Below are 115,343 nucleotides of genomic sequence, written 5' to 3'. Positions count from 1 at the left end.
ACACGCCAACTGCTTTCAAAAATGGGCAACAGCTCAACGCCGCCAATGAAAATCAGGGCAGTGCCAAAATATTTTCATTTGCGAAACTCAATGGCTTAGATCAGGCGCAAACCCTCAGCCTATTTGCAGAACATTATGCTTCAGTACTTGCAACACCTGATGGAACTGATCATCAAAATATCCGCCAGTTTATGCAGCACGGTTGGGATGGCGTTCAGTTTGAAACGCTAGCCCTCAGCGCCAAATAAAAACAACTTTAACCAAGCAAAAACCGCATGAAAGTTAAACCTAATCATGCGGTTTTTTATTAGGGATGTGTACGTTTCACGTGGAGCAATACTCAAGCTGTTTACCGTGTATGAGATACAGTTTCGGCAAGTATCTACAATTCAAACTCTAAACTAAACATCACACTCAGCTTTTGACTTTTTCAATCCACTGAATTGAACTAACGCGAAATACTTCACAAGCACCATCCCCCGTATCGGTGGGTGTAAGAGAGGATGTCCAAACCAAGTCGTGATCTTTCACTTCAACCAACTCACCTTTTAAACGTACCAAATCACCTCGTTTTACTTTTTGAATGTCTTTGGCAATTTTTGGGTTGGCAGGAATGATGTGCATATTAGATACCATTTGCATGGCTTGTTCAGCAGGCACAGGTAAACGGTCTATTTTCCAGTTTAAATAGCGGTCATATTGATTGACTGTGATATGACGGGCAATTTCAGGCTCAGCAAACAAGCCCCAACTCACCGCATAATCAATCGGAGAAAATTTGGCTTGGGCATCATCTTGATAGGTTTTTGAACCCAAAATTCGAAAATCACCCTTAAAAGGTTGCAACACTTCAATCGACTGACCTTTCATGACAGGAGGCAAGCCTTTGGCAATATTACGCTCGACCGCAGCATAGACGGAACATGGCAAAGCCAGAGTCAGTAACAATGCCGTGAGTTTTAGCGAAATATGCGTGTTCATCTTAAAATCTGCCTATTAAATTCATCTATCTATATTTATCTTAATCACAGATCATGAATACAATAGTTGAAATTGGTAACAAAATGCAGTCATTGGCTCATTCTGACATGGCAAAAACCCTGTAATTTCAGCTAAGCTTATCGGCATAAAAATCAATAATTAGATCTGCACATGCTCTATAAATTTTATCAAAAACATATTTTCCCGCACTTGCTGAATCAGGTCATGCAAACTCCATCCTTAATGGATTTACGACGTGAGCTTTTATTGGGCGTATCGGGCGAGGTTTTGGAAATTGGCTTTGGCACAGGTTTAAATTTACCTTTTTATCCGGGTGTAGATACCGTGTATGCATTAGAACCCAATACCGTAATTTTCCAATTTGTGCAGGAACCAATTGATGCAACACCGTTCGTGGTTGAGCAGATCACCGCAAGCGCAGAACAATTGCCTTTTGCAAGTAATCAATTGCAGCATGTGGTGTCCACGTGGATTGTGCAGTATTCCAGACCTAGAACAAAGCCTACGAGAGATTTATCGCGTCTTACAACCAGGTGGTACTTTGCACCTCGTAGAACACGTTTTGAATCGACAAAATTTGAATGTTCAGCGTTTACAACATCTGCTCATGCCTCTTCAAAAAAAAGTTGCAGATGGCTGTCACTTAAACCGTGACATTGAAAATATCCTACTAGAAACTGGTTTTGAATTGGGTGAAGTTCAATATGTTGATGCTGCAGGTATCCCCAGTCTTGCACAGCACATGTTATTGGCGCGAGTACATAAACCTCTTTAATCACAGTCCTCAAAATCAATCCGAATGGTTTCAAAACGCAGTCTGCCCTGCTGAATGGCCTGCGCAATTGCTTGCTGACCTTTGGTCAAACGTGCACCACCACTCTTAATATCAATCAGGACAATTGCAATATCTTCGGCACGCCCATTGCCATCCCGATAATCGGTATAACCATCAAACACGATATAATCAACAGGATCACCTAAAAATTTGGCATCGCTCGGTAAATACTGAAATTCGGGCATAATCGGTGCTAATTGCTCTGCCATTTTGCCTTTCAGTACCGCACGACTGGTATTTACACTGCGCTTTTGTGCCTGCAATAATGCCTGCTGATGTGACAGTTCAATTTCTGCAATATATTGTTCATACTCGGCTTTAATCCGTCCATTGCGGCTATTGCTTAATATTAAGGTGGTCAGCACCACGCCTATACAGGCACCAATCAGCATCGCCATCCAGATTGACATAAAACCTTCCTAAACCTTTTTTGCAGAACTCGATACGACTTTTGTCAACTGTCATATTCCGAGCACAAAACAATGATATGCTAGGGATGAGCAGATTAAAATCGATTCGAGGGTCATGAAAACTATATTAATTGCCAACCAAAAAGGTGGCTGTGGAAAAACCATTACGGCTATTAGTTTAGCATCTGCGCTTGCACAAAAAGGCTATAAAGTTGCTTTGGCGGATGCCGACAATCAAAAATCTGCGCTGCAATGGTTAAAACAACGACCAGAAACAGCCGCTCCAATTCAAAGTTTAGATTGGCGTCATGAAAAGTCGATTGGCGATGCACCCAAAAACATTGAATATTTAATTATTGATGCACCTGGTGCGTTATCGGGTGAGCATGCCGAGCAGCTGATTAGCGAAGCACATGCCATTATCACACCTCTACAGCCTTCATTTTTTGACATTGACTCCACCCGTCGCTTCTTAAAACACTTACAAGACATTAAGCGGATTCGTAAAGGCAAAGTCCAAATTTTGCTGTTGGCCAATCGGGTCAAACCCAACTCTGCCAGCTCTAAAGATATTCAGGATTTTTTCCAGAAAATCGAGCAACAGCCTGTGGCATGGATTTCAGAACGTGCAGCCTATGGACAATTGGCAATGCAAGGTTTAAGTATTTTTGATAAAACCCAAAAAACTTATCTGCAAATGCAAGATCAATGGCAGCCTGTACTGAATGCCATTGTAGATGACCCTGCTCAATGGTTTTAAAGCCTAGAATCGCCACCGTTTAGAACTTATTCACCAGAACTTACCAAGCTCTCGTTTTCGGGAGCTTTTTTTTCAGTTAATATGGCACATGACCTTAGGAATGTTTCAGTGAATTCAGTGCAACAGTACGCGCCAACATTACAAAAAATTTTATTGTTTGGACTGTTTTTTGTCCTGATCTTTTTGGGTTTTCACATACTCAAATATTTTATTGTTCCTGTTGTTTGGGCAGCAATCATTGCCTATATGAGCTGGCCACTATATCAGTCGGTGCTACGTTTATGCGGTCATCGTCCTACGCTTAGCGCAGCCTTAATGATGCTGATGGTCACGTTGGTGGTCGGCATTCCACTCACTTTTGCCATTTTTATCCTGCAACATGAAGGTCGCAACTTATATTACGAATTACAAAAACAGGTCTTTTCCGGACACTTAAATGTCCCTGATTTCATTCGCAATTTACCTATTATTGGTAAAGAAGTCACCCGCACCCTTAAAGAAATTAATCACGATCCGAACAGCATTGTGCAATCCATTTCCTTATGGATTCAAGGGCATTTGAATTACGGTAAAGTGGTGATTAATGAAGTCAGCAAAAACCTGATCAAACTGGGTTTTGCCCTGCTGTCATTATTCTTTTTCTACCGCGATGGTCACACCATCTTGCATCAAGTCAGCAAAGCGCTAGAAATGGTGATTGGGCCACGTATTCATCACTATTTAGATACTATTTCTGAAACCACACGTGCTGTGGTTTATGGCGTTGGACTCACTGCAATTGCGCAGGCTTTACTCGCAGGCGTGAGCTATTTTGTCGCTGGGGTACCTAACCCAATGGTGCTAACCATTGTGACTTTCTTATTTGCCTTAATTCCGTTTGGCCCACCTTTAGCTTATGGTTCGGTTTCGCTGTGGTTATTTAGCCAAGGGCATACGATGGAAGCGATTGGCGTGATGGCATGGGGCGTATGTGTGGTCAGCACTGCCGATAACGTGATTCGTCCTTTGGTGATTTCGGGTGCCACTCAAATTCCATTCCTGTTGATCATGTTTGGAGTTTTAGGTGGAATTGCCAGTTTTGGTCTGATTGGTCTATTTATTGGCCCTGTGATTTTGGCAGTCTTACTCGCTATTTGGCGTGAGTGGTTGCATGAAAACAATCAGCCCGAAGCTTTAATGATGCCTAAAGCCACACTTGCCCACGACCTACCCGAAGACGATTCATCTTCCAATTCAAAGCTTAATTAAGCTTTCTTTCTGATCATATTGCTCATTTAGCTGTGTTGATCTGAACAAATCAGCTCAACACAGTACATACATACTACTACGCAAACGTTGTATTGTAACGTGGCTAACTTTGTTTCAATCAAGACATCCCTAAATATTATGCACAACAAACAGGATGTCTTTTATGCGCTCAATACTTAAATTTGCCAGTCTTGCTGCTTTTAGTGGTGTCGTACTCATGGGTTGCAGCACCACCGCAACCACACAAGAAAAATCAAAATTAGTGAAAATGCATGCTGTTTCAGCACAAGGGATTGGCAAAGAATTAGGTACAGTCGAACTACGTGACAGTGCAGCAGGCTTAGTCATTCACACCCAACTCCAACAACTCCCTGCAGGGGAACGAGGTTTTCATATCCATGAAAAAGGTTCATGTGCAGCAGCAGAAAAAGATGGAAAAATGGTTGCTGCTTTAGCAGCGGGCGGACATTTTAATCCCAAAAATATCCCGAATCATGGTACACCGCTTACAGGACATTTAGGGGACTTACCGGCTTTAAGTGTTGCAAACGACGGAACAGCTAAAGTGACTGTGATTGCACCCCGTTTAACATTGGCACAAGTTGAAGGGTTGGCCTTGATGATTCATGCAGGCGGTGATAACTATGCCGACCATCCAAAACCATTGGGCGGCGGCGGTGAGCGAATTGCCTGTGGGATTATTTAAGCGAGCATGATGCATTTTCAATAAAACATTTATTACCAATTGTGGATAAGTTAAGGGTTATACACATGCCTTTCGACTTATCCGCAAAAAGTAAAATTTATCTTTTTGAGGATTATTCTCAAACGACACTCAATGCAGCTCTTCTTGCTTTATATCGGTCGTATTTCATAACCACACTTACTCGTTTTTGAATAACTTGCTACTATTTTGCACAAAATTAGCTCAATTTTGCAGCCATCGTATCTAGCTCATCAATGTGCAGAGCTCCCAACAGCTCGTCTTTGCGATTGTCACTATTTGCGCTACACTGCTGTTTTATCGACATGAAAAAGATTTGGGCATGAACATTAAAACATTACGTTGGGTTGGGTTCCTAGAAGGTATTTCATTCTTATTGTTGTTATTTATTGCTATGCCCATGAAATATATGTTCGATAACCCAATTTTAGTGAAATATGTAGGTATGGGACACGGCGTATTGTTTATCGCATTTTTAGTGGTGCTTTTTGTGGTTTGTGAAAAACAAAAATGGTCTCTTAAAATGTTTATTTTGGGCTTAATTGCTTCAATTTTACCTTTTGGCCCATTTGTTTTTGATGCTAAATTGAAAAAGATGGAACAACCAGTACAAGCTTAATCTGCAAGTCCTTTTCAGCTTTCATCATATTACACATTTTCTGAAATTTAATTTATAAATCAAATGTTTGCAAGGTGATGCCACATCACCTTGTTTTATGATGCAGCTGAAAAATTTAAACCCTTAAAACTGCCCTGCAGCAACTCGCTCCTGCATCACCTGTTTAAGCATCATGCGTGGCAAACTAAACCAAAGCGTTATCAACACCAAACAAGCCAAACTATACGCCCAAATATCAAACCGCATATATAAAACACGTACGAGTTCAATCACAATAAAAAAGCACAGCATCAATAGCATTGAAACACTAGCAGCAACAGTACCTTTAGACACTTCCGATGACATTAAGGCGAAACGGTATAAGACTGAGAAGCTCATTCCCTCACCAAAACTGATCAAGCTCATACCAATCACCAAACACCAAACAAAATAACTTTGCCAAATTGCTCCCAATACGATCATCACACTACCTAACAACATTAAAGGTAAACCAATCAAGACTGTTTTTCCTAAAGGTAAACGGTCTATGACTTTCATCAGTACCAGATTGCCTAAAATCAAACCACCCAAAACAGGAAACTGCGCCAAACCGTATTGCAGACTACTAAAGCCTAACTCTTCCACCAACATCACGGGAGATAACGCAATCCACAACATTAAAGGCATGCTCAATAATGGCAGCGCCAATGTCAAACCTAAGAATCTGGTATTTTTAAAAACTTGCTTAAAATCATCCCATACATCTCGAAATGGAGGTTTGGAAATACGCTGCTGATTTTCAGGCATTTTGGCTTTCAGTCCAAACCAACTCAAAAATGCCAACAGTGCTATGCCGATAAAACCCCAATGCCAAGAAACATGCTCAATCATAAATGCACCTAAGACTGGGCCGAGCAAGGGAGCAAGTAAAGAGACGTTCGCCATGAGCGCCATGACTTTAATTGCATCACGTTCTGCAAAGTTTTCCTGAATAGCCGCATAACCGACTGCACTAATGACTGACAAACCAAAACCTTGAAAAAAACGAAGAACAAGGAAGCTTTCAATGTTCTGAGTCAATAAAATCAATAAACAGGTTAGGGTAAAAAATGCCACGCCGCCCAATAATACTTTTTTGCGTCCCAAACGGTCAGAGAGTGGCCCCAATAACCACGCCACACAAGCACCCCCCAGCAAATAAAATGACATGGACGAAGCTGCCCATGCACTACTGACACCAAAATCTTGTGTGATGGCCAACATTGCGGGTTGAACCAAGTCATTGCCAATATAAACGGCGAACTCAAACAAGACCAAAGCCAAGGGAAACATGAGTGTGGCACGTTGAATGGTATTTTTTTGCTGCTGTGGCATGAGTTATAAAGGACAAAACGATGCAAGTCAGCCGCGTTTAGCCCATAAAAATAGAAAATTGAGCTGCAGTTTAACAGAGTTGAATGGCAAATTTATGGCGCATTTTTTAAGTCCGTTAAATAAATTGCGGCACTTGATGTGACATCAGACCAAGTTAGGCATCACCTCCTTCAGCGGGTTAAGGCGATACGGTATTGCCCAATTCATAATATGAAAATACCGAAAGTACAGGATAAAACTACCCACGGCAATGAGGCGATCATTACAGTGTAGAAATGCTAGCGTTTTGATGGACATGCTGCGCTCACACGTTTTTGAATCGAATGAAGTCATCCTAAATAAAAGCTGTGGATAACACGAGTATTATCCACAGACGCTTTGTTGCATTTTTAGAACATCATGCAAGATTTACCTAAGCCCTACAGCAATTTAAGGACATTTTTTGCTTTGGAAAGTCTTGGTATTTTTACCACGTGCGCATAAGTAAGCGGTTTGCACATCACCCTGCTGCCATTGTCCATTAATATTTTTAAAGTGATAAATACTACGAATTGAACGTACCGAATCATCCATTAAGCCTGTTTCGGTAATTTTTACTTCTGCCGCAGTTGGTGCTTCGACACGGTTAAAGTATTGACGAATTTCAACGGTAGCCAATTCTTTACGCAAATCTGGACGTTGTTTGAGTACCTGCGCCAAAGGTGTTTCTGCAGGCGTAACTTGTGAAATAATATTCTGTGTAGTCGCACAGCCTGACAATAACGCACCACCCAATGCGGAAACCGTGATTAAACGCAACATAACTCCTCCAAAATGTTGATTATTATTTATGCTTCTATGATGCCCTGTTAGCGCAGAAACGCTAGAACAGAAATGTAAAATTAAAACAGCGGCATAAAAAAACGCATCACGAGGATGCGTTTTTCAATTCACTTAAATAAATGAAAGGCGAAAGGAATTACAAATCAAATAATTTGCCTGGGTTCATAATGCCTTGAGGGTCAAAAACCTTTTTCAACGCTTTCATATATTCAATTTCTTCAGCCGAACGTGAATATTCCAAATATGGTTTTTTGGTCATGCCTACACCGTGTTCTGCAGAAATAGAACCATCATATTTCTTCACAGTATCAAATACATACTTATTTACCACCTGACATTTGGCAAAGAATTCGTCTTTGCTTAAATCGGCAGGTTTAAGAATGTTCAGGTGCAAGTTACCATCACCAATATGGCCGAACCAGCAAATTTCAAAGTCAGGATAGTTTTCTGCCACAATTGCATCAATTTCCTGAATAAATGCAGGAACATGAGTAATCAATACTGAAATATCGTTTTTATATGGAATAAACGGTGCAATCGACTCAGAAATGTCTTCACGCAAACGCCATAAACTTTCAACTTGGTCTAGGCTTTGGCTCAATACGCCATCCATCACCCAGCCTTGTTCCATACAGTGTTCAAAAATTTCCATCGCCTTGTCCATAATTGGCTCAAATGGCGCTTCAAATTCAAGTAACACGTAAAATGGACATTCGGTTTCAAATGGACGTTGCACATGACCATGATCCAAGACTTTTTGCATCGCCAATTCACCAAAGAATTCAAATGCAGTCAGATCAATTTTAGCTTGGAAAGCATGTAATACAGGCATCACCGAATTAAAATCAGGTACGCCCAACACCATCACTTGCAAATCTTGCGGTTGGCGTTCTAGCTTAATTTCAGCTTCGGTCACTAAGCCAAGTGTGCCTTCACCGCCAATAAATAAATGTTGCAGCGCATAACCTGTTGCGTTTTTGATCATGCCCTTGTTCAGACGCAGGATATCTCCTTTGCCTGTTACCACAGTCAGACCCAACACCCAGTTACGGGTCATGCCGTATTTAATGACTTTAATACCGCCCGCATTGGTACCAATATTACCGCCAATTTGTGAAGAACCTGAAGATGCAAAATCGACTGGATAATACATGCCTTGTTCTTCGGCATAGTTTTGTAGTTGCTCAGTCACCACACCCGCTTGCACACGTACCATACGGTCTGCAGGGAAAAATTCCAAGATTTGGTTCATCTTGTCCATGCTGACTACAATTTCACCATTGGCTGCCACCGCACCCGCAGATAAACCTGTACGTCCGCCCGATGGAGTAATGGCCACATTAAACTGATTCGCCAGTTTTACAATGGCTTGTACTTGCTCTGTGCTTGATGGAAAAACGATGACCGATGGGTTTGGATCAAAATGCTTTGTATGGTCACGACCCCAGTTTTGGAGGCTATCAGCATCCGTTTTAATACGGTTTTCACCGACTATTGCCGTTAATTGGGTCAATAACTCAGGGGTTAAAGCGACTGGAGCATTCATCGTTTGCAGACCTAGCAAGAATTAAACAGGAAGAAAAGCGACTGTCTGCACATCTTGATCTATTTGAAGATGAAGATACTGCAGACTAAATATGTGCATCAAAGCAACAGCGTGGGTTGGCTTTCATGTGCGCCGCTTATTATAAGCGATTTTTTTGAAAAACCTGTGAATATTGGCAATTCCGATAATATAACGTGGTAAGAACAGGCAATTTTGGGCAATATTTCTGAAAGAGATTATATCTGACAAAAAATACCTGCACTCTTGGTCATAAAGGAAATGTATATCGACCCATCTCCTATGTTATCATACCGCCACTAAATTTGGCCTTTGTAGCGGAGCCGTAATGAGCCAACATCTTTCACTACCTAAAGATAAAATTCGTTTCTTGTTGTTAGAAGGCGTACACCAGAACGCAATCGACGTGTTAAATGCAGCGGGTTATACCAACATCGATTATCGTAAAACGGCGCTTGAGGGCGATGCGTTAAAAGAAGCGATTAAAGATGCGCATTTCATTGGAATTCGTTCACGTACACAGCTAACTGAAGAAGTTTTTGAAGCTGCGAACAAACTAATTGCGGTAGGTTGTTTCTGTATTGGTACAAACCAAGTGAACTTAACTGCAGCAATGGAACGTGGTATTCCAGTTTTCAATGCCCCTTATTCAAACACCCGTTCGGTTGCAGAATTGGTATTGGCTGAAGCAATTTTATTGCTACGTCGCGTACCTGAAAAATCAACCGATACACATGCAGGTGGCTGGAACAAGTCTGCAGTCGGTTCATTTGAAACACGTGGTAAAACTTTAGGTATCGTGGGTTACGGTTCAATCGGTTCTCAACTTTCAGTATTGGCTGAAAGCTTGGGTATGCAGGTCATTTATTATGATGCTGTAACCAAGTTACCTTTAGGTAATGCACGTCAAGTTGGCTCTATGGGCGAATTATTGGCAAATGCTGACGTGGTTTCTTTACACGTTCCAGATGTACCATCTACCCGCAATTTCATGGCAAAAGAACAATTTGCACAAATGAAAGAAGGCGCAATTTTCATTAACGCGGCACGTGGTACTTGTGTGGTGATTGAAGATTTAGCAGATGCTATCAAGTCTGGTCATATTGCAGGTGCTGCAGTTGACGTATTCCCGAAAGAACCAAAAGCCAATGGTGAAGAATTTGTTTCTCCACTACGCAACCTACCAAACGTGATTTTAACACCGCACGTGGGTGGTTCTACTATGGAAGCGCAAGCGAACATTGGTTTAGAAGTGGCAGAGAAATTTGTTGCATATTCAGATAAAGGTATGACTTTGTCTGCAGTGAACTTCCCTGAAATTGCATTGCCATTAACTGAAGGCAAGCACCGTTTATTACACATTCACCAAAATATTCCAGGTGTATTGTCTAAAATCAACAACTTGTTTGCTGAACATGGCATCAACATCTCTGGTCAATCACTTATGACCAAAGGTGATGTCGGTTATTTAGTGATGGACGTTGATGCAACTGCATCGAAAGAAGCACTAGATACTTTACACGAAGTTGAAGGCACAATTCGCGTACGTGTCTTGTTCTAAGACCACACGCTGATGCTACAAAAAACCACAGTCTTAGTACTGTGGTTTTTTATGTCTGATCTATGGGCATGACCTTGAGTTTCCACAGCTCTGCATTTTTAAACTTGCTATAATCTGCCTGACTTTCTCATTTCCCCACTGTTGAGTATTTTTCTGCCCCATGCCAAACGCCCAACTCACTGCGGTGTTGTTCATGGTTTTATCCATGATCTCCTATCAAATCAGTGCTTCTTTTGCCAAACAATTGTTTCAGGTGCTTGACCCGCTTACTGTGACGATTTTGCGACTGTGCTTTGCCAGTGTAATTGTGGCAATCATGTTTCGCTCATGGCAAATTCTGTCGCGGCTCGCACATTTAAAATGGCGTGATTTATTGTGCTATAGCGCAGCCTTGGGCTTAATGAATATTCTGTTTTATCTGTCTTTGGGCAAATTGCCACAAGGTATTGCGGTGGGTTTAGAGTTTGTCGGGCCTTTGGGCTTGGCTTTATTATCCATTCAAAACCGTAAAGATTATGTTTGGGTGTTGTTGGCGATTTTAGGCATTATTCTTATGGTGCCTTGGGGACAAGCGCAGGGTGATCATTTTAGTCTGTTTGGTGCAGCATGTGCCTTAGGTGCAGGATTGTGCTGGGCTTTTTATATTTATTTTGGGCAAAAAGTGGTGCAACAAAATATTGGCATGCACGCGCTGACCATCGCCATCAGTATTTCGGCTTTGGCTTTGATTCCCTTCGGACTGTATAACAATGCCCCCGCACTGTTTGAAACCCAGTATTGGGGTAAGGCGCTTGCCATTGCAGTACTTGCCACGGCCATTCCTTATGCGCTGGATTTACAAGCCTTAAAACAACTCAGCAAAATGAGTTATGGCACACTTTCCAGTTTATCGCCTGCTTTAGCCGCACTGACAGGCTTGGTATTGTTGGGTGAGAAAATTACTTCACTGCAATGGCTCGCCTTATGCTGCATTATGTTAGCTTCGGTCGGTGTTACTTTTAGAGCAGTAAAAAAATCCAAACAGCCGCAGAATGTTTAAATCAGAATAATGCTTAAACCAAACTGTCTTTAGACATCTGTTGGTATTTTTCATACTCTGCCAAATATTGCTTGGCTAGACTTTGTTTTTGCTGTTCAGACAAAATTTTGCCTGCCTGCTGAAAAAAGCCATGTTCTTCTTCTTTTAAATGATGATGCACTTTATCTGACAGTTGCTTTGCAATGGCCAACCAACCTGTGTTGCTCATTTCAGTTTCGGTTAATTGTTCAAGTAATTCATCCATTTGATGATGCTCTGCCAAAGCATGGCGAGTGATATTTAAACCTGCGTCAGTCATCATTAAGGGAATATAAAAATAGCGATCTTCTGCCACTGCATGCGCAAATAATTCATTTTTAAGTTGTTCAAATATCGCTCTACGTTCAGGGCTATCACCTGAAGTTTGCGTCAGTTGGTGGGCTAAATTTCGTTGAATGTCGTGACTTTGGCGTAAAGCTTCAAAAATATTCATGTGCAGACCTCTGTTTTTTACCCATGCGCGGCGAACAGATTGATAAAAATCTACTCGCACATCCACATCGGTTTTGGAGTCAGTTTTTTAATTTCGTTTTAATCCTCTAAGTACTGTATAGAGGATCAATCCAAAATCCTGCAACTATTTGTATAAAAAGCTTTAATTCACTTACTCACTTTATTCAAGTTATGTATCTGAACAAAGCTTAGAGATTTAAAACCCGTTTCGGTACCAAGCGCTTTTTATCTGTAACTTCAGCCAAACCTAGACACTTCTCACCATCAAAGACCAACACTTGCGCTGCTGCAGGATGGTCAATATTACTTTCCATGCCATGACTAAAATATTCAGCGCGTCCTTCAGGAACTTGAATGTGTAGAAAATGCTGTACAGGTGCATACGCAGGCAGCAATAAAGCCTCACGTTCTGCTTCACTTAAACTTTCCAAATATTCAATGCTATAACTCGGAATCAAGTCAAAATGCCCCGTTTTAATCCGATGCAAATAGGTCAAATGTCCATAAGTACCCAAGGCTTTGGCAATGTCTTCACCTAAAACACGAATATACGTGCCTTTAGAACAAGTTACATCCAAAGTGATGCTCTGTTCTGTAAAAGACAGCAATTCAATGGCATAAATTGTGACTGGACGCGCTTCACGTTCAATTTCAATGCCTTGTCGCGCTAATTCATATAACGGACGACCTTCTTTTTTTAAGGCAGAATACATGGGCGGAACTTGCATAATATCGCCCTGAAATTGTGCCAATACCTGTTCAATGCGCTCTTGGCTCAATGCAGGTACAGCCTGCTGCAACAGCACTTCACCCTCAACATCTCCTGTGGTGGTGCTGTGTCCCAATTGAATGGTAGTTTGGTAGCGTTTCACCGAATCGAGTAAGTAGTGCGAAAACTTGGTCGCTTCACCCAAACAAATCGGCAGCAAACCCGAAGCCAATGGATCTAATGCTCCTGTATGCCCTGCTTTTTGCGCCCGATATAGCCAACGCACTTTTTGCAATGCTGCATTGGAACTGATGCCCAAAGGTTTATTCAATAAAAATACACCACTAATGGCACGACGCTGGATTTTAGCCGCAGATGATTTCATAGCACACATAGGTCAAAGCAAAACTGCGTCATGGTAACAATCTGCCGCGATAAATGACAACATTTCTAGAACAGCGATTTACTTTTATGGCATATTTGGGGCTTAGGATTAAAAAAATAAAATGGATATACAGGTGCATTGGAATGCAGAAACATAAAATATGGATTGTTTTAGGCGTAGTGATACTGCTCATTTCAACTTTGGTGTATTGGCTGATGCCACAATCAAACTCCCCCGATACATCACCCCAGCAAAGCTCAAATGATGAAACATCTCAAGCTTTGAGCATGCAGCAAGCCATGCAAAATAACCCTGCTGCAAATTTTTTAAGCCCAAGTCAGCAGGACACCGAAGTCAATTGTCAGCTTAAACTGGATGCAAGTAATCGTCTGATTGTGAATGAGCAAACCCGTAACTGTTTTGAATATTTTATTACCCAATATGGCGAAAAAAGCATTGAACAAATTCGTGGTGATTTTAAAAGGTATATTCAACAAGGACATAAAGAGCCTGCCTTATCGCAAATTTTAGATTTATGGCAACGTTATTTAGACTATCGCAATGCGCTTGGACAACTGCAAGCACCGAATTTAAATCAGGAAGATCCGCAATATTACCGCAGCATTTTTAGCAATATGCAAAATCTGCGTAAACAATATTTTTCTGATTATGAAATTGAAGGTTTATTTGGTACGGAAGATGCCTATCACGAATATACCCTAAAGCGCATGGCAGTCATGGATGATAAAAAATTATCTGAAGCTGAAAAAGCACGACAATTGCAGGAATTATTTAAACAATTACCTCAAGATTGGCAAGAAAATTTAGAACAGCTGAACACCTTGCAAGATTTACGCAGCTTGACTGCGGCAATTAAAGCACGTGGTGGTTCTGCTGCTGAAATCCGCCAAATGCGTTTAAATCTGGTTAGTCCTGAAGCAACTCAGCGTTTAGAACAATTAGATGGGCAACGCAGTCAGTGGAAATCACGAGTAGAGGATTATTTAAGTGCGCGTGATCAAATCATGCAAAGTGGAATGAATGATCAAGCCAAGCAACAAGCCGTGAAACAATTACGCGGACAGCATTTTCAAAATCCACAAGAGCAATTGCGTTTAGAAACCTTTGAGCAGGTACATGATCAAGGTGGAAAATTACCTTTTGCTGACTAACCTATCTACATAGGAAACTGGGGCATGCAACATGCCCTATTTTTATGCCTGAAAAGCTGTTTTAGTACAAACTCACCACAACGATTTAATATACAAATGTCTATAAATATTAAATAGATATCAATATGCATGTAGATTTACAAATCTCTGGGACAATGCGCAATAACTGTCCCCAAATGATATGTTTTTTCTAAATTACGCATGAAAAAATACCTGAGCGTACAAAAAATAGTCGAGAATGACTCACAATAATGTGCCGTAAGCAACGGCAATTTGCATATCTGAGCTTTCAGGAGGGAAGCGAAGCCACCACTTCACTTGTAATAAAAATAAAGAACACAGGATTGTTTTATGACCATCATCTCTAACATACGGGCAATTACATTGGCTGTCACTGGCTGCTTGCTCGGTTCAATGGGTGTCGCTCAAGCTGCTCCAAGCGTGTTGCCTATTCAGGAACAGGCCAAATCTGACTATGCCAAAACCAAATATCCATTGCTCATGGTACACGGCTGGCTCGGATGGTCACGCATTGGCAATGAAACCTTTAATATGGATTATTGGTATCAAATTTTGCCAGATATGGCACGTAATGGCGCAACCGTATTTGCCGCACAACTCTCCCCTGCACACCGTACTGAATTTCGAGGTGAGCAACTGATTGCCCAAGTCGAAGAAGTCATGGCAATCACTGGCAAATCCAAAGTCAATTTAATTGGTCACTCGCATGGTGGTCCAACAGTACGTTATGTGGCTGCGACCAAACCTGAATATGTGGCATCAATTACCGGTGTTGCAGGAACATTCCGTGGCTCCAAAGTTGCCGATGATATTCAAAATAATCGTTTATCACGCACCGCGTTTAATATTTTAGGCGACTACATGGTGGCGCCTCTCATTACTTGGGCGCAGCAACAGCCAGACATGCCTGTCGATTTTGATGCATCGATGGCTTCTTTAACCGAAACAGCGTCTGCAGATTTTAACCGTCGTTTTCCAACCACAGCCTTGGCCGCAAATTGCAGCAGCAGCGGTGCCAAAGTAGATCGCGGAATTCATTACTATTCATGGACAGGTGTAGCACAAGCCACCAATTTACTGGATATTGACACTGTTTTAATGCAACTCGGCCCACTGTCTTATGGCAATTTAGACAACGATGGCATGGTCGCACGTTGTAGTACCCACATTGGACACGTCATTCGTGACAACTACCGACTAAATCATACCGACCTTGCCAACATGATGTTTGGCTTAACGGGCTTGTTTGCACCTGACCCAGTTGCACTGTATCGACAACATGCCAACCGATTGAAATTACAAGGTTTGTAATAGTAAAGCTCATTTCAATCTTGGCAAAACCATCTTCATGTGCTTGAAACTCAAGTGCAAGAAGTTCAATAACCATGAATCATTCAGAACTTGCAATCTAGCAAATTTCCTGAATAATGATATTTGACAATAGATATTGTCATGCTAGGAAAGCACAATAAAATAGAGGATGTTATATGAAATATGGATTATTCATTGCAGGCTTAATTGCGGCTAGTACCTTCAGTACCGCGCACGCATCCAATGCAGAACAGGTCAAATCTAACTTCGTGATCTCCAGTTATGCCAAAACCAAATATCCGATTGTGTTTACTCACGGTATGGCAGGCTTTATCAATATTGGTGGAGATCAGTTAGGTGTCGATTATTGGTACCAAATTTTACCCAATTTAGCACGTAACGGTGCTAACGCTTGGGCAACCCGCGTATCCCCTTTTAATTCATCGGAAATTCGTGGCGAACAATTGGCACAACAAGTCGATGAAATTCTTGCGATTACAGGCGCAAGCAAGGTCAACTTAATTGGTCACTCACATGGTGGACCAACCATTCGTTATGTTGCAGGCGTGATGCCATCTAAAGTCGCATCGCTGACTGCGGTCGGTGCACCGAATAAAGGCTCACCTGTGGCCGACTTTATTCTAAAAGTCCAAGGTTCGGCCTTAGAAAAACCATTAATTGATATGGTCAATTTAGTGTCTAAAACCATTACTTGGGCACAAGGTTTAGATCCAAATAGCTATCCACATGACTCATTGGCAGGTGCCAACAGTTTGAGCACCACAGGTTCAGCACAATTTAACAGCAAATTCCCAATGGGTATGCCAACGACAAGTTGTGGTGAGGGCGCTTATCAAGAAAAAGGCATCCAGTTCTATTCATTTACGGGCAATACGGCTGTCACTAATTTACTTGATCCAGACTCAGCCATGTTGGCAACCAGTTTGTTGATTGATAATGGTCGTGATAATGATGGTTTGGTATCACGCTGCAGCGCCAAATTTGGTAAAACCATTCGTGATAATTACTATTGGAACCACTTGGACGAAGTCAATCAACTCTTGGGCATGAAAGATATTTTTGCGCCTGATCCTGTTGATGTATATCGTCAACATGCCAACCGCTTAAAACTACAAGGTTTATAAATCAAATACCAGACATAAAAAAATGCGCCTAAATGGCGCATTTTTTAGCTGTAACGCAAGGTTAAAATTAACCTTGTTTACGTGCTGGTAATTTCTCACGAATACGTGCAGCTTTACCAGACAATTCACGTAGGTAGTAAAGTTTAGCACGACGAACGTCACCACGACGTTTCACTTCGATTTTCGCAACGATTGGAGAGTGAGTTTGGAAAACACGCTCAACACCAACACCGCTAGAAATTTTACGTACTGTGAACGCAGAGTTCAAACCACGGTTTTTCTTCGCAATTACAACACCTTCAAATGCTTGAAGACGCTCACGATCACCTTCTTTTACTTTTACTTGAACGATAACTGTATCGCCTGGTGCAAAAGCTGGGATGTCTTGCTTAAGCTGTGCATTCTCAACAGCTTGTACTAAAGGATGCTTACCACTCATGGGGTATCTCCAATATGTGTGGGTCAGAAGAGGTCTGATTTCCACTGGGTCTAGAGGCTAAAGCGCATAGACCCGATTGACTTTCCCTTTATGCCTGACCGCTTCAATGCATAAAGAGCCTATTTAAAAACTACAAACACACTGTCTGTAGCCATGGTGCTTAGATAAACCAATTATTTGGTCTACCCTTGCGAATCTTTTAGCCATTTTTTTTGCTGCTTGCTCAACTCAACTTTTTCAATCAACTCAGGTCGACGTTCTAAAGTCCGTTGATAACGCTGCAAAAACCGCCATTTTTCAATATTGGCATGGTGTCCCGACTTTAGTACTTCAGGGACATCCAAACCTTCAAAATGGTCTGGCTTGGTATATTGTGGGCAATCTAAAAGACCATCCACAAATGAGTCTTGCACATGAGATTGTTCATCAGACATTGCACCCGGAAGTCTCCGAATAATACTGTCCAACAACACCATCGCTGGTAGTTCACCGCCCGATAAAACGTAATCGCCAATTGACCATTCCTGATCAACATAGTTTTGGATTAAACGCTCATCGACCCCTTCATAACGACCACACAATACAATTAATCCATCATATTCAACGAATTGTTGTACTGCAGTTTCGTTTAAGGTTTTACCTTGTGGCGACATATACACCACAGGTACATGAACTGCTCCTGCTTGCTGTGCAAGCTGTTTGGCATGCTGGATTGCTTGCGCCAAAGGCTCTGCCATCATCACCATACCCGGACCACCACCAAATGGACGTTCATCCACCCTTTTGTAGTTGCCCTGTGCATAATCACGTGGATTAATACAAGTAATTTGCATTAAATCGCGTTTTGCTGCGCGTCCGCTAATACCGTAAGCTGTAATCGCTTCAAACATTTCAGGAAAAAGCGTAATGACTGCAAAAAACACCGCAGACTCCTCTATTTTCCTGCTCTGCGAATCCTGAATGGATTAATAATCTACGCCCCAATTTACGTAGATGCGACCCGCTTCGAGATCAACGCGTTGTACCACATCTTTATGCCATGGAATCATACGCTCTTCGCTATCGACGCTATCGGCAGTTGCGCGAACTACCATCACGTCATTGGCACCTGTTTCAAACAATTCATGGATTTGACCGAGGTTTACTTCTTGTTCGTCATCGTCCAGACCTAACACTGTTAGACCTTTTAAATCAGACCAATAATACTCGTCCACGCCTGGTTGAGGCAGTTGCGCTTTTGAAATCCAGATATTTGCGCCAACCAAGTTGTCTGCTGCGGTACGATCACTCACACCTTTTAAGCTGACCACCAAGCCTTTGCCATGTGGTTTCCAACGTTTTACATCGACCATTTGCCAACCTGCTTTGGTTTCAATGTACCAAGGCAGGTAGTCAAATATGTTGCTCATGGGTTCTGTATTGGAATAGACCCAGAGCCACCCATTTAATCCATATGCTGAACGTAGCTGTCCAATCTGAATACGATCTTCGGGCACATTCTGTGTTGGTGTCATGGGCTACCTACGACTTAATTTGTAAAAATTATGCAGCAGCTGCAGCTTTCTTCGCTTGAGCAGCTAAAGAAGCAACACGTTCAGAAGGTTGAGCACCTTGTGCAACCCAGTGAGCAAAACGGTCAGCATCTAAACGAAGTTTTTCTGCTTTACCTTGAGCTGTTGGGTTGAAGAAACCAATACGCTCGATGAAACGACCGTCACGCGCATTGCGGCTGTCAGTTACAACGATTTGATAGAATGGACGCTTTTTAGCACCACCACGAGTAAGACGAATAACTACCATGATACAACCTTATAGTTTTTACGGATTATCCCTGTATCGACCATCGATACATTTCAAACCCCTTTCATAGAGGGCAATATTTTACGTGAAATTTGCCCTGAATGAAAGATCAAAAAGTGTTTATCCACAATTTTGAATTTGAGCTTATTTGCCGTCCCAGTTTGAGGTGGCTGAAGGAGTACATGCTATCGTAGTTTTAGTCCAACATTTCCATCCATTACTATTAAGAATTACACTTCCATTCCCTACCTGAACAGTACCCGTTTTAGGCTCTGCAGTTAATCTATAGGTTTGACCACTTGGAACAAGTGTAATGGTATAAATAGGATTAGATGGGGGATAATCCTTCCTGATTGCGTTGTTATCTAAAGTTGCGCTCGTATAATTATGATGAATCACGTAATAACTCTGTAAACGCTGGGCAGTATTCATCATTTCGCTTTGTACTTCAGCTCGATTAGTACGAATTTTATACTGTGTATAGGACGGGTAAGCAATTGCTGCCAAAATAGCAATAATTACCACTACAATCATCAGCTCGATTAAGGTAAATCCTTTTTTATATCTTATATCTTTACCATTCATTTATACCACCGACTTTACACTCGCTATAGGTCATCACAGAAAAAGTTTTATTTTTACATTTAAAACCATCACTTGTTAACAAAAAATTAAATTTTTTCCCATAAGTATCATTTGCATTTGCTTGCATTGCCCATTTCTGCCCTGTTGAACTCGTATCAACCAATTTTTTAGATGAATCAGTACCATCAACAATAGAAATTGTATAACTGGTATTCGTCACTGAAAAGGCAGTATTAGCTCCCACAGCAAAACCCTGATAATTAAAATTTTTTGATTTATATCTTTCTAATTCCTGAGAAATTCTCAGCATTTCCTGCATAGCTTTGGACTCCTCCCCTCTACGTATATAAGACTGATAACTAGGAATAGCAATTGCTGCGAAAATTGCAACAATTACTACTACTACCATTATCTCGATCAGAGTAAAGCCCTTTACCTGTTTAATGTTCATTTTAGACATTATGTTTCCTCATGAACGTTTGGCCAGCCACTTAATTGGTTCAAAACGAAGTGGTGTTGAATATTGTGCTGAGACTCCACTGCTTTGACCTTTACCTGTAATTGGTCCAATCTTATTATTGGTCATTCCACCTACTACTACAGGAACAATACCAGCCCCAACATCACTACCTATACCACCGTTAGCAGTAGAATAACTGCGACCATCTGTGGACGTACCACAATTATTACCATCTGTACCCATGCTACCAAAAGGCAAACAATAGTTTTTAATATATGAACGACCTTTAACCCCCGCACTACAACTAGATGAAGAGCCCTTATCTGCAGCATCAAAGTAACTAGTAAATAATGTATTTTTAATTGCCGCAAAACTACCTAATACTTTATAACGTGCTATAGATTGATTTGCTTCAATATTATCCGTACCTGTTCGACCCAACCCCGTGCCTGTTAAAGTGTGGTACCAACCATGGTTTCCTGCCGAAACCATATTAACAACCGTGGCCGTAGTACCTGCAGTCGCAGTTATATCAATCATATTTGCTAATACAATATCTTTACTAGTTAACCCATCGGTTGTTGGGTTCGATCCTGTTGTATCGCTATCATTAACATTAGTATATAAATCAACGCGCCCTATATCCCTGTCAAAAATACCATAAACGCGATCAGGCAAGCCGCCATTTGTACCTGCTGTACTAGTCAAAGTGCTTTCAATTGGATTACTAGTATTTCCTGATCCAATACTAATCACAGCAAAGCGTGTTGCACCTCCTCTTACACCACCCAACGTATATGAAGTAGTTGTAGAAGTTCCTGCCACTGTTGCTGTTGAAGACGCACTTAGACTATGCACAGTAAATGTTGGGATTTGATAAAAACGTGGTGCAGCTCTTGTCGAACGTTCTGTATCTGAAATAAAGTTTGCAATACGCTGGATACGTTTAACCACCATATTTTTAGTTAAAGTACCTGCTGTTCCAGAAGACGCATTATCAATATCCACACGGAAAACCTGTCCACCAAGATCACCAAAATACAGATTGTCAACAAAACCATCACTATCACGGTCAATAGCTTTAATCTCGCTGACTACGCTGTATTTTAAATTCGCATTATTAGTTTTTTGAGTTGTGTTGTTATCACCTGGAGTAGTATTAGTGGCTGTGCTGCTTCCCCACCAAAGTAGTGCGCCAGGATCAGGCATGGTTGTATCATTCGAACCAGTTGCAGTTTTTGCTTTCTCTGCTGCAAAAATATAAACACCATTTCCTTTAGTTGCTGTTGTATTAGATTTATAGATTACACTGTCATAAACTGGATCATACCCCCCGCCCACAATCATTACTAGCTGTGGTTTACCTTTCCATTTAATCCATGCAATCGTTGGCTTAGACCAACTTTGTCCCATACAATCTAAAGGTGCTGTATTACTACAAGTTCCTGTTAAACTGACTGCACCTGCTGTACTTATAGATTGCTGAGGTCCAACCTTAAATAAAAGTTTAGGGCTACTTGTCTCGATATCTTTTAAATCAAGCCCATAGTAATTATAACCACCTCGACGCATTCCTCCATACACATTTAGCGTTGAAGCTTTAAGAGAATTACTTTCGTTATTTGCCACATAATTTGCATAAACTGACCAAGCACCATCAATTCCTTGATATAAATCACTTCCTACATTTGAATTAGTTTGTAGAGATTTAGCGATAAAACCATTTTTTTGACGCTCAATCATTTCTTTAGGTAAAAATGCGAATTTTTCTTCTCCTGTATCAGCATTTACTACTTGCAACAGGCCTTGATTGGTTCCAAAAAGCACATAATCTTTACGATTAATATAATCTCCAACATTTACCCGAGTATCTCCAGAACCCGTTGCTTTTGTAGCAATTTTACTCTCTGTAGTTAAAAATAATGGTGTTGAGTTAAGCGTAGCACCCATTTGGCGGAGTTGGGCAGCATTTGTTAAATTGGCTGGAGGAGTAGGAACATTTACGCCAAAACCTAATAAATTCAGTAAATATGCTCTATCTGGATCAGCACTTGCTCTTAAACTTTCAGCAGTATTTGTAGATCCAGAAGTATTATTCGAATTAATTAAAGTTAATGCTGTACCAGGCGTAGTAATTGCTGTAACTGTAGCTCCTGAAACTGATCTATCACTATAAATTTTACGACCTATTTGTGTTTGTACAGGAAGCTTGGATAGAGCACCACCTTTTGTGGCATCTGCACCATCTGTATTGATCGAATTATTCCAATAGTCTCGTGTTGCATTTAATAAACCATTCGTATTTATTACATTGTTTGAATTACGATCTTTATATGTACTATCAGCAACACGATATTTTTTTACATTACCCACCCAAATACCAATTGCCTGACTTGCTAATGTATTAGGTTGAAATTGTGAATAAAATGCATAAGGAATTCGTTGTGTAGCATTTAGGGTATCTACAGGAATACCTGGAACCCCTGTATTTAATGCAGGTAAGGAAGTTTCTAAATCTGCCACAAAATCCTTTACACTATCAATCAAATTTTGAGGTGAAACAATTGGATAAAATCCCCCTTGTCCATATCCTCCTACTTTCCCCCCAACATTTAGTGAAGGATCAGTATTTTCCTGTTCCCCCAAATTACAAGCATTTATTACATCCTGAGTTACAACCCTAGTTACCCCATTTGAAACATAAGTATCCCCTACCTTTAAAGCATTACACTTATAATACTTTCTTAATGTACCATCTGGCTTGCTAAGGGAAATTGATTTATCACTTTGTAAGTAAGGGGCAAAATCATCACCAAACCCAGCAATAGCAACTTTAATCTTTTTATTATTATTATATAGTCGCTTAGCAAACTCCCCCATACAGGTCCAGCCAAAATCAGATGCTCCTGAGCCTACCTGTTTAATACTTCCACTGCTTTCACTATTTGGACAAGTAAAACTATTATCTTTCAGCACATTGCGCATCAAAATCTGTGCTACATCGCTTTGAGTTTCTGTGGGTGTACCATTGGTTAGGAGAAATATCCCATTACTGTTACAAGACTCTGTACCACTATCTATTGGTGAAACATATTCCGTTTTAGCGGTATTTTTAACAGTATCTATTGAGTCAATAAATCCGCTTTGTCTATAACCAATATCTTTTACATAACCAGACGCATTTTCAGTCGCAACTCCTGGATAAGATTTTGTGGGTACTGAGTTAGGACTTAAAGGAGAGGTTCCTCCCAGCATATATGCACCCGCTTCTGCCAAACCACTTGCCAAAGGCGTTGTACCCCCAGCATAAAGGGTAGTTGCAGCTATACGCATCTTCCATCGTTGGGCGAGGTTCAAAGGCGCTGCAGGAATCAAAATTTTAGCAGAAGTACCTGTACCATTACTTTCTAAGCCTGGATATGGGTTTGTTCCCTTGAATCTATATTGAGTTACCCCAGAGTTATAGATGGCATTTTGGTCTGCGGTCTTAGTTGTACTAATAATATAGTTAGCAGAAGTTTGCGTAGGCATTTGCCCTAAACCCATCACGATATCATCTGAAATATCTCTGCTACTTAACAGCTTCGTCATTGCAATTTTCTGCCGATCCTGACGACTATATTTATACTCACCTGTACCATCATTACAATAAGGCATTCCATATACAAAAGTAGGTTTTTTTGCCCCTCTATTATCTGTGAGAGTATAGTCACCCTGATACTTAGACTCTAGGGAAACAGTAGTTTCTTCCAAAAGTTTAGCAGTACAACGTGGATAATCTCTCTTAATAGATGCTAGAGGAAATTTCGCAGCACCATCATCATTCATTCCTGCTGAACTATCTACCATTAGTAATAAAGTAGTTTTGCCTTTGGTAGGTTGCTTATAGATATCTAAATCACTTGATATAGCACTATTCACTGTATTGGGTAACATGACCCCCATAGCATAAGCCATCGCAATAACCAAAGGATGCGGTCTAAACTTCATTTTTTTATTTTCTAATTCTTTCATTACACTTTCCCCCGAATCTTAAACAAAATGGACTACATTGGTGTATTACTTTGACGGTATTCAGCAACTTGCGCATTAAATGGCACGTTGTAATGACGCAAACAATCCGCAATGGTATTACTTTCATTTAAACCATCTTTAATTACGTCAGCAGGATAGTCAGTTAAACATGACTTGATTTGTGTAGAAGTTGCTGTACTTGCCATTGCAGGCATTAATGAAGTAGTGTTAATTCTGACTTTAATCGGTTGAGAAACTTGAGGAACATCTGTTCCTTGTACAAAGTTCTCTAAAGGCGCACTTGGTGTGTTATCCACTTTAATCGCAACCTGTGTCATCACTGCCTTACGCCCACTAGTATAATTATCAGCTACAGACGGGTCACAAGCACCTCGAGTAATTGGCGAGATTTTCTTTTTTCCCGTGCCAATAGTATCAGCAGTATTAGTTAATATATTGGAAATCACTCCAACAGTATTAGTATCAAAATTTTGTACGATATTCTGATTAAAACAAAATACTACTTCTTTACCAATATTTTCAGGTTGCGAAGCAAAACCAACAAAACCAAACTTACTCGCATTTAATTTTTTATACACTTCCCCAGCGCCTTCAATATTAAAAAAATAGGCATCTGAATTACGCATAAGTAAAGCCTGTGCTTGGCTGTTGGTTGATATTTTTAAAGAAGTTATACTTTCACGAATTGCTACTAAGCCAATAATAGTCACCACTACAATTAATATTAATATTACGATTAAAGTATTACCTTTTTCTATATTTTTAAGTGCAACCATTATGAACCACTCCCCAATGCATTTCGAAAAGCAACTGTTTGTGAAATTACTTGGCGTAAATTTGAATCAATTGTATTCACAGTAACATTGTTTTTATCTAATACTGAAAAAGCAGAACCATTTCTTGTTTTAATATCCGGGTTACCGCCTACATTTTCATTTGAGCGTATTAATAAACCAATTTGTACACCACGAATACGAGGCAAAGTTCCACTCGTTGGATAACTATCTATATAACGAAAATTCTTTTGCACTAAACCATCAGCAGGAATAGGATCATTTGAAATATTATCTGCAATAACTTTATCATCACTCACTGCAAATAAAATACGCATATATTCAGTATTTCTAATGACAATTTCTCCATTCCCTCCAAAACCTACAATAGTATGAGTTCTAGGATTCCCAGTAGCATCATTTCCTGTAGGTACAGTTTTAGGATATATACCAGCATCACAACGCAAGTTTCCGTCCAAGATAAAATATCTTTGTAACACATAACTGTTTACAGGTATTCCTGAGCCTTCGCAGTCAAATTGTCCCGTAATATCTACATAGTATTGTATTGTCAATTGATCACTACTTATATTTGTCTTCTTGCCTGTCCCCTCTGCTTCTTTTTTAGTTAATAGGTTGGCAGATCTATTGGTTAAAGTTGAAGGTAAATTGTCGATTCCCAAAACAATACCTGCATAAGGCAGGCCACTTTTAATCACAGGTATATCTGCTGAAAAATTGGCTTTTCGAATATCTTCGATCATATAATTAATACCGAAGTTTCCATTGTCTTGTATATCAGAGATAGCTCGCTGCAGGTTGGCACTAATTTGCGCAGTCATAAATAGCTGTATTGCTGCCGCAACTACCAATAACCCTAAAACCAAAGAGACCATTAACTCAACAAGCGTAAATCCCGAGCTAAAACGAGTAAAGTGCGACTTCGTCATATTAATATGTCTCCACAACAATACACTTCGAATTATCTTTTAACTTTCCATATAACGTACAATCATTATCACCACTTCCTTCTGTAGCAGTCGTAGTATCCCATGCAACATATATACAGTTTCGTCCACTATTTAGATTAGTTGAAGATGTAGTACTCTCACCGCCCTCCTCTGTTGTTATAGAGGTTGCACAAGGTAAAATATTCATAGTCATTCCTTGCTGATTTGCTTTATCTACTACTTGCTTTACATCCTCTATTGCCATGTTTGCACTCGTACAACTGGAACTTCCAAAGCATGATGCCCATGTGTGGGATGTTGTTAATGCTCCATATTCTTCCACTGCTTTTACGTACGCAGATTTTGTCGAGCCATTAGTTATTAGGGCATTATTTTTATCTAATAATGTAAACGCATAAGGGTTAATACGAATACGTTCAGCAAAATCCCTTGCAATATTCATTGCTTGTATTTTATTCAAGGACTCATTTGCAGCATCTACTGCACGTAACTGCAATCCAACAAACCCTAAAACCGCAATAGCTAATAATAATAAGGAAACTAAAACTTCCATCATCCCAACGCCTTGTTGTATATTTCTATTATTCATTAGCAAGTCCTATCATTTTTATTAGATAAAGTACCCATTCTTGTTACTGTAATTGTTTTCTTTATATTCAAATGACTATTACAAATCATTAAATCACTATCCGTTGTTGCATCTTTTACAATGCCATAAGGCGTAAAAATAATTGACGTTGCACTTGTGGAAGTTAAGGCATTACCATCCTTTGGATTCCAATACATTTGAATATCCGTATCATCTTTTGATGATTTAGTTGTGTCATCTAATGTAACAGTTACATCTTTACGTATTAAAACAGCTTTACTTCTCGCTTCCAATAATTTTTGGGATAAATCTCTGGTAGTTAGAATTAGTTTTTGTTTTGCCACTAAATTCCCAAAAGAAGGCGCAGCCAAAGTCGCAATAATCGCCATCACAGCAATCGTCACAATCAGCTCAATTAACGTAAATCCTTTATTTTTTTGCATACTCCCCCCCAAGGCGCGCCAAACTTTACCCTATTAAAAATAATATCCAATTAAATTACAAAACAAACACAAATCAGGATAAAAGGCATAAAAAAACAGATAATTGCCAAAAAGCAATTATCTGTCAATTCTTAAAAAAAATTCAGAATGTTAAGCCATCAACACTTTATGCCTGAGTTACAGGAATACGTAACTCTTTTGGCAAACTAAATGTAATATTTTCTTCGCGGCCATCAAGCTCTTGCGGTGCTTTCGCCCCCCAATCTTGTAGGCGCTGAATTACCTGTTTAATTAAAATTTCAGGTGCCGATGCTCCTGCAGTTACACCAATTTTTGTGTGCTCATTAAACCAGTCTTGCTGCAACTGATCGGCATTATCGACTAAATACGCATGTTTACCCATACGTTCAGCCAATTCACGCAAGCGGTTAGAGTTTGATGAGTTTGGTGAACCAACCACTAAAACAACATCGCATTGTTCCGATAAATCACGCACTGCATCCTGACGGTTTTGCGTCGCGTAACAAATATCATCTTTACGCGGCCCTTGAATTTCAGGGAATTTTTGACGCAATGCATCAATCACTTTTGCAGTATCATCAATAGAAAGCGTGGTTTGCGTTACAAACGCTACTTTTTCAGGATGCACCACTTTTAGCTCTGCAACATCTTGCTCATCTTCAACCAAATAAATCGAACCACCATTTTTGGTGTCATACTGACCCATTGTCCCTTCAACTTCTGGGTGACCTTCATGACCAATCAAAATCGCTTCTACCCCTTCACGGGCATACTTGGTCACTTCTATATGTACCTTGGTCACCAAAGGGCAAGTCGCATCAAAAACTTTTAGCCCACGGCGTTCAGCTTCTTGTTGTACCGCTTTAGAAACACCATGTGCACTAAAAATCACAATATTGTCATCGGGTACTTCATCCAGCTCATCGACAAAAATCGCACCGCGCTGACGCAAGTCATCTACCACAAATTTATTGTGAACCACTTCGTGACGCACATAAATAGGTGGGTTAAAACACTCAAGGGCACGATTTACAATCGCAATTGCTCGGTCTACACCTGCACAAAAACCACGTGGATTCGCCAATACAATTTCCATAGAACCCTCTATGTTGAAGTTAAATAGGTGGGATGTTTAAAAATTTATGCCAACAAAAGCCATCTTGGCTATTTTGTTTAAGGGGCGTCTACTCTAAAATAGAGAAGATATTTTATCATATCAGGAAAAATATCATGTCGGGTCTATTGTTTGTCGTTTCTGCCGCTTCAGGAACAGGCAAAACATCCCTCGTTAAAGCCCTGCTTGAGCGTGTGAATAATTTACACGTTTCAGTTTCTCACACAACACGCGGTCAACGTCCCGGCGAACTCGATGGTGTGCATTATCACTTCACGCAAAAACAAGATTTTATCGACTTGGTAGAGCAAGGCGGTTTTATTGAATATGCAGAAGTGTTTGGCAATTATTACGGCACAGCCCAAGCCACAGTAAAAGATCAGTTAGCCAAAGGTCACGATGTGTTACTGGAAATTGACTGGCAAGGCGCGCAGCAGGTGCGCAATCTTTTTCCTGAATCGAAGCAAATTTTTATTCTCCCACCAAGCCAATTCGATTTACGTGAGCGTTTGTCTAACCGTGGCACAGATGCTGTTGAAGTGATTGAGCATCGTTTAGGCTGTGCAGTGGAAGATATGCAGCAATATGTCAATTTTGACTATGTGATTATTAATGATGACTTTAATAAGGCACTGCATGATTTAGAAGCGGTCATTATTGCCAACCGATTGGTTTTGGCACAACAGGCCAACCGTCATCAAGAGTTGATTCAGAAATTAATTAGCCCACCAACGGCGTGATTAAAACTTGAGTCTATAAGCAAAGCACCTTATACTGCACAGTCTGTTTAAATTTATTATTCGAACGAGAATTCTTATGGCACGCGTTACCGTTGAAGATTGTTTAGACCATGTAGACAACCGCTTTGAGCTTGTACTAGTGGCAAGCAAGCGCGCGCGTCAATTGGCACGTCAAGGCATTGAGCCAACTGTAGAGTGGGACAACGACAAACCTACCGTTGTTGCTTTACGTGAAATTGCAGAAGGTCACGTTTCTAAAGACATTTTGAAACAACGTGATCAAGATTATCAAACTTCGAGTCTTGACCTCGCACTTTCAGCAAATAACTTGAATTTAGATGGTTTTTCTTTCCAATAAGAACGACTTTCTGAAAAAGCCTAGTTTTTTACTAGGCTTTTTTGTTGCCTGAACTTTAATCTTGGGCCAAAAACCGTTATAACATAAGGATTAAGATCTTATTTTAAATGGTCTAAAGACCCTATATTTTGGCATGAAAAAATTTGACAAGTCATGCAATATGCTTTTCATTATAAGGTCTAACTGTAGATTCGTTATCACTTGTATTTTAAAGGGTGTTATATGCCAGGCACGATGGTCAGCCAAGCCAAACAACAGCTTCAAGCCATGATCGAACCTTACCTTAGCGTAAGTGAAGTCGAACAGGTGCTTACGGCTTGCGATTATGCCGAGCATGCGCATGATGGCGTTACCCGTAAAAGTGGTGAACCGTATGTGTTACACCCGATTGCGGTCAGTTGTATTTTGGCGCACATGCGTTTGGATGCCGACACGCTCATTGCTGCCCTATTGCATGACGTCATTGAAGATACTGACTACAGCAAAGATGACATCACAGAAAAATTTGGACGCACCGTTGCCGAACTAGTCGATGGTGTGACCAAACTTAGCCATTCCAGCGACAAGGAATACAACAAAGCCGCATCGTTCCGTAAAATTCTGCAAGCGACCTTACAGGATCCACGTGTCATTATTGTGAAACTGGCAGACCGCTATCACAACATGACCACTTTAGATGCGCTGCGACCAGACAAACGCGCACGTATCGCCCAAGAAACCTTTGATGTATTTGTACCCATGGCACGTATCGTGGGTATGAATGAAATGGCAGATAACCTCGAACATCTGTGTTATCAAAATCTTGATTTAGATATGTATAACGATGTGCAAGCTGCCCTTTTGCACACCAAACCAAAACGCTGCGAATACCAATCTAAATGGGAACAAAATCTTGCCGACCTACTCCAAGACAATCAAATTACCGGTCGGATTAAAAAGAAAAATAACAATATAGAATTACTGCGCCACTTTGTTAAAAACGATATTGATCTACAAGAACTGACCCACAGCCACGCCTTCGAAATTATTTTACAAAGTATTGCTGACTGTGACCGTTTGGCCGATATTTTACGTGACAGCTTTCAGGTCTTACATTATGAAGATCATATCCGTCGCCCACTGCCAGGTGGCAACCAATCGCTAATGATGCGTCTAAAAGGTGAGCAAACTACCTTATCACTCACCATTCAAACCGAATTGATGCGTAAAGCCGCACGTTTTGGCGTGGTCTTGGGTGAAAACGCACCACAAGCTTGTCGTTCTGCCATTCAAGCCTCTATGAAAAGCTTGAATGTGTTGATTGATGGTGAATGTGCCAAAACTACATTTAGCGATTTACTGGATTATCTGCACCAAGAGAAAATTCATGTTTATACCCCGCACGGACACTTACATGAATTGCCGCAAGGCGCCACCGCGGTTGATTTTGCCTATGCAGCCAGTTTGTTCTTAGGTAACCACGCCGTCGGTACAAAAATTAATGGTGAAAGCAAACCGCTGTCAACACCACTCATCAGCGGGCAAGTGGTCGAAATCATCACCGATGTGTTAGCCACACCCAACCCAGACTGGCTAAGTTTTATTAATACCCAAAAGGCCCGTCGTGCCTTACAAAACATTCTGCGTGATCAGGATATTGAAGAACAGCGTTTGGTGGGACAGCAAGCCCTGAACCGTGCGCTGAAATTGTTTAATCACTCGATTCAAGACCTGACTGAGGCAGATTGGTTAAATGTGTTGCAATGGCGTCATATCGACTCCAAAGACCGTTTATTTGAGCAAATTGCAGTGGGTGATTTATTGCCGCAGTTGGTGGCAAATCACATTTACGCACTTGATCAGGACAGCAACGAACATTCTGACCGTCTGATTCAAGGCACAGAAGGCATTGATGTGAAATATGCGCACTGTTGCAACCCGGTGCTGGGCGACCCGATTCAGGGCAACTTGTCACGTCGCGGTTTAATTGTGCACCGTGCGCGCTGCAATAACTTACTGCATGAGCAGCATCAACATCCTGAAAACATCATGCCACTACAATGGACTTCAGAAGATGTCGATGACGTGAGTTTTACCGCTTACCTCAGCATTGATATGGATATGAATGACGAACAAATTTCCGATTTGATCTATCAATGTCGTAAGGCCAAAACGGGAGTAGAAATGGTGCGCAGCCATGATGGTAAAACCCACGTGAATATTGTGGTGAATAACCGTAAGCAAATTGCAAAAATTATTCGTGATTTGCGTATGCACTACGGTTTCCCACGGATTAGCCGTTTAGCGCGTCCCATCAGCATCGCAGAAGAAGCCAAAGCTTGTTAAGGGCTTGGCAAGGCAATTTGCCTACACAGTACAGACACTACTTTTCGCATTAGTTACCAATAAGACTACTGTGATGCAGTCTGATGGTCTATGATGTTCGTACATTATTTTAGGAGAAATCAATGTCTCGCCAAGTCATCCATACTGAAAATGCACCTGCAGCAATTGGCACTTACTCTCAAGCCATTTTAGTGGGCAATACTGTTTATTTATCAGGTCAAATTGGTTTAGACCCATATAGCATGGAATTGGTAGAAGGCATTGAAGCGCAAATTCGCCGCGTATTTGACAACTTAAAGGCCGTTTGCGAAGCGGCTGGTGGCTCTTTGGCAGACATCGCCAAGCTAAATATTTTTCTGACTGACTTATCTCACTTCCAATTGGTCAATCAAATTATGGGGGAATATTTTGCGCAACCTTACCCTGCACGCGCAGCGCTAGGTGTAGCTAGCTTACCTAAAGGCGCATTGGTTGAAATGGATGGTGTAGTTATCATCAACCCATAACCCCTATAATTCAATTATTTAAAAATTATTGAGTGATGCCACCTATCAGGTGGCATTTTTTTATTCAAAAACCCAATTACAATAAATGACTTTTCAAATGATTTTTATTGACAAACGATAATAATTATCAATAATAACACTTATCTTATTTCATTATTGTGGTTGCATTCATGTACGTTTGCTTATGCCGTGGTATTACAGATCAAGACATTAAAGAAGCCGTTGCCAATGGTGCAGAGAGCTATCGTGAAATTCGCGATATGTTTGATTTAGGTACGTGCTGCGGTCGCTGTGCACCTGAAACTCGTGCCATCATCAGTGATGAAATTGCTCAAATTGCGTCTCGTCTTGCCGTTGCTGCCTAAAGCTGCCGTTTTATTGCTCTCCCGCATTTCAGTATTATAATTTTTACTCGGTGTTTCCTCTCCTGCTTTCGACTACAGCGGGTTTTTCTTGTCTTACATTTCTTCACACCACCTAGCTAATTGTTTTTGATTGCGATTTTCATTTGCGGTTCCCTAAATCACTCGCCATTTTGCCCAGTCTTGTTTAAGATAGAAGCATAGATTGCCTTAAGCGGTTTAAGGCAGAAATTGTTGATGGAGTGCTGCAATGAAAGGCAATCGCGATGTGATTAATCAACTCAACCAAGTGCTATATCATCACCTGACTGCAATTAACCAATATTTTTTACATTCACGTATGTTTAATGATTGGGGCATTGAGCAACTGGGTTCGGCTGAATATAAAGAGTCGATTCGTCAAATGAAACATGCTGACAAAATTATTGAACGTATTTTATTTTTAGAAGGGCTACCAAACTTACAACACTTGGGCAAATTGTATATCGGTCAGCATACAGTTGAAGTTTTGAATTGCGATGTTCGTAAAGTCCAAGAAAATATTGAAGCGATTCAAAAAGCGGTGGTTTTAGCAGAGCAACAATTGGACTATGTAACCCGTGATTTGGTTCAGGAAATTTTAGAGAAAGAAGAAGAATATTTAGATTGGGCAACGACACAGCTTGATTTGGTTGAAACTGTGGGTATTGAAAACTATATTCAAAGCCAACTCTAAGATTCATCTGGTTTAGATAACTCAAAAGACTGGTTTTCCAGTCTTTTGTTTTTTGGGGCACTTTACCTAAAATTCAGCATCTTGCCTATCTCTAATGAAGAAGCTCTCAATATCAATATATTTTACTTATGCGCATTTTAAATTCTTGGATTTATAAAAAAGTATTTATAACGCAAAAAAATGTTTCATGGGTTGCATCTGTTGATGCAATATCCGAATAATAAAAATTCCATAATCCTGTTTTTTATAAAAAATAGCATGTTGATGATGATCGTGACGGCGTATTCCCTCGCCAATATCTACACATGCATAACCAATCAGCGGTGAACTCACTAACAAATGAAAGGTATTTTCCAAATGTTGCGTGTATTGGTCAGCTTGAGCTACACCAAAATTAAGTAAGGTGTATTCATAAATAGCAGTGAAGTCGTCGACAGCTAAATTTGATAGCTTATACACGATGCTTCTGCTTCACTTGAGCCGCAATATCTTTTAGGCTAAGTGTACTTTCTCCACTATTCTCACCTGCTTCAATCGCTTGCTTTAAAGCTGCAGTTTGATTTTCTTGCTGCTCCAATAATCTTAGTGCAGATCGCATCACTTCACTGGTTGAACCATAACGTCCAGATTCAATCAGTTTGCTCACAAAGTTATCGAGTTGTGGGCCAATTGTTACACTTGTAGTTCTCGCCATCAGCATGCCTTATTGTGTGAATAGATCATACAATTCTAACACAACTCCCTTTATCTGAACAAAAGTTCAGCATCTCTTTAAATTTTCGCACATGAAATCAATTTTATAATGAATACCTCCTCTCTTTTTAAAGAGAAGTTGGGAGAGATTTTCAACATTGAAAATTTTCACCATATTTGGCTCACTATTTTCAAATCCCCCTCCTTGCGCTACACAAATCAGCGCGGCTTTGCCTCATCCAATAAAGTCGCATAATCCACATTAACCTGCCACAAAGTGCTTAACAACCATAATTGCTTTTTGGCTTCTGCTTCATAACCGTTAAATGCTAATACGCGTGCATATTTCAATAAATCGTAGCGGGTTGGATAATTCAACACAATTTCATGGATATCCTGCAATTGATCAGGCGTTTGTAGGCTATACGGATTTAAACGTATCCACGCAATGCGGCGGTTAAATTCTTCGAGTACCAAAATACGCTCTTGATGGGTGATTTTTTCAGGTGTGTGTTCGTAGCGTACCGACTGATTCAATTTAGGCACCATCACCTCATAATCACGATAAATCAGCATCAACAACAATGCACCAATCACAAAAGTCGTGCGTAAATAAATTGCAGATAAAGTGAAGCTTTTGAACACACGTTGTGACTGAACCATGCCGATAATAAAACCCACAGGCAGCAAGAAGTAGGCATAGTTTTGTGGAAATTCCAGCATAGCATGTACGCTAAATGCGCCGACCATTAAAATCCCCACAACCGATTCCACCGACTGGGTATATTTATGCAACTGGTAACCCCAATAACCTAGATACGCCAAAAATGGCACGCCGAGTATCACACCATTCCAAAGTAAAAAGTCCAAAATAAAATTGTGTGCGCTGCGAATCCACACAGGGCCTTGTACAAATTCACTAATGCTCACATAAGCCACACTGGTTTGATGCCAACCATAGCCCCACCACGGTTGATGTTCAATTGCAGCGAGCATTTGCTGCCAAATCGCCAAACGTGACATATCACCTGTGGCGCGCTGTACCACATCGCGAGATTGCACCGAAAGGTCTGCACTTTGTGAGAGCAATTGACTAAAAGCAGGTGCGATAAAAATTAACCCGATAAATGCGGCAAACCACAGTAAGCTATAGCGCCATTTAATCCGCATCACGCCACGATATTGTTGATAGCTCAAATAGGTCAAGAGACACAGCGACGCCAACCACGAAGTCCGTGATTGACTCAACACCACACCGACCAAAATCATGGCAGCTGCAATCACAATCCACATGGTTTTAAGTTTTTGTTTTTCGTATAAATATAGGCATGCCATAAGCGACATCACCAAAAAGGTCGCCATATTATTCGGTTGGGCGAAATTGGCATAAGGACGTTGCCCGATTTTAATATCTACCATCATTGGCAGGTATTGGTCGAGTGTCAGCCACTGGCAAATTGCCATGAATGCGGTCATACTTCCCACGCCGAGTAGCACATAACTAAAGCTTGTAAAGATGCGTTCACGTTCGCTGTTATTTTGCGTGAGGTTGTAGCCAAAAATGATTGCTAACCAAAAACCGAAGATATACACGCTGCTGAGCAGAGCTTTGTCAAAGAAGTACACCAAACCAAAGCCCCACTGAATGAAAGGAACACTGCACAGTGCCAGAAAGGGCAGGCTGATTTTGGGTATTTGTAATTTTTCTTTAAAAAGGCTGGCTGCAAGAGCAAACAGGGCAAAAAATGCGTAGAGTTCGCCTGTATAGGTAACCCATGGGCGGTAGTGAATGGGCAATAGCCATGCAAGGGAGATGAGGATGGCAGCCAAAAATAGCAATGCAGATTTCATAAGAAAACTAGACTAAAAAACTGGCTCTATCTTATATTTTTTTTGGCAAGATGATAGTGCTTTGTGTGGCAAGTTTGATTGGAATTCTGCCAGTTTTAAAATGGGATGATCGCATGGGGAATACTGAAATTCCCCTATTTTAATTTAAGCGATTATTGCCACGGTCTAAGGTTTAAGGTTTAAGGTTTAAGGTTTACTATTTTGATAATGCTATTAATTTTGAGAAAACTCGCATTAATCTATACCATCAATTTTTTTATAGATACTAGCAAAGTACTGAGGATATTGTTCAGAAAGACTTTTTAAATATTCCTTCGTATTATCACATTCTTTTCCAGCATGATAATAACAAGAAGCCTTAAAATATTCATAAGATTCTTCCTCTTGCCCATCCAGCCCTAATAAAGTACCCTGTTTTATCAAGTACTGATTCATTGGAATATATCTCACCAACCTTTCCCCTATCTCAATAGAGTCTTTAAGCAAGAAACCATCCGTTGATAAAGACTGATATAAAAATAGATCATTAAAATAACTAAAACCAAAAACAAATTTTGTTTGAACTATTTTATCAAACTTTACCCTATCACTTACGCTATTGCTAAATACAATATCATTCAAATAAGCCATTTTCTTATATTGAAAAGAATAATATATGGAAAAAAGTAAAAGAATTAAAATAGGCAATGCCACTAGATAACCTTTATCAATCTGATAGATTTTTTTCGAACTTTTATCATATAATGCAAGAAATATAGAAAAAACCATTAAATAACGAAAATACCATAAAGGATACTCAAAACAAGAATAGACTATAAAAGTTAATAAAGTTAATAAAATATAAATATCTGACTTATCCTTGATATAGCATAGATTTTTAAAAAATATTATTAAAAATAATATAATTAATCCCCATCCTAAAATACCGAACTCAGCAACAAGATGACCAAAAATAAAATGCGAGTGATCTGTTAGGCTTAACCAACCAACTTGTTCATAGTATTGCAAGCTAGTTGAAGCAAAGTTTTTCCATCCAACTCCAGTTATAGGATGATCTTTAATTATTAAAAAAGTTTGGTGCAAAAAATTTAATCTTACATCTTTAAAACTTTCAGATACACGCCCAATCGTATTACTACTTTCCAAAAAAAATGAATATAAAAAAATACCAACCACTAATCCAAGTATTCCAAAGAAAAATTCTTTCAAAACTATAATTTTTCTTTTGCCAAAAAAATTATTAAATACATTAAATATTAACAAAGAAAGCAACAACATTAAAAAACCTGTTCTACTTGCAGTAAAAGCGACTCCTACACTCAACAAGAATATTATTAAAAATTTTAAATATTTTTTATTTTCCAAGGAAAAAACAGTTGAAATAACCCCCAATACCAAAACAAATGCTGTTTGGTTAGGCTGAAAAAGATTGCCAGAGAATCTCTGCGTCTGTAATGGTAAACGCATCAAATCAACCAAAAAAGATATATTAAAAAAGTGAACCAACTGTGTTAAAAATAAAAAAATACTTGTTAAAATTACTGTTCCCGACAACCATTTTACAAAGCATTTTTTATCATTTATATTTGAAATTGCTATAGAAACAAAAAGAATCAACAATATTTGAGAGAAAGGGAAAATCAACCCATCTACATACGTTATATTATTAACAATTGGTTGAATTAAGAAAACAAATAATAAAAAAAACCAAAGTAAACTGTGTAAACTAACTTTAAGTTCTTTATTAAATATATAAAAAAATAGCAAACCAATAGAACACAGTATAAATGAAATACTATTAATAAAGAAATCATGTGAGCTTGGCGCATAATGCTGATAGCTCAATATGCCATAGAAAAAAGATAGGCTTATAAAAATTAATAAAATAGAATCAACAGATATTTTTTTTAAATAATTCACCATTAATTACCACCTTATTAAACCCAATTTCAATAAAAACAAAAAATGCCAGTTATCTTAACTGGCATTTTTTAACTATAAGTTATTAGTTACGACATTCAGCAGGTGCATATTTAGCTGCTAAAGTACCAGTACCAGCACCAGTTACTGTAGTAGCAGCATCAGCAGAACGACATACCCATGTAATTGAACCTGCTGATGGAGGTGTACCTTTTACTAAAGCCGTACCACTTGCACGATCGCCATTTAATGGGCTCAATACTAAGGTATTTGCATTAGCTGGCGCTACGGCTGTAGTATAACTAATTGTAATACGTCCATTAGCAGAATTAATACTAACATCACTAACATTTGGTGTTGCTGATGGTTTAGTCCAACCACTACCAAAATCAGTAGCATTTGCAGCATTCTCAGAAACTGCAGTTTTAGCCGAAGATGCAAGAGACAAACCTTCAGTTACTTTTGCACGAACTGTGTAATCCTGATAAGCAGGAATCGCAATTGCAGCCAAAATACCGATAATAGCGACAACAATCATCAACTCGATGAGCGTGAAGCCCTTTTGCATTGTATTCATAACATTCTCCACAAATGTTGTTAATTTAATTATAAGCTTTGTAAGCTATTTTAATATCAGCACTAAACGTGCCAACTTTTATTATAGACAATTTACACAGAAAAACAGCACCTTACACATAAAAAAATTAAGACTTTTAATTAGGCTGTATATTTTTGTTAAAAAGTGACAATTATTGTCAGGTTGAATTTTATACTTTGGACAAATATTGTCATTTTTAGAGAATTAGATCACACTTTAAATTGTTACATCATCTATTTTTTATGTATTTGATTTAAATTTCAGCAAATTTAGCTTGTGTGCAGTGGTTATCTTTTGTGCTGATGTGGTTTCCCTTTTTGAAAAAGTAAGTCAAATGTAGTGAAAGCCACCCATGCTTAAAAATCTCTCCTAGCCTCTCTTTAAAAAACAGAGAAATTAAAAAAGCAAAGAACATTAGCAACACTCACCCCAAAATAATTGGAGCATTGCCCAATTCATTCTCACGATCTAGCAACTGGCGGTCATAAAAACCATCCAAAATTTCACCAATTTCTTGCACACCTGTGATTACCGCTTGGCGATACTGCTGCTGTGCCAAACCCTGCACTATATGCGCACAGACTTCATCCCACACCTGTTGCGTGGTCGCAGTTTTAATGCCACGGTCAATCACAATTTCCACCTTGCGCTCACACAAATTCAGGTACAGCAACACCCCGCTGTTCAGCTCGGTATCCCAAACACCCAATTCTGCAAATAATTGGCGTGCGCGGGTATGCGTATCTATCGCATACGCCAACCGCGAGGGTAAACAACCTTCAATCACCACCTGAATTTCACCCACATGCCCATGCTCGGCAGCAGTCACCGCTTCTGCAATGGCATGTTGATCCTGCGCATTAAAAAAACGTTTGCTGGCAGGTAAATAAAAGAAATGCTTCAGCCAACGCTTTACACTCGGACGGGCTGCAATGTCCATTTTCGGTTGAGTAATAATTTCTGTTGTATCTGTTGTAGTTACCATGATCCTGATGCTCCTCCCCCACCAAAGCTACCACCGCCGCCGCTATAGCCACCGCCACCAAAACCGCCGCCGCCACGTCCGCCACCACGCCCTGCAGAGGACAAGAAAATTTGGAAAATGGTCTGTGCAATCGCAGTGATGAGTAAAAAGAAAATTCCCGCGCCAATCATTAAACTGGTGATTAAGCCTGCACCATTGACCAAACCTGCGACTGTACCTGCCACGGCAGCGGTTGAAGCACTTAAGCGTTTTCCGACAATCAGTGAGCCAATTACCCCTACAATTAAAATAAATAAAGCACTGCTCAAGGTTTTTTCACGTGCCTGTTGTTCTTGCAGGGCTTGTTCGTGGCGTTGTTTCAGTTCTTGCGCAGCCTGTGCGGCAACTTCGGGGTCTAAGTTTAAAATCCGTTCGATTTCTGCCAAGCCTGCGTCAATGCCTTGTGCATATTGAGCTTGTTTAAAATAGGGGGTAATGCGTTGGTTAATAATCCGACTGACTACAATATCGGGCAGCACGCCCTCTAAACCATAACCTGTTAAAATCTGAATCCGACGGTCATTGACTGCAATTGCCATCAACACACCATTGTCTTGCTTGGCAGAACCAAGCTGCCATTGTTCTGCGACCCGCATGGCAAAATCAAAAATATCTTCCTGCCCTGTGGTCGGTACAATCACCACCCCAATTTGCGCTTTGGCTTGTTGATGTAAATTTAAAATCCGCTGGCTGATTTGCTGTTTTTCTGCAGCAGTGAGCAAATTGGTTTGATCGACCACGGGCTGATTCAAGGTCGGCAAAGCACGGATGGATTCACCCTCTGCCATATCATTGGCAATTTGCGGTTGCTGAACGGGTTTTTCTATAGGTGCTTGCTGAGTGCTCGATGTAGAGTGGCGTGAGTTTGCAAGATCTGGGATAGGGTTGGCATTTTGAGGATGCTGTTGCTGCACAATTTTACCCAGCACCACAGCTTCGGCAGTTTCATCAGTTGCAGTGGCAACTTCACTATATGCCAAGCAGCTGAAACACATAACTGCCATGAGCAGCAGCATCTGCACTAGATTTATATAGGTCTTGCTGTGCGATAGCAGCATTCAGTCATCCTCCCTATGCATTATTCAAACGAAACTTTAGGTGCGGTTTGTGCGCTTTGTTCTGCGCTAAAGTTTGGTTTAGTGTCCATACCAATGACTTTTGCGGTCATCACTTGTGGGAACTGACGTGCATAGCTGTTAAAGTCTTGCACTGTGCTGATGTAACGATTACGCGCCACGGCAATACGGTTTTCGGTGCCTTCTAGTTGTACTTGTAAATCACGGAATTGCTCATTGGCTTTTAAGTCTGGATAATTTTCAGACACCGCAATTAAACGCGACAAGGCACTGGTCATTTGCGCCTGTGCTTCCTGATATTTTTGGAATAACGCAGGGTCTTCCAATACCGACTTATCCACTTTTAAGCCTGCGACATTGGCACGTGCCTGAGTGACTTCAGTCAAGACTTGTTCTTCATGTTTGGCATAGCCTTTGACTACATTCACCAAGTTTGGCACTAAATCAGCACGGCGTTGATATTGGTTTTGGACTTCTGACCAAGAAGCAGTCACGGCTTCATCTTTCACTTGTAAGGTGTTATAGCCACAACCGCTTAATGTCAAAGTACTGGTTAAAGCCACCGCGAGCATGGTTTTTTTTGTGAAATTCATAAATTAACCTCTAAATTTTCTTTGTATTTGTTTGAAATGATTTCATTCTAACGTGAAATTCTGACCTGTTTGTGTATTTTGTTTAATCGAGCGAATCACCAAACTGTTTACATCAAACAATAACCTTGTACAGCAGATTAAATTGATATTGATGTTTCAGCTCTTAAACCTTATATGAATCAAGGATGGCAATATATTCCACAAGAAGATAAGAGAGATAAAATATCCAATAAAAAAGGACTGAATTCCTTAAAACTCAGCCCTTTCAAGATCTAAGCAAAACAAACTCGTTTAGACCTCTAAATAATCTAAAATACCTTCTGCCGCCTGACGACCTTCCCAAATGGCAGTCACGACCAAATCAGAACCACGCACCATATCGCCTCCTGCAAAAATTTTCGGGTTAGACGTTTGGAACTTAAATGTTTGCTGTTCTGCTGCCACTACACGACCTGAACCATCTACCCCAATATTGGCAGAGGCAAACCAATCTGCAGGGCTTGCACGGAAACCAAAAGCAAGCAATACCGCATCGGCAGCTAAAATTTCTTCTGAACCTGGAACAGGCTCTGGGCTGCGACGACCACGACTGTCAGGCTCACCCAATTGTGTGGTGACCACTTTCACACCTGTGACTTTACCATTTTCACCAACAATTTCAATTGGTTGACGGTTAAATAAGAAGTTCACCCCTTCTTCACGGGCGTTGGTCACTTCACGACGTGAACCTGGCATATTGGCTTCATCACGACGATAGGCACAAGTGACTTGCTGCGCACCTTGACGAATAGAAGTACGGTTACAATCCATGGCAGTATCACCACCACCCAGTACAATCACTTTTTTGCCTTCAACACTGATGTATTCTGCAGGGTCTTTTTCCCAGCCTTGGCAACGGTTAACATTGGCAATCAAGAAATCCAGCGCATCATAAACACCATCTAAATCTTCACCAGCAAATCCACCTTTCATATAGGTATAAGTGCCCATGCCCATGAACACGGCATCGTAATCTGCAAGCAATTGTTCAATCGTGATATCTGTACCAATTTCGGTATTTAAACGGAATTCAACCCCCATGCCCGAAAAAATTTCTCGGCGGCGTTTCATCACGTCTTTTTCCATTTTAAATTCTGGAATACCAAAGGTCAGCAAGCCACCAATTTCAGGGCGCTTGTCAAAGACCACTGGTTTGACGCCATTACGCACCAAGATATCGGCACAGCCCAAACCTGCAGGGCCTGCACCAATAATCGCCACTTTTTTATCGGTCCATTTCACATGCGACATGTCTGGACGCCAGCCCAAGGCAAAAGCAGTATCATTGATGTACTTTTCGGCATTGCCAATGGTGACTGCACCAAAACCATCATTTAACGTACATGCGCCTTCGCACAAACGATCTTGTGGACAAACCCGTCCACAGACTTCAGGCAAAGTATTGGTTTGATGACACAATTCTGCTGCCTGAAAAATACGACCTTCCGAAATGAGTTTGAGCCAATTCGGAATGTAGTTATGCACAGGGCATTTCCATTCACAGTACGGGTTACCACAGCCCAAACAACGATGGGTCTGATTGGCCGCCACTTCTGCAGTAAACGGTTTATAAATTTCCACAAACTCATTTTTGCGGACATCGAGATCTTTTTTCTCTGGATCTTGGCGTGCTACATCCAGAAATTGAAAGTCATTATGTAGGCGTTCTGCCATGTCTTTCTCCGTAGGTGGATGTGGATAACGCGACATTTACACTGGGTATAAGTCAAAAGTTATCCACATCTGCCGAATGCTGAGTCGTGGATTATTGTGGATCTGCTTGGGTGGTTTTCAACAAAGTCTGCAAGTTGGCAGCTTTTGGTTTTACCAACCAGAATTTACGGCTATAGAAATCAAACTCATGACGGATCTTATACGCCCACGCACTGCCTGTTTCGGCAATATGTTCATCTAAAATACGTCCTAAGAATGCTTTATGTTCTTCCATCGCTTCAGTCGAAATACGATTCAGCTCAATCAGTTCGTGGTTGTAACGGTCAACAAAGTCATTATCTAAGTCCAGTACATAGGCAAAACCGCCTGTCATACCTGCACCAAAGTTGTGTCCCACTTTGCCCAATACCGTGACAATTCCGCCAGTCATATATTCACAGCAGTGGTCGCCTGCTCCTTCAATCACAGCGAAGGCACCTGAGTTACGCACCGCAAAGCGCTCACCTGCCGTACCTGCAGCAAATAATTTACCACCGGTTGCACCATAGAGACAGGTATTACCAATAATGGCCGTATTCTGCGTTTGGAAAGGCGATCCTTTTGGTGGGAAGATGGAAATTCGTCCCCCCGCCATGCCTTTACCCACATAGTCATTGGCATCGCCTTCAAGTTTGATATGCAAACCACCTGCATTCCAAACACCTAAAGATTGTCCCGCAGTACCCGTAAGGTTCAATTTGACAGGATGATGTTCCATGCCTAAGTTACCATAACGACGGGCAATTTCACCTGAAATACGTGCACCAATAGAACGGTCACAGTTGCTCACATTAAAGTAATACTCGCCACCTGTACCTGCTTCAATTGCAGGCAACATCTCTGCAATCATTTTTTCAGCCAAGACGCCTTTGTCAAATGGTGCATTGCCTTCAACCTGACAGTATTGCGCTTTGCCTTCTGCCGCAGGGTGCGATTCCAACAAGGCGCTTAAATCCAAGTGCGCATGTTTTTCGGTTTCACCCGGTAAAATTTCTAGCAAGTCGGTACGACCAATCAAGTCTTTCAAGCTCGCAACACCCAGTGCAGCTAACCATTCACGGGTTTCTTCCGCAATGAAAGTGAAGAAGTTGATCAGCATTTGTGGTTCACCAATATAGTGTTCCTGACGCAAATGATCTTGTTGAGTCGCTACCCCAGTTGCACAGTTATTTAAGTGGCAAATACGTAAGTATTTACAACCTAAGGCAATCATTGGGGTTGAACCGAAGCCGAAGCTTTCCGCACCTAAAATTGCCGCTTTCACCACATCTAAACCAGTTTTTAAGCCACCATCGGTTTGCACACGAACTTTGCCACGTAGGTCATTCACACGTAATGCCTGATGCGCCTCACTTAAACCCAACTCCCACGGCGAACCTGCATGGTGAATAGATGACAGTGGCGATGCTGCTGTACCGCCATCATAGCCCGAGATGGTAATGAAGTCGGCATAGGCTTTGGCTACACCTGCTGCAATGGTACCCACGCCTGGTTCAGATACCAACTTGACCGATACCATAGCCTGCGGATTGACTTGTTTTAAATCAAAAATCAATTGTGACAAGTCTTCAATCGAATAAATATCGTGGTGTGGTGGTGGTGAAATCAAAGTTACACCTGGCACAGAGTAACGCAAACGTGCAATCAACCCATTCACTTTACCGCCAGGTAACTGACCACCCTCGCCTGGTTTTGCTCCCTGCGCCACTTTAATCTGCAACACTTCTGCAGAGGTTAAGTAAGCAGGCGTTACCCCAAAGCGTCCCGAAGCAATCTGTTTGATTTTCGAGTTACGAATCGTGCCGTAACGCGCAGGGTCTTCACCGCCCTCACCTGAGTTTGAACGCCCACCAATAGTGTTCATGGCAATCGCAATCGCTTCATGCGCTTCTGGTGACAACGCACCCAAAGACATGCCCGCAGAGTCGAATCGCGGTAAAATTTGTTCAACCGATTCCACTTGATCTAAGGCAATGGAATTGTCTGTTTTTAACTTGAATAGATCACGAATGGTTGCGATTGGGCGATTATTCACGATTTCTGCATATTCTTTAAAATCTGCATAATTGCCTGAACGCACCGCTTTGTGTAAGGCATTGATCACATCTGGGTTAAAGGCATGGTATTCCTTGCCAAATACAAATTTCAGCAGACCGCCCTGATCAATTGGTTTACGTGATTTCCATGCAGTGTCTGCCAGTTTTTTCTGATCATTTTCAAGGTCGGCAAAAGTTGCACCCTGAATACGACTCGGTACACCAATAAAGCAAGTATTCACCACTTCGGCAGATAAGCCGACTGCCTCAAACAACTGACCACCACGGTAAGATGCGACAGTTGAAATCCCCATTTTGGATAAGACTTTGAGCAAGCCTTTTTCAATGCCTTTGCGGAAATTGCTTTGCGCATAAACTGGATCGCCCAATAACTCGCCTTTGGCAATCAAGTCATTGATCACATCATAAGCCAAATATGGATACACCGCAGTTGCACCAAAACCGAGCAATACTGCAAATTGGTGCGGATCGCGGGCAAAGCCTGTTTCCACAATAATGTTGGCATCGGTACGTAAACCGACTTGTATTAAGTAGTGATGCACCGCACCAGTCGCCATGACCGCATTCGCAGGCAAATAACCTTCACGGATTTTTTTATCAGTAAGCACCAATAACGTTTTTCCATCACGCACTGCTTGCGCAGCTGCTTCACAAATACGCTGGATAGCGGCTTGCAAACCTTCACTTTCTGCATAGTTCAGATCGATGTCGGCAATTTCATAGCCTTTACGCCCTAAAGTGCGAATCTGATGCATTTTGGAATTGGTCAGTACAGGGCTTGAAATAATCAAGCGGTCTGCATGTTCTGGGCCTTGCTCAAATACGTTTTGTTCACGGCCTAAACAGGTTTCCAAAGACATCACGATAGATTCACGCAATGGGTCAATCGGTGGATTGGTCACCTGCGCAAACTGCTGACGGAAATAATCCGACACATGGCGTACTTGACGTGACAATACCGCCATTGGGGTGTCATCCCCCATTGAACCCACAGCTTCCTGACCACTTTCTGCAATTGGACGCAATAACTGGTCACGTTCTTCAAAGGTCACCATAAACATTTTTTGCGCAGCTTTTAAGGCATCACCTTTTAAACCGTGATCACATAAATATTCTTCAAGCTCTGGGCTACCTTGTAAACGGATTGAATTTTCACGTAACCATTCACGATAAGGACGCATTCTTTTCAGATGGTTATTTACATCCTGCGTATCGAGCACTTTGCCAGTAAAGGTATCCACCACCAAAATTTGCCCTGGGCCAACACGTCCTTTAGAAATTACATCTTCAGGTTCATAACCCCACACCCCAATTTCAGAGGCCAAAGTGATGTAGCCATTTTTAGTGATCACCCAACGTGCAGGACGTAAGCCATTCCGGTCTAACATACAGATGGCATGACGACCATCCTGAATCACCAAACCTGCAGGACCATCCCACGCTTCCATGTGTTTAGAGTTAAATTCATAGAAGGCGCGTAAATCGGCATCAATGGTTTCGACGTTCTGCCATGCAGGCGGAACCAACATGCGTAAGGCACGGAATAAATCCATTCCCCCACCCACCAGAATTTCCAGCATATTGTCCAAGCTAGATGAGTCTGAACCTGTACGGTTTACAATTGGCGTAAGCTCAGTCAAACCCGGTAATAATGGATTTTCAAATTTAGGAGTACGTGCCATTGCCCAGTTACGGTTGGCGGTAATGGTGTTGATTTCACCATTGTGTGCTAAATAACGGAACGGCTGCGCCAATGGCCAACGTGGCAAGGTGTTGGTCGAGAAACGCTGGTGAAACACCACAATATGTGATGCCAAACGCGCATCGGCAAGGTCGGTATAGAAATCTGCAATGGCTGCAGGCATCATCAAACCTTTATAGCTGATCACGGTTGAGCATAACGTGGTCACATAAAAATATGGATCGGCAGTCAATTGCTGCTCGGCACGACGGCGCGCCAAAAATAGTTTGCGGTTAAATTCAACTTCAGTCACACCCAATGGGCAATTGACAATAATTTGCTCAAAAGCAGGCAAAGACTGCATGGCAATTTCGCCCAATGCCTCATTATTGGTTGGCACCACACGCCAAGCCAATACTTTACAGCCTTCTGCTTCAATTTCTTTGGCCAGGATGTTTTTGGCATGTGTCGCTAAGACTGGGTCTAGGTTCAGAAAGACCGTACCCACTGCAAAAATTTCGCTCAGGGTAATGTCACTTAAGCGTTTTGCTTCTTCGCGGAAAAATTGCTTTGGCATCGCCAACAGCAAACCACATCCATCGCCCGTTTTACCGTCTGCGGCAATACCACCACGGTGGGTCATGCAACTTAAACTATGAATGGCAGTCTTGACGAGATCATGGCTTGCATCACCCTGCATATGGGCAATTAAACCGAAACCACAGTTATCTTTAAACTCATCCGGTTGGTATAAACCTTGAGCGGGAGCTACAGTATTAGGCGATGGCATGTGCATAGCGTACCCTTCTTTTACTTGCCCAATTGGGCCAATTAAACAATCTGTTTTTGCGATTTAACTCAATTTACAACTCTAAACATCAACCTTGGGTAAATGAAGTTTCACGCATTTGTTTAAGTCTGATTTGGCTTAAACCTCAAACGTGTCATTCATCATTTACACAACTTTTACACTTTAATGTAGCAGGCAAATTTGACAGTTTCGCACAATCATTGAATCTTTTTTGCGCCAAAATAGGGACAACAACTCAATTCACGCACCAATAAAAGCAAAAACAATGCCAACTTTATTTTTTATTCGCACATGAGCCAAATCTCAGCTTTAACCCTAAAAATGTAAAATCAGATCACATTTTTAAGTCAAATTCGCACTATTTTTGTGCATTTCATTATTTTTATACACCATGCTGCGCCATTTTAGAACGCATTTTTTAGTGAGAAGAATAATTTTTTTAGATCAAATTGGTGCAATTGAGCCAAAATAGCTCAATGCAAATAATAGACAAAAAGGATAAAGCTCAAGTAGCTATTTGAATGACTCGACTTGAGCTAAAAGAATATTGGAAGTGTTTATGATTAGTTAAAAGGATCGCGCACTTCAGGTTCAGGTGCATCTGGCTGAGCAGGTGCTGTACCACTTTGTGATTTTTGTACATCAACGACATTACCCTCCTGATCACGGCGGGTAATTGTAGTGCTGGTGGTACTATTTTGCGGTGCAACTGCCTGCGTAGTCGGTGCAGTCGTTGTGGTTGCAGGTGGACGTGCCAAAGCACTTTCATCTATTTTAGGCACAGCTGCTGGACGTAAATTTACCGCATATAGCTTAGTGCTCAGCCCCATTTCATCCGCCCCTAAATCATTGACATAAGGACGATAGTCAGCAAATTGCACCACAACAGGCTGAATCGTTTCAGGAAATTTGAATGGCAATGCGGTCAAAGTCTGTGCAGCGTCGCGTTTATTGCCAAAACTGCCATATAACATCACATATTGTTCAGCCTGCCCCTCACCGCTTAAACGGATATAAAACAGCTTGCTCCGATCTGTTTGCTTTTTAATAAAACTTTTAATGATGTTTTCATCATTGACCCGAAACAGTTCAATCGTGCTATTATTTTTTTGTTCCTGAATAAATTTAGTACCGCGAAACTCAGCCTCATGCAAACCAGAAGCCGTTAAACGCGTGGTGAGTTCCAAAGGTCTGACTTCTTCTTGCAAGCCACCCAAATAGGTGGTTGCAGCAACCTTCTCGGGTTGAATTTGTAATTCAATTTCAGACTCTGGTTGTTTTTCAATTTCAACCAGTTCTTCACGGTCTGTCACCGCCCAAAAAATCAGTGCCGCCAATAAACACAGCACCGCGCCCAGCAACCAAATTGACTGTTGAATTTTTTGCCAGTGTGTACGCAGTGCTGTCATATGCTGCCTTTTATGCTTGATTGGATAAAATCGCCTGTTTCATCAATTCTAAGTCAAACTCTTTGGTGATGATGGCTTGACCCAATTGCTTCATGAGCACCAAACGTAATTGACCATTCAGCACTTTTTTATCGTGTGCCATATAAGCCAAAAACTGATCCAGTGGAATTTGCGGACATACTATCGGTAAATTGGCGCGAGAAATGATATTTTTTGTACGCTCTACATCTTCGGCAGAAATCCAGCCCATACGCTGTGATAAATCGGCTGCCATTACCATCCCTGTCGCAACAGCTTCACCGTGTAACCATTCACCATAACCCAAATAAGATTCAATTGCGTGCCCAAAAGTATGCCCAAGATTCAATAAAGCGCGTTCACCTTGCTCTTTTTCATCATTAGCAACAATACGTGCTTTATGTGCACATGAACGATATACCGCTTCTGCCAGTACAGCAGGATCACGCGCCACTAATGCTTCCATGTGCGTTTCAAGCCATTCTAGAAACTCGACATCACCCAAAAGCGCATATTTAATGACTTCGGCTAGGCCTGCAGACAACTCACGCTCAGGTAAAGTATTCAGTTGCGACATATCGGCCAGCACCACTTGGGGCTGCTGAAATGCACCAATCATGTTTTTACCCAGTGGATGATTAATCCCTGTTTTGCCACCGACACTGGAATCAACTTGTGACAGTAAAGTAGTTGGTACTTGAACGAAGTACACCCCACGCTGAAAGCTTGCCGAAGCAAAACCTGCCATATCTCCAATCACGCCACCGCCCAAAGCCAGCACCGTACAATCACGGTTAAAACCAGCTTCCAGCAAGGCATCAAAAATAAGGGTGAGATGCTGAATATCTTTGTATTTTTCTCCATCAGGCAAAATACAGGTTGCCACTTTCTTGCCCAGTGCTTCAACAGCCGTCACATAGTGATTTAAATACAAAGGTGCAACCGTGGTATTGGTCACAATCATGACTTGCTGACCTTTAATATAAGGTGCAAGTAATTCTTGGGGCTGAAGATCACTGCCAATAAAAATTGGGTAACGGCGATCGCCAAGTTCAACGTGTAAAGTCTGCATGAAAAAGTCGCTTTCTACCTAAGATATTTGCTCTGAAACAATCGTATTTAAGATTTTTTGCGCCAAATCACGCGCAGCACCCTGATTGGTTTCAATAATATAATGTGCCACCTCACGATACAACGGATCACGCACTGCAAGCAAATCACGTAATCTTTGTTCGGGGTTTTCGACTTGAAGTAAAGGACGGTTTTTATCGCGATAGGTTCGCTGAAGTTGAATTTCGACAGGGGTATATAGATAAACAACAATACCACGTTGTTTTAAGAAGTCTCGATTCGGGGCTTGAGTCACCGCACCGCCACCTGTAGCAAGTACAAGTTTATGCCGTGTGGTTAACTCATCAATAACCGCTGTTTCACGACTACGAAACCCTTGTTCACCTTCTTTTTCAAAGATCCAAGGGATCGTAGCGCCAGTTTTGCGTTCAATTTCATGATCACTATCTAGAAATTCACGCCCTAACAATTCCGCCAAATGGCGTCCTACAGTGGTCTTGCCTGCCCCCATCGGCCCTACCAAATAGATATTTGGTAGGGTATCAAACTCTTTGCTTAGCAAGGAGTCACCTATAAATTTTGTTTAAATTGAAAATATATTAATGATTTCTTGAAACACTGTCATTAACAATTCGTGGTGTAACAAAAATCAGCAACTCACGTTTGTTGTCCGACTTGATATCTTTACGGAATAAACGTCCGATATAAGGAATATCGCCCAAGAATGGAACTTTGGTTTGTGAGTTAGCCGTTTGTTGCTCAAAAATACCACCCAAGACCACAGTTTCACCATTATCCACCAAAACGTTGGTATTCACGGCGTTCTTATTAATGGTGAGCTGACCTGTAGGCGTAGGTGCACCTGGTGAGTCACTGGTGATATTTAATTGCATTTGGACTTTACCGTCAGGCGTGATACTTGGGGTCACATCCAAACTTAAAGTCGCATCAATGAATTCTGTAGTAGATACGGCATTGACACCACCACCTTCAGAAGATTGATACGGAATTTGCGTACCCGATGCCACTTTGGCATTTTGCTTATCTGCAGTCAGGACTTTTGGTGTCGAAATCACTTCACCGTAACCATCTGCTTGTAATGCAGACAACTCCAAATCGAGCATAAAGTCAGACAAGCTGATTAAACCAAATGCAATACGGCTAGCACCAGGACTGGTCACACCCAAATCGACATTCAGGTTTTGTGGACGTTCAATTTCGTACTTCCAACCACCCGTATCACTATCTTTTTCTGGTTCACGTAAGTTCCACAAAGTCGTATCGCTACCACCCACCAACAAGTGGTTATTGTTGGTAATCCCTTGTGACAAGATGCCCCACTTCACCCCCATTTCCTTGGTGAAATCTGTGGTTGCACGAACAATACGTGCTTCAATCATCACCTGCTTCACAGATACATCTAGCAAATCAATCATTTGACGAATCTGATCAATTTTTGCCGATGTATCGTTGATGATTAAGGTATTGGTACGTGGATCTACCGACACTGTACCGCGTGGACTCAACAAGCTACCAACGCTATCGCCTAATGGATCAGTACCTGTATTGGTATTTGAACCACCACGTGATGCATTCTTGCCTTGCGTAATTAGTTTTTCAATATCTGCCGCTTTGGCATAGTTCAATTGAATATATTCAGTTTGTAGTGGCGCCAGTTTCACACTTTGCGCAATCGCTTTGGCTTCTTCTTCTTCGGCTTTAATCAATTCAGAAACAGGTGCAATCCAAATCACGTTGCCATTACGACGCTTATCTAAGTTTTTGGTTTTCAGGATAATATCTAAAGCCTGATCCCAAGGTACATCTTTTAAACGTAAGGTAATGTTGCCTTGCACAGTGTCTGCTGCCACCATGTTAATGCCTGTGAAATCAGCCAATAACTGCAATACACGACGCACTTCGATGTCTTGGAAATCCAGTGAAATCTTTTTGCCTGTATAGCTTTGCGCTGCACGCGGTTTAAACGGGTTTTTATCGACAGGGCGTTTTAAGCTGATGGTTAGCTTGTCTTCTGCCTGATATGCCATATATTCATAGCTGCCCGCAGCCTGAATGGTAATCACGCCATTGCTGCCATCATTGTGTGCATCAATGGTCGACACAGGTGTTGCAAAATCATTTACATTTAAACGGCGTGCCAAATGTGTTGGTACTTTATTGCCTAAAGTACGCACCACAATTTTGCTGCCTTGCTGCTGCACATCTACAGGCGTATTGCTACCGAGTAGATCAATCACCACCTGACCTTCGCCTTCACCGCCACGCTGGAAACCAATATTGGATACACCTTGCGCACTACGTTGGGCAGTCACGGCAGCCACAGGGGTTGCCGTTGTTGAGTTAATTTTTAAAATAAAGGTGTTGCCTTCAACACGCGTGGTAAATGCACCCGCATCGGCCAAGTTCACAGTTAAACGTGAACGCTGTGCATCTGAGCTTACCTCTACAGAGCTGGCTTCTTTGGTCGCGACTGCAACGCTGTTTTGCTTCAGCGTTTGTTGCGCTTTGTCAAAATCTAAAATCAGGCGGGAAGGTTGTTCCAGCTGATATGCTGCAGGTTGAGGTGGCAAACCATTAAACATGACACGAATTTCGGTGCCCTGTCCCGGAATTTGCATGGGTACGATGTTGGTAATGCTGACTTGGGCATTGGCAACTTGCATCACTGCCATTGCGACTGCGCCTATTGAAAACTGACGGAACAAATTGTTCATTGTATTACCATCCCCAAAAATAAAATCTTTCACACTGTTATTCATTTTTATTCCTTTAATTTATGGCGCAGGCCCAATTAAAACTAAACTTCTTGGACGTTCTACATAACCTTCACGACCATCTGGAATAATTTCGATTAAATCAATTTGTGTAGGTGTAATATTCACCACACGACCATGATTTACCCCCATATAGCTACCACGCTGGATACGCTCAATTTCACCATCAGGTGTTTGAATCAATGCCGAAATTTGACCATTTTGACGCATACTGCCTTTCATGGTCAGTGACTCAAGTGCGTAATTTTCCAGTGGTTGTAACTGGCGAGCAAGGTTCGGATAAACACGCTTCCCTGCCATAATTTTAAGTTCAGCAGCCAAAGAACTTGGCATAAATGGGCTTTTCAGCTGATGCGCTGCATAGTTGAATGTTGGCGCAGGCTCAAACACGGGTGCGGGCTCAATCGGTAATGGTGGCTGATTACGGATTTCAGCCATTTGTGCATTCACCGCATCAATACGAGAATCACAACCCACCATTAACACAGTTGCCAGTAGAGCCAACGAAAGCTTTTCAATTTTCATTACTGTGCCCCTCCAGCAGTGTTAGCCGCAGTTTGTGTATCTGCACTACCCACGTAACGATATGTCTTCGCTTGCGCTTTATATGTCACTTGTGGAATATCTGTTTTCTTGTCTTTATTTTCAGTCGCCACAATTTCAAAATCATGCATAGTCACAATACGCGGCAATGCTGCAGTACCACTTACAAAAGAACCAAAAGCGTGATAGTCACCTGTTGCTTCAATCGAAATTGGCTGTTCAATAAAGAACTCTTGTTTGATCTCATTCTCTAAGCGAATGTTTTTAAACTTCAAGCCTGAATTAACACCTGTAACGTTGATGTCTTCAACCAAGCCTGGAATTTCAGTTTCTTTCGGCAATTGCTCAAGCTGCTGGTTAAAGTTAGCTTCCATTTCTTGTAATTGCGCTTGATATTGTTGCAAATTACGCAATTTAGAATCTTTTTCACGGAACTCGTTTAATAAATTCTGTTCTTGTGCATGCGCTGCAGCAATGGCATCTAACTTCGGCTTAATTACAACAAAGTAACCTAGTGCCGCAATTAAGAAAATAATGAAAATCCAGCAGGTAATTTTGACCGAAAGTGGCCAACCACCATAGTTATTTGGATCAAGGGTATTAAACTGCTGAAAAAACTTCTCAACGGTCATTTTCTTTTTCGGAGCAACAGCAGCTTCCTGATTTACTTCATCAAATTCATCGAGACTCATTGTGCTGCCCCCGCTGCTGATGTTGAATTAGGATCTGTAGTGGTCACTGGAATTGCGATTTCTTCTAAATCAGAAGTCACCACAAAGGTGCCATAACTTTCCTCAACACGAGGAACTACAGAACTTGGTGCTTTATCTTTATTTTCTTCTTTGGCTAAGAATGAATTCATAAATGCATTGCGATACCACGGCGACGCTTCCAAATTACGTAAGAATTCTGCCACAGTATTTGGACTTTCTGCCTTACCTTCAAAGGTAAATTTGTTGCCAGTACGCGTCACTTTGGTCAAATACATATTGCTTGGTGTCACACGCACGAGCTCATCCACCAAACGTACCGCAATTGGACGTTGGCTTTGTAAGCCCTGAATCAGCTTCATACGCTCTACAATTGCATTACGCTGTTCTTGTAAGCCTTCCAAAGATTTTAGTTGTACATCTAGGTTTTGGTTGGTACTGATAACCAATTGATTGGCTTGTTCTTGATCTGCCAATTTTGCATTGTAGAAAAACCACGCCAATGCGACAGCCAACACCCCTACAGCAGCTGCTGCAATACAAAATACAATAAATTCTTTTTTACGTTTTTCTCTTAGCTCATCGCGCCAAGGGAGTAAGTTAATCTTTGCCATTAATCAAAACTCCTCATTGCTAAACCACATGCCACCATCAAAGATGGTGCATCACTTTCAATTCTTTTAATGTCGATTTGTGGAGAGAAGCCCATTTGCAAGAATGGATTGGCAATGGTCACACGGTAGCCCAGTTTTTGCTGCAATAATTTCGCAAGACCTGGAATATTGGCATTCCCCCCTGCCAATAAAATGTGATCAATTTCGTTAAATTGTGAAGATGAAAAGAAGAACTGCAATGAACGTGCGGCTTGTTGTACCACAGCCTCCAAGAACGGTTCTAACACCTCAACGTCGTAATCATCTGGCAAGGTACGGCTCTTTTTCGCACGTCCCGCTTCTTCATACGATAAACCATAACGGTTTTGAATTTCTTGAGTCAGCTGTTTGCCGCCAAAGGTTTGCTCACGGGTGTAAATAATTTTGTTATTTTGCAGAACCGACAATGTGGTCATGGTGTGACCAATGTCTAGAATACCAATTGTGTTCACACCCATTGGCAGGGTATCGGAGAACACTTTAAAGGCATTTTCAATTGCAAAACTTTCAACATCAGCAATTTTGGCGGTCAATCCACCTAAATCCAATGCTTCAACTCGTGCTTCCACGTTTTCTAAACGGGTGGCCACCAGTAACACATTGACTCGGTTTGGATTGGCTAAACGGTCTGGTTGAACTTCAAAGTCTAGGCTGACTTCATCTAATGGGAATGGAATATATTGCTCGGCGTCCATACGAATTTGAACTTCACGCTCATCGCTAGTCATATCTGCATCCATTTCAATGATTTTGGTAATCACCATTGAGGTTGGAATTGCTAATGCTGCAGATGTAGATTGCGTGTTTGCTAAGTTCAATGCACGTTCAAGCGCATCCCCGACTGCTTCTGGATTGAGAATGTTTTTTTCAACCACACTGCCTTCTGGAAGTGGGACCAGCGCATAGCTCTCGACCCAGTATCTACCATTCTTAACAGAGAGTTCTAATAACTTAACAGAAGTAGAACTAATATCTACACCTATTAACCCCTTACTTGGCTTACGATATAACCTACGCACAATAGTACCATTCCTATTATTTTTTTATCCCCAAAAAAATTTAACCTACTAATCCGCGCTGGTCTATAATTTTTTACGGATACAATAATTCATCTAACAATCCGTAAATCTACTCGCTATACTGACCAGCAATTAGTTTGCTATTAGCGCTTATTAAAACGCACTTGTTATGAAAAAGCTATCTTGTTCGGGTCGTGTTCATCCATTTTTTTTGATCATAATTATAATTTTGGTCGCAATACCGATGGGTTTCTATGGCATGTATCTCTATATTGCCCCATCTTTGCCAGAAATGACCACCTTAAAAAAAGCGCCATTATTAAAACCATTACAGGTTTATAGTGCCGATAATGAGCTAATTGCCGAGTATGGCGGCAAGCTTTCTGTGCCTGTCGATTATGAACATATTCCTGAAAAATTCATTTTTGCATTCTTAGCTGCAGAAGATTCTGCCTTTTTTGAACACAGTGGGATTAGCTTCAAAGGCTTAGGGCGCGCGTTGAGCGAGGCGGTAACAGGCTCCAATGTGCAAACTGGCGGCTCAACCATTACCATGCAAGTGGCAAAAAACTATTATCTCAGCCCTGATCGTACTTTAAAGCGTAAACTCACCGAAATCTTTTTAGCGCGTAAAATTGAACAGAACCTGAGCAAAGAAGAAATTTTGACCTTATACGTCAATAAAATCTTTTTGGGTAAAAATGCTTACGGTATCGCTGCAGCTGCCAAAATTTATTACAACAAAAGCTTAGAAGAGCTGTCGATTGCACAAATGGCGATGATTGCAGGCTTACCTAAAGCACCTTCGCGCTACAATCCTGTGGTGAATCCTGAACGTGCTTTGGAGCGTCGTAACTGGATTTTGGGACGTATGCTGCAACTGGGCTATATCAACCAAAATGAATACCAAAAAGCCATTGCTGAACCGATTAATTTAGATATGCCAGACCGCAGCATCAGCAATAAACATCCGTATATTGGTGAAATGGTGCGTGCTGAACTGGTCAGTAAATTTGGCGAACAAGCGGTTGATTCGGGCTATAAAGTTTACACCACGGTAGACAGCAAACGTCAAATGTACGCAGAACAGGCGGTACAAGAAGGCTTAGAAGCCTATGACCGTCGCCACGGCTGGCGTGGTGCAGAGGCACACGACAAACCGCTGAATGAGTTTCGTGCTTATGCCAACACCTACCCTGCGCAAGTCAGCAAAGTGCTGAATAATTCTTTTGAAGCGTTAATGCAAGATGGCACAACAGTTACTGTACCATGGTCAGGTATGTCTTGGGCGCGCCCCTATCGCAATGCCAACAGTGTAGGCAATGCGCCAAGTCGTGCGGCACAGATTGTAAAAGTCAAAGATATTGTCCGTTTACGTCCAAATGAAAATAAAACCGCTTGGTCATTGGTACAAGTACCGAAAGTGCAAGGTCAATTGGTCGCAATTAACCCGAATAATGGCGCCATTGAAGCGTTGGTCGGTGGATACAACTTCTATCAATCTAAGTTCAACCGTACTTTACAAGGTTGGCGTCAACCGGGTTCCACCATCAAACCTTTTGTGTATGCTCTGGCTTTAGAGCGTGGTATGACGCCACACACCATGGTCAATGACAGTCCAATCACCATTGGTAAATGGTCACCACGTAACTCCGATGGTCGCCATTTAGGCATGATTCCGTTACGTCGTGCTCTCTATTTATCTCGTAACACGGTTTCGGTACGCTTATTACAAGAAGTCGGTATTGAGCGTACCCGCCAACTATTCATGGATTTTGGTTTGCAGGAAGATCAGATTCCGCGTAACTACACCATTGCATTGGGTACGCCACAAGTTCTTCCTATTCAAATGGCCACGGGCTATGCCACTTTTGCCAACGGTGGTTACCGTATTCAACCGCACTTCATTAACCGTATTGAAGATGCTTATGGCAAAGTGATTTATCAAGCTAATCCTGAATATGCGTGTATTGCTTGTATTAATGCCAAAGAACAAACGTTGGAAAGTGCCGAAGCCACTACACCAGATGATGAAGTGATTGAAGTCACCAATAAAAAACTGGCACAAGCTGAACAATATCCGAACTTATTGGCAGAGCGTAGTCAGTACAAACAGGCACAACGTATTTTAAAATCTAGCTCGGCGTATGATATGTCCAATATTTTACGTGACGTGATTCAACACGGTACTGGACGTGCTGCACTTAGAATTGGTCGTGGTGATATTGGTGGTAAAACAGGAACCACCAACGATGCCAAAGACGCTTGGTTCGCAGGTTTCAATGGTAAACTGGTGACCGTAGCTTGGGTCGGCTTTGACCAACCGACCACTTTAGGACGTCGTGAATACGGTGGTATCGCAGCGCTGCCAATTTGGACAGACTTTATGGGTAATGCACTCAAAGGCACACCTGAAGCTTGGGTCAGTTTGGACAGCAAAGCCAAAGCGCCACAGCGTGAACTCAATCAAATGAGCGCAGAACAACAGCAGGATTATCGTGCTTCACCGCCATTGGCACGACCATTGTATCGACCTGCACCTGCAGCACCAGTACGCGCGCCTGAGCGTGATTTTGACGACTTACCAGGCGAGGAAGTGTTAATTCCTGACAATGCTGCACCGCCTGCCATGCAAGCGCCAAGCAACAACCCTGCTAAACCCAATGCAGCCAAACCTGCTCCCGATGCATTAGAAAACTTAATTGATGAAGTCTTATAACCGCAGATAAGCAGTCAGAAAAAAGCCCTCATTTACAAAAATAAGGGCTTTTTTATGGGTACAACTTAAACTTTACTGACAGTCAGTTTTTCAAAAGTATGAGTTTGACAGAAGCACTCAAACTTACTTTTTCTGAAACAGATAAATTTGATGCTGTGCTGTCACATCAAATTGGGTTTGTTGTTCCAAGGTCTGACGACGCTCTGCTTTGGCTTTGTAAGCATAAGGTGTCATGGCAATTAAATGATTTAAATCGCTTTGATTGAGCTGCAACGGCGTTTCCACCACGCTAGCATCGACTAAATCAAAGGCATCTTGTAATTGAGCGATAAATTTTTCAGGTTCATGCGGCTTCACTTCTTCAAACAAAGCTTGACGCATCGCCAATAAATGCTCAGGCGCAGGCGTTACTACCAACAAATAGCCTTGTGGTTTTAAAACCCGTAAAATTTCCTGTTGCGGAATTGGGCTAAACAAGCTGGCACATAAATCAATACAATGTTCTAAAACAGGCAAAGTTGCCCCTGTCCCCACCACCCAAGTCACTGCGGGATTCAGTTTCGCCGCCACTTGTACGGCATTCTTGGCAATATCCACCCCGACACACTGCAACACTTCGCCTTGCATGGCAGCGGTGTAATAGCCTTCACCACAGCCAATATCCAACAAATTTTCGATGCGTAAGGTGCGAATTTTTTGCACCACTGCCTGTTGCAAGGGCGCATAATGCCCTGCACTTAAAAATGCACGGCGTGCCTGCACAGAAGTAGGTGTATCCCCTGGATTTTTACTGTGCTTATGTTGCACCACATGTAAATTGACGTAGCCTTGTTTCGCAACATCATAACTGTGATTGCTGGCACAACGCCATGTTCGATCATGCAGTTGCAATACCTGACGACATACAGGACACATCAGCAAATTCATCATTTTCTCCAGAGTGGACGACATAAAAAAGTCGGCGAGTGCCGACTTTTAAAATTTTCGGTTGGATAGGCTTAACGTAATTTTAAGGTCATTAAACCTAAAACCACCAGCATAATTGTGATAATCCAGAACCGAATCACCACTTGGGTTTCACGCCAGCCTTTCTTTTCATAGTGGTGATGCAACGGCGCCATTAAGAATACCCGTTTATTGCGCATGCGTAGTGAACCAATTTGCAAGAATACCGAAATCGCTTCAACCACAAACACCCCGCCCATAATCGCAAATACGATTTCCTGCCGTACCATGACGGCAATCGTACCTAGCATTGCCCCCAAAGACAGTGCACCGACATCGCCCATAAAGACTTGTGCAGGATGCGCGTTATACCACAGGAAGGCTAAGCCTGCACCAATCATCGCGGCACAGATTACCACCAACTCAGACGCATATTTCACATAAGGAATATGCAGATAATCGGCAAAACGAACATCCCCTGCCAAGTAGGCAAATACACCCAAACCGGCCGCAACTAATACGATTGGCATAATCGCCAAGCCATCTAAACCATCGGTCAGGTTTACCGCATTTGAGGCACCGTTAATGACCAAATAGGTAAAGATAATGAAGCCAACACCGAGTGGAATCAAAGACAAAGGAATGCTGAAATCTTTAAAGAATGGAATCAACACATCCAACATATCTGCAGTTTGTGCAGGATTTGGCTGTTGGGTTGCAATCACATACAACGCAATACCTGCACCCAATGATGCCACCGAAGTCCAAAAGAACTTTTTACGCGCAGGCAAACCCGCATTGTCTTTGTAGCGAATTTTAATCCAGTCATCTGCCCAGCCTACAGCGCCAAAAATGACCATAACTGCCAGTACAATCCAGACGTAAGGGTTAGATAAATCTGCCCATAATAGGGTCGAAATACCAATGGAAAGCAGGATTAATACCCCGCCCATGGTTGGCGTACCCATTTTTTTGGCATGCCCTTCAGGTGCATAAGAGCTGACTGCCTGACCGTATTTTAATGCTTGCAGTTTACGAATCATCACAGGGCCTAGCACCAAACCGATGCCAAGCGCAGTCAATACACTCAGTAATGAACGTAATGTTAAATAACGAACCACCTGAAACGAGCTGTTATAGCCCGCCAGCTGTTCAAATAACCATAACAGCATTTAAATTTTCTCCATCAATGCAGCCATCAACGTTTCCATATGGGTATAACGAGAACCTTTAAATAGGAAACTCATGGACTGAGGTTGATGTGTTTTTACCAGATCAATTAAAAACGGCAAGGCTTGTTCTTGAGTGACAAAAGCCTGTAATTTTTTTCCATATTGGGTACTGCGCGCACCTTCTTGGGTCGCAGGTGCAAATTCACCGACTGCCACCACAAAGTTGATGCCACGAATAGACACCAAATCACGCCCCAACATATAGTGCTGTTGTGCTGCGCTATTGCCCAGCTCACCAATATCACCAATTACCATAACTCGCACACCTGTTTGCTGTGCAAGGACTTCACCTGCAGCACGCATAGAGGTTGGATTGGCATTATAGGTGTCATCAATGAATAAATGTGTGCCTTGCTGAATAAAGTTCAAACGGCCTTTTGCCCCCTGTGCCTGTTCCAAGCCTGCGACAATATCATCTAAACTCACACCAATTGCCAGTGCAAAAGCAGCAGCAGCCATAGCATTTTGTACATTGTGTTCACCCGCGAATGGCAAGTGAATCTGACGCACACCTTGGGCAGTATTTAAACAAAAACTTGCCGATTGTGGCTGCAACTGAATGTCTGTCGCAAACACATCACCGCCTGCACCAAAACTTAGACGATGTTCCGACTGAACCGCTTGCTGAATCTGTTCGGCAAAATCATCGGCAGCAGGGACAATGGCCGTGCCTTGTGGGGCAATATGTGCATAAATTTCAGACTTAGCCCGACAAATGCCCTCACGTCCACCAAACTCACCCAAATGCGCAGTACCAATATTGATAATGCCTGCCACCTGCGGCTGCACCAAGTTTGAGGTGTAATCGATTTCACCTTGATGACTGGCGCCTAATTCCATCACTGCATATTGATGGCTTGCATTCAACTCCAACAACATCATCGGCACACCCAAGTCATTATTCAGGTTGCCACGGGTAATTAAAGTCGGTGCCAAACGTGACAAAATACTACCGAGCATTTCTTTAGTGGTGGTTTTACCGCTACTGCCTGTTAACGCAATCACTTTTAATTGAGGATGTTGCTGACGACGAAATGCGCCCAAGTGTCCTAAAGCTAAACGGGTATCAGGCACGACCAATTGGCAAATATCTGCGTCTACAGGCTGGGTGACAATTGCCATAGAACAGCCCTGAGTCGCTACTTGTGCCACAAAATCATGCGCATCAAAACGCTCACCTTTTAAAGCCAAAAAGGCATCGCCTGCTTCAGCATGGCGTGAATCGGTTAAAATACGTTTAATCTCGCCTTGCGGTGCTTGCCCATTGAACCAATAACCCTGTGTTGCCTGTTTGAGTTGTTCGGCAGTCCAAGGTTCTAAAATTGCGGTACTGGTGGTGGAAGTGTGCATACAAATTCCTTATTGGGCAGGATAAGCAGAAGGTGAACAATGCTGTGCATCTATCGCAGATTGCACTTCAACCACATCGTCAAACCAGTGTCTTACCCCATCTATTTCTTGATAGTTTTCATGACCTTTGCCTGCAATCAAGACAATATCGCCTGACTGTGCATGTTTGACTGCATATTTAATCGCTTCACGACGATCATGAATTTCATGGCTCTGTGCCACCGACAAATCGACACCTGTCTGCATATCGGCAAAAATTTGCAAAGGATCTTCTGTACGCGGGTTATCAGAAGTCAAAAGCACAACATTGGCATAGTCCAATGCCGCTTGGGTCATCAGTGGGCGTTTACCACGATCCCGATCTCCACCGCAGCCAAACACCGCCCAAAGCTGTGCGCTAACATGGCGTTTTAAGGTTTGCAACACTTGAATTAGGGCATCTGGCGTGTGTGCATAATCCACCACAAATAAACGCTCTGCATCACGCAACACTTGCATACGCCCCGGTGCGCCTTTGAGTTGTGTAGTCGTGTGTATTAAATCCTGTAATGCAAAACCTGCTTGCTCTGCTGCGATTAAACTCGCGACCAAGTTTTCAACATTAAAATGTCCGAGCAACGGACTTTGCACCACATATTCTGCCGTAGCAGTTTGTAGATGGAAACGTACACCATTCAGACTGTATTCAATCTGCTGTACTTGATAGTCTGCCGCTTGCTGCGTGGAATAAGTCAAAATTTTCGGTTGCGCAGGGTTCTGTTGCGCCGCTTGCAACATGATCCCAGCATATTCATCATCTAAATTGACAATTGCAACTTTTAAACTGGCAAACTGAAACAGCATGGCTTTGGCTGCAGCATACGCCTCTAAAGTACCGTGATAATCCAAATGATCACGGCTCAGGTTGCTATATACCGCAATTTCAATATCGCAGCCATTTAAGCGCCCTTGCTCCAAACCATGTGAACTGGCTTCAATTGCGGCAAATTTTGCCCCCTGTTGTGCATAGCTGTATAAAGCATTTTGCAGTTGCAAGGCATCTAAAGTGGTATGTGTTGAAGCTTCCAAATTAGGCAAAATTCCGTTGCCTGTGGTGCCCATTACCGCACAGCGTTGGGCTTGTAACATTAACAACTCAGCAATTAAGCGGGAAATCGTGGTTTTACCATTGGTGCCCGTGACTGCAAGCATACGCGCTAAAGGTACAGGCTGTCGTGCTTGTAAATATTGTTTTTGCCACTGTCCCATGCGCTGACGCACATCTGGCACCACCAAATTATTGGCAACTGCCAGTTCAGTTTCCGAAATCACCGCCAAAGCACCTTGATCTAAAGCTGCTTGTGCAAATTGTGCGGTTTTTTCAGGCTGCGACAAACTGGTCAGGGCAATAAAAATTTGCCCTGCTGTCACATGGCGGCTGTCAAGTTGAAAGCCCTGAAAGTCTTGTATCATCCAATCTGCAACGCGGGAACTGCGATAAATATTTTGAAAGCTGATAGACATGCGTCACCTGTTATTGGATGTTGGGAGTTTCTAAAGGTTTATCTAAAGGTACGTTCATTAAACGTAAAGATTCTTGCATCACACGAGCAAATACAGGCGCTGCCACCAAACCACCATAATACTGTCCTGTTGGATTTTCCACCACGACAACCATGGCTAAACGCGGATCACTGACTGGCGCAACCCCAGCAAACAAGGCACGATATTCAGTCTGTGAATAGCCTTTGCGGTCTGCACGAAGTTTATGCGCTGTTCCCGTTTTACCTGCAACCCGATAGCCTGGAATATTGGCTTGACGTGCCGTACCACCAGGTAACGTTACGGCTTCCATCATCAGTAGAACTTGATCGGCAATTTTAGCATCAACAATTTGTTCGCCTTTAGGCTGTTCTTCTAATTTGTATAAACTCAGCGGCATTTTTACGCCTTTATTGGCAAGCATGGCATAGGCATCTGCCAATTGCAGCACAGTGGCGTTCAAACCATAACCATAAGACATGGTCGCCACTTCCGACACATTCCACTTGCTTGGCGGCAAAATTAAACCTGCACTTTCACCCGGAAATTTCACTGCAGAACGCGCACCAAACCCTAAACGCTTATAAAAAGTCGGTAAGGTTGCATACGGTAAAGATAAAGCAATTTTCGCCACACCCACGTTTGACGATTTTTGGATAATTCCCGCCAAAGTCAGTGAGCCATAATTGTGAGTATCACGAATGGTGTGATTACCCACCCGCATTGAACCACCACTTAAATTGACCACGGTATTCGGTGAATATTTGCCACTTTCCAGTGCCATTGCCACCGTCATAGGCTTCATGGTCGAACCCGGTTCAAAAGAATCCACCGCACCACGGTTACGCATGGCATCTTTATTGGACAAACTTTTTTTGTCATTCGGGTTATACGACGGCCAACTGGTCATCGCCAAAATTTCACCCGTTTTCACATCTACCGCAATTGCTGTGGCTGAACGGGCATTATTTGCCACCCCTGCTGCAGTCAATTCACGATACATAATGTATTGCAAACGTGAGTCGATACTCAGGGTAATATTTTCGCCCGGTTCAACCTCTCTCACCACTTCTGGGTCTTTGACACGGTTACCCTTTTTATCGCGCACGATTTGCTGTTCGCCATCCACGCCTGCCAAGCGGGTATTTAGCTGCATTTCCAAGCCTTCAATGCCTGTGCCTTCACTATTGGTCAAACCAATAATTTGTGCATTCGGCTGTGGCTGCGGGTAATAACGCTTATAGTTTTTCTCGGTATATACCCCTTGGAAATTACGTTTTAGAATCAGCTCTGCCTGTTGCGGCGGCACTTCTTTTTGTAAAACCAAATAACGTGAACGCGGACGCTCGTTCATTTTATTTTTCAGTTCTTGGCGATCCATCCCAACTGCATCGGCAAGTTCATCTAAATTCAAGTTTTTATCTGGCAATTGACGCTGCAATTTACGACTGGTCGGATTTTTTTCCAGCTCTGCGGTAATTTCATCAAACAGCTTTTTATTGTCAAAATAATCACGTGGATCAATCACCACTTTCATAATTGGGGTACTAATTGCCAAAGGCACGCCATTGCGATCATAAATCACCCCACGCATGGCTTTTAGTTTTTCAGTTCTTAAAATATTGGCATTGGCTTTGTTTTGTAAAAAATCATGGTTGATAATTTGCACATAGAATGCCCGTCCCACCAGTGCCACGAACACCAGCAGTACCACAGCCCACATTAAGTAAAAACGCCACATTTCTACATGAATGGCATTTTTTCCAGTTACCGATTGCTGTTTCTTTCGGGTTTGCTTTTTACGCGTATCGACCATGTGCAACTCGCCTTATTGTTGTTCTGAGGTTGTAGGCAAAGAAATCACCACAGTTTGCGGTGCGGGCGGTGAATACATACGCAGTTGCGTCACCGCACGGGTGCCAATTTGTGCAGTTGCACCAAAGGTCTGCTGTTCAATTAACAAACGCCCCCATTCGGCATTTAAGTCATCTCGCTCGCGCATATAAGAACTCAGCTCACGATAATCATGGCGATATTCAAACACTTGAAACACCACCATAATCGCGCTGATAAATACCAGCGCCAATAAAATAAAATAGGCGACCATTTTTTTCAGTCGCACTTGAGATTGATTTTTTTCAACGGTTTCAGTTTTCATTATTGGCCTTTTCAAGCTAATCGTTCTGCAACACGTAGCCATGCGCTGCGTGAGCGTGGATTGGCTTTGACTTCTTCATCACTGGCACGCACACGTGATATTTTTTTCAATCGACGTGTATCTTGTTGCTGTTGTGGCAAGCCCCAACCCGAATCTTCAGGCAGGCTCGATTCTTTTTGAATAAACTGTTTAATTAAACGATCTTCCAAAGAATGGAAGCTAATTACCGCCAAACGACCTTCGGGTTTTAACACCTCAACGGCTTGCGGCAAGAAGTTTTCAATATCTTCTAATTCTTTATTAATCGCAATACGAATTGCCTGAAAAGTACGTGTTGCAGCGTGTTTGTTTTTTTCCCACTTCGGATGGGCAACTTTTACAATTTCAGCCAATTGTGCGGTAGTTTCAATATAACCCGCCTGTTTAATGGCTTTGGCAATACGGCGGCTATAACGCTCTTCACCATATTGAAAAATCACATTGGCTAAGGCTTCTTCTTCAATATCCACCAGCCATTCTGCCGCAGTCGGGCCTTGTGAGTTGTCCATACGCATATCAAGCGGGCCATCTTTCATAAAGCTAAAACCGCGTTCTGCCTGATCTAGCTGTGGTGACGACACGCCTAAATCGGCCATCACACCATCGACCTGAGTGACGCCCAAATCATTCAACGCTTGCTGCATATCGGCAAAACTGGCATGAATAATCTGAAAGCGCGAATCTTGCTGCGCCAATTCTGCTGCCACGGCCAAAGCTTGTGGATCTTTATCAAAGGCATAGACTCGTGCCTGCGCATCCAATTTGGATAACAACAAACGCGTGTGTCCACCTCGTCCAAAGGTGGCATCGACATAAATTCCTGTATTGCGATCTGCCAACACGGCATCAACAGTTTCATGAAGTAATACAGAAATATGCGACATAAGGTTCAATCAATACAGCTAAAATGTAACTGCACATTATTACCTTGTTTTGGCAAAGCTCCAAACGTCTTTTTGTAGATAAATATTACTTTCCATAGGGAAAACCGTTTTTGACTTTTTTAAAGCACAAAAAAATCTCCGTAGAGATTTTTTTGTGTGCCAATCCAATAAAAGATTAGCCGAAAATGGATATCTGTTTAACGCTTAGTATTATAAATTTGGTCGAAAATCGCACCATTCACAAAATGTGTTTTTTGTGCATTTTCCCAGCCACCGAACACTTCATCAATCGTGAAGGTTTTTAATTTCGGGAATTGTGCTGCATATTTTGCAAGGACTTTTTCATTACGTGGACGGTAGAAATGCTTAGCCGCCATTTCCTGACCTAAAGGTGAATATAAATAGTTGATATAGCCTGTCGCTAACCATTTATTGCCATTTTTTTCTACTGTGCGGTCTACGATTGCCACCGAAGGTTCAGTCAAAATAGAAATAGATGGATAAACAATATCAAACTTGTCTTTGCCTAAGGTTTTTAAAGTTACAAGGGCTTCATTTTCCCAAGTCAACAACACATCACCAATGCCACGTTCAGCAAATGTAGTCATCGACGCACGTGCTGCCGAATCCATCACTTTTACATTGTGGTACATCTTGCCCACAAATTCTTGCGCTTTGGCCTTAGAGCCGCCCGGCTGCTTTTCTGCATAACCCCAAGCCGATAAATACACCCAACGTGGCAAACCACCTGTTTTCGGGTTAGGGGTAATAATTTGTACGCCTGGTTTGGTTAAGTCATTCCAGTCTTTAATGTTTTTCGGATTGCCTTTACGCACCATAAAGACGATGGTCGAGGTATAAGGCGCAGAGTTATGAGGAAATTCTTTTTGCCAACCTGCTTGGATTTGACCTGACTTTACAATTTCTTCAATGTCATTCGCCAATGCCAAAGTTACGACATCGCCCTTTAAACCATCGACCACAGAACGCGCTTGCTTGCCTGAACCACCATGTGATTGTTTAAAGTTGACGTCTAAACCTGTACGTTTTTTCCAGTACTGACCAAACGACTTGTTAAATTCATCATAAAATTCGCGGGTCGCATCATACGATACATTTAAAAACTGACGATCTGCAGCCTGAGCAGTCGTTGCAGCAAAACCTGTTGCCAATAGCGCAGCAGCCAATAAAGCTTTCAATTGAGTTTTCATTACAGCACACATCACCTTTAATCTGTCGCTCAATATATGCAATGCTCAGGCGCTGCGCAATTTGTAAAAAACATGCAAAAAATGATTAAATTCAAATAATTTAGCTTTAATTAATTGTTTTTAATCAATTTAATTCAAGATGCGGCGTTTATTCCAAATTTATACCTTTTTATGGATTAGATATATGAAAAGTGAATAAAACTTTGATCCGTTTTTAGACTCAACGGTAAAATAAGCGACATCACAGCAATCAAACCCGCTTCAAAACTATTTTATTGTGACTTTTGTAACAATCTTCACGATATCTCCACAGTTGTTTGTTACAACATGTTCTAAATCAAAGATCATCTGAAAAATCGGTATATAGTGAGTAAATAATGATAAAGATCTTATTAAGAGTGTGACGCAAATCTACTTTTGTTATGATTTTTGTGATTAAATATTAAAGTGATTAAAACAATTTATAAATTGTGAGTTCATTCATAAAGGAAAGGGGGAATCAAGATGAAATCTAAACTCATATGCGCAGCATTACTCACTTTAAGCACAGTCAGTCACAGTGCTGTGATCAAGTCTACTGAAAGTAAAACCCATTTAACTGCGGAAAAGGGGTCTTTAATTGAAAAAGCCCTTACCCAACAAAAACAGGCAGACAAGCAAAAGTTTGAATCAAATAATGATTTAAAAGTGCTGACTTCCATTCATGTCGCTCCAACTCAAAATTTCTTTGCCTTGCAAAATCAGCGTTTTAGCCGTTTTGTACAAGCCTTATTCCCGCAAGATAACTCATAACTCCGCATTAAATTCACTGCCTTTGATCCCCTTTTCAAATGCAGTTGAAACGCCCAAGTACAGAATGTTGAATTTAACATTAAGTACTTGGGCTTTTTCGTTATAATGGTTGCAATTTACATTTTGAATTAATTTTTGCTTATGACTGTTCGTACTCGTATCGCGCCTTCTCCTACTGGTTTCCCGCACGTGGGAACAGCGTATATCGCCTTGTTTAACTTATGTTTTGCCAAACAACACGGTGGTGAATTTATTCTTCGTATTGAAGATACTGACCAACTGCGTTCAACTCCAGAATCTGAAAAAATGATTTTGGATTCATTGCGTTGGTTAGGCTTAAATTGGGCAGAAGGTCCAGATGTCGGCGGCCCGCATGCACCGTATCGCCAATCTGAACGTATGGATATTTATAAGCAATATGCCTTGCAATTGGTTGAACAAGGACATGCTTTCTATTGCTTCGCTACTAGCGAAGAACTGGATCAAATGCGTGCAGAGCAGCAAGCACGTGGTGAAAGCCCGCGCTACGATGGTCGTGGTTTAAACTTGTCTGCAGATGAAGTACAGCGTCGTTTAGCGGCAGGCGAAGCGCATGTTATTCGTATGAAAGTGCCAACCGAAGGCGTATGTAAATTTAACGACATGCTACGCGGTGAAGTGGAAATTCCATGGGCGCAAGTCGATATGCAAATTTTACTGAAAACAGATGGCTTACCAACTTACCATTTGGCGAATGTGGTCGATGACCATTTAATGCAAATCACCCACGTAATTCGTGGCGAAGAATGGATTCCATCTGCACCCAAACATCAATTGCTATATCAATATTTTGGTTGGGATATGCCTGTGTTATGCCACATGCCATTGTTGCGTAACCCAGACAAATCAAAATTATCTAAACGTAAAAACCCAACTTCAATCAACTACTACAAAGACATTGGCGTATTACCTGAAGCTTTGCTGAACTATTTAGGTCGCATGGGTTGGTCAATGCCAGATGAAAGTGAAAAATTCACCTTAGCCGAAATGATTGAACACTTTGATATTCAACGTGTTTCACTAGGCGGCCCTATCTTTGATGTGGAAAAACTCAATTGGCTGAATGGTCAATGGATTAAAGCGCTTTCACCTGCTGAGCTGTTAGATACCTTATTGGCTTGGAAAGCAGATCGTGCCAAATTGGAAGAGATTGCTGCCGCGATTCAACCGCGTATTAATTTACTCTCAGAAGCGGTCAATTGGTCTGCACATTACTTCAACCATTTCCCAAGCTTGAGCAAGGAACAGTTTGAAAGTAAAAAACTGTCTGAAGAACAAGTGCGTCAAAGCCTACAATTTGCAATTTGGCGTTTAGAAAGTCTATTTACTTGGAACAACGACACGGTGAGCCAAACCCTAATGGATTTAGCCAACCAAATGGAAATCAAATTGCGTGATTTCATGCCTGCGTTCTTTATTGCAATTGCAGGTTCAACCGCATCTACACCTGTGATGCAAACCATGGTCACCATTGGTCCTGACCTGACCTTTGCGCGTTTGCGTCATGCCTTAGAAGTGGTTGGCGGACCAAGCAAAAAAGAAGTTAAAGTCTGGGAAAAACTGAATGAAAGCATCAAATTGCCGAAAAATGATGCAATTGATCCAGCTTAATTCATTTTTTTGTTGACGTGTGCGCGCAATAGCCCTAATATTGCGCTCACACAGACTGGGGTCATAGCTCAGTTGGTAGAGCGCTACAATGGCATTGTAGAGGTCAGCGGTTCGATCCCGCTTGACTCCACCAAGTTTAAATAAGGCTTTACCTGTGTTGCCTCATCAAGTCCCTATCGTCTAGAGGCCTAGGACATCGCCCTTTCACGGCGGTAACCGGGGTTCGAATCCCCGTAGGGACGCCATATTCAAGATGAATATAAATTCACTTATCTTCATCTTATAATAAAGCTCAAGCAATGACTTGGGCTTTTTTATTGCCCTGTTTTCTGACAGACTGTTTTTGATTTGCCGTACATTTGGTTAGAATAACGATCAGATTAGAATTTTGGAGTTGTAATGCAATACCGATGCCCTAAATGTCAAAGCCCAAAAATCATGCCTGTTGCGCAGGCAGGTCAAACAACACCGCGTCCTGTGGTGCCAAAAAGCTTGGTGATGCTTATTCCAGCGGTATTTGTCTTATTACTTCTTGTCTTGATCAGTATCGCCATGTGGATTTTTGGTGATGGTGCAGGCACAACCTTACAAAGCATTACTGTGGCGGTATTTGTGCTGTGTGTAATTGCAGGTTTCTTGTTTTATCGTGATTTGCCTGATTTCAAAATTTCTATGCAAGCCTTTATGCAGTCACAAAAAAAATGGAAGTGCCGTGAATGTGCACATGAGTGGGAAGTTTAAACCTCACTGGTCTACATCTAGATTAAGAAAAATGTTGCTAGGTTGATCACAGGACCACATCATCGAGCAAATATAAAAAAACCAGCCTTCTCGGCTGGTTTTTTTAATGAGAACTCAAGTTTTTAGACTTAAGCGCCAATTTTACGGTATTTGCTACGTTTGGTTGCCAGATCATCACCATATTTCTTACGGCGATATTCTTCAAACTCAGTATAGTTACCTGTAAAGAATTCTGGTTGCTCATCTTCGAATGACAAGATGTGCGTTGCAATACGGTCTAGGAACCAACGGTCGTGCGATACCACCATCACTGTACCTGGGAAGACTAAAATTGCATCTTCCAGTGCACGTAAAGTTTCAATATCCAAGTCGTTTGATGGCTCATCCAGCAAGATCACGTTTGCGCCCTGCTGTAGAATTTTTGCCAGTTGTAAACGGTTACGCTCACCACCCGACAATTCACCAACGCGTTTTTGCTGATCCTGACCTTTAAAGTTAAAGCGACCAATATAAGCACGCGATGCAATTTCATAATCGCCCACTTTCAAAATGTCTAAACCGCCAGAAACTTCTTCCCAAACAGTTTTGTCATCATCTAGAGTGTCACGAATCTGACCGACATAAGCCACTTTTACCGAGTCACCTAAAGTCACGCTGCCCGTATCAGGTTGCTGCTCGCCAGTCATCATACGGAATAAAGTCGTTTTACCCGCACCGTTTGGACCGACAATCCCCACAATCGCTGCAGGCGGCACAGTAAAGGAAAGGTTTTCGTAAAGTAAGCGATCACCAAATGACTTGCTGATGTTTTCCACTTCCACCACTTTGTTCCCTAAACGTGGGCCAGGTGGAATATAAATTTCAGAAGTTTCGTTACGCTGTTGGAATTCACGCGAGTTAAGCTCTTCAAAACGCTCCATACGCGCTTTGTTTTTCTTTTGCTGGCCTTTCGCATTAGAACGTACCCATTCCAATTCTTTTTTCAAGGCTTTAGCAAAAGATTCTTCTTGCTTCTGTTCTTGCTCTAAACGGTTATTTTTCTGCTCTAACCATGAAGAGTAGTTACCTTGATATGGAATACCATGTCCACGGTCAAGTTCTAAAATCCATTCTGCAACGTTATCCAAGAAGTAACGGTCGTGGGTAATTGCCACAATCGTACCCGGGAAGTCTTTTAAGAAACGCTCTAACCAAGATACAGATTCTGCATCCAAGTGGTTCGTCGGCTCGTCTAGAAGCAGCATGTCTGGTTTAGACAATAACAAACGGCATAAAGCCACACGACGACGCTCACCACCCGATAATTTGTTAACATCAGCATCCCAAGCTGGCAAATTTAATGCTGCCGCTGCTTGTTCAAGCTGATTGTTCAGGTTGTGTGCATCCCAAGTTTGGATAATCGCTTCTAACTTCTCTTGCTCTTTTGCAAGTTTGTCGAAATCTGCATCTGGATCTGCATATTCTGCAAAAACTTGGTCTAAACGCTCTAAAGCATCTAAAGCTTCACGCACACCATCTTCCACGTTGCCGCGTACATCTTTGCTCGGGTCTAGTGGTGGTTCTTGCTCAAGATAACCAATTTTGATGCCTGGCTGTGCACGAGCTTCACCAGAGAAATCTTTATCTACGCCCGCCATAATACGGAGCAAAGTCGATTTACCTGCACCGTTTAAACCAAGCACACCAATTTTCGCACCTGGGAAAAATGATAAGGAGATGTCTTTCAAGATTTCGCGCTTAGGCGGAACCATTTTCGACACTCGGTTCATCGTATAAATATATTGGGCCACGTAGGACTCCTCAATAGAAAACCAAATCTGGGGCTCAGATGAGCAGCCCCTGCTCTAATGAGCGAAAAAATAATCGGGTATTATACCTGAATACGGAGAAAAAATAAGACACCACAAACATCTTGCATGCTTTGTTACAACTCTAGCGATCAGCGGATAAGCACAGGACTTTTTGCCTGCTATATCAAATTTACAGCTAAATATTGCAGCATTTTTACACTTTCTTTCATATTTAAAAGTGCTAGACTCAAACCAATTTAACTCACGAAGATGAAGTAAACATGACCTATAAAGACGAAACTTTGGCCATTCATGCAGGCTATAGCCCAGAACCAACCACCAAAGCCGTGGCTGTGCCTATTTACCAAACCACTTCTTATGCCTTTGATAATACGCAACATGGTGCCGATTTATTTGATTTAAAAGTACAAGGCAATATTTACACCCGTATTATGAACCCAACCACTGCAGTATTGGAGCAACGTGTTGCAGCACTTGAAGGCGGGATTGGCGCATTGGCTTTAGCATCGGGTATGGCTGCAATTACCTACGCAATTCAGACCATTACCGAAGCAGGCGATAACATTGCTTCAGTATCAACTTTATACGGCGGTACTTACAACTTATTTGCCCACACCTTGCCTAAACAAGGCATTGAAGTACGTTTCTTCGATTATCAACAGCCTGAAAGCTTACGCGACCTGATTGATGATAAAACCAAACTGGTCTTTGTAGAGTCAATTGGCAACCCATTGGGCAATATTATTGACCTTGAAGCGATTGCAAAAATTGCACATGAATATGGCATTCCAGTGGTGGTGGATAACACCGTTGCCACGCCTGTCTTGCAAAAATCGTTTGATTTTGGCGCAGACATTATTATTCACTCACTGACCAAATATATAGGCGGTCACGGTACGTCTATTGGCGGCATTATTGTCGATAGCGGTAAATTCCCTTGGGGCAAATATCCTGAGCGTTTTAAAGCCTTAAATACACCTGACCCAAGTTACCATGGTGTGAACTATGTAGAAGCCTTAGGCGCTGCAGCATTTATTGCACGTGCACGTGTAGTACCACTACGCAATACAGGTGCAGCGATTAGCCCGCATAACGTATTCCTAATTTTACAAGGTTTAGAAACCTTAAGCCTGCGTATGGAACGCCATACTGAAAACGCGCAAAAAGTAGCGGAATATTTACAGGCACATCCAAAAGTGAAATGGGTCAATTACGCAGGTTTGAAAGATCACCCGCAACATGCGTTGGCACAAAAATATGTGAAAGGCAAACCTTCTGCAATTCTGTCTTTTGGTGTGCAAGATGGCCGTGAAGGCGGAACCCGCTTTATTGATGCACTGCAATTATTCACACGCTTGGTCAATATTGGCGATGCCAAGAGTCTGGCTTGCCACCCTGCAACCACCACTCACCGTCAGTTGAGTGCAGATGAACTCAAAGCGGCTGGTGTGAGTGAAGATATGGTGCGTTTATCCATCGGGATTGAACATGCCGATGACTTAATTGCCGATTTAGAGCAAGCTTTAGCAGCCGTATAAAAACTCATCAGTTCAAACTTTGTACTGGCATCCTGCTGATTAATTTCAACAGGATGCTTTTTTATTTTAATTTTTCTTTGTATGTCTTTGCATTAGCTTTATTTCATGGTAAAAATAAAGATATACAGCTCACAAAAATAGAGCAATTACTCTAAATTCATTTTTAAATTCAACCACTTATTCCATAGCTTTTTTTGTGCAATCGGCTATCATAAAGCCAAGTAAAACAGTTCAAATTCAGTCTGAAATTTGAATCGTCAATCTCAATAAAAATGACAACTCAGGAATCTAAATCAGGAATATTAGCGTGAAGCCAAAATTAGAGAAACTTTTTCAACAGCGTGTAAATGGTAAAGTTGCCCTTATTACAGGTGCATCGAGTGGTATTGGTTTAACCGTGGCACATAAGCTAGCCGATGCAGGTGCGCATGTGCTTTTGGTGGCACGTACTCAGGAAACGCTCGAACAAGTCAAAGCTGAAATTGAAGCACGTGGTGGCAAGGCTTCAGTTTTCCCTTGTGATCTAAACGATATGGACTCTATTGATGCTGTATCGCAACAAATTCTTGCCTCTGTCGATCATATTGATATTTTAATTAACAACGCAGGCCGCTCAATCCGTCGTGCAGTACATGAGTCGGTTGATCGTTTCCACGACTTTGAACGTACCATGCAGCTCAACTATTTTGGTGCTGTGCGTTTGGTACTCAATATTTTGCCGCAGATGATGCACCGTAAAGATGGTCACATCATCAACATCAGCTCGATTGGTGTATTAGCCAACGCAACGCGTTTCTCGGCTTATGTGGCATCTAAAGCCGCATTGGATGCGTTTAGTCGCTGTCTATCTGCAGAAGCGCATACACACAAAATTGCGATTACTTCGGTGTATATGCCATTGGTTCGTACCCCAATGATCGCACCAACCAAAATTTATAAGTACGTGCCCACCCTTTCACCTGAGCAAGCGGCAGATTTAATTGCTTATGCGATTGTGAAACGTCCGAAGAAAATTGCGACACATTTGGGTCGTTTGGCTTCAATCACTTATGCGATTGCACCGGATATTAACAACAAGCTGATGTCGATTGGTTATAACCTGTTCCCAAGTTCATCGGCTTCGGTGGGTCAGCCACAAAAGCTGAACTGGGTACAAAAAGCGTATGCCCGTTTGTTCCCGGGTGAACACTGGTAAAATAATCCTTTTAAAGACCTGTCTAATGACAGGTCTTTTTATGTTATAAAACCCCTCATTTTGAACAGTTAAAGTAAGACTATGCGGACCTTTTCCCTTATTCTGCAATATGGGTGTTTTGCCTTTGCCCTATTTCTGGGCTATCAGGTGGCGATGGCGCTGTATCATCAGGATTATGAGCTGATGGAATTGATTACCGATGTGGGCACGATTCTGATCTGTATTGATTTAGGGGTGTTTTTATTTTCCAGTAAAGCTGCCAATAAGCTGAGTTTGCAGGAATATGCCAAACAGCTGGAACAGCCGCCTACGCCACTGGTGAGTTTTACCCGCAAGCTGGGGCATTTGGGCATTATGCTGATTTTATGTAGCTGGATTGTGCCGATCATTAATTCATAAGAATTAAATGAAAAAACCTCCCGATCGGGAGGTTTTTTTAGAATCTAGCTTTTTTGTATTGATTCGCCAATTTGGGAAGATCCAAAAATGCATACCTTTCTTTTGATTTAATTGGATATGTAGAATACACATATTCAATAAATTCATTAAAATACATAGATTTAGTCTTTTCTATAACTAAATAAAGAATTTTTTCAACTTGCGTAGTCAAAATTATTTCATCTCTAGTACCAATAAATTGAATCACAGTCTTTACAGAACCAAATGCTGTTTGTTCATATGAAATTTGAAATTTATCATTATGGTTTTTTGCACATAGGTAAATATCATCGACATAAGGGCCATAGTGATTAAAATACCAATTGATTTGTGTAATTTGCTCTTCATATGCTAATGAATAGAACCAATCGGCCAAGTAAACCATTTTAGTTAATCTTGCATCAGATAGTTCCGAAGGATAAGGATAAGATATACAAAAGAAAGCTATCACATCAATTAATCTATTCATGAGCAGCTCCAACACCATTTATTTCTTTTAAAATTTCTTCTTCAATGTCGACTGAGTCAAGATCACCTTTAGCCTTCATCATCCCTATAGTATCGCATCTAATACCTTCCTTAACATATGAGGTCAAATGAACCTGGTGTTTAGCACAATAATCCCTAATTACACCAACCTTTTGAGTGGTAATAGGTCTTTTACTATCTATGGCTTCAAAAACAATAACACCTAAGGGTTGAATCTGATCTTTAATAGCAAAAGCTACATATTGACATGACTTCATTGTCAATCTTCGCGCTTTTTCCTCATCAAAACCATATTTATCTTCCATATATTGTAAGTATTTATCGGGAGTTTGATCATAAATCGGACAAGCAACTATATCTATACACTCTCCATGCTCCCAAGCCTGACTAATTACCCCTTTATTTTTTTCAAAAGAAATAGAATGCATATCATCAAATAAGGGATTTGCAGAATAACGACTCAAATAAAAAAAACTTCCGTTAGAATAAACAAAAATAGTGACCCTAAATTTACTATTATCTATTTTCATAGCAATCATAGTTGCTTTAAGCCAATTTTGTAGAAAATTGCTGTAGAGTTTAGAATGTTCTTGTTTAGCCTTCGTTAAATCTTCTGTTAACTTCCTTACCTTCTTTTGTTCGGTTTCTAATATCCTTTTAGCTTCACTACCTTTCATATCGTAATCATTTCGCAATTTTTCAAAAGATGACTTTATGTTTTCATTACTAATACTTAAATTCTCAAAATCTTGCGACTTATTAGAACGACCAAACCATACTAAACCAATACCAATTGCTCCCCAAAAATAAGGACTGCAAAATAATTCAATAATGCTATGATTTGAAAAATCCCATGAATAATAACTTGGTGATTTTATTGTTGTTGCTACTCCTGTAATAATCAAGGCACCTAAATATTCAGCAAATGTATAAACCCCTCTTGATACTACAATTGCTTTATTAATAAAGAATTGAGAGTCTCCGGTAAAACCAAAAGGTATTTTTTTATATTTTTTCATGAAACTACCATAAATATTAAAAAGCCCCCTTAACAGGAGGCTTTAATATAACTTAAAAATTCAAAGACTATTTCGAACCTTTAATCCCTGCTTGTAACAACAATGCACCTAAACCACCAATTTTATTTTCTTGTGGTTTAGCGGCTTGTGGTTTTTTCGCTTGTGGACGCTCAGTCTGAGGACGTGACTGCTGTGGACGTTTCGCTTGTGGCTTACGCTCTGTACGCTGTTCTTGATCACGACGTGGTGCACGCGCTGCTTTTGCAGGTGCAGCCGAACCTTCAGGACGCATCGATAAATTCACACGGTTACGCTCTACATCAACCTGCAACACACGCACTTGAACAATTTGACCTGGTTTCACCACTTTATGCGGATCAGCCACAAATTCATTGGCCAACTCAGAAATATGCACCAAACCATCCTGATGTACGCCCACATCCACGAAAGCACCAAAGTTGGTCACGTTGGTTACAACACCTTCAAGCTGCATGCCTTCAGTCAACTGCGCCACTTCAGTAATATCTTCACGGAATTTAGCCGTACGGAATTCAGGACGTGGGTCACGACCTGGTTTTTCCAATTCAGACAAAACATCCTGAATAGTTGGTAAGCCGACTTGCTCATCCACAAATTCTTCAGCATTCACCGAACGGATAATTTCAGTATTACCAATAATATCTTTAACCGTAGTCGCTTTAGCAGCCACAATTTTTTCTACCAAACCATAAGATTCAGGGTGAACAGCTGAGGCATCTAAAGGCTCAGAACCTGCTTGAATACGCAAGAAACCTGCGGCTTGTTCAAAAGTACGCTCGCCTAAGCGTGGTACGTTTTTCAAGGCTTGGCGGTTATCAAAACGACCATGTTCTTTACGGTAATCTACAATTTGCTGTGCAATTGATTTATTCAGACCTGCGATATAACCCAAAATTGCTGAAGATGCCGTATTGACATCAACACCCACCGAGTTCACACAGTCTTCGACCACGGCTTCTAAGGTTTTTGCCAAACCTGCCTGATTCACATCATGTTGATACTGACCCACACCAATTGATTTTGGATCAATTTTTACCAATTCTGCCAATGGGTCTTGTAAACGGCGGGCAATAGACACTGCACCACGAATCGACACATCCAGTTCAGGCAATTCTTGCGATGCCAACTCTGAAGCTGAATATACCGATGCACCTGCTTCAGATACAGATACACGCGTCAATTTTAAGTCGCTGTGTGCAGCCATCATTTCTGCCACCACCGCTTCAGTTTCACGGCTTGCAGTCCCGTTACCAATCGCAATTAAATCAACATGGTGCTCACGGCATAAACGTGCTATCTCTTCAATCGCGCCTGCTTTGTCTTCTTTAGGTGCAAATGGATACACCGTGCTATGTGCAACTACATCACCAGATTGGTTCACCACAGCCAGTTTGACACCTGTACGGATACCAGGGTCTACACCCAGCGTACAACGTGCGCCTGCAGGTGCAGAGAGCAATAAATGACGCAAGTTTTCTGCAAAGACATCCATCGCTTCAGCTTCGGCAGCCAAACGCTTTTCAGTCAATAATGAATGTTCGATTTGTGGACGCACTTTGCCCAACCAGAACAATTTTGCCGTTTGCTTTAAAAAGTCCTGACGTGCTTGCGGCTGAATCTGATCTAAATTGTATTCAGTTTCAATACGTGCCAAAGGCGCACTGTCTTCACCATCAACTTTTAAACCCAAGACGTTTTCTTGGCGACCACGCAACATCGCCAATAGGCGATGTGAAGGCACTTTGTTGAGGTTTTCTGAAAAATCGAAGTAATCACGGAATTTTTTGCCCACTTCTTTTTTCTCTTCAGAAGCAACCAAGCTTTTTAATACCGCTGTTTTGGCAAAAATTTCTTTTAATTCTGTGGTTAAGGCAATATTTTGTGCCCATTCATCAATCAGAATGTGTTGTACCGCATCTAGCTGACTGTCTGCATCAGGATAGTCTGCATGACTAAAGCCTGCTAAAGCTTCGCTTGGCTCAACCTGTTCTGCAAAAATTTGCGCTGCAATTGGGCCTAAACCTGCTTCTTTAGCTTTAAACGATTTACTGGTGCGTTTTGGACGGTAAGGCGCGTAAATTTCTTCTAAAGCATTTTTGGTTTCAGCAGCGTTAACCCGTGCCAATAAATCATCAGATAATTTATCTTGTTCTTTGAGTGATTCTATTACTTTTTCGCGACGCTCATATAAATCACGTAAATACGATAAACGTGTATCGAGCTGACGTAGCTGCGTGTCATCTAAACCTTGCGTCACTTCTTTACGGTAACGTGCAATAAATGGAACGCTAGCACCTTCATCAATCAGTTTGATGGCAGCTTCTACTTGATTTGGTCGTACGGCAAGTTCTTTTGCTAACTGCTGAACTAAGTCAGTCATCGTGTGTGATCCTACAAGGATAAGTACTAAAAGCCATGATTATAAAGACCAAGACTATAAAATCCACAATTGTTTTATGAATTTTATAAATGGTGGTGTTTTGGCGATTTTTGCCAATTCGGCAAAATTTTATAAATCTAAATAAAATTCAGGCTGATGTTAGACTTAAACGGGCAAATATGTCAGTTTTTAACAGGGGAATGCTGTATATATTTGGTATCTATGTCTTGATTTTATCTGCAATATTTGTTGCTTTAGAGCATATGCAAAAGATACCAATGAATCGTATACTCAAAGCCAACTCAACTTTTTGTTTACGATGACAATAAAGAATAAAGGAGCACATCATGAGTTTAGTTGTACCTGCTGAAAAAACAGATACCGTACACAGCGAAACTGACCGCGTTGAACGCATTCTCGTTGTGGATGATGATGTGCGTTTACGTACCCTGTTACAACGCTTCTTGGAAGATAAGGGCTTTGTGGTTAAAACTGCCCACGATGCAACACAAATGGATCGTTTGTTACAGCGTGAACTGTTCTCTTTAATCGTGCTTGATTTTATGCTGCCTGTTGAAGATGGTTTAAGTATTTGCCGTCGTTTACGTCAATCTAACATCGACACGCCAATTATTATGCTGACGGCTCGCGGCAGTGACTCTGACCGTATTGCAGGACTTGAAGCAGGTGCAGATGATTATTTACCAAAACCGTTTAATCCAAATGAGCTGTTAGCGCGTATTCGTGCTGTATTGCGTCGTCAAGTGCGCGAGGTACCAGGTGCACCAAGTCAGCAAATGGAAGTGGTTGGTTTTGGCCCATGGTCACTAGATTTATCGACCCGTACTTTGACACGTGAAGGTCAGGTCGTGACCCTAACTACAGGTGAATTTGCAGTACTCAAAGCGTTGGTACAACATCCTCGTGAGCCTTTAACCCGTGACAAGTTAATGAATTTGGCGCGTGGTCGTGAATGGGGTGCGATGGAGCGTTCGATTGATGTTCAGGTTTCACGTTTACGTCGTTTAATTGAAGAAAACCCTGCCCGTGCACGTTATATTCAAACGGTTTGGGGTGTCGGTTATGTATTTGTTCCAGATGGTGCGGAATAAGTTGAAAATGATGTGAGGCTTCAGCCTCACATCTTCATGCAATGATCAACATTTATGCACACCGATCATTGTGCTAGATTTAAAGAACAGACATTCCAATAACAAGTATATTCATCATAAAATTTCACTCACTAAATTCGCTTTACAACCTCTGCCACAGGACAAGATGTGAAACTCGAACCCATCGACCCACAAGAATTTACCGACTATGTGGCGTATTCTGAAAAGAAACGTACCCGCTGGGAGCGTTTTCTGGACAAAATCAAACCACGCTCTGCAGCCATGCGCACCACGGTACTGGTGGTTTTTGTGGTGTTGTTTAGCCTGTTTATGTCGTTGTGGTTCTTTTGGCGCACCTTGTATTTACCTGAAATTCAACAACACGCCCGCTATTTAGCGGTTGAACTGGAAATTTTAAACAATCCAGATTTGCGCATTTTTCACAATGAAGCCGAAGTCGATGTCGATGCGTGGCTTAAAAATCGGGTCGGCATTGAATATGTAACCGATCCACGTGAGTTTCCTAATGTACGGGAAAAAGTCATTGCAGAGTTTTTTACCCAACAAATAGAAAAGAAACTGGCAACTGAATTAAAAATGCAGGATGTCACGGTCTATTTCCAGTTCAAACCAAGCCCGCGTATTTGGATTCAAACCCCAGAAATGAATGGCAACTGGGTACGTGAACCCCTTAAAACCTATGCCAACTACAGCCCTGAATTGGTCTTTGGCTGGCTTTTGGGTATTCCACTGTTAGCTGCAGCAATTATTTTAACTCTAGTACGTCAGCTGAATCGTCCTTTGCGTCGTCTGCAAAATGCCGCCAATAGCTACAGTAAAACAGGCAAAGCACCTTATTTAGAAACCAATCACGGTCCGCAGGAAATTCGTGAGGTCAACCAAGCCTTTAATCACATGATTTATACCTTGGAACAGACTGAACGTGACCGTCGTATCATGTTGGCAGGTATTTCACACGACCTGCGCACGCCACTGACACGGATTCGTTTAAGTGCCGAAATGATGCCCGATGATGATTTTTTAAAAGAAGGCTTAATTTACGATGTAGAAGATATGGATGCGATTTTAAATCAATTCATTTCTTATATGCGTGATGGTTCCGATGAAGAATTACAAGAAACCGATTTAAATGTTTTGCTGCAGGAATTGATTATTCAGTTTAAACCGTTGGATATTCGCTTTAACGCACAAGAATTACCTTTAATTCAGGCGCGCAGTTTGTCGCTGAAACGTCTGATTGGCAACCTGATTAATAACTCGAAACGCTATGGTGCAGAGCCAATTGAGTTGTCTGCAGAAGTGCTGGATGAACACATTCGGATTAGCGTGGCAGACAACGGTACAGGCATTCCAGAAGACCAAATTGCCGATTTAATGCAGCCTTTTGTACGCGGCAATGAAGCACGTACTGTACAAGGCAGTGGCTTAGGTTTGGCAATTGTAAAACGTATTGTCGATATTCATCAGGGCGAGCTCACCATTCAAAACCGTGAACACGGTGGTCTTGAAGCCATCATTACCCTGCCGTTACAACCTGAAATCGTTGAAGAAAAAAATAATGTTGGCACGCTGGAAAAAATCAAACAAAGTTTGAGTGAACACTTCTAAACGGCTGACGCTTTTGATCTCTATCTGGCTTGCTATATACCAATTTCAGACCAACAGCAAATCGGATGGACGATCAAAGTAAAAAATTCAGATGGTGCATATCAAAATTGTATAAAAATATATCAAACAAATTGTAATATTTACCTTTTGATATATAAATAAACGATTAAATTCAATTATTTATGTATTATTTTATATTTTTATACCACCATTTAGGCAAAAAATTAGACCTTAGCCTAACACCTATGCAAAATACCTTTTTTGATCGGTACAATCGGTATCAGTCTAGTATTTTACGAGAGTTCGCCATGTCTTTAGATCGCATCCGTTTAGCCTCCCTCCACGACAAAGTAATCAGCGCAGAACAAGCTGCTGAATTCTTTCAAGATGGTATGACCGTAGGTATGAGTGGCTTTACTCGTGCGGGTGAAGCAAAAGCTGTTCCACTTGCATTGGTGGCACGCGCTAAAACCAACCCTTTAAAAATTGACTTAATTACTGGCGCAAGTCTTGGTAATGATTTAGACAAGCAATTGACTGAAGCAGGTGTTTTGGCTCGTCGTATGCCGTTCCAAGTAGACAACACCTTGCGTAAAGCAATTAACCAAGGTCAAGTTATGTTCATTGACCAACACTTGTCTGAAACTGTTGAGCAAATGCGTAACAACACGCTAAAACGCCCAGACATCGCGATTGTTGAAGCAGTTGCAATTACTGAAGACAGCTTAATTATTCCAACAACTTCTGTAGGTAACTCTGCAAGCTTTGTTGAATATGCAGATAAAGTCATTATCGAAATCAACACCACTGTAAGCACAGAATTTGAAGGCCTACACGACATTTATATTCCTGAAGCACGTCCAACACGTGGTCCAGTGCCATTAACTCACGTTGAACAACGTATTGGAACCAAAGGTATTCAGTTAGACCCTGCAAAAGTTGTGGGTATTGTATTTAACGATACCTTGCTTGACTCTCCATCTAACGTGACCAATCCAGATGACGAAACTCAAGCAATTGCAGATCACTTGATCGCATTCTTTGAAAACGAAGTAGCACAAGGTCGTTTACCGAAAAACTTGGCACCTTTACAAGCAGGTATCGGTTCAATTGCAAATGCAGTATTAACAGGCTTCAAACACTCTAACTTTGAAGACTTGGTGATGTACTCAGAAGTACTCCAAGACTGTACGTTTGAATTGATTGATGCAGGCAAAATGAAGTTCGCTTCTGGCTGTTCAATGACTTTGTCTGAAAAATGTGGCGATCGCGTATTTGGTAATCTTGCACACTACAAAGACAAATTCATTTTACGTCCACAAGAAATCTCTAACTTCCCTGAGTTAGTACGTCGTTTAGGCATCATTGGCATTAACACTGCACTTGAGTTTGATATTTACGGTAACGTGAACTCAACCCACGTATGCGGTACCAAAATGATGAACGGTATTGGTGGTTCAGGTGACTTCGCGCGTAACGCACACTTGGCGATTTTCGTGACTAAATCAATTGCGAAAGGCGGTGACATTTCATCTATCGTTCCAATGGCTGCGCACGTAGACCACAACGAACACGACGTTGACATTTTGGTTACTGAGCAAGGTTTAGCAGATTTACGCGGTCTTGCACCACGTGAACGCGCTCGTGCGATTATCGACAACTGTGTACACCCAATGTACCGCAATGCATTGAATGATTACTTTGAGCGTGCATGTGCAAAAGGTGGTCACACTCCTCACCTACTTCGTGAAGCATTATCTTGGCATGCAAACTTCGAAGAACACGGTCACATGTTGACTCCTGCACAACAAGAATCTGCGCAACCAGCATAATTCGCGTGCAATAAAAAACGCCCTGATTTTTCAGGGCGTTTTTTTATGTCTTAAGTTTTTATGTCTTAGATTGTCACAAGGTCATTTGCGACAACGCACTCCATTTTACTCAAATGCCAAAGCTTTAAATTCATCTATAAAATGCTGCCCTAACTGGCGTAAACCATCCACACTGAGTGTGGTTTCAATCACACCCAAAGACACCACATCACGTTGAATTTGCAGCACAGTTTGACCTTGCGGGTTGATATAAAAACGAGAACCCAAAGTTGCAAATTTGCTTGCTAAGTCTAGGTTTTGTTCAGCTCGAACTTGATTTACCACATCTTGCGCGGTAAAACGGTATTGATCATGCAGCAAATTTAAGCTGTTGGATTGCCCATATTCTGCACTTAATGCACAATCATCCAAGACCTGTAAAGGCTGATCAAGATTGGCAAAAGCAGTCGCAGGGAGACTCAGCGCAAGACTGAATAAAATAGGGAGAGAAAATTTTAACATTGGACACCTCGCACATAGGTAAATTACACCTGTGGAGAAACATCCTTTTTTCACCAACTTATATTTTAAGTTCAAAAATCACTCAATACATTGACTTTTTATACCAAGCGACCTAAACGCAGCAAAACTGGAAACTGAATTTCCAAGCCCTGAGCAGGTTGCTGCTGCAACAATTGTTGTAATTCAAGCAAGGGCGTATCAGTATGTTGCTTTAAATAATGCTGCAGTCCCGACCAAGTGTTTAAATAATTCAGCAATTGTGCTGCCGACCAACGATATTTCAGGCAAAGTTCGGGTGTCACGATTTCTTGAAATGGGAAAGGAATCGTGCGATATAAGTCATCAATATAACGACGTTCAGCATCCCAACAACCTTTTAAGGTCTGAAAATACAAGCGTTGAATTGCGGTATTCACCTCAGGATCTACAGCTTGAATCAGACCGTAGCCCACCGCAGCAAATATTCCACTCGGTTTTAGCACCCGATGCACTTCGGCATAAAAGGCATCAAAATTGAACCAGTGAATCGCTTGTGCAACGGTAATTAAATCCACACTCGCATCTGCCAATCCGCTGTCTTGCGCCAAGCAGATACGATAACTCACATTTGCCCACTGCGGTGCCAAATCCAACTGTGCTTGACTTAAATCTGTGGCTAAAATCTGCTGAAAATGTGGTACCAATAACTGGGTAAACTGCCCCGAACCGGCACCACAATCCCAGGCAAAAGTTCGTTCAGGTACATGCTTTAAAATTTCCTGGACAATTTCTGCAGAATAAGCCGGACGGGCCTGTTTATAGCGCAAGCTGTCATCAGAAAACAGATCTTTCATTTAACGATGCTCATAATATTTATAAATTTAATCAATGACCTGATCAATTCTAAAACTGGTCTGGGCAATGAGCACCCGCTGATCATTCAATTGATAATATTTAACATCGTATGGAGCCAATTTCCAGCTCTGGGCAGGATTAAAACTGACCCGGTGGTTCCCGACTGGCTGAGCATATAACGGAGTAATGATCTCTGAAGAACATGACTAGCTCACAGGCTGAAAACAGCCCCAATTTTCAACTGCGCAGGCATTTGCCACTTTCTCGCGGCGGCAAATATAGGCTTCGCTGGCAAAGCTAAGGATTTTTTCAAAAGAAAAATGATTACTTTTTCGGTGTCGGTAGCTCAGGTACAGAAAAATTATTTATAGAATGTTCAATCGCACCAATGCTGACATTTTTCAGGTCGAGCTGTATATGCATATCACGATCGATGGGCTGCATACTGTTGCTACGGTTTATACCAAAGGGTTGCAACATAATATACAAGCCTTGTGTAGGATCACTCGACTGTAAACCCTGAGCAATACTCAATACATACTGTTGTAGAAAGGGCGATAACGAATTTAGGTCGGGTTGTGCTTGTAAGGGCTGAATTTCCAGATTGGCAACCACATGGCTGTCGATCATAAAGTTTTGTGCTTCACGTGAATTACGAATAACTTGATGCTGTAAAGCACGGAGATTTTTTTCATCATTCTGATACGGCACAATCCCGGTTTCTGTACGTAACTCTGGCTCGGCCAGTACGTGCAGGGTGGGTAAGGTCACCGCGTCATCCGCGTGGACCATCATGCTCCATGGACAGCCCAATATCAGCAGCAAAGGATATATTTTTATAAATTTCATAAACTTGTCTCGCAACGTAATTTCAGGACAATGCAGTTTTACACCATGCAAGAAAAAAATTTTTCACTGCAACCGTATACGTTTTATAGCCTACCTGAAAATCAATTTTGGCTCACCTTGACTCGGATAAACGGTCTTTTTCACTTTCTTAAATCTATTATGGGTATGCAATTTTTCTTGGAATTTTAATGCGCTTTGCATGTAATTATAATTCTCTATGACCAACCTAGAGGCGAAAAAAAAACCTCAAACAGTGTTTGAGGCTTTTTGAATATGGTGGCGAGACCCAGGATCGAACTGGGGACACACGGATTTTCAATCCGTTGCTCTACCGACTGAGCTATCACGCCAATGCCGTGTATTAAGCCGTATCTCGGCTGAATAGTCAATAAAAATCATCACTTTTTTATTTGATCGCATAAATTTTATGCAAAAAAAATCCCTGATGGGATCAGGGATTGAAAACGTTTAACCGTTTTGAATATGGTGGCGAGACCCAGGATCGAACTGGGGACACACGGATTTTCAATCCGTTGCTCTACCGACTGAGCTATCACGCCAATGACGCGTATTAAACAGTTTCAGCTGTAAATCGTCAATAGTCTTTTTCGCTTTTCAGTGCAAATGTTTACTTTTACAGCAACCTCATTCTATTTCTGCTGAAATATCACCCAAAAATTTAAAAATGAGTTCTTTTCCAATTAAATTTTGACAAACTTCCGATACGCGAATGTGGGGCACGGATGCCCCACGTTACCCATCACGACAAGGATGTCGTGTATGGGTAACAAAAGACTTTTGCCTACTTTGGGTCTTGCCAAAGTAGGAAGATGCCTACGCAAAGCTATTTAAACCTTAGCTAAAAATTGTGGCTGTGCAAGCACAAAAAACAATATAGGATTTAGATAAACTTCTTTCACAAATCCGATTAAAACCATACTTCAATCCCCCATCATCCTCTTACGGAAGATATTCCTCATCCCTGAGCCATATATGGCGCAAGAGAAGGGATTTTCGATACTAATTTAATTTTGACCTATACGGATAAACTGAAAAGACAGACACAACGTCAGCTTTTTAAAAACTCACAACTTACCCAAATGCGCCAAACAACGATGAATCGCACCACAACCCGGCTGAAAGTGCTGCACACCTTTGGCTTCTTCCATACGGCACACCTCACTCACCAAACGATCTGCCACACCTCGACCACGGTTTGCAGGATGCACCACAATATATTCAAGCGTACGATGATCATCTTGCCCTGTGCACCAAATCGCACCAATCACTTTAGTATTAAATTCTGCCGTGTAAAGTAGGGTATACTGAGCCAAGTTCTGCTCAAGTTGGCTTACCGCATCTTGCCCATCGCCAAATTCAGGGCTGGTATCATACAGTCGCTCAAGCTGGCTGCGCACTTCGGTATTTTCCAGTGAAGTATAGGCATGTACGGTAATAGGCATTGATTAACCCTCCTGAGCAATCTAATATGCTGAGACTTCGTCACAGCGAAAACATTTTACATCAATCATTTTTGACGTTTTTTGAGGAACGTGTCTATGACCCAACGTATCAGTGAAGTGGTGAGAAATACCAACGAAACTAAAATTCGAGTTCGTGTGAATCTGGACGGTACGGGTCAAGGCACACTCAACACTGGAGTTCCATTTTTAGACCATATGATTGATCAAATCAAGCGACACGGTTTGTTTGATATTGATATTCATTGTGATGGCGACTTGGAAATTGATGATCACCACACTGTAGAAGACTGTGGTATCACGCTTGGACAAGCTTTTGCTCAAGCTTTGGGCGATAAAAAAGGTTTACGACGCTACGGTCACTTTTACGCACCACTTGATGAATCTTTAAGCCGTGTGATTGTCGATTTATCGGGTCGTCCGGGTTTATTTATGGATATTCCATTTACCCGCGCACGTATTGGTACTTTTGATGTGGATTTATTCTCAGAATTCTTCCAAGGCTTTGTCAACCATGCATTAATGACACTGCACATCGACAACCTCAAAGGTAAAAACAGCCACCACCAAATTGAAAGCGTATTTAAAGCATTTGCACGTGCTTTACGCATGGCATGTGAAGTCGATCCGCGTGCTGAAAATACAGTGGCATCAACCAAAGGAACACTCTAATGACCCGAATTGCCCTTCTTGACTATGGCATGGGAAATTTACACTCTGCAGCGAAAGCTTTAGAGCATGTGGGTGCAACGGTAGATGTGACCAATGACCCAAAACTGATTGCACAAGCCGATAAAATTGTGTTTCCAGGTGTGGGTGCTATGCGTGATTGTATGCAAGGCATGCATGAAGCTGGCATTGATGACGTGGTACGCAACGCGGTCTTTAATAAACCTGTACTTGCAATTTGTGTAGGCATGCAGGCGCTGATGCAACATTCCGAAGAAAATGGCGGAGCAGATGCACTGGGCATTTTTGCAGGTACAGTCAAACGCTTTCCTGAAGTAGCAGGTTTAAAAGTGCCACACATGGGTTGGAATCAGGTACATCAACGTGACCCGAGCCACCCTATGTGGAACAACATTGAACAAGATGCGCGTTTTTACTTCGTGCATAGTTTTTATGTTGAACCGCAAGATGAAAAAATCGTGGCCGCGACCTGTGATTATGGTTTAACTTTCTGTACAGCCCTGCATCAAGACAACTTGTTTGCAACGCAGTTCCACCCAGAAAAAAGTCACACTGTTGGTTTGCAGTTACTAAAAAACTTTGTGGAATGGAATATCTAATATTCAGGATGCTTCAATCAATAAAGCCGAGTTAATCTCGGCTTTATTTTTGCGTGAATGTTTTTCACTTTTATTGCACATTGATTTGTGTTTAAAATTAAAGCGTTTTTTATACCTTTTATTCAAAATAAACTGAGAGTCTGTCGATAATTGGTCTATGTTTGCGATGTGAGAGAGATATCTCACAAGATTTTTGAGCAAATATACGGTATGCGACAGAAAATTCAAAAAATCTAGGAATTACAACAATGAGTCAATATGTAGAAGATTCTGCACTCAGTGCAGCGGGGCGTTTTGGTCGATTATCATTTTTAGCGTGGAACTGTTTGCTCAGCTTGGGGCTTGCAGTACTGATTGCAATTATTGCCGTTGTTGCACCCAATTTATTGCTAGAGCTCGGCTCTGGCTCTATGGGCATCGGCATGATCTTGCTCGTGATCATTTATATCGTTGCGTTCTATTTTAGCTTTATTTTCACCATCCGCCGCTTGCATGACCGCAATCATACTGGCTGGTTATCTTTGCTGATTTTGGTGCCTTTGGTGAATATTATTATGGGTTTATATTTGGTATTTGCACCTGGCGATGATCGTCAAAATAGCTATGGTGCGGTACGTGAAACTGCAGGTTGGGAAAAAGTACTGGCTTGGATTTTTATTGTGCTGATGATTTTGGCGATTATTGGCAGCTTCTTGTCAGGTATATTCAGCAACGTCTAAGCAAAAATATTCCACTTGGTTGATATTTCGAAATAGCCCATCTATTGGGCTATTTTTTCAGGATATTCGCTGCAATCTTTGTCCTGCACAGCATTTTCAATCTTTTAAACTTTGCCAAATTCCGCAAAACGCTTTAGGCTAAAACCGCTTCTTTACCGCTTTGAATGTTATGGATCTCACTCGTCTGCGTACCCTGCCTAGCCCTGATGAAATTCGGCAATTGCCACTGTTTGAAAATATTGCGCGTCAAAATATTGTACTGATTCAAAATCTAGAGCAATGTCTAGCAATTGAAGCTGAACTGAAAACCGCAGCTGTCTTGGGTTTCGATTCTGAATCTAAACCCACGTTTAATGTAGGCGAAGTTTCTACAGGCCCGCATTTAATTCAGCTCGCAACCTTAGAAAAAGCCTATCTATTTCAGCTCAATGATGACATTTGGCAATTTTTGCAGCCAGTTTTTGCCAATCGCGATCAAATTAAAGTAGGTTTTGGGCTGAAAAATGATGCCCATTTATTTCGTAAAAAAGGTATACAACTGAATAGCGTGATTGAACTATCCAAATGTTTTGGCAGTTTTGGTTTTAAAAGTCCGCTTGGGCTTAAAAATGCCATGGCATTATTATTTCACGTTCATTTCCCTAAAAGCCGAAGTATCAGCACCTCAAACTGGGCATGCAAACAGCTCAGTGAAGCACAAATTGCCTATGCTGCCGCCGATGCCTACGCACCTGTGTTGATATTTGAAGAATTGGGGCGTTTGGGTCTATTGCCCGAGCATATCCCAAACAGTTCACTCAAATTGCGGATTCGTCCCTCTAAAACAAAACCTACAACAGATGCTTAGATATTTAACAATACTTTGTTAAGATGCACAGATTGAATTCAATAAGTTTTTGGCAAGGAGCGAAAGCATGCTGATCATCCCTGCAATTGACCTGAAAGATGGCAAGTGTGTTCGTTTAAAACAAGGTCGTATGGAAGATGATACTGTATTTTCTGACGATCCAGTGGCAACAGCACAACACTGGGTAAATGAAGGCGCGCGTCGCTTGCATTTAGTCGATTTAAACGGCGCTTTCGCAGGTACGCCAATTCATAAACCTGTGGTTGAAGCGATTGCAAAATCACAACCGGATCTTCCAATTCAAATTGGTGGCGGTATTCGTTCACTCGAAACCATCGAACACTATTTGGATGCAGGCGTATCGTTCGTGATTATTGGTACCAAAGCCGTACAAGAGCCTACTTTTGTAGAAGAAGCCTGCAAGAAATTTGCAGGACACATCATTGTCGGCATTGACGCCATGAATGGCATGGTGGCTACTGATGGTTGGGCCAACGTCACAGACGTGAAGGCAACAGATTTAGCTAAGCGTTTTGCCGATGCAGGTGTATCTAGCATTGTTTATACCGATATTGCCCGTGATGGCATGATGCAAGGTGTGAACGTAGAACAAACCGTAAACTTGGCGCAATATTCAGGCTTACCTGTGATTGCTTCTGGCGGTGTGACCAATTTAGATGACGTACGCAACCTAAAAGGTCAGCCTGGCATTTTAGGTGCGATTACAGGTCGTGCAATTTACGAAGGCACGTTAAGCCTGCGTGAGGCACAGTTGCTTTTAGATGAGCAATCTTTGTAATTCTGCCGCGTATTTTTAAAGAGGTCTGCGGACCTCTTTTTTATTTTGATTTTATTTTACTCATTTTGAGTTTTCTTCATCTCCCACTGGTTCTATGTCTCAGCTTTCACCAATGCTTCGCAGCAAAGCGCCGCAACTGGCGCTCATTTTGATTACCTTAATTTGGGGTGCAACCTTCATTACCGTGCAATACGGTTTGAACTTCAGCAGTCCAGTACTGTTTGTAGGCTTACGTTTTGCCGCAGCCACGTTGGCCGTGGGGCTGATTTCATGGCGAAGCTTACGTGGTTTTAGCATCGATGAACTCTATGCAGGCTTTGCCATAGGCGCAGTCATTGCGCTAGGTTATGTCACTCAAACCATTGGCTTACAAAGTATCAGCAGTAGCGAATCGGCCTTTTTAACGGCGCTGTATGTCCCGCTTGTACCGCTATTGCTGTGGTTATGCTTTGATCAACGTCCGCATGTCATGACTTGGTTGGGTGCTATTTTGGCATTTGTAGGCTTGGTCTTTTTAACAGGCAATGGCTTAGGCGCAATTCAGTTAAGTTTTGGACAAGCCATTACTTTAATCGGTTCAATTGCGATTGCCTTTGAAATTATTTTAATTAGCTATTTTGCCAATCGGGTCAATTTAAAGCGCGTTACCCTCATCCAACTGGGTTGTGCATCGTTATTGTGTTTTGCGATTGCACCATGGGTTGGAGAAACTCAATTGCCCGAATTTCAGTGGTCACTCCTTGCTGTTTTGCTCGGCTTAGGCATTGCCAGTGCCGTGATTCAATTGGTGATGAACTGGGCGCAACGACAAGTAGACCCTGCGCAAGCTGCTATTATTTATGCAGGTGAGCCTGTTTGGGCCGCATTGATTGGACGTTTGGCAGGCGAGCGCTTGGCAGTTCTGGCGTTGTTCGGTGGACTACTGGTGGTTTTAGGCGTGCTGGTCAGCGAATGGCGACCAAAATTTTTAAAACGAAACACATCATCCCAAAAAGTTGAATGAACAGCATCTAGGCAAGATCGCTCAAAACATCTTAAAAAGACGAACGAACGTGAATTTAATGATACATCGGTAAATTATCATTCACGCGAATTAAACCGCGTATAGCACGGTAAACAATCCATAACCACGAAATAGCAACCACTGCGATACAGAAAAGTGTCGCAGCCAAAGTCATACTGGCAAAGCTTTGCGCATCTGGACTAAAGAACACCAAAAAGAACGGCACAAAGGCCACAATATTCCAAAACAGATACCACCAGAAGCTGCGAATTTGCCAAGTAAAATGACTGGCAAAAATTGAACCTTGTACATCACTACGTTTTAAATAGTTGATGATTAAGGCAATAATGGCCAATATCCCCGCAGAAAAAATCGCCACGATATACAGCACATATAAAATCATGGTCAATGAACGATGTGGGTCTTGATCTACTGAATATGAATGCTCTGCTTCTGACATAATGCACCTGACAAGCCTGTTACTGGAACAATATTCCCAATTAGATACTGAGCTGATTCAACGGAGAAATTAACCATAAAATCAGCAAGATATTTAAGCCTATCGTACAAAAATAAATCTTACCAAAGGGTTGTTTTTGTGTTTTATGGCGTAATTTTTGTTGTGCTAACCATGCTGCAGGCCAGCCCCCTAAAAAAGCCACGATATGCAAATTATTTTCAGGAATACGACGCCCGCCCTGCTGTGCAGCTTCTTTATCTTGTGCATACAGCCAATAACTCAGCGCATTCATCAAACTGATGAATAATAACAACATGCCGCTGAGCAATCCCAACAGCGTCAGCAAAGCCAAAGCAACAATATAAGCCACACATAATATTTGCATCGGCTGCATTTTTTGCGTGATGTTGGATGTTTTCGCACTCACAGCAGATGCCTTTGCTGCTTTGGTCTGCGAAGCTTTTAAATACACCGCTTGCTGTGCTCGGTAACGTCCGCGCTCATCCACAGTTACGGTATATTCCAAGGCACAGCCCACAATTGGACGTGGCCCTTGTCGGGCGAAGTCCTTAATGTGTAAAAACACGCGATCTTTTTGGTGGTCATTCGGCTGAATAAACCCATAACCCTGCTCATCAAACCATTCGACTAAACGCCCTTGATCACGCATGTTCTATATCCCTCAAGCTGTCACAAACTTTAAGCGTTCAATCAGCATATTCCGCATTTCATCTGGATTTTTCTGCAAAATATCTGCGCCTGTCCGCCCTTCTGCCGCATTTTTAGCAGCCACCTGCAAACGCATTAACCAAAAACGTCCTGCCGCCATTGCCAAATACAGTTCCAAACAGGCTTTTTCGTCTTGGGTTAAAGGACGCACCGTTTCGTAGGCATTTAAAAATGCAATCGCCTTGCTTTCATTTAAGCTCAGCTCAGGAAAATCGGTACAAAAATCATTCAGCGTAATCGCAATATCAAACAGCAATTCATCTTGATTTAATTCATAAAAATCTAAAATGCCTTGCAACTGATCATCTGCAAACAAGGTATTGTCACGGAATAAATCCGAGTGAATAAAACCTTTGGGACGCTGCGGATAGACTGCGGTTAAAGCTTCATACAAGCCCAAAAGTTTGGACAGTAAGGCTTGATCGGCCACATGCATGCTTGGTTTTAATTGGCGTGCGACCCCTGCCCAATAAGCATGATCACGTACATGATCGCGCTGCAAAGGAAAATTTTGTAAGGCCACATGCATTTTGGCTTGTGCAATCGCAATCGCTTCCACTTGCGCCACTGTTGCCAGTGTCGGATGCTGCCCAATTAAACGCGGTGCAATTTGTGCAGGTTTTTCTTTTAATTGGTGAATGGCTTGTCCCGAATAGGATAAAGGCACTGCCACAGGCAAACCCGCTTGCCCCAAATGCTGCAATACAGGAATTAATTCACCTGCCGCTTGCTGATCTAATTCTTCAAAAATGGTCAGCACGTACTCGTTTTGATTGTCGCAGCGCAAAAAATAATTGGTATTTTGAATCCCCCCTTGAATGGGAATCAGCTCGACCACCTCCAATCCATAAGGCGCTGCAAAGACCTGAACTTCCTTTAAAGTCAAAGGAGTATAAACCGACATAGAAAACCTGCGAAAAACCTGAGCTAAGTTTGATAGAATACCCGCTCCATCTGCCAAGGTGTAGCGCTTGTGTGGGTGAGTTTCATAATCGGCTGTAATAATTGGAAAAATTTATGCTAGCGAAACGTATTATTCCTTGCCTAGACGTAGATAATGGTCGCGTGGTTAAGGGCGTGCAATTCCTTGATATTCGTGATGCGGGCGACCCTGTCGAAGTGGCGCGTCGTTATAATGAACAAGGTGCCGATGAAATCACCTTTTTAGACATTACCGCTACCCATCATGGTCGTGATACGACTTATCGTACCGTAGAACGTATGGCAGAAACCGTGTTCGTGCCCCTCACCGTTGGTGGTGGCGTGCGCAAGGTTGAAGACATTCGCCTATTATTGAACGCAGGTGCAGATAAAGTCAGCATTAACTCTGCAGCCGTGTTTAACCCAGAATTTGTGCAAGAAGCCTCACAACGTTTTGGCGCACAATGTATTGTGGTTGCTATTGATGCGAAAAAAACGGGTGATAACAAATGGGAAATTTTCACCCACGGTGGTCGTAAACCCACTGGTATTGACGCAATTGAATGGGCTGTGAAAATGGCGGACTACGGCGCAGGTGAGTTGTTGGTCACCTCAATGGATGCCGATGGCACCAAAGCAGGCTATGACTTGGCGCTCATGCGTGCCATCAATGACCGTGTAATGGTACCTACCATTGCTTCTGGCGGTGTAGGTAATTTACAGCACTTGGCAGATGGTATTTTAAAAGGCGGTGCCGATGCGGTACTGGCAGCCTCAATTTTCCACTTTGGTCAGCATACCATTCCTGAAGCCAAACAATATTTGGCAGCACAAGGCATTGAAATGCGTTTGTAAAATCATAGTGCAAACGAACTGTGAAAAGTGCAATCTGAAGATTGCACTTTTTTTAGCTTAAAATTGAAGTAAAGGTAAAATTTAGGCAGAAAAAAAGGAGTCCGAAGACTCCTATCAACTCAAAAAACCACAGCGCTGAGGTTCTTTTATCTTTTTAAATAGACTTATAAAAAAATAATCAACAAAATCAATTTATCATCACACAATATTCAACCGAAACATCCGTGGATATTTCACTGCACACAATATACGCAGAGCTTTAGCTGAAATATTGACCAAAAACACCAAAAACATTGACCATTTGCGACAAGACTTGCCCAAGCTGTCAGTACAAACCTTCATTTGCTGCAATACAGTTAAGATAACTGCTCTGCCACAGCTAATTTTTTCTCGACCCATTTGGCAGGAAAATATGCAGCAGACAGATGGTTTAAACCCTGTGCAATCACCCGAGGTAAGGCAATGCCTAACGGATTTTGCTCCTGTAAGGCAGGTGCTGAAATGACTCGCGTTCCTAAAATATAATCAAACCACGGTTTGGTCACGCACCAGTTCGCATCCTGATTGCTGTTCATGTGATGGTCATAATGCCACGGAATTTTCTTAACTGCCCACTCTGGCTCTAAATGCGCACGACGGTGAATATAATAATAATTCGCAGCACTATATAGCGCAGCCAAACTCATACCCTTAGAAATTGGATAGAACACGCCACTGGCCACCGTTGCCACCACAGCCAAAGACACAATTTCATTTTTGGTACGCCAGTTGCGAATCCCTTCGACATAGCCATGATCGTGAAAACTGGTTTTACGCACTTCACGATGATGTTCCCAATGTGATTTCATACTTTCAGGCACAGGACTATAACGGCGCTGCCCTGCTCGATGCGTTCCGTGCAAAATATATTTATGTGCCACCCATTCAAAACCATTGGCAACCACCAAACCTGCTAGAAATCCTTTCCACATCGCTATTTCTCCTTAAACACAGGACATCTTGACTCTGATGTTCACTATAGGCATGTGAGATTGACTAGATCTTGACCAAAAAAATCAATATCATTGACAAATGACGACAAAAATAAACCGATAACACATGCAACAATTCAAAGAATATACGGGCTCGGTCTATGGTGGCTTAGGGCATTTATTGATGTGCTATTACCAAGCAAAAAAGCTGCCCATTCCAGAAAAATTACATCAGATTCAAAATCTGGAACGTTTTGATTATGCCCTCTGGCGTGACTTGCTCAGCACTTTGGAGCAACAATTACCACAACCTGCTTTGGGTTTGGAAATTGCCAAATACGTGCAGCCCAAACATTTAGGCATCATTGCGTATTTAGCCTTGTCCTGTGATCATCTGGGTGAAGCATTACAGCGTTACCACGATTTTCATCGCTTGATTTACGATGGTGGCCCGTTGCAGGTCGAAGCACAAAACGATTACTTATCCATTCGTTGGTCAGAATTATCCGTGCACATGACCACACAATTAACCGATGAAATTGCCATTGCCTTGATGATGGAATTTTTGAAGCACTTTATGCAGTTTGAAGATATTTGCCTGCACGAAGTACATTTTCATCATCCTGCGCCTAAAAATATTGCACTGTATGAGCAGTATTTTCATTGCAAAGTGCGTTTTTCTCAGCCAATTACCCAAGTGTTGCTGCCTGTTTCCGAACTGGCAAAACCCTTTCATCAGGGCGATCAGACCTTACAGCATTTATTGTTGCAACAGGCACAAGCCTTATTGGAAAAGCTACCGAATAGCACCCAAACCGATCAGCGTTTACAGCAAGCCATTTTGACGGGGCTGCAAAAAAATATGTATCAAATTGAACATATTGCTCAGCAATTACATATTTCTGTACGTCAGTTGCAACGTCATTTGCAACAGCAAGGCACGACCTACCAAAAACGCATGCAGGAAGTACGCTGTTTATTGGCAGAACAATATTTACAAGACCCACATTTAAGTCTGCAAGAAATTGCGCTATTGCTGGGTTATTCAGAACAAAGTGCCTTTCAGCGTGCGTTTAAACAATGGACGCAGCACACACCACAACAATGGCGGATGCAACGTGCTTCATGATTGCTTCTTTTTACTTTAATTTATGTTAAATTCATCACAATATCGATCTAAAATGCGATAAATTTAATTGAAGTTTGATCAATTAACTCAAAAAATAAGCACTGGAGAATCAAATTGAATAAGTATTTCGCAGAACTGGCTGGCACATTCTAGCTGGTATTTGGTGGTTGTGGTAGTGCGGTATTGGCTGCAGCTTTTCCTGAATTGGGCATTGGTTTTGTGGGGGTATCCCTCGCGTTCGGTCTGACCGTATTAACCGCGGCCTATGCACTTGGGCACATTTCAGGTGGTCAATTTAACCCTGCAGTCAGTATTGGTTTGTGGGCAGGTGGACGTTTTGAAGCCAAAGAACTCGCACCGTATATTATTTCACAAATTATTGGTGCGACTCTGGCCGCACTGGTGTTGTATCTGATTGTACAGGGTCAGACAGGTTTTGCAGGCACAGGCGGTTTCGCGACCAACGGTTATGGTGATTTATCTCCAGGAAAATATGCCCTCAGTTCAGTATTATTGATTGAAGTGGTACTCACTGCTGGCTTTTTGATGGTGATTATGGGTGCAACCGCCAAACGTGCACCTGCAGGTTTTGCTCCAATTGCAATTGGTTTGGCACTGACCTTAATCCATCTGATCAGTATTCCTGTAACCAATACTTCCGTGAACCCTGCACGTAGTACAGGTGTGGCGTTCTTTGCTGAAACTGCAGCACTCAGCCAGCTTTGGGCTTTCTGGGTTGCACCGATTGTAGGTGCGGTGATTGGTGCGGTGATTGGTGCGGTGCTGTATCGCGCTATGGCAAAAGCTGAAGACTGATCTTCAAAACTTTAAATCCACAGCTTTTCAAGATGTCTGGGATTTATCTAAAAACACACAAAACAACAAAGCCCGTTCAAGCGTTTGAGCGGGCTTTTTAATGGCTTAGATGAGCAGATTAAAGTAGATTTAATATCTTGAGATGGCATCCATTATAAAAATGGATTTTCAATTTCACCCGCTTCGGGACGATCTAACTTTTCAGGCAGATTCGGAGTCTGCTCCAAAGTTGCAACAACTTCATTCAAAAAAGCCTGTAGTGCTTTGGCTGCCTGTAAACCCGCCTGATCTTTGCTGATTTGCAAATTGCCATACACATTGATGCAATCTAAATCATTTTCTAAGGTTAAGTCATGAATCGCATGTGATTCAGTCCCATTTTGAAACGGTTTAAACATTGAATTCACCTTAGCATGAAGGATGCAATATCCATCATCTTAACCCAGTTTAAGATTTCAACAACTGTAAAATATATTGCAATAAAGCTTCAATCAATTGCTTCACAATTGCATCTTGGGTATCTGCATCAATGCTAGCACCCGATGCAGGACTACTGCCTGAGCGTTTAAATTCGGTTTGCAAGGCTTGTAATTGCTCAGCAGATACATCTTCTGCGCACTGGCTTTCTGCATCCCAATGTGAGTAGGCAATCGGTGTATTGGCTTTTACAGCATTTGCAGTCAAAGGCAATTTATAGGTATTGCGCTTTTGTTCTTCACTTAATTGTGGGAATAAATTAATGCCCAACTGTTCTTCTAAATAGCAGACACTCACCACTTGCACCTGTAACGAGTCGTTATTGGGCGCGTAATAAGCCCCTATCGCGCCTGTTTTGGGCATATACACAGCTTTATACACCGCAGTCGGCACAATAACGCCCTGCCCAATGGTTTTTAGACGCTTGGCATTAAAACTTGGCCCCGTAATCACATACACATCTTGCTTTTGCTTAGTCACCACCGCTCGGGTGGCTTCTTCAAGTTCACGCCAGACCTGCTGATTATTTTTAGGGGCTTGCGGCACCATATTTGCCAAAGAAAAACTGTCAAACTGAGCTGCCAAGTTGGTCATGTCGGCATTCGGTGCCATGTGTCCACGGTCATAACCCGAACCACGATAATCCAGCAAAGTCGCACGATGCTCGGCTTTGACGCGCGGTTCTTCGTGAAAGTTATCTTCACGTGGAATCCGCTGACTCAAACGCGCTGGTGTTAAGGCTTCTGCCACCCATAACGGGGTTTTGGATACCCCTGAATACATCACATTAAAGTCATTAAAACACAGCGGATAGCTGTCTTTTTGCAGGCTATTTTTCAGTAAATAGGGCGGCGTTTCTCGATAGAACTGGGTTAGGCAAGCACTATTTCCTGAACTCGGCACCAGTGAAGTCCACTGGCTAATTTTTTCTTGACCAAAAGCAATCACAAAACTCCCTGTTGCCACTACACCGAGTAGCACTTTCAAGCTGTTTTGATTGAAAATTTGAGTCCAAATGTTGTTGGAATTGCGCCGTTTTCTTGCCATAACCGTTACTGTGACTTCGCTCTAAATCCGCAGAGTTTGCCCGAGCTTAACAATCCACTCACAGCTTGTATATGAAGCACCTCTTGTTCGTCTAACAATTAAACAAAACCCGCGCCATAACACCACAAAAGCCATACACAGCCTGAGTTTTAAGCACTTTTGACATCAGTCTAGATCAAGTTTGGTAGATTTGATTGCATCCGTTTTAGCGAATCTGCCAAGCTAAATACACCTTAAAGACATCGCTCAGCGACACCCAAGCGCATTGCGCTGCTCTAGCTGGATGTCATTGACGATTTAAATTGGTTTTAACTTTATTTTTGCGATTTTTGATGGAGAAATACATGCGTTTTCATCTTTTTGCTTGTGCTTTGGTTGGTAGCAGTATCAGCATTTCTGCCTTTGCCGAACCACCCATTCAAGCAGGTGATACTTTAGAAAGTTTATCTAAAGTCAAAATAAGCACCACGATTAATGGGCAAGCAGGCTCACTACAAGAATTAATCGCCAATGGTCAGATACGCATTGTACCGAGTACAGATACAAACTTAACAAGTCCAGCAGAAAATATAGCGCAACAGCCTGCAAACCAAATTTCAGCCGAACAAGCCAATCTGGCTCAAGACAATGTACCGATGACGATGCCTGTCGGGACTGAATCCGAACTGCAACACGCAGCGCAGGCAGAGCAAGTGAGCGAACAACACATACAAGCCACCTCTGCGCCATTATTGTCATCTTCAGCCGATTTACCTGTAAATGCTGGCGATGATGTGGATGTCACCGCAGAAGCGCTAAATGCTGCACCACAAAACCCTGCTGCATCTGAACAAGCAGCAGTCAATCTGCCCACGACTGAACGGCTTGAAACCACAGCACCTGCGGCACAGGGCGCAGATGTAAACGATATAGATTTAAGCCATCTACAACCAAGTGATACGGAACAATAAGATCTGTTTAAAACCAATCTTGAGCTAAAAATAAAAAACCAGCACTTTATAATGCTGGTTTTTTAAAATCTATTGAGCAGTTTTTAAATTTCGATTTGACTACCCAATTCCACCACACGGTTGGTTGGAATTTGATAGAAATCACTCACAGGACTGGTATTGCGCTGCATTGAAATAAACAGTTTTTCACGCCACGGTGACATGCCATCGCCCACCGTATGCACAATTCGATCACGCGAAATAAAGAAGCTCATTTGCATCATATCGAATTCAAACTCAAGCTGTTCATAGGCTTGTTTCAAGGCATTTGGAATATTTGGCTGATCTTTAAAACCGTAATACATGGCAATCCGATAAAAACGATCATCCAGTTTTTCGACTTTAATCCGATCTTGCTGCGCCACAAATGGAATATCACGCGTGATGACCGTTACCATGATATTGCGTTCATGTAAGACCTTGTTGTGCTTAATATTATGCAACATGGCATGTGGCACAATGTTAGGCGTACCTGTCAAGAAAATCGCATCGCCAGGGACAAATTTGGTTTCATTGCCCATACTAATACTGTGAATGAATAGGTCTATCGGCAAGGCATCTTTTTCCAAACGATTGAAAACCAATGCACGACCATCTTTCCACGTCATTAAAATGGTATACATGATGGCGCCAATTAAAATTGGCACCCATCCCCCTGACACAATTTTGAGCGAGGTCGAAGCCACAAAAATTAAATCTAGGGTTAAAAATGGCACTGCAAAAAGGGCAACTTTCCACATCGGCCAACGCCAAAAACCATAGGCCAGCACTGAAATTAAAATCGTGCCACACAGCATGGTCATGGTCACTGCCACGCCATAAGCACTGGCAAGTCTGGCACTATTTTCAAATAATAAAATTAAGATAAGCACCGAAATAAATAAGGCCCAGTTAATGAATGGCAAATAGATTTGACCACGTTCAACATCGGACGTGTGACGTACAGTCAGGCGTGGTAAATAACGCAATTGAATGGCCTGATTGACCATTGAAAATACCCCTGTGATCACCGCTTGAGAAGCGATCACCGCTGCAGCTGTGGCTAAACCAATCATCGGGTATAAGCCCCATTCAGGCACCAACATATAGAACGGATTTTCAATCGCTGCAGGGTTACGTAGCAATAATGCCCCTTGTCCTGCGTAATTCAATAACAAGCAAGGTAAGACAATCAAAAACCACGCGAGGCGAATAGGCATCCGCCCAAAATGCCCCATATCGGCATAGAGTGCTTCGCCACCCGTCATGGTTAAAATCACCGCACCCATGGTGAGAAATGCAACAAAGGGTTGCTCTACTACAAAGTTAAACGCCCAGTGTGGACTGACCATGGCCAATACAAATGGGGTTTGGATGATACTGAGCAGCCCTGCACCGCCAATGGCTAAAAACCACAGCAAAGTCAGTGGTCCAAAAAATTTGCCCATCGTACCTGTACCATGACGCTGCACAATGAACAGTCCTGCCAAAATACCAATTGAGAGCGGTACGAGCCATTGATTAAAAATAGGCGTGGCAATACTTAGCCCTTCGATAGCCGACAATACTGAAATAGCGGGGGTGATAATACCATCGCCAAAGAAAAGTGATGCGCCAATAAAGCCAAGTGCGATCAGAAAGATTTTTTTGTCTTCGGCAATGCGGGTGGTGCGCAGGTTCAATGCCAATAATGACATGATCCCGCCTTCGCCATTGTTATCGGCACGCATAATGATAGTGACGTATTTGAAGCTGATGGTGAGCATCATGCACCAGAAAATCAGGGATAAAATTCCCAATACACTGGCTTGAGTAATTGCAAGATGGGCCGTTAAAAAAGTTTGTCGGAAGGCGTACAGGGGGCTGGTTCCGATATCCCCAAATACAACTCCGAGTGCAGCCAAGGTAATGACGGGTAAGGCTGCTTTTTTTGCAGTACTTTGCATAGGTGTCTTCGATTTAGACGGTATTTTTGAGAATCATAGCACTACGCTGAAAGTTTTTCTCTAAATCAAATTTTTCAACTTGGCTTTGTACTATTTTTTGGTTATTATCCACCGCCTATGGTGAAGTGTCCGAGTGGCTGAAGGAGCACGCCTGGAAAGTGTGTATACGTTAATAGCGTATCGAGGGTTCGAATCCCTCTTTCACCGCCAAACATTATTCTCATGAAGTCTCATGTGATCTTAAAAAGCTTAAATCTAAAGGGTTTAAGCTTTTTTTATGTCTAATGCAATCTACTTTATCTATTGCAAGCTTGATCTTGTTGGGGGTATAACTAGGGGTATAATAAATTACCCCCAAAATTATACCCCCAATTCTGTGGAATCATTGCAATGCTTACAGATGCTCAAGTCAGAAAAATAAAACCATCGGAAAAGAAAGCCAAATAATTACCTATGATCGAAATCTAGCACATATCACGGCTGGCGGGCTTGGTTATCGTGAATTCTAAAAGTTGAACCCATATAGGGGAAAGCCCCCTACTCACTTAGGTATGATTTATTCAAATCACCATTCATCTATTACTATTAAAACATATTCGTCCTTCTATGTATTTCTTATTAGTGGCGGGTTTTCCCGCTGCGGACAACTTCACACTATTGGATTTATGGGTACAGATACAATCAAAGCCTAAGAATCTGAAAGAAGCATATCGCCTGCATTAGACTGATAGCTATTCAGCTCATGTTGATTTTTACCCATTTTATCGACATGACAACCTGAATATGTTTATGTCATCGACATGACAACTCTCTCATGTCGATTTTTGTCAGTTTTATCGACATGAAAGCCTGAATATGTTTATGCCATACAGCTAAAGGAATAAGACAATATTCCTTTTAGGTTTTAAGCACATCAACAACCTGAACGCTAAATGTCACATCCTAAAGCGAATTAGCTTTTTAAAAAGGTCATAATCAGCCAACCACCCACCCAATAAAAAAACCGCTGCTCAATCTTCCAGATCAACACAGCGGTTTTAAACTCATCTTTTACAGATCAGTCACATCTTACATTTTCTTTTCTTCAATATTTAACGCATTGATTGCCAATACCGCCTGAGTACGATTTTGCACACCCAATTTACGGAAAATTGCGGTCACATGCGCTTTAATCGTCGCTTCAGAAACATCTAATTCATAGGCAATTTGCTTATTCAACAAACCTTCTGCCACCATCATCAATACACGGAATTGCTGTGGTGTTAAAGACTGAATACGTTCAGCCAAAGCTGTTTCATCTGCAGCGCGAGGGTCAAAGTTAACATTCGCAGCCAAGTTTGGCGGCAACCAAATCTCACCTTCTAAAACTTGACGAATTGCTTCACCAATATGGCTCGGATGTGCCGATTTTGGGATATAACCCATCGCCCCATGCGCAATTGAACGTTGAATAATCGATGCTTCTTCGTGAGCGGACACCACAATAATTGGGATAGATGGATATTGCGCACGCACATGCACCAATGCAGAAAAGCCCGATGCCCCTGGTAAATTCAAGTCCAATAAAACAAGATCAGGCTCAGGTCCATTTTCCAAACGTTCGTACAATTCATTAACTGCAGCAGTTTCATGAATTTGAGCTTGCGGTAAGCTATAACGAACCGCCTGAATTAAGGCATGGCGAAACAGCGGATGATCATCAACGATTAATATATTCATAACAGACGTGAGAGATCTTGGGCACAGTTGTTATATTCTAACCACACAAAGACAATTAAGGATATGCAAGACATGACTTTTTTGCATTTATTGTGCAATTAATCACAGAAAAGCGTTTATTTTTTATGTTTTCAGCGCTCAGTCAAAAAGGTTGATCATTTTGTGGATTTTTTAATCAGTTTTATTTTACAACCAAAACGCTCAAAACAAGATGTAATATGAAATAGAAAATATCCCAAGATAAGGGTTTATATCCGTACCGATTCAGACAAACTCAGCAACAAAGCAGGACAAGCGTTTGATATACCCCGGGCATGGTCGCAACAGTCGATATTAAAACGGGTGAAAAAACGGTGTTGGATTATCTGATCAAACCATTCAACAAAGCCAAAGAAGCCTTACGTGAGCGCTAAACAGAAATTCTCTTATACCTGAATTTAATGAATTATCTCATCTCTGATTCTTGCCTTCTCCCAAAACCCAACTGGGCTCAAGTGAAGGCGAGAATGAGGGCGATAATATCCTATGCCCTCTACAGTTTTATTTTTCACAGATTTTGCATTTCATCTTAATTGCCTAAACAATCTACAGCAACGCAGCAAATCCTCCTTTTCACCTCTTTCCAAGCCTGATGACACTGTGTATAACCATAAGTCACGCAATGAAAATGATAAGCATAGGCAAAACAGGTAAAAAACCGTTAGACTATGCATCTCTCTCATTCAATGTCGTTTCAGACAAATAAGAAGGTGAAGGTTGATGCCGCTCAATACTGTCGAAGAGCTTGTAGCAGATATCCGTGCAGGAAAAATGGTCATCCTCATGGATGATGAAGATCGTGAAAATGAAGGTGATTTAGTCATTGCCGCAACCCACGTTCGCCCTGAAGATATCAACTTCATGATCACACACGCGCGTGGTCTTGTTTGCTTAACCTTAAGTCGTGACCGTTGCCAGCAATTAAACCTACCGTTAATGGTTGATGCCAATGGTGCACAACACGGTACGAACTTTACTTTGTCGATTGAAGCTGCTGAAGGCATTACCACGGGTATTTCTGCCGCAGAACGTGCGCATACCATTCAAACCGCTGTCGCTGCACATGCCAAGCCTGCCGATATTGTTCAGCCTGGGCATATTTTCCCACTCATGGCACAGCCAGGTGGTGTATTGCACCGTGCAGGACATACCGAAGCAGGTTGTGATCTTGCCCGTTTGGCAGGTTTAGAGCCTGCATCGGTAATTTGTGAAATCATCAATGAAGACGGCACGATGGCGCGTCGTCCAGATTTAGAAATTTTTGCTGAAAAGCACGGGTTAAAAATTGGTACTATTGCCGATTTAATCCACTATCGCATGACCAATGAACAAACTGTAGAGCGTTTGGATCAGCAAAGCATCGACACCGAATATGGTACTTTTGACTTATATCGCTACCGTGAACTGGGGAACCCAGACATTCACTTGGCATTGGTCAAAGGCGAGCCGAAAGAAGGCGTTACCACAGTACGTGTGCATGGTTTTAATCCAACCCGTGATTTGCTGAAGCTGAAAAAAGCAGATGGTTCGGCAACTTGGAATTTAGACCGTGCTTTAAAAGAAATTGCCAACAGTGAACGTGGTGTTTTGGTCTGGATTGGTCAAGCTCAATTGCAAGACTTGGGCCCTGCTCTAGACAGCCTTAAATCCCCGAAACAAGGCAAAGCCAATGCTGCATTGTCACAGCAATACCAAACCATTGGCGTGGGTGCACAAATTTTACGTGATTTAGGCGTTGAAAAAATGAAGCTACTCAGCTCACCATTACGTTTCAATGCTTTATCAGGCTTTAACTTAGAAGTGGTGGAATATATCACCGCAGATCCAACATCAGAGAAATAATCGAGGTTGCTATGGCAATTCGCCGTATTGAAGGTTTATTACATCTCGCTAGCGAAGGCCGTTATGCGATTTTAGTCGGTCGTTTTAATAGTTTTGTGGTTGAGCATTTGCTTGATGGCGCAATTGACACATTGAAACGTCATGGCGTATCAGAGGATAATATCACCGTTGTTCATGCACCAGGCGCTTGGGAACTTCCTGTTGTGGCTAAAAAATTAGCTGCATCGAATGGTTATGATGCCATTATTGCACTCGGCGCAGTGATTCGCGGTAGCACTCCACACTTTGACTTTGTTGCAGGTGAATGTGCCAAAGGCTTAGGTGTGGTTGGTTTAGATACTGGCTTACCTGTGATTAACGGTGTATTGACTACGGATAGTATTGAACAAGCAATTGAACGCTCTGGAACAAAAGCAGGTAATAAAGGAAGTGAAGCTGCCTTAACTGCAATTGAAATGGTTAACTTGTTAAAGGCTATTTAACGCTATGTCGCAAACACTTCAAGCAACTTATGCAGCAAAACGTAAAGCACGTCGTTTTGCTGTGCAAGGTATTTATGAATGGCAGATGAGCCACAATCCAGTACATGAAATTGAAGCACGTACCCGTGTGGAAAATGCCATGCACAAAGTGGATCTCGGCTATTATCATGAATTGTTGACTCAAGTGGTTGCCAATCATGAAGCATTGGATGCATTACTGGTGCCTGTTCTTGATCGTGACATTCAAGCCCTCGATGGTGTTGAACTCGCCACCTTACGTTTAGGTGCTTATGAGTTAGAACAACATCTGGAAATTCCATACCGTGTGGTATTGGATGAAGCGATTGAATTGGCAAAACACTTTGGTGGTGCAGACAGCCACAAATACATCAATGGTGTATTAGACCGTCTTGCCAACAGCTTACGTGCAGCAGAAAAGCAACAAAGCAACTAATTCAAAGTATTGAGTCGATTGTTGTATGGCTGAGTTTTCCATTATTGAGACCTATTTCAACAGACCGCGTCCCGATGCAGTCGATTTAGGTGTCGGTGATGACTCAGCTCTGCTCACCCCTCCGCCGCAACAACAATTGGTCATTTGTGCCGACACTTTAGTCGCTGGACGACATTTCCCCCTCGATACCAACCCACATGCGATTGGTTGGAAATCGGTTGCGGTCAATTTATCTGACATTGCCGCCATGGGTGCCACCCCACACAGTATATTATTGGCATTGAGCCTACCCCAAATTGATCACGACTGGCTCAAAGGGTTTAGTCAGGGTTTACATGATTGTTGCGATCAATTTGGGGTAAGTTTAATTGGTGGAGATACCACACAAAGCCCGCATCTCACCATTTCCGTTACCGCCTTAGGCTGGATTGAACAAGGACATGCCATTCCACGTTCAGGCGCGCAAGTCGGTGATTATATTTGCGTCAGCGGACAAGTCGGTGATGCCGCTTTTGGTTTAGATCATCTCGATCATCCTTTAAAACAACGTCTCGACTACCCAACACCACGTTGTCAACTTGGACAACAACTCAAAGGTCTGGCTTCAAGCATGATTGATGTTTCAGATGGCTTGGCACAAGATTTAGGGCATATTCTCAAAGCCTCTCAGGTCGGTGCTTGTATTGAACTCAGCCAACTGCCTATAGATGCTGCATTAACCGAATTACCACAACAAAAGCAGTGGCAATATGCCTTGGCAGGTGGCGATGACTATGAGTTATGCTTTACAATAAGCCCACAAAATTATCAGCAGCTTTTGCAAAAACCGCTGAATACCCCTATTCATATTATTGGCAAAATTAACAATCAAAACCGCTTAAGCTTTGAACAGAATGGCGTAGATCGTTCACTTCATTTTCATGGATACCAACACTTTGCACAAACCCGCGATTAATTTCAAAGCCATGTCTTGGACTGACCGACTGATTGTATGCTGTGGTGTTGGCTTCGGTTCAGGTCTACTACCCAAAGCTCCCGGTACCTTTGGTTCGGCCTTTGCCCTACTGTTCATTCCCATTTGGTTCGCGCTTGGTTTCATTCCAAGCCTTTTTGCCATTGCCATCATGTCCCTCGTTGGCATATATATCTGTGGACGTACTGCACAGGTTATGGGTGTACATGATGATGGTCGTATTGTTTGGGATGAATTTGCAGGACAATCGATTACCTTTTTACCCCTGATTTTTATCAATCAAATCAGCTGGGTCTGGGTAATTGTGGGTTTTGCCCTATTCCGACTATTTGATGTGTGGAAACCTTGGCCAATACGTGTGATTGACCGTCAGGTCGAAGGTGGTTTTGGCATCATGCTGGACGATATTATTGCGGGTCTTTGGGCCGCATTATGTATTTATATTTATTTATCTTTTACTTTGGTTTAGCCATCACTAGGATTCAACATGTCTACCACCGTGATTATTCTTGCAGCAGGTAAAGGCACGCGCATGCGTTCAAATTTACCAAAAGTATTACAACCTCTTGCAGGACGCCCACTCTTGGGTCACGTGATTAATACCGCAAAAAAATTACAAGCAGATCATATAATTACCATTTACGGTCATGGCGGTGCTTTGGTGCAAAATGCGTTTGCGCATGAACAGGTACAGTGGGTCGAACAAGCTGAACAGTTGGGCACAGGTCACGCAGTCAAAGTGACTTTGCCTGTTTTACCACGTGAAGGTGTATCACTGATTTTATCGGGAGATGTACCTTGTATTACAGAGCAAACTTTACAAAAGCTACTCGATGTTTCACGTGAAACCCAAATTGGCTTGGTGACACTTACCCTTGCTGATGCCACGGGTTATGGTCGTATTGTACGTGAAAACGGTAAAATTCAAGCGATTGTTGAACATAAAGATGCGTCTGAAGCCCAGCGTCAAATTCAGGAAATTAACACGGGTATTTACTGCGTCAGCAATGCCAAATTACATGAATGGCTGCCAAAACTGAGCAATAACAATGCGCAGGGTGAATATTACCTGACCGATATTGTGGCGATGGCAATTGCCGATGGCTTAGAAGTTGCATCGGTAGAACCTCAACTGGCTTTTGAAGTAGAAGGCGTGAATGACCGTGTGCAATTGGCTGCATTAGAACGCGAGTTCCAGAACTTCCAAGCCAAGCAACTCATGCAACAAGGTGTGCATTTAATTGACCCAACCCGTTTTGATTTACGTGGTAATCTCACTGCAGGTAAAGACGTTCGCATTGATATTAACGTAATTATTGAAGGCGATTGCGAACTGGGTGATGGCGTAGAAATTGGTGCAGGTTGTATCCTCAAAAACACCAAAATTGCTGCGGGCACTAAAGTTCAGCCGTATAGCGTATTTGACCAAGCGGTTGTAGGTGAAGCTGCGCAAATTGGTCCATTCTCACGTTTACGTCCGGGCGCGGTATTGGCCAATGAAGTGCATATTGGCAACTTTGTTGAAGTGAAAAACAGTCAAATTGGTTTAGGCTCCAAAGCCAACCACTTTACCTACTTAGGTGATGCCGAAGTGGGTGCAGGCAGCAATATTGGTGCAGGTACGATTACTTGCAATTATGATGGTGCCAATAAATTTAAAACCATTATTGGTGACCAAGTCTTTATTGGTTCAAATAGTTCATTGGTTGCACCTGTCACCATTGCCAATGGTGCAACGGTAGGCGCAGGCTCGACCATTACCCGTGATGTTGCAGAACAGTGTTTAGCTGTGGAACGTTCTAAACAGTTCACTAAAGAAAATTATCAACGTCCACAGAAATTGAAAAAATAAGAGGAAGTTCCTATGTGCGGTATTGTCGGTGGCGTTGCAGAACGTAGTATTACCAATATCCTCATTGAAGGTTTAAAGCGTTTAGAATATCGCGGTTATGATTCCGCAGGTTTGGCATTGATTAGTCAAGGTCAGGTCTTGCGTGAGCGTCGTGTCGGTAAAGTAGCAAATCTTGAGCAAGCAGTACTAGATTCTCAAGTCACAGGTTCACTCGGTATTGCCCATACACGTTGGGCAACACATGGCAAACCGACAGAAAACAATGCACATCCGCATATTTCTGGCAATGTTGCTGTCGTACACAACGGTATTATCGAAAATTATCAAGAACTGAAAGATGAGCTAGAAGCTTTAGGCTATATGTTCAGCTCTCAAACGGATACTGAAGTGGTTGCGCACTTGGTCAACCATGCTCTTAAAACTGCACCGAATTTATTGGTTGCGGTACAGCAAGTCGTGCCTCAACTGAAAGGTGCTTATGCTCTGGGAATTATCCATACCGATTATCCAGATGAATTGATCACGGTACGTGAAGGTTCTCCTTTGGTGATTGGTGTCGGTATTGGCGAAAACTTTATCAGTTCAGACCAATTGGCGTTATTGCCGATCACCAACCGTTTTATGTATTTGGAAGAAGGTGATATCGCCCGCTTAACCCGCGACAGCATTGAAGTTTTTGTAAACGGTCAAACGGTTGAACGCCCTGTAAAAGAGTTGGATGCAACTGTAAGCAATGCATCGAAAGGTGAATATAAACACTACATGCTCAAAGAAATTTATGAGCAGCCTGAAGCAATTCAACAAACCATTTCACAAGCATTAAATGGCAACGCTTTACGTGAAGATTTCCTGAAAGATGCTGAACTTGATTTTGCCAAGATTCAACAGGTACAGATTATTGCCTGCGGTACCAGCTACCATGCAGGGATGATTGCAAAATACTGGTTTGAACAGCTAATTAACTTGCCATGTCATGTGGAAATTGCCAGCGAATACCGTTATCGCACCCCAGTCATTGTGAATAACACATTGTATGTGTGCATTTCACAATCTGGTGAAACTGCAGATACTTTAGCTGCTTTACGTGATACGCAAAAACGTGCTGCTGCAAAAGGCTTAAATATTAGCACCATGACCATTTGTAACGTGGCAACTTCATCTATGGTGCGTGAAACCAATCATAGTTTGTTGACACTCGCAGGCCCTGAAATTGGTGTGGCATCGACCAAAGCCTTTACGACACAATTGGCAGCATTAATGCTATTGGTGCTCAAAATTGGTCAGGTGAAAAATGCAATTGCAGCGACAGAAACAGCTGAAATTATTGCAGGCTTATGGCACACACCAAAAGTGATTTTAGATACTTTGCAAAATGATACGGCAATTTTACGTTTGTCTGAATTGTTTGTAGAGAAAAATCACTGCTTGTTCTTGGGTCGTGGCACACAATTCCCAATTGCCTTGGAAGGTGCTTTGAAACTGAAAGAAATTTCATATATTCACGCAGAAGGTTATGCTGCGGGTGAATTAAAGCACGGCCCATTGGCATTGGTCGATAATGACATGCCTGTGGTGATTTTAGCACCGCAAGATGACATGCTGGATAAACTGAAATCCAATATGGAAGAAGTACAGGCACGTGGTGGTGAGCTGTTTGTATTTGCAGATGAACACAGCGGCATTCCTGCAGATAAAGAACGCCAGCATGTGGTTTATGTACCACAGGTCAGCGCGTTGCTTGCGCCAATTGTGTATAGTATTCCTGTGCAGTTGTTGTCTTACCATGTGGCGGTTTTACGTGGTACAGATGTCGACCAGCCTAGAAACTTGGCAAAAAGCGTAACAGTGGAATAATGTTGATTAAATTCAATTATTTAAATTTAATAAAATTATTTTGAATCACCTAAAAAATCCGCAGTCGGCTTCATTTTTAGAAATTTAGTACTGCGGATTTTTTATGTCTGATGCTTTTATTTTTCGCATAGCTGCAGCGCATTGTAAGTGATATTAATATTTTTGCAGACAATGAAAACTTTTATAAAACAAACAACCTAAGTCATTTAACCGCACTATTTTCCAAAAATGTTGTTTATTTATTCAGTCAGTACAATGATATGCAAAAAATGATTGACCCTATTTTTGCATCATGTATTATACACCGCATGCGGGAATAGCTCAGTTGGTAGAGCACAACCTTGCCAAGGTTGGGGTCGCGAGTTCGAGTCTCGTTTCCCGCTCCAGAATTTTAAAAGCCTCAGTCGAAAGATTGGGGCTTTTTTATTGATTTTATATTATGTTATCCCCAATCATACTTTCTTTATTATCTTTTATTTCACAGTTTCGGGCCCCAAATACGACATATTCGTAGGTAGTTGCAAAAAATAAATGCATTAAAATCATTAGATTTCTTTAATCCAATAGAATCTCATCAGCCAATCAAGCATCTCATTATCGACCAACTGGCATAATTTCATAAATCCATTTTTTTGTGTTTTAATGGTGATATCACAATGTAAAACACAATATTATGGATTTAATATTCAAAAAACCTGAAGAAGTTGTTGCTTTATTATGTGAGAGGCTTCGTAAAGAACGTCTTTATCTGGAAATGACTCAGGCAGATGTTGCTGCGCGTGCGGGTATTGGTGTGAATACTGTATCTAATCTAGAAGCTGGTCGAAATGTTTCATTTGAAAATTTAGTACGTGTTGCCATGGTGCTCGGCCGATTAAAAGAATTAGAGGAACTTTTCAAACCACATTTAAATAGTGTAGATGACATGCTCCGCTATGAGAGTAATACGGCTCGCCAACGTATCAAAAGGAAATGAATCCATGCTCAAAAAACTTGATGTTTACTACAATGGATGGGGCGAATATTGGCTTTGGGGCACACTAGTTTCCTCAACTGCAATCACAGGTCGACCATTGATTGCTTTTGAATACAGCGCAGAAGCAATTAGTAAAGGTTTAGAGCTTTCATCTTACCTACTTCCGCTAAAAGGTGACCCATTAAGAAAGAACTTTCCTGCACATCAAATGGGATTACCAGGCCCTATATACGATGCCTTACCCGATGGCTGGGGCATGCTCCTGATGGATCGCTTATTTAAAAAAAATGGACTTAATCCAGCACGAGTTGGGCCTTTAGAACGCCTCACGTATATTAGTACACATGCAATGGGGGCATTATCCTTTGAACCTTCAGCATCCGAGTTAACATTAGCTGAAAATATTCCATTGCTAAGACTCGCTCAAGAAGTTCAGGAAGTTCTCAAAGGAGAAGGTGCCGAATTTTTACAGCATTTATTAATTATGGGCGGGTCTCCACAAGGTGCAAGGCCAAAAGCACTTGTTTATCGTGATCCTGTCACTAATGAATTCTCAACAGTTCACTCACATCAACATGAAGCTTGGCTGATCAAATTTCCCGCTCAGCAAGAGCATCCTGAAGTTTGTGCAATTGAAACTGTTTATGCAGAATGTTTGCGTCATTGTCATATTGACACCCCAGACACCCAATACTTCACTCTTCCGAATGGCCTAACTGCATTTGCCTCAAAAAGATTTGACCGCTGCGATGGCATGCGCATCCCTATGCAAAGTTTAGCTGCCTTTACAGGGGCTGATTTTAAATCACCTGGGAGTTTAGACTACAGCAACTTTCTTCGTGCTACACACTTTTGTACCAATGATATTCGCGAAAAAGCGATTGCATTCAAGCGCGCTGTTTTCAATGTGGTGTTCAATAATCGAGATGATCATTGCAAAAACTTTTCGTTTTTAATGTCTCAAAATGGACAATGGAAACTCGCCCCAGCCTACGACGTTACTTTCTGTGAAGGCCCAGGTGGATATCATCAAATGGATATTATGGGTGAAGCACTGGATATTACTCGGTCTGCCATTGTCAAACTGGGCATTCAGGAAGCAGAGCTTTCTATTCAAGAGGTTGATGAAATGATTAACTCAATTTGCGAAGTTGCCAGCCGATTTACGAAGATTGCTCATGATCTATTACCTGAACAAATTAGATCTGAAACTCTCCAAATGATCCAAAATAGGATTGAGCATAATATTCATTTATTGAATTGAATATAAACCATCCGATTTAATCAAAAGCAATCTGGAAATACATATAAAATTTAATCAATAACAGATCAGTGATAAACCCCGAACCCAAGATGGTATATCCACTGCGGGCTTTGGTCATTATAAACAGACAAAGACAACTTACATCCCTCTTGCACTGCAAGCCCATACTCTAATGTTAGCTCCTTGAGTTGCGCAGGTGATAAACTCAACCAAGCATTATCAGGAGCTGGTTCAATATTAAAAGTGACACTTTTAACAGCTTGCTCATATTTTCCAGTCTGAATATTCAGTTCTACGGAATCTGGAAAATGCTGATAAATAGATAATTCATCATCCTCAACATCAAAGCTATATACTTCCTGATTTTGCATATCTCTTAGACATGTATCTTTATATAACTGTTCCGTTAGCAAAGCTGCATTCACCTGAATATTAGAAAAGAGTTGTTCACCTTCTGAAGCAAAAAAGTCCTGATTAAACTTTTGAATTTGTTCATCATCATATTTTGTAAAGTCGCAGGTATTGGCATTGAATCTAAGTCTGGCATCAACCACCAGTTCATTATTAGACCAAGGCAAAAGTTGCGATAAATCTTGCGATTTATATTGTTTTTTGGTGTCCACATAACCTTCATAACCAGGCCGATTAAATACCGCCTGCTTTTTTGGCTGAGTTCTATCTTTATTTGCACAGTATTTATAGTTAAATTGTGGATGAACCGTACCGGGTTTGTCGGAGACTTTTTTATTTAAGTTAGGCCACCTGACCTAACGGGTTAATCTTATCATAGTACATTGCTTCAAACTCAAAAGGCGATACATAACCCAGTGCACTGTGTACA

107 protein-coding genes, 6 tRNA genes and 3 pseudogenes (1 of these 116 running past the window's edge) are annotated in these 115,343 nt (G+C 41.8%); 51 read left to right on the top strand and 65 right to left on the bottom strand.

The features are described 5' to 3' along the window. Positions 1-248, top strand: partial view of a HopJ type III effector protein gene (locus FTU39_RS05070; protein ID WP_180051821.1) — the 3' portion only. The gene continues 85 nt to the left of window position 1, outside the view; the window shows 248 of its 333 coding nt (coding positions 86-333); the start codon falls outside the window, past its left edge; it ends in the stop codon at positions 246-248. A gap of 166 nt (positions 249-414) precedes the next feature. Here FTU39_RS05070 and FTU39_RS05065 read toward each other — a convergent pair whose 3' ends face one another. After that, complete coding sequence (locus FTU39_RS05065) at positions 415-981, bottom strand: hypothetical protein (RefSeq protein ID WP_179989057.1); 567 nt, start codon at positions 979-981, stop codon at positions 415-417. Positions 982-1,152: 171 nt separating this feature from the next. On the opposite strand from FTU39_RS05065, the pseudogene FTU39_RS05060 reads away from it, so the two are divergent. Then, a pseudogene (locus FTU39_RS05060) lies at positions 1,153-1,777 on the top strand (class I SAM-dependent methyltransferase). Here FTU39_RS05060 and FTU39_RS05055 read toward each other — a convergent pair. Continuing rightward, complete coding sequence (locus FTU39_RS05055) at positions 1,774-2,247, bottom strand: Holliday junction resolvase-like protein (protein ID WP_180051820.1); 474 nt, start codon at positions 2,245-2,247, stop codon at positions 1,774-1,776. The pseudogene FTU39_RS05060 and the gene FTU39_RS05055 sit on opposite strands and share 4 nt — an antisense overlap. 115 nt (positions 2,248-2,362) lie before the next feature. Here FTU39_RS05055 and FTU39_RS05050 point away from each other — a divergent pair, with 115 nt between their 5' ends. From FTU39_RS05050 to FTU39_RS05035, 4 genes are all read left to right on the top strand, one after another. Continuing rightward, positions 2,363-3,007, top strand: a complete 645-nt coding sequence (locus FTU39_RS05050; protein ID WP_004974554.1) for a ParA family protein — start codon at positions 2,363-2,365, stop codon at positions 3,005-3,007. Positions 3,008-3,124: 117 nt separating this feature from the next. Further along, positions 3,125-4,255: an AI-2E family transporter gene (locus FTU39_RS05045; protein ID WP_373683415.1), complete on the top strand. Its 1,131-nt coding sequence runs from the start codon at positions 3,125-3,127 to the stop codon at positions 4,253-4,255. A gap of 163 nt (positions 4,256-4,418) precedes the next feature. Continuing rightward, the gene (gene sodC, locus FTU39_RS05040) at positions 4,419-4,961 is read left to right on the top strand and encodes a superoxide dismutase family protein (RefSeq protein ID WP_179990364.1); all 543 of its coding nucleotides are present in this window, start codon (positions 4,419-4,421) and stop codon (positions 4,959-4,961) included. 340 nt (positions 4,962-5,301) lie between these two features. Beyond that, a complete protein-coding gene (locus tag FTU39_RS05035) occupies positions 5,302-5,598 on the top strand; it encodes a DUF3817 domain-containing protein (RefSeq protein ID WP_004974548.1) in 297 nt (98 codons plus the stop codon). Positions 5,599-5,721: 123 nt separating this feature from the next. On the opposite strand, the gene FTU39_RS05030 is transcribed toward FTU39_RS05035, so the two are convergent. The 4 genes and pseudogenes from FTU39_RS05030 to FTU39_RS05015 all read right to left on the bottom strand — a co-directional run bounded on the left by FTU39_RS05030 (position 5,722) and on the right by FTU39_RS05015 (position 9,319). Further along, positions 5,722-6,951, bottom strand: coding sequence for an MFS transporter (locus tag FTU39_RS05030; protein WP_180051819.1), 1,230 nt, complete (start codon positions 6,949-6,951; stop codon positions 5,722-5,724). A gap of 181 nt (positions 6,952-7,132) precedes the next feature. Further along, a pseudogene (locus tag FTU39_RS05025) lies at positions 7,133-7,242 on the bottom strand (pirin family protein); the annotation flags it as partial. 138 nt (positions 7,243-7,380) lie between these two features. Then, positions 7,381-7,752, bottom strand: coding sequence for a hypothetical protein (locus FTU39_RS05020; protein WP_180051818.1), 372 nt, complete (start codon positions 7,750-7,752; stop codon positions 7,381-7,383). A gap of 157 nt (positions 7,753-7,909) precedes the next feature. Beyond that, positions 7,910-9,319 carry an FAD-binding oxidoreductase gene (locus FTU39_RS05015; RefSeq protein WP_154320282.1) on the bottom strand — a complete coding sequence of 470 codons (1,410 nt, stop codon included), beginning with the start codon at positions 9,317-9,319 and terminating at the stop codon, positions 7,910-7,912. Positions 9,320-9,665: 346 nt separating this feature from the next. Here FTU39_RS05015 and serA point away from each other — a divergent pair, with 346 nt between their 5' ends. After that, positions 9,666-10,898: a phosphoglycerate dehydrogenase gene (serA, locus tag FTU39_RS05010; RefSeq protein ID WP_104852617.1), complete on the top strand. Its 1,233-nt coding sequence runs from the start codon at positions 9,666-9,668 to the stop codon at positions 10,896-10,898. 160 nt (positions 10,899-11,058) lie between these two features. After that, positions 11,059-11,937, top strand: a complete 879-nt coding sequence (locus FTU39_RS05005) for a DMT family transporter (RefSeq protein ID WP_004974539.1) — start codon at positions 11,059-11,061, stop codon at positions 11,935-11,937. A 13-nt stretch (positions 11,938-11,950) separates the two neighbouring features. Here FTU39_RS05005 and FTU39_RS05000 read toward each other — a convergent pair whose 3' ends face one another. Together FTU39_RS05000 and truB are read right to left on the bottom strand one after the other, a co-directional pair. Next, a complete protein-coding gene (locus FTU39_RS05000; RefSeq protein ID WP_178319395.1) occupies positions 11,951-12,409 on the bottom strand; it encodes a hemerythrin domain-containing protein in 459 nt (152 codons plus the stop codon). A gap of 208 nt (positions 12,410-12,617) precedes the next feature. Beyond that, positions 12,618-13,523 carry a tRNA pseudouridine(55) synthase TruB gene (gene truB / locus FTU39_RS04995; protein ID WP_180008976.1) on the bottom strand — a complete coding sequence of 302 codons (906 nt, stop codon included), beginning with the start codon at positions 13,521-13,523 and terminating at the stop codon, positions 12,618-12,620. 143 nt (positions 13,524-13,666) lie between these two features. Here truB and FTU39_RS04990 point away from each other — a divergent pair, with 143 nt between their 5' ends. The 3 genes from FTU39_RS04990 (at position 13,667) to FTU39_RS04980 (ending at position 17,172) form a co-directional block, all read left to right on the top strand. After that, a complete protein-coding gene (locus tag FTU39_RS04990; RefSeq protein ID WP_180051817.1) occupies positions 13,667-14,695 on the top strand; it encodes a lipase secretion chaperone in 1,029 nt (342 codons plus the stop codon). A 414-nt stretch (positions 14,696-15,109) separates the two neighbouring features. Then, on the top strand, positions 15,110-16,027 hold the full coding sequence (locus tag FTU39_RS04985) for a triacylglycerol lipase (protein WP_225531238.1): 918 nt from the start codon (positions 15,110-15,112) through the stop codon (positions 16,025-16,027). 176 nt (positions 16,028-16,203) lie between these two features. Continuing rightward, on the top strand, positions 16,204-17,172 hold the full coding sequence (locus tag FTU39_RS04980; protein WP_180051816.1) for a triacylglycerol lipase: 969 nt from the start codon (positions 16,204-16,206) through the stop codon (positions 17,170-17,172). Between the two features lie 67 nt (positions 17,173-17,239). Here the strand turns inward: FTU39_RS04980 and rplS are convergent, their stop codons facing one another. From rplS to ispH, 12 genes are all read right to left on the bottom strand, one after another. Beyond that, positions 17,240-17,611, bottom strand: a complete 372-nt coding sequence (gene rplS / locus FTU39_RS04975; protein WP_004974529.1) for a 50S ribosomal protein L19 — start codon at positions 17,609-17,611, stop codon at positions 17,240-17,242. Between the two features lie 182 nt (positions 17,612-17,793). Then, positions 17,794-18,534: a tRNA (guanosine(37)-N1)-methyltransferase TrmD gene (gene trmD / locus FTU39_RS04970; RefSeq protein ID WP_180051815.1), complete on the bottom strand. Its 741-nt coding sequence runs from the start codon at positions 18,532-18,534 to the stop codon at positions 17,794-17,796. A 42-nt stretch (positions 18,535-18,576) separates the two neighbouring features. After that, positions 18,577-19,125: a ribosome maturation factor RimM gene (gene rimM, locus FTU39_RS04965; protein WP_096901260.1), complete on the bottom strand. Its 549-nt coding sequence runs from the start codon at positions 19,123-19,125 to the stop codon at positions 18,577-18,579. Positions 19,126-19,153: 28 nt separating this feature from the next. Further along, a complete protein-coding gene (gene rpsP / locus FTU39_RS04960) occupies positions 19,154-19,411 on the bottom strand; it encodes a 30S ribosomal protein S16 (protein WP_004974526.1) in 258 nt (85 codons plus the stop codon). A gap of 144 nt (positions 19,412-19,555) precedes the next feature. Then, positions 19,556-19,996: a type IV pilin protein gene (locus FTU39_RS04955; RefSeq protein WP_218953073.1), complete on the bottom strand. Its 441-nt coding sequence runs from the start codon at positions 19,994-19,996 to the stop codon at positions 19,556-19,558. Beyond that, on the bottom strand, positions 19,986-20,456 hold the full coding sequence (locus tag FTU39_RS04950; RefSeq protein ID WP_306670396.1) for a type IV pilin protein: 471 nt from the start codon (positions 20,454-20,456) through the stop codon (positions 19,986-19,988). Before FTU39_RS04950 ends, FTU39_RS04955 begins: the two co-directional genes overlap by 11 nt. A 9-nt stretch (positions 20,457-20,465) precedes the next feature. Next, positions 20,466-24,470, bottom strand: coding sequence for a hypothetical protein (locus FTU39_RS04945; protein WP_180051814.1), 4,005 nt, complete (start codon positions 24,468-24,470; stop codon positions 20,466-20,468). A 32-nt stretch (positions 24,471-24,502) separates the two neighbouring features. Next, positions 24,503-25,267 carry a hypothetical protein gene (locus FTU39_RS04940; RefSeq protein WP_180051813.1) on the bottom strand — a complete coding sequence of 255 codons (765 nt, stop codon included), beginning with the start codon at positions 25,265-25,267 and terminating at the stop codon, positions 24,503-24,505. Beyond that, positions 25,267-26,214, bottom strand: coding sequence for a PilW family protein (locus tag FTU39_RS04935; protein ID WP_180051812.1), 948 nt, complete (start codon positions 26,212-26,214; stop codon positions 25,267-25,269). Before FTU39_RS04935 ends, FTU39_RS04940 begins: the two co-directional genes overlap by 1 nt. Before the next feature lies 1 nt (position 26,215). Further along, positions 26,216-26,824, bottom strand: coding sequence for a type IV pilus modification protein PilV (gene pilV, locus FTU39_RS04930; protein WP_180051811.1), 609 nt, complete (start codon positions 26,822-26,824; stop codon positions 26,216-26,218). Next, positions 26,824-27,267, bottom strand: coding sequence for a Tfp pilus assembly protein FimT/FimU (locus FTU39_RS04925; RefSeq protein ID WP_180051810.1), 444 nt, complete (start codon positions 27,265-27,267; stop codon positions 26,824-26,826). Before FTU39_RS04925 ends, pilV begins: the two co-directional genes overlap by 1 nt. Before the next feature lie 166 nt (positions 27,268-27,433). Next, complete coding sequence (gene ispH, locus FTU39_RS04920) at positions 27,434-28,384, bottom strand: 4-hydroxy-3-methylbut-2-enyl diphosphate reductase (RefSeq protein ID WP_180051809.1); 951 nt, start codon at positions 28,382-28,384, stop codon at positions 27,434-27,436. A 134-nt stretch (positions 28,385-28,518) separates the two neighbouring features. On the opposite strand from ispH, the gene gmk reads away from it, so the two are divergent. The 6 genes from gmk (at position 28,519) to bfr (ending at position 33,408) form a co-directional block, all read left to right on the top strand. Further along, on the top strand, positions 28,519-29,142 hold the full coding sequence (gene gmk / locus FTU39_RS04915; RefSeq protein ID WP_168418475.1) for a guanylate kinase: 624 nt from the start codon (positions 28,519-28,521) through the stop codon (positions 29,140-29,142). A gap of 76 nt (positions 29,143-29,218) precedes the next feature. Further along, the gene (gene rpoZ / locus FTU39_RS04910; RefSeq protein WP_004809957.1) at positions 29,219-29,500 is read left to right on the top strand and encodes a DNA-directed RNA polymerase subunit omega; all 282 of its coding nucleotides are present in this window, start codon (positions 29,219-29,221) and stop codon (positions 29,498-29,500) included. A 222-nt stretch (positions 29,501-29,722) separates the two neighbouring features. Next, positions 29,723-31,825, top strand: coding sequence for a bifunctional (p)ppGpp synthetase/guanosine-3',5'-bis(diphosphate) 3'-pyrophosphohydrolase (locus FTU39_RS04905; protein ID WP_180051808.1), 2,103 nt, complete (start codon positions 29,723-29,725; stop codon positions 31,823-31,825). A gap of 122 nt (positions 31,826-31,947) precedes the next feature. Beyond that, entirely contained in the window at positions 31,948-32,331 is a 384-nt protein-coding gene (locus FTU39_RS04900) for a RidA family protein (protein WP_156189568.1), read from the top strand. Between the two features lie 170 nt (positions 32,332-32,501). Next, the gene (locus FTU39_RS04895) at positions 32,502-32,696 is read left to right on the top strand and encodes a bacterioferritin-associated ferredoxin (protein ID WP_004809963.1); all 195 of its coding nucleotides are present in this window, start codon (positions 32,502-32,504) and stop codon (positions 32,694-32,696) included. Positions 32,697-32,943: 247 nt separating this feature from the next. Then, a complete protein-coding gene (bfr, locus tag FTU39_RS04890) occupies positions 32,944-33,408 on the top strand; it encodes a bacterioferritin (protein ID WP_131260631.1) in 465 nt (154 codons plus the stop codon). A gap of 165 nt (positions 33,409-33,573) precedes the next feature. On the opposite strand, the gene FTU39_RS04885 is transcribed toward bfr, so the two are convergent. From FTU39_RS04885 to FTU39_RS04800, 18 genes are all read right to left on the bottom strand, one after another. Beyond that, positions 33,574-33,867, bottom strand: a complete 294-nt coding sequence (locus FTU39_RS04885) for a type II toxin-antitoxin system RelE/ParE family toxin (protein WP_070153485.1) — start codon at positions 33,865-33,867, stop codon at positions 33,574-33,576. Then, a complete protein-coding gene (locus FTU39_RS04880; RefSeq protein WP_004974509.1) occupies positions 33,860-34,102 on the bottom strand; it encodes a type II toxin-antitoxin system ParD family antitoxin in 243 nt (80 codons plus the stop codon). The genes FTU39_RS04885 and FTU39_RS04880 overlap by 8 nt, the downstream gene beginning before the upstream one ends. Before the next feature lie 218 nt (positions 34,103-34,320). After that, positions 34,321-35,952 carry a PglL family O-oligosaccharyltransferase gene (locus tag FTU39_RS04875; RefSeq protein ID WP_180051807.1) on the bottom strand — a complete coding sequence of 544 codons (1,632 nt, stop codon included), beginning with the start codon at positions 35,950-35,952 and terminating at the stop codon, positions 34,321-34,323. A 234-nt stretch (positions 35,953-36,186) separates the two neighbouring features. Beyond that, positions 36,187-37,875 carry an O-antigen ligase gene (locus tag FTU39_RS04870; RefSeq protein WP_180051806.1) on the bottom strand — a complete coding sequence of 563 codons (1,689 nt, stop codon included), beginning with the start codon at positions 37,873-37,875 and terminating at the stop codon, positions 36,187-36,189. A gap of 82 nt (positions 37,876-37,957) precedes the next feature. Beyond that, positions 37,958-38,440: a pilin gene (locus tag FTU39_RS04865; protein ID WP_373686607.1), complete on the bottom strand. Its 483-nt coding sequence runs from the start codon at positions 38,438-38,440 to the stop codon at positions 37,958-37,960. 454 nt (positions 38,441-38,894) lie between these two features. Further along, on the bottom strand, positions 38,895-39,455 hold the full coding sequence (locus tag FTU39_RS04860) for a TPM domain-containing protein (protein WP_180051804.1): 561 nt from the start codon (positions 39,453-39,455) through the stop codon (positions 38,895-38,897). Further along, on the bottom strand, positions 39,449-40,552 hold the full coding sequence (locus FTU39_RS04855) for a YgcG family protein (protein WP_180051803.1): 1,104 nt from the start codon (positions 40,550-40,552) through the stop codon (positions 39,449-39,451). Before FTU39_RS04855 ends, FTU39_RS04860 begins: the two co-directional genes overlap by 7 nt. Positions 40,553-40,572: 20 nt before the next feature. After that, entirely contained in the window at positions 40,573-41,163 is a 591-nt protein-coding gene (locus tag FTU39_RS04850) for a LemA family protein (protein WP_019836149.1), read from the bottom strand. Between the two features lie 291 nt (positions 41,164-41,454). Then, a complete protein-coding gene (locus FTU39_RS04845) occupies positions 41,455-42,876 on the bottom strand; it encodes an FAD-dependent oxidoreductase (RefSeq protein ID WP_180050951.1) in 1,422 nt (473 codons plus the stop codon). A gap of 91 nt (positions 42,877-42,967) precedes the next feature. Beyond that, positions 42,968-47,443, bottom strand: coding sequence for a glutamate synthase large subunit (gene gltB / locus FTU39_RS04840; RefSeq protein WP_180051802.1), 4,476 nt, complete (start codon positions 47,441-47,443; stop codon positions 42,968-42,970). 584 nt (positions 47,444-48,027) lie between these two features. Then, positions 48,028-48,873 (bottom strand): hypothetical protein, encoded by an 846-nt coding sequence (locus FTU39_RS04835; protein WP_136143922.1) that lies wholly within the window; start codon positions 48,871-48,873, stop codon positions 48,028-48,030. Positions 48,874-48,883: 10 nt separating this feature from the next. Further along, the gene (aroB, locus tag FTU39_RS04830; RefSeq protein WP_180051801.1) at positions 48,884-49,963 is read right to left on the bottom strand and encodes a 3-dehydroquinate synthase; all 1,080 of its coding nucleotides are present in this window, start codon (positions 49,961-49,963) and stop codon (positions 48,884-48,886) included. A gap of 18 nt (positions 49,964-49,981) precedes the next feature. Further along, a complete protein-coding gene (gene aroK / locus FTU39_RS04825; protein ID WP_004974468.1) occupies positions 49,982-50,524 on the bottom strand; it encodes a shikimate kinase AroK in 543 nt (180 codons plus the stop codon). 37 nt (positions 50,525-50,561) lie between these two features. Beyond that, a complete protein-coding gene (locus FTU39_RS04820; RefSeq protein ID WP_180051827.1) occupies positions 50,562-52,697 on the bottom strand; it encodes a type IV pilus secretin PilQ in 2,136 nt (711 codons plus the stop codon). A 60-nt stretch (positions 52,698-52,757) separates the two neighbouring features. Next, positions 52,758-53,282 carry a pilus assembly protein PilP gene (locus FTU39_RS04815; protein WP_180051800.1) on the bottom strand — a complete coding sequence of 175 codons (525 nt, stop codon included), beginning with the start codon at positions 53,280-53,282 and terminating at the stop codon, positions 52,758-52,760. Continuing rightward, positions 53,282-53,992 (bottom strand): type 4a pilus biogenesis protein PilO, encoded by a 711-nt coding sequence (locus FTU39_RS04810; protein WP_104852651.1) that lies wholly within the window; start codon positions 53,990-53,992, stop codon positions 53,282-53,284. Before FTU39_RS04810 ends, FTU39_RS04815 begins: the two co-directional genes overlap by 1 nt. Next, on the bottom strand, positions 53,989-54,624 hold the full coding sequence (locus FTU39_RS04805) for a PilN domain-containing protein (protein ID WP_180051799.1): 636 nt from the start codon (positions 54,622-54,624) through the stop codon (positions 53,989-53,991). Before FTU39_RS04805 ends, FTU39_RS04810 begins: the two co-directional genes overlap by 4 nt. Beyond that, on the bottom strand, positions 54,624-55,682 hold the full coding sequence (locus tag FTU39_RS04800; protein WP_179991402.1) for a pilus assembly protein PilM: 1,059 nt from the start codon (positions 55,680-55,682) through the stop codon (positions 54,624-54,626). The genes FTU39_RS04805 and FTU39_RS04800 overlap by 1 nt, the downstream gene beginning before the upstream one ends. A gap of 169 nt (positions 55,683-55,851) precedes the next feature. Between FTU39_RS04800 and ponA the strand changes: the two genes are divergently transcribed. Further along, positions 55,852-58,401 (top strand): penicillin-binding protein PBP1a, encoded by a 2,550-nt coding sequence (ponA, locus tag FTU39_RS04795; RefSeq protein ID WP_179995886.1) that lies wholly within the window; start codon positions 55,852-55,854, stop codon positions 58,399-58,401. Between the two features lie 123 nt (positions 58,402-58,524). On the opposite strand, the gene FTU39_RS04790 is transcribed toward ponA, so the two are convergent. From FTU39_RS04790 to FTU39_RS04755, 8 genes are all read right to left on the bottom strand, one after another. Then, positions 58,525-59,328, bottom strand: a complete 804-nt coding sequence (locus FTU39_RS04790) for a putative RNA methyltransferase (protein ID WP_180051798.1) — start codon at positions 59,326-59,328, stop codon at positions 58,525-58,527. Positions 59,329-59,399: 71 nt separating this feature from the next. Then, on the bottom strand, positions 59,400-60,518 hold the full coding sequence (mraY, locus tag FTU39_RS04785; RefSeq protein ID WP_180051797.1) for a phospho-N-acetylmuramoyl-pentapeptide-transferase: 1,119 nt from the start codon (positions 60,516-60,518) through the stop codon (positions 59,400-59,402). Next, positions 60,519-61,928 (bottom strand): UDP-N-acetylmuramoyl-tripeptide--D-alanyl-D-alanine ligase, encoded by a 1,410-nt coding sequence (gene murF / locus FTU39_RS04780; protein ID WP_180051796.1) that lies wholly within the window; start codon positions 61,926-61,928, stop codon positions 60,519-60,521. 9 nt (positions 61,929-61,937) lie between these two features. After that, positions 61,938-63,431: a UDP-N-acetylmuramoyl-L-alanyl-D-glutamate--2,6-diaminopimelate ligase gene (locus tag FTU39_RS04775; RefSeq protein ID WP_180051795.1), complete on the bottom strand. Its 1,494-nt coding sequence runs from the start codon at positions 63,429-63,431 to the stop codon at positions 61,938-61,940. A gap of 10 nt (positions 63,432-63,441) precedes the next feature. Next, positions 63,442-65,265 carry a penicillin-binding protein PBP3 gene (gene ftsI / locus FTU39_RS04770; RefSeq protein WP_180051794.1) on the bottom strand — a complete coding sequence of 608 codons (1,824 nt, stop codon included), beginning with the start codon at positions 65,263-65,265 and terminating at the stop codon, positions 63,442-63,444. Between the two features lie 12 nt (positions 65,266-65,277). After that, positions 65,278-65,607: a cell division protein FtsL gene (ftsL, locus tag FTU39_RS04765; RefSeq protein WP_104852659.1), complete on the bottom strand. Its 330-nt coding sequence runs from the start codon at positions 65,605-65,607 to the stop codon at positions 65,278-65,280. Between the two features lie 11 nt (positions 65,608-65,618). Then, complete coding sequence (gene rsmH / locus FTU39_RS04760) at positions 65,619-66,530, bottom strand: 16S rRNA (cytosine(1402)-N(4))-methyltransferase RsmH (RefSeq protein ID WP_004974437.1); 912 nt, start codon at positions 66,528-66,530, stop codon at positions 65,619-65,621. Positions 66,531-66,727: 197 nt separating this feature from the next. Continuing rightward, entirely contained in the window at positions 66,728-67,741 is a 1,014-nt protein-coding gene (locus FTU39_RS04755; RefSeq protein WP_096901291.1) for a sulfate ABC transporter substrate-binding protein, read from the bottom strand. 504 nt (positions 67,742-68,245) lie between these two features. On the opposite strand from FTU39_RS04755, the gene FTU39_RS04750 reads away from it, so the two are divergent. From FTU39_RS04750 to FTU39_RS04730, 5 genes are all read left to right on the top strand, one after another. Continuing rightward, entirely contained in the window at positions 68,246-68,533 is a 288-nt protein-coding gene (locus FTU39_RS04750; protein ID WP_019838212.1) for a hypothetical protein, read from the top strand. Between the two features lie 141 nt (positions 68,534-68,674). Further along, positions 68,675-70,183, top strand: a complete 1,509-nt coding sequence (gene gltX, locus FTU39_RS04745) for a glutamate--tRNA ligase (RefSeq protein WP_154320243.1) — start codon at positions 68,675-68,677, stop codon at positions 70,181-70,183. 57 nt (positions 70,184-70,240) lie between these two features. Continuing rightward, a tRNA-Ala gene (locus FTU39_RS04740) sits at positions 70,241-70,316 on the top strand. Between the two features lie 36 nt (positions 70,317-70,352). Beyond that, positions 70,353-70,428 (top strand) — tRNA-Glu (locus FTU39_RS04735). Between the two features lie 154 nt (positions 70,429-70,582). Beyond that, entirely contained in the window at positions 70,583-70,924 is a 342-nt protein-coding gene (locus FTU39_RS04730; RefSeq protein ID WP_004974430.1) for a hypothetical protein, read from the top strand. A 128-nt stretch (positions 70,925-71,052) separates the two neighbouring features. On the opposite strand, the gene ettA is transcribed toward FTU39_RS04730, so the two are convergent. Next, positions 71,053-72,714 carry an energy-dependent translational throttle protein EttA gene (gene ettA, locus FTU39_RS04725; RefSeq protein WP_004974427.1) on the bottom strand — a complete coding sequence of 554 codons (1,662 nt, stop codon included), beginning with the start codon at positions 72,712-72,714 and terminating at the stop codon, positions 71,053-71,055. 281 nt (positions 72,715-72,995) lie between these two features. Here ettA and FTU39_RS04720 point away from each other — a divergent pair, with 281 nt between their 5' ends. The 3 genes from FTU39_RS04720 (at position 72,996) to FTU39_RS04710 (ending at position 75,867) form a co-directional block, all read left to right on the top strand. After that, a complete protein-coding gene (locus FTU39_RS04720) occupies positions 72,996-74,273 on the top strand; it encodes an O-acetylhomoserine aminocarboxypropyltransferase/cysteine synthase family protein (protein ID WP_004974425.1) in 1,278 nt (425 codons plus the stop codon). A gap of 307 nt (positions 74,274-74,580) precedes the next feature. Then, positions 74,581-75,468 (top strand): SDR family NAD(P)-dependent oxidoreductase, encoded by an 888-nt coding sequence (locus tag FTU39_RS04715; protein WP_180051793.1) that lies wholly within the window; start codon positions 74,581-74,583, stop codon positions 75,466-75,468. Between the two features lie 81 nt (positions 75,469-75,549). Next, positions 75,550-75,867, top strand: coding sequence for a hypothetical protein (locus FTU39_RS04710; protein ID WP_180051792.1), 318 nt, complete (start codon positions 75,550-75,552; stop codon positions 75,865-75,867). Positions 75,868-75,904: 37 nt separating this feature from the next. Here FTU39_RS04710 and FTU39_RS04705 read toward each other — a convergent pair whose 3' ends face one another. The 3 genes from FTU39_RS04705 to FTU39_RS04695 all read right to left on the bottom strand — a co-directional run bounded on the left by FTU39_RS04705 (position 75,905) and on the right by FTU39_RS04695 (position 79,833). Then, a complete protein-coding gene (locus tag FTU39_RS04705; RefSeq protein WP_180051791.1) occupies positions 75,905-76,375 on the bottom strand; it encodes a Panacea domain-containing protein in 471 nt (156 codons plus the stop codon). Then, the gene (locus tag FTU39_RS04700; protein ID WP_180051790.1) at positions 76,368-77,414 is read right to left on the bottom strand and encodes a hypothetical protein; all 1,047 of its coding nucleotides are present in this window, start codon (positions 77,412-77,414) and stop codon (positions 76,368-76,370) included. The genes FTU39_RS04705 and FTU39_RS04700 overlap by 8 nt, the downstream gene beginning before the upstream one ends. Before the next feature lie 67 nt (positions 77,415-77,481). Next, the gene (locus FTU39_RS04695; protein WP_180051789.1) at positions 77,482-79,833 is read right to left on the bottom strand and encodes a Tex family protein; all 2,352 of its coding nucleotides are present in this window, start codon (positions 79,831-79,833) and stop codon (positions 77,482-77,484) included. Between the two features lie 347 nt (positions 79,834-80,180). Here FTU39_RS04695 and ompR point away from each other — a divergent pair, with 347 nt between their 5' ends. The 3 genes from ompR to FTU39_RS04680 all read left to right on the top strand — a co-directional run bounded on the left by ompR (position 80,181) and on the right by FTU39_RS04680 (position 84,406). Continuing rightward, entirely contained in the window at positions 80,181-80,945 is a 765-nt protein-coding gene (gene ompR / locus FTU39_RS04690; protein WP_004974415.1) for a two-component system response regulator OmpR, read from the top strand. A gap of 168 nt (positions 80,946-81,113) precedes the next feature. Then, on the top strand, positions 81,114-82,574 hold the full coding sequence (locus FTU39_RS04685) for an ATP-binding protein (RefSeq protein WP_004974413.1): 1,461 nt from the start codon (positions 81,114-81,116) through the stop codon (positions 82,572-82,574). Between the two features lie 308 nt (positions 82,575-82,882). Next, positions 82,883-84,406: an acetyl-CoA hydrolase/transferase family protein gene (locus FTU39_RS04680; RefSeq protein WP_180051788.1), complete on the top strand. Its 1,524-nt coding sequence runs from the start codon at positions 82,883-82,885 to the stop codon at positions 84,404-84,406. Between the two features lie 105 nt (positions 84,407-84,511). On the opposite strand, the gene FTU39_RS04675 is transcribed toward FTU39_RS04680, so the two are convergent. The 6 genes from FTU39_RS04675 to FTU39_RS04650 all read right to left on the bottom strand — a co-directional run bounded on the left by FTU39_RS04675 (position 84,512) and on the right by FTU39_RS04650 (position 88,053). Beyond that, positions 84,512-84,907: a hypothetical protein gene (locus FTU39_RS04675; RefSeq protein ID WP_004974410.1), complete on the bottom strand. Its 396-nt coding sequence runs from the start codon at positions 84,905-84,907 to the stop codon at positions 84,512-84,514. 98 nt (positions 84,908-85,005) lie between these two features. Continuing rightward, the gene (locus FTU39_RS04670) at positions 85,006-85,740 is read right to left on the bottom strand and encodes a class I SAM-dependent methyltransferase (protein WP_154320240.1); all 735 of its coding nucleotides are present in this window, start codon (positions 85,738-85,740) and stop codon (positions 85,006-85,008) included. 325 nt (positions 85,741-86,065) lie between these two features. After that, the gene (locus FTU39_RS04665) at positions 86,066-86,533 is read right to left on the bottom strand and encodes a hypothetical protein (protein ID WP_242769863.1); all 468 of its coding nucleotides are present in this window, start codon (positions 86,531-86,533) and stop codon (positions 86,066-86,068) included. 331 nt (positions 86,534-86,864) lie between these two features. Then, a tRNA-Phe gene (locus FTU39_RS04660) sits at positions 86,865-86,940 on the bottom strand. A gap of 134 nt (positions 86,941-87,074) precedes the next feature. Further along, positions 87,075-87,150: transfer RNA gene (locus FTU39_RS04655), tRNA-Phe, on the bottom strand. 525 nt (positions 87,151-87,675) lie between these two features. After that, positions 87,676-88,053 carry a GNAT family N-acetyltransferase gene (locus tag FTU39_RS04650; protein ID WP_096902643.1) on the bottom strand — a complete coding sequence of 126 codons (378 nt, stop codon included), beginning with the start codon at positions 88,051-88,053 and terminating at the stop codon, positions 87,676-87,678. Between the two features lie 96 nt (positions 88,054-88,149). Between FTU39_RS04650 and hisB the strand changes: the two genes are divergently transcribed. From hisB to FTU39_RS04620, 6 genes are all read left to right on the top strand, one after another. Beyond that, on the top strand, positions 88,150-88,743 hold the full coding sequence (gene hisB, locus FTU39_RS04645) for an imidazoleglycerol-phosphate dehydratase HisB (protein ID WP_096902642.1): 594 nt from the start codon (positions 88,150-88,152) through the stop codon (positions 88,741-88,743). Then, positions 88,743-89,360 (top strand): imidazole glycerol phosphate synthase subunit HisH, encoded by a 618-nt coding sequence (gene hisH / locus FTU39_RS04640; RefSeq protein WP_004974401.1) that lies wholly within the window; start codon positions 88,743-88,745, stop codon positions 89,358-89,360. Before hisB ends, hisH begins: the two co-directional genes overlap by 1 nt. Before the next feature lie 248 nt (positions 89,361-89,608). After that, positions 89,609-90,079: a DUF805 domain-containing protein gene (locus tag FTU39_RS04635; RefSeq protein ID WP_004974398.1), complete on the top strand. Its 471-nt coding sequence runs from the start codon at positions 89,609-89,611 to the stop codon at positions 90,077-90,079. Between the two features lie 169 nt (positions 90,080-90,248). Continuing rightward, positions 90,249-90,926, top strand: a complete 678-nt coding sequence (locus FTU39_RS04630) for a hypothetical protein (RefSeq protein WP_004974396.1) — start codon at positions 90,249-90,251, stop codon at positions 90,924-90,926. Between the two features lie 67 nt (positions 90,927-90,993). Continuing rightward, a complete protein-coding gene (gene hisA, locus FTU39_RS04625) occupies positions 90,994-91,725 on the top strand; it encodes a 1-(5-phosphoribosyl)-5-[(5-phosphoribosylamino)methylideneamino]imidazole-4-carboxamide isomerase (protein WP_004974395.1) in 732 nt (243 codons plus the stop codon). A 112-nt stretch (positions 91,726-91,837) separates the two neighbouring features. Then, positions 91,838-92,728 carry a DMT family transporter gene (locus tag FTU39_RS04620; RefSeq protein WP_228274487.1) on the top strand — a complete coding sequence of 297 codons (891 nt, stop codon included), beginning with the start codon at positions 91,838-91,840 and terminating at the stop codon, positions 92,726-92,728. Between the two features lie 55 nt (positions 92,729-92,783). On the opposite strand, the gene FTU39_RS04615 is transcribed toward FTU39_RS04620, so the two are convergent. Genes FTU39_RS04615 through FTU39_RS04605 form a run of 3 tightly spaced genes read right to left on the bottom strand, consistent with a single transcriptional unit; the run spans position 92,784 to position 94,821 of the window. After that, a complete protein-coding gene (locus FTU39_RS04615) occupies positions 92,784-93,188 on the bottom strand; it encodes a hypothetical protein (protein WP_180051787.1) in 405 nt (134 codons plus the stop codon). Between the two features lie 40 nt (positions 93,189-93,228). Next, positions 93,229-93,858: a DUF1294 domain-containing protein gene (locus FTU39_RS04610; RefSeq protein ID WP_179994019.1), complete on the bottom strand. Its 630-nt coding sequence runs from the start codon at positions 93,856-93,858 to the stop codon at positions 93,229-93,231. Between the two features lie 12 nt (positions 93,859-93,870). Beyond that, positions 93,871-94,821, bottom strand: a complete 951-nt coding sequence (locus FTU39_RS04605; RefSeq protein WP_154320233.1) for a homoserine kinase — start codon at positions 94,819-94,821, stop codon at positions 93,871-93,873. A 113-nt stretch (positions 94,822-94,934) separates the two neighbouring features. Between FTU39_RS04605 and hisF the strand changes: the two genes are divergently transcribed. Further along, entirely contained in the window at positions 94,935-95,693 is a 759-nt protein-coding gene (gene hisF / locus FTU39_RS04600) for an imidazole glycerol phosphate synthase subunit HisF (protein WP_154320232.1), read from the top strand. Between the two features lie 356 nt (positions 95,694-96,049). Here the strand turns inward: hisF and FTU39_RS04595 are convergent, their stop codons facing one another. Continuing rightward, the gene (locus FTU39_RS04595) at positions 96,050-96,664 is read right to left on the bottom strand and encodes a hypothetical protein (RefSeq protein WP_154320231.1); all 615 of its coding nucleotides are present in this window, start codon (positions 96,662-96,664) and stop codon (positions 96,050-96,052) included. Positions 96,665-96,791: 127 nt separating this feature from the next. Here FTU39_RS04595 and FTU39_RS04590 point away from each other — a divergent pair, with 127 nt between their 5' ends. Together FTU39_RS04590 and aqpZ are read left to right on the top strand one after the other, a co-directional pair. After that, positions 96,792-97,793 carry an AraC family transcriptional regulator gene (locus FTU39_RS04590; protein WP_096902638.1) on the top strand — a complete coding sequence of 334 codons (1,002 nt, stop codon included), beginning with the start codon at positions 96,792-96,794 and terminating at the stop codon, positions 97,791-97,793. 153 nt (positions 97,794-97,946) lie between these two features. After that, positions 97,947-98,609, top strand: a complete 663-nt coding sequence (gene aqpZ / locus FTU39_RS04585) for an aquaporin Z (protein WP_154320230.1) — start codon at positions 97,947-97,949, stop codon at positions 98,607-98,609. A 152-nt stretch (positions 98,610-98,761) separates the two neighbouring features. On the opposite strand, the gene FTU39_RS04580 is transcribed toward aqpZ, so the two are convergent. Then, positions 98,762-99,007, bottom strand: a complete 246-nt coding sequence (locus tag FTU39_RS04580; protein WP_004974374.1) for a hypothetical protein — start codon at positions 99,005-99,007, stop codon at positions 98,762-98,764. Between the two features lie 49 nt (positions 99,008-99,056). Next, a complete protein-coding gene (locus FTU39_RS04575; RefSeq protein WP_004974371.1) occupies positions 99,057-100,133 on the bottom strand; it encodes a DNA/RNA non-specific endonuclease in 1,077 nt (358 codons plus the stop codon). A gap of 344 nt (positions 100,134-100,477) precedes the next feature. Between FTU39_RS04575 and FTU39_RS04570 the strand changes: the two genes are divergently transcribed. Then, positions 100,478-101,083: a hypothetical protein gene (locus FTU39_RS04570; RefSeq protein WP_004974369.1), complete on the top strand. Its 606-nt coding sequence runs from the start codon at positions 100,478-100,480 to the stop codon at positions 101,081-101,083. 83 nt (positions 101,084-101,166) lie between these two features. On the opposite strand, the gene FTU39_RS04565 is transcribed toward FTU39_RS04570, so the two are convergent. After that, a complete protein-coding gene (locus tag FTU39_RS04565) occupies positions 101,167-103,047 on the bottom strand; it encodes a potassium transporter Kup (RefSeq protein ID WP_180051786.1) in 1,881 nt (626 codons plus the stop codon). Positions 103,048-103,166: 119 nt separating this feature from the next. Between FTU39_RS04565 and FTU39_RS04560 the strand changes: the two genes are divergently transcribed. Next, positions 103,167-103,257: transfer RNA gene (locus tag FTU39_RS04560), tRNA-Ser, on the top strand. A gap of 858 nt (positions 103,258-104,115) precedes the next feature. On the opposite strand, the gene FTU39_RS04555 is transcribed toward FTU39_RS04560, so the two are convergent. Further along, positions 104,116-104,766: a response regulator transcription factor gene (locus tag FTU39_RS04555; protein WP_004974358.1), complete on the bottom strand. Its 651-nt coding sequence runs from the start codon at positions 104,764-104,766 to the stop codon at positions 104,116-104,118. A 243-nt stretch (positions 104,767-105,009) separates the two neighbouring features. Here FTU39_RS04555 and FTU39_RS04550 point away from each other — a divergent pair. From FTU39_RS04550 to FTU39_RS04500, 11 genes and pseudogenes are all read left to right on the top strand, one after another. Continuing rightward, a pseudogene (locus FTU39_RS04550) lies at positions 105,010-105,179 on the top strand (secretion protein HlyD); the annotation flags it as partial. Between the two features lie 346 nt (positions 105,180-105,525). Next, on the top strand, positions 105,526-106,647 hold the full coding sequence (gene ribBA / locus FTU39_RS04545) for a bifunctional 3,4-dihydroxy-2-butanone-4-phosphate synthase/GTP cyclohydrolase II (RefSeq protein WP_096902634.1): 1,122 nt from the start codon (positions 105,526-105,528) through the stop codon (positions 106,645-106,647). Positions 106,648-106,658: 11 nt separating this feature from the next. Beyond that, positions 106,659-107,129, top strand: coding sequence for a 6,7-dimethyl-8-ribityllumazine synthase (gene ribE / locus FTU39_RS04540; RefSeq protein WP_004974350.1), 471 nt, complete (start codon positions 106,659-106,661; stop codon positions 107,127-107,129). Positions 107,130-107,133: 4 nt separating this feature from the next. After that, positions 107,134-107,583: a transcription antitermination factor NusB gene (gene nusB / locus FTU39_RS04535; protein ID WP_004974349.1), complete on the top strand. Its 450-nt coding sequence runs from the start codon at positions 107,134-107,136 to the stop codon at positions 107,581-107,583. 25 nt (positions 107,584-107,608) lie between these two features. After that, positions 107,609-108,538, top strand: a complete 930-nt coding sequence (thiL, locus tag FTU39_RS04530) for a thiamine-phosphate kinase (protein ID WP_180051785.1) — start codon at positions 107,609-107,611, stop codon at positions 108,536-108,538. Next, positions 108,504-109,025 carry a phosphatidylglycerophosphatase A gene (locus FTU39_RS04525; protein WP_180051784.1) on the top strand — a complete coding sequence of 174 codons (522 nt, stop codon included), beginning with the start codon at positions 108,504-108,506 and terminating at the stop codon, positions 109,023-109,025. The genes thiL and FTU39_RS04525 overlap by 35 nt, the downstream gene beginning before the upstream one ends. 18 nt (positions 109,026-109,043) lie before the next feature. Next, the gene (glmU, locus tag FTU39_RS04520; protein ID WP_096902632.1) at positions 109,044-110,408 is read left to right on the top strand and encodes a bifunctional UDP-N-acetylglucosamine diphosphorylase/glucosamine-1-phosphate N-acetyltransferase GlmU; all 1,365 of its coding nucleotides are present in this window, start codon (positions 109,044-109,046) and stop codon (positions 110,406-110,408) included. 12 nt (positions 110,409-110,420) lie between these two features. Beyond that, complete coding sequence (glmS, locus tag FTU39_RS04515; RefSeq protein WP_179989014.1) at positions 110,421-112,262, top strand: glutamine--fructose-6-phosphate transaminase (isomerizing); 1,842 nt, start codon at positions 110,421-110,423, stop codon at positions 112,260-112,262. A gap of 310 nt (positions 112,263-112,572) precedes the next feature. Then, a tRNA-Gly gene (locus FTU39_RS04510) sits at positions 112,573-112,648 on the top strand. A 287-nt stretch (positions 112,649-112,935) separates the two neighbouring features. Next, the gene (locus tag FTU39_RS04505; RefSeq protein ID WP_070153706.1) at positions 112,936-113,238 is read left to right on the top strand and encodes a helix-turn-helix transcriptional regulator; all 303 of its coding nucleotides are present in this window, start codon (positions 112,936-112,938) and stop codon (positions 113,236-113,238) included. 4 nt (positions 113,239-113,242) lie between these two features. Further along, on the top strand, positions 113,243-114,502 hold the full coding sequence (locus FTU39_RS04500) for a type II toxin-antitoxin system HipA family toxin (protein ID WP_131261189.1): 1,260 nt from the start codon (positions 113,243-113,245) through the stop codon (positions 114,500-114,502). A gap of 65 nt (positions 114,503-114,567) precedes the next feature. Here FTU39_RS04500 and FTU39_RS04495 read toward each other — a convergent pair whose 3' ends face one another. Then, positions 114,568-115,125 (bottom strand): hypothetical protein, encoded by a 558-nt coding sequence (locus FTU39_RS04495; protein WP_154320192.1) that lies wholly within the window; start codon positions 115,123-115,125, stop codon positions 114,568-114,570. Positions 115,126-115,343: the final 218 nt, after the last annotated feature.

Source organism: Acinetobacter sp. YH12099, from assembly GCF_013419195.1.
GTDB lineage: Bacteria > Pseudomonadota > Gammaproteobacteria > Pseudomonadales > Moraxellaceae > Acinetobacter > Acinetobacter towneri.
The sequence above is the reverse complement of the archived record's forward strand: the minus strand, read 5'-3'. Positions and strand labels throughout refer to the sequence as shown.

Excerpts from the sequence above, each read along its gene's own strand:
- FTU39_RS04730 (WP_004974430.1), top strand. The coding sequence starts at position 70,583 with ATGCAATACCGATGCCCTAAATGTCAAAGCCCAAAAATCATGCCTGTT.
- FTU39_RS04900 (WP_156189568.1), top strand. The coding sequence starts at position 31,948 with ATGTCTCGCCAAGTCATCCATACTGAAAATGCACCTGCAGCAATTGGC.
- FTU39_RS04850 (WP_019836149.1), bottom strand. The coding sequence starts at position 41,163 with ATGAATTTCACAAAAAAAACCATGCTCGCGGTGGCTTTAACCAGTACT.
- FTU39_RS04925 (WP_180051810.1), bottom strand. The coding sequence starts at position 27,267 with ATGCAAAAAAATAAAGGATTTACGTTAATTGAGCTGATTGTGACGATT.
- FTU39_RS04815 (WP_180051800.1), bottom strand. The coding sequence starts at position 53,282 with ATGAAAATTGAAAAGCTTTCGTTGGCTCTACTGGCAACTGTGTTAATG.
- FTU39_RS05055 (WP_180051820.1), bottom strand. The coding sequence starts at position 2,247 with ATGTCAATCTGGATGGCGATGCTGATTGGTGCCTGTATAGGCGTGGTG.
- FTU39_RS04720 (WP_004974425.1), top strand. The coding sequence starts at position 72,996 with ATGACCTATAAAGACGAAACTTTGGCCATTCATGCAGGCTATAGCCCA.
- FTU39_RS04605 (WP_154320233.1), bottom strand. The coding sequence starts at position 94,821 with ATGTCGGTTTATACTCCTTTGACTTTAAAGGAAGTTCAGGTCTTTGCA.
- FTU39_RS04630 (WP_004974396.1), top strand. The coding sequence starts at position 90,249 with ATGGATCTCACTCGTCTGCGTACCCTGCCTAGCCCTGATGAAATTCGG.
- sodC (WP_179990364.1), top strand. The coding sequence starts at position 4,419 with ATGCGCTCAATACTTAAATTTGCCAGTCTTGCTGCTTTTAGTGGTGTC.
- FTU39_RS04955 (WP_218953073.1), bottom strand. The coding sequence starts at position 19,996 with ATGAATGGTAAAGATATAAGATATAAAAAAGGATTTACCTTAATCGAG.
- FTU39_RS04635 (WP_004974398.1), top strand. The coding sequence starts at position 89,609 with ATGAGTCAATATGTAGAAGATTCTGCACTCAGTGCAGCGGGGCGTTTT.
- FTU39_RS04750 (WP_019838212.1), top strand. The coding sequence starts at position 68,246 with ATGAAATCTAAACTCATATGCGCAGCATTACTCACTTTAAGCACAGTC.
- FTU39_RS04935 (WP_180051812.1), bottom strand. The coding sequence starts at position 26,214 with ATGACGAAGTCGCACTTTACTCGTTTTAGCTCGGGATTTACGCTTGTT.
- FTU39_RS04650 (WP_096902643.1), bottom strand. The coding sequence starts at position 88,053 with ATGCCTATTACCGTACATGCCTATACTTCACTGGAAAATACCGAAGTG.
- mraY (WP_180051797.1), bottom strand. The coding sequence starts at position 60,518 with ATGCTGTTATGGTTATTTGAACAGCTGGCGGGCTATAACAGCTCGTTT.
- FTU39_RS04555 (WP_004974358.1), bottom strand. The coding sequence starts at position 104,766 with ATGAATATATTAATCGTTGATGATCATCCGCTGTTTCGCCATGCCTTA.
- FTU39_RS04980 (WP_180051816.1), top strand. The coding sequence starts at position 16,204 with ATGAAATATGGATTATTCATTGCAGGCTTAATTGCGGCTAGTACCTTC.
- FTU39_RS04945 (WP_180051814.1), bottom strand. The coding sequence starts at position 24,470 with ATGAAAGAATTAGAAAATAAAAAAATGAAGTTTAGACCGCATCCTTTG.
- FTU39_RS04950 (WP_306670396.1), bottom strand. The coding sequence starts at position 20,456 with ATGTCTAAAATGAACATTAAACAGGTAAAGGGCTTTACTCTGATCGAG.
- FTU39_RS04810 (WP_104852651.1), bottom strand. The coding sequence starts at position 53,992 with ATGAGTCTCGATGAATTTGATGAAGTAAATCAGGAAGCTGCTGTTGCT.
- FTU39_RS04870 (WP_180051806.1), bottom strand. The coding sequence starts at position 37,875 with ATGGTGAATTATTTAAAAAAAATATCTGTTGATTCTATTTTATTAATT.
- ompR (WP_004974415.1), top strand. The coding sequence starts at position 80,181 with ATGAGTTTAGTTGTACCTGCTGAAAAAACAGATACCGTACACAGCGAA.
- hisF (WP_154320232.1), top strand. The coding sequence starts at position 94,935 with ATGCTAGCGAAACGTATTATTCCTTGCCTAGACGTAGATAATGGTCGC.
- FTU39_RS04985 (WP_225531238.1), top strand. The coding sequence starts at position 15,110 with ATGGGTGTCGCTCAAGCTGCTCCAAGCGTGTTGCCTATTCAGGAACAG.
- murF (WP_180051796.1), bottom strand. The coding sequence starts at position 61,928 with ATGCACACTTCCACCACCAGTACCGCAATTTTAGAACCTTGGACTGCC.
- FTU39_RS04680 (WP_180051788.1), top strand. The coding sequence starts at position 82,883 with ATGTCTTTAGATCGCATCCGTTTAGCCTCCCTCCACGACAAAGTAATC.
- FTU39_RS04845 (WP_180050951.1), bottom strand. The coding sequence starts at position 42,876 with ATGGCAGAACGCCTACATAATGACTTTCAATTTCTGGATGTAGCACGC.
- ribE (WP_004974350.1), top strand. The coding sequence starts at position 106,659 with ATGGCAATTCGCCGTATTGAAGGTTTATTACATCTCGCTAGCGAAGGC.
- hisA (WP_004974395.1), top strand. The coding sequence starts at position 90,994 with ATGCTGATCATCCCTGCAATTGACCTGAAAGATGGCAAGTGTGTTCGT.
- hisH (WP_004974401.1), top strand. The coding sequence starts at position 88,743 with ATGACCCGAATTGCCCTTCTTGACTATGGCATGGGAAATTTACACTCT.
- aroB (WP_180051801.1), bottom strand. The coding sequence starts at position 49,963 with ATGCAGACTTTACACGTTGAACTTGGCGATCGCCGTTACCCAATTTTT.
- FTU39_RS05030 (WP_180051819.1), bottom strand. The coding sequence starts at position 6,951 with ATGCCACAGCAGCAAAAAAATACCATTCAACGTGCCACACTCATGTTT.
- gltB (WP_180051802.1), bottom strand. The coding sequence starts at position 47,443 with ATGCCATCGCCTAATACTGTAGCTCCCGCTCAAGGTTTATACCAACCG.
- FTU39_RS04615 (WP_180051787.1), bottom strand. The coding sequence starts at position 93,188 with ATGTCAGAAGCAGAGCATTCATATTCAGTAGATCAAGACCCACATCGT.
- glmS (WP_179989014.1), top strand. The coding sequence starts at position 110,421 with ATGTGCGGTATTGTCGGTGGCGTTGCAGAACGTAGTATTACCAATATC.
- pilV (WP_180051811.1), bottom strand. The coding sequence starts at position 26,824 with ATGAATAATAGAAATATACAACAAGGCGTTGGGATGATGGAAGTTTTA.
- FTU39_RS05015 (WP_154320282.1), bottom strand. The coding sequence starts at position 9,319 with ATGAATGCTCCAGTCGCTTTAACCCCTGAGTTATTGACCCAATTAACG.
- rimM (WP_096901260.1), bottom strand. The coding sequence starts at position 19,125 with ATGACACCAACACAGAATGTGCCCGAAGATCGTATTCAGATTGGACAG.
- ftsI (WP_180051794.1), bottom strand. The coding sequence starts at position 65,265 with ATGGTCGATACGCGTAAAAAGCAAACCCGAAAGAAACAGCAATCGGTA.
- FTU39_RS05050 (WP_004974554.1), top strand. The coding sequence starts at position 2,363 with ATGAAAACTATATTAATTGCCAACCAAAAAGGTGGCTGTGGAAAAACC.
- rsmH (WP_004974437.1), bottom strand. The coding sequence starts at position 66,530 with ATGTCGCATATTTCTGTATTACTTCATGAAACTGTTGATGCCGTGTTG.
- FTU39_RS04755 (WP_096901291.1), bottom strand. The coding sequence starts at position 67,741 with ATGAAAACTCAATTGAAAGCTTTATTGGCTGCTGCGCTATTGGCAACA.
- gltX (WP_154320243.1), top strand. The coding sequence starts at position 68,675 with ATGACTGTTCGTACTCGTATCGCGCCTTCTCCTACTGGTTTCCCGCAC.
- FTU39_RS04990 (WP_180051817.1), top strand. The coding sequence starts at position 13,667 with ATGCAGAAACATAAAATATGGATTGTTTTAGGCGTAGTGATACTGCTC.
- glmU (WP_096902632.1), top strand. The coding sequence starts at position 109,044 with ATGTCTACCACCGTGATTATTCTTGCAGCAGGTAAAGGCACGCGCATG.
- FTU39_RS04665 (WP_242769863.1), bottom strand. The coding sequence starts at position 86,533 with ATGGTCCACGCGGATGACGCGGTGACCTTACCCACCCTGCACGTACTG.
- FTU39_RS04875 (WP_180051807.1), bottom strand. The coding sequence starts at position 35,952 with ATGAAATCTGCATTGCTATTTTTGGCTGCCATCCTCATCTCCCTTGCA.
- thiL (WP_180051785.1), top strand. The coding sequence starts at position 107,609 with ATGGCTGAGTTTTCCATTATTGAGACCTATTTCAACAGACCGCGTCCC.
- FTU39_RS04835 (WP_136143922.1), bottom strand. The coding sequence starts at position 48,873 with ATGACAGCACTGCGTACACACTGGCAAAAAATTCAACAGTCAATTTGG.
- ftsL (WP_104852659.1), bottom strand. The coding sequence starts at position 65,607 with ATGAAAACTGAAACCGTTGAAAAAAATCAATCTCAAGTGCGACTGAAA.
- FTU39_RS04575 (WP_004974371.1), bottom strand. The coding sequence starts at position 100,133 with ATGGCAAGAAAACGGCGCAATTCCAACAACATTTGGACTCAAATTTTC.
- FTU39_RS05020 (WP_180051818.1), bottom strand. The coding sequence starts at position 7,752 with ATGTTGCGTTTAATCACGGTTTCCGCATTGGGTGGTGCGTTATTGTCA.
- FTU39_RS05035 (WP_004974548.1), top strand. The coding sequence starts at position 5,302 with ATGAACATTAAAACATTACGTTGGGTTGGGTTCCTAGAAGGTATTTCA.
- FTU39_RS05005 (WP_004974539.1), top strand. The coding sequence starts at position 11,059 with ATGCCAAACGCCCAACTCACTGCGGTGTTGTTCATGGTTTTATCCATG.
- rplS (WP_004974529.1), bottom strand. The coding sequence starts at position 17,611 with ATGAGTGGTAAGCATCCTTTAGTACAAGCTGTTGAGAATGCACAGCTT.
- nusB (WP_004974349.1), top strand. The coding sequence starts at position 107,134 with ATGTCGCAAACACTTCAAGCAACTTATGCAGCAAAACGTAAAGCACGT.
- FTU39_RS04855 (WP_180051803.1), bottom strand. The coding sequence starts at position 40,552 with ATGCTGCTATCGCACAGCAAGACCTATATAAATCTAGTGCAGATGCTG.
- FTU39_RS04595 (WP_154320231.1), bottom strand. The coding sequence starts at position 96,664 with ATGTGGAAAGGATTTCTAGCAGGTTTGGTGGTTGCCAATGGTTTTGAA.
- truB (WP_180008976.1), bottom strand. The coding sequence starts at position 13,523 with ATGAAATCATCTGCGGCTAAAATCCAGCGTCGTGCCATTAGTGGTGTA.
- rpsP (WP_004974526.1), bottom strand. The coding sequence starts at position 19,411 with ATGGTAGTTATTCGTCTTACTCGTGGTGGTGCTAAAAAGCGTCCATTC.
- hisB (WP_096902642.1), top strand. The coding sequence starts at position 88,150 with ATGACCCAACGTATCAGTGAAGTGGTGAGAAATACCAACGAAACTAAA.
- FTU39_RS04905 (WP_180051808.1), top strand. The coding sequence starts at position 29,723 with ATGCCAGGCACGATGGTCAGCCAAGCCAAACAACAGCTTCAAGCCATG.
- FTU39_RS04710 (WP_180051792.1), top strand. The coding sequence starts at position 75,550 with ATGCGGACCTTTTCCCTTATTCTGCAATATGGGTGTTTTGCCTTTGCC.
- FTU39_RS05065 (WP_179989057.1), bottom strand. The coding sequence starts at position 981 with ATGAACACGCATATTTCGCTAAAACTCACGGCATTGTTACTGACTCTG.
- FTU39_RS05000 (WP_178319395.1), bottom strand. The coding sequence starts at position 12,409 with ATGAATATTTTTGAAGCTTTACGCCAAAGTCACGACATTCAACGAAAT.
- FTU39_RS04570 (WP_004974369.1), top strand. The coding sequence starts at position 100,478 with ATGCGTTTTCATCTTTTTGCTTGTGCTTTGGTTGGTAGCAGTATCAGC.
- serA (WP_104852617.1), top strand. The coding sequence starts at position 9,666 with ATGAGCCAACATCTTTCACTACCTAAAGATAAAATTCGTTTCTTGTTG.
- FTU39_RS04620 (WP_228274487.1), top strand. The coding sequence starts at position 91,838 with ATGCTTCGCAGCAAAGCGCCGCAACTGGCGCTCATTTTGATTACCTTA.
- FTU39_RS04675 (WP_004974410.1), bottom strand. The coding sequence starts at position 84,907 with ATGTTAAAATTTTCTCTCCCTATTTTATTCAGTCTTGCGCTGAGTCTC.
- gmk (WP_168418475.1), top strand. The coding sequence starts at position 28,519 with ATGTCGGGTCTATTGTTTGTCGTTTCTGCCGCTTCAGGAACAGGCAAA.
- ponA (WP_179995886.1), top strand. The coding sequence starts at position 55,852 with ATGAAAAAGCTATCTTGTTCGGGTCGTGTTCATCCATTTTTTTTGATC.
- FTU39_RS04670 (WP_154320240.1), bottom strand. The coding sequence starts at position 85,740 with ATGAAAGATCTGTTTTCTGATGACAGCTTGCGCTATAAACAGGCCCGT.
- FTU39_RS04940 (WP_180051813.1), bottom strand. The coding sequence starts at position 25,267 with ATGGTTGCACTTAAAAATATAGAAAAAGGTAATACTTTAATCGTAATA.
- FTU39_RS04775 (WP_180051795.1), bottom strand. The coding sequence starts at position 63,431 with ATGTCTATCAGCTTTCAAAATATTTATCGCAGTTCCCGCGTTGCAGAT.
- FTU39_RS04610 (WP_179994019.1), bottom strand. The coding sequence starts at position 93,858 with ATGCGTGATCAAGGGCGTTTAGTCGAATGGTTTGATGAGCAGGGTTAT.
- FTU39_RS04880 (WP_004974509.1), bottom strand. The coding sequence starts at position 34,102 with ATGGCGAGAACTACAAGTGTAACAATTGGCCCACAACTCGATAACTTT.
- FTU39_RS04805 (WP_180051799.1), bottom strand. The coding sequence starts at position 54,624 with ATGGCAAAGATTAACTTACTCCCTTGGCGCGATGAGCTAAGAGAAAAA.
- FTU39_RS04895 (WP_004809963.1), top strand. The coding sequence starts at position 32,502 with ATGTACGTTTGCTTATGCCGTGGTATTACAGATCAAGACATTAAAGAA.
- FTU39_RS04865 (WP_373686607.1), bottom strand. The coding sequence starts at position 38,440 with ATGCAAAAGGGCTTCACGCTCATCGAGTTGATGATTGTTGTCGCTATT.
- FTU39_RS04705 (WP_180051791.1), bottom strand. The coding sequence starts at position 76,375 with ATGAATAGATTAATTGATGTGATAGCTTTCTTTTGTATATCTTATCCT.
- FTU39_RS04565 (WP_180051786.1), bottom strand. The coding sequence starts at position 103,047 with ATGCAAAGTACTGCAAAAAAAGCAGCCTTACCCGTCATTACCTTGGCT.
- FTU39_RS04525 (WP_180051784.1), top strand. The coding sequence starts at position 108,504 with ATGGATACCAACACTTTGCACAAACCCGCGATTAATTTCAAAGCCATG.
- FTU39_RS04860 (WP_180051804.1), bottom strand. The coding sequence starts at position 39,455 with ATGGTAACTACAACAGATACAACAGAAATTATTACTCAACCGAAAATG.
- bfr (WP_131260631.1), top strand. The coding sequence starts at position 32,944 with ATGAAAGGCAATCGCGATGTGATTAATCAACTCAACCAAGTGCTATAT.
- FTU39_RS04695 (WP_180051789.1), bottom strand. The coding sequence starts at position 79,833 with ATGACTGACTTAGTTCAGCAGTTAGCAAAAGAACTTGCCGTACGACCA.
- FTU39_RS04790 (WP_180051798.1), bottom strand. The coding sequence starts at position 59,328 with ATGAATTTGCTGATGTGTCCTGTATGTCGTCAGGTATTGCAACTGCAT.
- FTU39_RS04500 (WP_131261189.1), top strand. The coding sequence starts at position 113,243 with ATGCTCAAAAAACTTGATGTTTACTACAATGGATGGGGCGAATATTGG.
- rpoZ (WP_004809957.1), top strand. The coding sequence starts at position 29,219 with ATGGCACGCGTTACCGTTGAAGATTGTTTAGACCATGTAGACAACCGC.
- FTU39_RS04505 (WP_070153706.1), top strand. The coding sequence starts at position 112,936 with ATGGATTTAATATTCAAAAAACCTGAAGAAGTTGTTGCTTTATTATGT.
- FTU39_RS04820 (WP_180051827.1), bottom strand. The coding sequence starts at position 52,697 with ATGAACAATTTGTTCCGTCAGTTTTCAATAGGCGCAGTCGCAATGGCA.
- FTU39_RS04590 (WP_096902638.1), top strand. The coding sequence starts at position 96,792 with ATGCAACAATTCAAAGAATATACGGGCTCGGTCTATGGTGGCTTAGGG.
- ribBA (WP_096902634.1), top strand. The coding sequence starts at position 105,526 with ATGCCGCTCAATACTGTCGAAGAGCTTGTAGCAGATATCCGTGCAGGA.
- FTU39_RS04580 (WP_004974374.1), bottom strand. The coding sequence starts at position 99,007 with ATGTTTAAACCGTTTCAAAATGGGACTGAATCACATGCGATTCATGAC.
- ispH (WP_180051809.1), bottom strand. The coding sequence starts at position 28,384 with ATGGAAATTGTATTGGCGAATCCACGTGGTTTTTGTGCAGGTGTAGAC.
- FTU39_RS04700 (WP_180051790.1), bottom strand. The coding sequence starts at position 77,414 with ATGAAAAAATATAAAAAAATACCTTTTGGTTTTACCGGAGACTCTCAA.